Origin of the sequence: Imperialibacter sp. (assembly GCF_040222815.1) — a bacterium.
GTDB lineage: Bacteria > Bacteroidota > Bacteroidia > Cytophagales > Cyclobacteriaceae > Imperialibacter.
Window position 1 is genome coordinate 1 of the sequence record NZ_JAVKCH010000042.1, and the last position, 114,833, is coordinate 114,833.

Consider the following 114,833-nt stretch of genomic DNA (forward strand, 5'->3'; position numbering starts at 1 on the left):
GGAGGGATAAAGCGCTGGGGCCGTCAGCCGCCGGGTTGCTGGTGCTAAACCCATCAGTTGGGAGCATTAGCAGAAAGGTAGTCCAACTGTGTCTGGCCGCTATGTGCGGTGCCGACACTGCTGAAGATCGGGCATCTGCTGTTTCCAGGCGTCGGTACGGCCAGATGGCTATTGCGTTGGGGCCGTCAGCCGCCGGGTTGTTGGCACCAAGCCTTTGGTAAGAGCGTTTTCAAAAGGGTAATCCAACTGTGTCAGACTGCAAAGGGGGGGCAAGCGGAAAATCTGGGAATTACCCTTTAAGCCCAAAATCCAGAGTAGTCGTAAAAAAGCAAAAGGTCCAAGCCTATCCGACTGGAGAGGCCCGGCCGGGCGAGACGCATTGAACCGGTTTTGCTTTTTTATTTAACCACAAACGAAACATTCAACCCCCAAATACAGATTGATCCGCAAAGGGCGGTGCCGAAACTGCCTCACTGCACACAAAAAAAGAACCCCGGCACTGCCGGGGTCCTTTCTAGTAAACTACTCTCTTTCCATCACTGGATCTTTAATTCTTTAATTCTTTAATACTTTAACTTCCACTCTTCGGTTAAGCTGTCTCGATTCTTCGGTGGCGTTGCTGGCTACCGGCTGACTGCCTCCGTAGCCTTTTGCCTGCAATCTTCTTGCGTCAATGCCTCTCATAGTCAGGTAGTTTTTCACTACGTCTACACGCTCCTGCGACAATTTGAAGTTTTTACTTAGATCACCCCAGCTGTCTGTATGCCCTGCCAATTCAATCACCATATTTGGGTTCTCTCTCAGCAGTGTTTCCAGCATGGCAAGGTCTGTGCCCGACTCAGGTAACAGTTCCGGTGTGGATTTGTTGAATAATATATTGTTGAATGTGATCAGGTCGCCAAGCGCTATTGGATCCAGGTAAATATCCTTGTTGAGTTCAGAATAAGTGTCGAACGACTGCACGTCAATACCAATGTCGAGCGGCATATAGCCCTCTGCGTAGGCCAGAATTCTGTATTTGTTACCACGGCTCAGAATAGCTTTGTATTCCATGGTCTTGCTGTCAGGGCTGGCCATGCCTTCTTTTGTACCATCAAAGTAGGTTTCGAAGACTATGTCGGCCATAATGGGCTCGTTGGTTTTGCTGTTGAAGACTTTGCCTCTTACTAACATCACTGGCTCAGGCTTCAGCTCGTTTTCCAATGAAATCGAGTAGATGTCTCTAGCTCCTACGCTACTCTCGTCTCTCGACGTGAAAAACGCCTTGCTGCCATCGGCTGAGATGGAGTAGTAGGCATCCCATTCCGGTGTGTTGATGTTAGACCCCATGTTGACCGGAGTGCTCCATTTGGTCCAGCTATCGTCCAGTCTTTTTGTGTAGAAGATGTCGCTGCCGCCCATGCCGCCATGCCCGTTGCTGGCGAAGTACAATGTCTTGTTGTCAGGTGCAAGGAAGGGGCTGAATTCTGCTTTGTTGGTATTGAGGATTTTTCCAAGATTTCTTGGCTTGGCATAGGTGTTATTGCCCTGCTTAATGCTTACATAGAGATCCTGATCACCGTGTCCACCGTCTTTTGCCTGGTATGCCATGATCAATGCCTCTTCACTGGCGCTCATAAAAAAGTCTAGATATTTTCCTTTGGGCTCGAAGTTGTTTATAACTACCGGCTCTGGTGCTTCCCAGCCGTAGGGCGTTTTTCTTGAGATGGACACGCCCCGCTCGGTAGCACCCGCCTGGCTGTAGGAATTCATAAGCAGGAGGGTGTTACCATCTGGGCTAACACTACATACACCATTTGCAAACCTGTCGTTCAAAGGCTCGCCAATATTTTCGGCTTCTGTCCAGGCTCCGTTTTCAAAGTACGACACATAAATATCCTGATCGTCCGACTGGCCGCCAACATTTCCATCGCTGTTTTGTCTGGCGAAGTAGAGCGTCTTTCCATCGGCAGAGATGATTGGTTTGGCTTCAGGAAAAAGCGAGTTAACAGTGCCGCCAAGGTTTTCTTTCGCAGCAGTGAAAAAAATCTCGTCTTTGAAATTAAGCCTGCCGTATTTTTCTTGTAATGATTTTTTGATGTCTGATACCGAGGCTGTGTTAGATATACCTACAGCGTCTATTTGTGCCCATCCTTCTCTCGACTCTGTGTCCACCACTATCTCAACTCTTTTTACAGCATAGTAGGTTACTGGTATGCTGATAAGCAGGGTGCGGAATCTTTCGTCAACCTCAGCTGCCTCTTTATTATAAATAGGGTACTTGTTACCAACCTCGTCCAAAAGAGCAATCTTGGTTACTCTACCTGGCATGTGGCTTTCTAATATTAATAGCTGCTGAACCGCCTGTGGCTTGTCGAACTCAAGCATCAATGAGCCGAAAGCCCTTTCGTTCTTTAATCTGAATGCTTTTGGACTTAAAAAGCCCAGAGGAAATGCATCAGGCTCTCCAGTAGCAGTGTGACCGGAGTATTCTGCTTCGGCAAACTGGTTGTACTGGTAGTCAACAGTTGACGCCCATTGTATTTGTTGAGCGACTGTCATGCTGACCGTGAGAAGAAGAATTGCAAGCGATGTAAAAAAACGATCCATATATCTGAGAGATTTGATGTCTCAAAGGTATGTCGCTCAATGGCCCTAAAAGTTGGCTTTAGGGAACCCTCCTTACTTGTGTCGGATGACTTTGGTCTTTGCTCTCACATGGCATGTTTCTCACGTAAGAAATTAAGTGGACTTGAAAGAAAAAGTCAATGTGGAAGGAAAAGCTTGCCTTAAATCCGGTTTACGTGAAGGCTGCGGATGTAAGGTTAAGTTGGTCATGAAACGAAAAGGGCTCCAATTGGAGCCCTCTTTTGTTTCAAATAGTGAACGGAAAATTCAAAAAAGTTGATTTTACCCTCTATTTCTTACGCTTTCGGTCTATCGCTTTCAGCGCTGCTTCCACTATATGGGCCGCATTTAAACCGTATTTTTCCATCAATTGTTCCGGTACACCGCTTTCACCAAAGCTATCTTTCACAGCAACATATTCCTGTGGTAGCGGGTTATGTGTTGCAAGGGTTTGAGCAATGCTGTCTCCGAGGCCACCATTCATTTGGTGCTCTTCGGCTGACACTGCGCAACCGGTTTTGGCCACCGAGTCAAGGATTGCTTTCTCATCCAGTGGTTTAATGGTGTGAATGTTAATGATTTCGGCACTAATACCCTTATCTCTTAGTATTTCTTCTGCCAGAACAGCCTCCCAAACAAGGTGACCAGTGGCAAAAATACTGACGTCGTTTCCTTCAACCAGCTTCAGCGCCTTCCCAATTACGAAGGGCATGTCCTCTTTAATAAAGATTGGGACTTTCGGTCTTCCAAAGCGGAGGTATACAGGCCCTTCATATTTGGCAATAGCTACGGTAGCCTGCCTGGTTTGGTTGTAGTCACAAGGATTGATGACCGTCATGCCTGGCAGCATCTTCATCATACCAATATCTTCGAGGATCTGGTGCGTAGCGCCGTCTTCTCCGAGGGTTACGCCTGCATGCGAGGCGCATATCTTCACGTTTTTCCCTGAATAGGCAATTGACTGACGAATCTGATCATAGACCCTTCCTGTAGAAAAGTTGGCGAAAGTACCGGTGAAGGGAATCTTGCCTCCGATGGTAAGGCCAGCAGCAATGCCCATCATGTTGGCTTCGGCAATGCCTACCTGAAAAAATCGTTCTGGAAACTCCTTAATAAAGGCATCCATTTTTAATGAGCCGATAAGGTCGGCGCAAAGGGCAACAACATTGGGATTTTGCTGGCCAGCCTCTAGCAAGCCTACTCCGAAGCCGGAGCGGGTGTCGTTTTTTCCGAGTATTTCAAATTTCGTCATCTACCGTATAGTTTGATGGTTTCTGTGGAACCAGTTCTTATGCTGAATTTCTTTATTTCTGTAAACTTACTGCCGTTTGCGCTTTGTGCACGAAACACAAATTTATACTCTCCGGGCTGAATAGCGCTAACAAATGAGGTGATATTTCCGGGAAAGTTAGAAACCCACTCCTGCGACCCATCGGGGTTGATTTTGTAGAGACTCCCAATGCCCCGCACGCCCATAGTCAGGTTGAGAACTCCCGGCCCCGGAAGAGTAATGGAATTGTCCTGAGAAGGTTTTATAGTATAGCCCCTTATAAATGTGCGGGGGAAGGTTTGTACTTCGATGTCGTAGGTACCTGCGAGGTACAGGAAGGGCTCAGTCAGTTTTTGGATATTGAGACTCTGTGTTTGTCCTGGCAGGCGTACCGATGCCTGCACCGGATTGCCGTACTCTGAGGCACCGGGCATTTGAAAAACTAAATTGCCCTGTGGGGTAGGGATGTCGATTATATTGTGGATGCCACCTACAAGTGCCACATTTCTTTTTACCACAGGGGGTACTGTATTGGCCACCACGTCATAAGTGAGCACCGCATCGAGGATTACAGAGTCGGGGCGACCCAGTTTGTCCCTGTAGTGCACAAAGTCGTAAACGGACTGCCGTGTGACTGTATTAATAAAGCTGACGTTCACATCCGTGACAATTGGGGCATTGTTTTCATTGAGTAGCTCCACACTGGCCGTGGTTTCCATCAGGGTTTGCCTCAGCACTTCGTTGAGCGACTTTTTGAACTTGGGCACGTCGGTAGCATCGAAGTACTTGCCCAGGCATTCAAAGTTCTTCTCATATTCCAACCCCAGGCCCAGGCCAATAACGAAGGGCTTCAGGAAGATATTCTTCGACTGTAGCGCCTTGGACACAGCGCAGGGATCACCATCGCAGCTCTCAATTCCATCGGTGATAATAATGACGACATTTCTATAACCGTCAACTTTGGGGAAGTCGTTGGCGGTTTGCTCCAGCGAATAGGCAATGGGCGTGTTGCCCTGCGGTGTAAGTTGATAGAGCTTCGCACGGATGTCACGATGGTTCTTTGCTGAAAAACCCACTTCCAGCTTGGTGTCCGTACAGTTGTTGTAAGCCCGGGCATACTGGTGACCGTAGACTCTCAGTGCCAGCTCCACATTGGGGTTGACGCTCAATGAGTCAACAAGATCCGACAGCAGCTTTGTGGCTACATCAATTCGCCGCACACTTCCCAGCTTGGCCAGCATACTGCCTGAGGCGTCAAGCAAAAACAGGATCCGTGTTTTTTCCGGCGGCTTTTGTTTGTATGTCTGCGCCAGCACAGGAAAGCTGAAAAGACTGAGCAGTCCCGCAACAACGGTAGCTTTCCTGAGTAAGTTTTTCAAAATGATTTGGGTTTAGTAATCCCCTAAGGTCTCTTCGAGCTGCCCCAGAGCCTCTGCCAGCTGCTCGTCGTTGGGAGCAACACCATGCCATTTGTGGCTGCCCATCATAAAGTCGACACCCGCACCCATTTCTGTTTTCATCAGGTTCATGATGGGCTTGCCTTTGCCAGCCAGGCTTTTGGCTTTCTTGAGCGCAGCTAAAATGCCCTCCATGTCGTTGCCGTTGGACTCTATTACTTCCCAGCCGAATGCCTCATACTTGGCACGGAGGTCACGCAAGTCGTTGATTTTGGCAGTGGGGCCGTCGATCTGCTGACCGTTCCAGTCGATGGTGGCGATCAGGTGATCCAGCTTGTGGTTGGGGGCATACATGGCTGCTTCCCATACCTGGCCTTCCTGCTGCTCGCCATCACCCATGAGCACATACACAAAGCTATCGTCTTTATTGAGCCTCTTTGCTTCAGCCGCACCAATAGCTACCGAAAGGCCCTGACCCAGTGAGCCCGAAGCAATTCTGATACCTGGCAGGTGCTCGTGTGTGGCAGGGTGCCCTTGAAGACGAGAGTTGATTTTACGGAAAGTGGCTAACTCCTTCACAGGGAAATAACCGCTGTGCGCAAGCACGCTGTAGAAAACGGGTGAAATATGACCATTTGAAAGAAAGAACAGGTCTTCGCCTTTCGCATCCATGTTGAATTTCGGATCGTGGTTCATCTCATGGAAGTAGAGGGCTACAAAGAAGTCGGTGCAGCCAAGCGAGCCACCCGGGTGGCCTGACTGACATGAGTGTACCATACGAACAATGTCACGACGCACTTGCGACGCTATACCTTTCAATTCAGCAACTGATTTCTTCTCTGCCATGGATGTTTGGTCTTAAAAATGATTACGGTTTCAAAGGTAATGAATGTCAGAAAATATGGAGGGATAAAGTGGGGAAAGTTGAAGGAGAATTCTATTAGTCTATCTGTTTTTTGACTCAAGCAGTAATTTCCTGTAACAGGAATGGAAATGGAGTGGCGGAGGTGTTGGTAAATTTAATCACTACCAAATTGCATGATATTGATCGATTAAATTTAATTTGGTAGCCGTAACAGTTTAAATTTTGAATTATAGAAAAATTGGAAGAGGAAATAGAGAAAATTCTTCTTAGGTCATATGATGTTCTCAAGTCCGAATGTTCCCTCCATTCAAAGGCATCGATTTTATACAACTTGATTCTAGTGAAATTAGAGAATAAAGAGTTGGTTGCTTTCGAAAGGAACATTTATCTTGATGTAAAGCAATTTATAGGGTTATATACATACGATCAAACTGACTACGAGTATGGATATGATGTAATAAACTTAAACAAACTGGAGGGGATACTATTGGTGATCGACTACAAAGAGGCTAAATCACTAACAAACTACGCAATAAGAAATCTAAAATTAAGTGGGTTTGAATCTGAAGCCGATAGGCTTTTAAAGTTTCAAAGCAAGTTAGAGCGTCGGTATTATTTAAATAATCTAAGTATAACTACCGGTGTGCAATTTTTGCTCAGTCTTTCGTATGGCAGTCTTCTTGGGCTGCTATCAACAATATTCTTATTCGTTTGCACCCTGGCAGCTATTTTATACCCTCTTAAGAATCCTTTATTCGTCTTATTTTATATTGATTATGATGGGAAATCTGAACTTGGCTTTTTAAGTCATTCGGTAAGGGTTTTGGCATATGTCATGGAAATAGACGGGTATATCGTTATTTCTACTGCTAACGATTTTGGTATATTATGTTTAATTTTTATCAAAGGGCTAATAGCAATAGTAGTAGTCAATTACATCTTCCAAGAGATTTCTAAAGTTATCAAATTGAAATGAATTTCAATGTTAACAATAGACTGAGAAAGCTATTTTCGGTTATTTATCGAGTCGTCCTTGTGCTGCTATCGTGGCATGTTATCATAGATAGTACCCACAACTCCTTCCCTCTTTGGGTGTATGCGCTAGTCACAATAGCCTACCTTTTAGCTTATGCTTTTCTACGGGAGGCGGTAATAGAGACCATGTCACTAAAGAAAAATGAAGTCTTGGCTTATTTGAGGCTGTTTTTGGATTTTGTGTTCATTTTTATCGTAGTGCTTGATAAAGACGTTTCTAATGTTATTGTCTTTGTGTTAATTATTTTACCGGTTATTAACAATCCAAATTTCAGCGGACGAAGAGCTTCCCCATTTAAGGTTGTGCTTTTGTCTTTTCTAACTATTCTTTTCGAGTTATATCGAACCGTTGAAAGCTCCAACCTTTTACATGAAGTGTTAAATTTCACTTTGGTTATCGTGATAATTGGTTTGATCATCATCTTCGAAAACCTTCGGTATCGGATTGTTAACCTTATTTTTAATCTCTCTTCTCTTATTGATAAATTTTATATCAGCTCAAACTCTTTTGAAAACACGGATAACTCTATTCGGGAAATTTTAAAAACCTTGAATAAAAGCAGGCTTCTATCTTTTAGTGTTTCAAGATTGTCGTGTTTCCGAGTTGATAATGATAGAGGACTCCTGTTTGAGTGTGGTAGCTCTTTTTTGGTGTCTTTTACGGTAAATAGTTTTGATGATCTGATGATTCAACTCCAAGATAGTAATGTTTGTAGGAATGGAAAAATGTCTTTCAATGGAGAAATAGTAGGAGAAAATATTCTATTTCTGATTGAAGCCACAAGCCAAAAATACCTTTTTGTTGTAGAGTACAGTGGGTTGTATTTGTCGTCTTTGTATGAAACAATTCTGGAAATTATTTTCATGAAATTCACAAAGCTTTTGGACCTAAAGTATGAATTGGCAATGGTGAAAAGGGATTATTTGGAAAGTGTTAAGAACAAAGTGGAGTTTGTTGAGGAGGCTCAAATGGCGATGCATTTCATTAAAAACAAACTTGGCCCACTGCGGAACTTTATGGAGATACTAGGTGACTATTTGGTATCCCCAACCGCCGAGAAGAAAGTAATTTTCGAACAAGAGAGAGCTAAAATTGGATATTTCTTTAAATTAAGCATCGACAAGGCAAGTAATTTCCAGAACGGTGTAAGTGGGCCATTCAATAGAGAATATGGCAGCGAAGTTGGCTGCTCGAAACTCATAGAAATTCTAAGAGCGGGCTGGTTTCACTATTTTAATGGCGGAAATTTGAGTGTACAGGTATCACATGAGGAGATCAAAAACTATAAGGTCTTTCTTAATGAAGATGGCCTCGATTTTCTCTTTACAAACTGGATTTCGAACATGTCCAAATACAAGTTTAACTATTCCTCCGCTTCTTTGGAAGATGATGGTAACTTTGTTAAATTATCTTTCGTTAACGATTATGCGCCTCAAAACCACCAAACCCTAATTCATTTTATAGATAATTTGACAGCCAAGAATTTAGCTGAGATTTCTAATAGAAAGTTGAATTCAAGGGGCTGGAAAGACTTGAGATATTTGTTGAGTTCGATGGAATTGTCCTACGATATTGGTATCCAAGATCGAAAAATTTCATTTGAACTTAAGTTTCCTAAAATTTATTAAGCAGACCAATGATAAATGTAGCAGTGATCGAAGATGAGAAAGAGAGTGTGGAAGGCGCTTTTGATTATGCTAATTTGGTTCTTTTTAATAAGGCATTAAAGATTTCTTATTTTCCGACTTCTCAGAAGTTTTTTGTAAATAATGACGCTTCGAATTATGACTACATTTTTGTAGACATAGATTTGAAAAACACGAGCTTATTGAACGGAGTAGAAGTGATAGAGAGGCTAAGGCTATTGAGCCCCGAATTATTGAAGAAAATAATTGTGTTAACAGCCGACCAAAAGGTTAAAGAAAGATTAGACTTCAAAGGAATGACTGAAATTCCGATTCTCTACAAACCAATACACTACAGAGAGCTAGACTTATTTGTCAAGGCTTGATTTGCACTTTTTCCATGCCTAAACAACCCACAAGATTTTGATTGAATTTCAAGAGTAGATTTGATGGTTGCTTGACCTACTTAACGAGATACCACCCAAACCCATTCGCCGGCACTTCCACTTGCAACCTGATACCATACTCCCGGTCAAGATCATAAGTCTTGGCCACTCCATCCCTATCGCTGACAACCGCCTTTTGTGACAAGCCTGTATAATACAAAGGCACATAAATCTCTTTCTTGACGGGCACGTCCAATGGATTGTAAACCGACAGCAGGCCTTTCTCCTCACCCATAGGATCAACATTCAGCCAGTAATCGATATCCCGCCCGTCGGGCCGCCGCAGGTGAATAATGTCTCCTTCCAGCACACTGCGATGCGCTTTGTACCAGTCTACCCAGCCTTTTACCATAGTTTTGGTTTCTTCGGTGTCATAGAGTCTGGGGCCACGGTAGCAGGCTTGTACGCCACCGCCAAGGTTGCTGGTGATCATGCCCTCGTAATGATCCAGGTGTTCATTCAGTGGTTCGATGGTGGCAGCGGCTCCACCGCCATGGTACTCTGTCAGCGGCACAAACATCCAGCCCATCGACGACTGCTTGACCCACGAGCCGTCGTAAATGTTTTGTCGGGTGTGGACGAGCTGCTGAGCACGGGGAAGGCTCCAGTTGACTTCCCTATAGCCCATGCCCGATTTGTTAGACCCGGCGAGATAGTAGTAGTCCGGCACATTGAGGTAAATACCCTGGCTGCGGCACCATTGGTAGAACTTAGAGATCACCTGATACTGGTTCCATTGCGAGTCTTCGTAGCCACGATGGCCAGGATGATCGTGAGACGTGCAAACATCGCCAGGGTAGGAGCCGTCGTGCTCCAGCAAGGTGAACCCGGTTTGCTGGTAGAAGTTATAGAGCTTTTGGAAGTATTCTTCACCCCACTCGCTGCCAATGCAGGGGGAGTTGCCGAAGGTCGGTGTCATTCCCTCAGGCATCACCACATCTTGCCCGTTGCCGATTTTTCTGGAAGCGAGCAGAGAATAGCCGCCAATTTCCACGCCTTTGCTTTTGGCATAGTCGGCATACTTTTTCATCTCGGCCAGGTAGTCCGGGCTGTTGTTTTCAATATCGAAGCCACTGCCGAAGGTTAGGATGACCATTTCAAACCCAACCTCAGCGGCCTGGTCAATAGCTACTTTCACCCGTTCCCAGTCGGCAAAGCGTGCGTGCATCATCAGCGGGTTTTCGGTTGTCCACGGTGCCAATGTGCGGTACATCTTTCGTTGGGCGAGGCCTTTTCGCTCTCTGTCGTAGCTATCGAACAGCATAACGAAGGTGCGGAAAGAAGTGAAGCTCTTGCCTGGTGCGATCAACTGACCTGGCCCGACTTCCGGACTCACCTTCAACAGACAGGGCGTCAGCTTGAGGTAGTTGACCTGCGTGTTGTACTCCGGGTCTGGCCCCCAATGCACCACATGGTGGTTGGCATCGTCGGCATCGAAGCTGGCGAATGCCATGTCTGTTTCTACGTGAATATTAGGAGTGTGTGGAAGGTATTTCCGTGCTTCGACCGCTGAGCCATCCTCCACAGCAGCAATGATTTCGCTGGTAAACCGATCCAGTGTAACTTCGGATTTGGATTGGTTGTCGATGGTGATCCATTTTGCCATGACGGGAATGCCGTCATACAATTCGTAGTGCACCGATACTTTGACAGCCCGGTTGGCTTCTTTTGCGGCAGCGTCAGTGGCCGCTTGGTTGTAGTCGCCATAAGCAGCAAAGTGGGTGACATGCAGCCTCACCAGTTCTCCCAAATCCTCTTTGCTGTCTGTGTTCTGGCCTTTGGCATCCATTTTTCCGACTCTTACGCTCGCTGGCGTTGTTTTTTGTGGTGCCAGCCTTTCTACCAGTTGCCAGGTTTCGTTGGGCAGTTTGGCTTCACAGTAGACACCAGACTCATCCCATCTGATCCGCAAGCTGACCGCTCCGTTAAATTCCGGATTGACTCTTTCTCCAGCCCACTTTATTTCTTTTTCACCATCCCATATTGAAAACAGTGATCTTCCCTGATCGTTGATGTGACCGCCAGGGGTTAAGGAAAATTTGATGATACGATTCGGATAAACCACGGCCAGACCAGGAGCCCAGTCACCACTTTGGTCTGTTCCGGGGTCAATTGTAGCCTCCACCAAATGCACATCTGCTGTCAGGCTACGTTCTACAAAGACGCTGGTGTTCCGTGGTGTGTAGATTTCGCCTACCTTTCCCTCGTTGACAAATAAGCTGCGGGGGTGGGCTTTCGAAGCAGTTGCCTTCCAAGCTGCATCCAAGGCTTTGAAATCCGTTATCGTCAATTGCTTTCTACCAAAGTCGCTGGGTAGCGACTTTCCCGATTGAACCAGCTCCTCAGCTAAGGGCATGCGGTAGTCCATGCGGAGATGCACGCCTTTTGGAGGCCAATCGAGGTTTGCCGTATGATGCCTGACCTGCTTCCACTCGAAAGGTGCCTTGGGCTCGCTTACTTCGTAGCCGGTAAATTGCAGCGAGGCTTGATCGTTGGTCAGCTGGTCAATCCATTCTTTGCGCAGGTAAGCATAATTTGGCTGACCCTTTAGGCCACCCACTGCGTAGGTAATGCCGTCGATGGTGATTTCAGCTTCGGGTTTTACACCTCGCAGAAGACTTTCGCCTGTTATCAGGTTGTCGAGACCTACCGTAGCTGCGTTGGGGGCAAGGCGGAAGGTACGTCGGATGAGGCCGTTGGAAATAGCAATTTCTTTCGGCGACTGCCCTTGATATACATCTGCTTTAAAAGCTGAATTGTCCAGCAGCCAGTCGGTGAGTGGCTTGGTTGCCCTGGCTGGTTCGGCTCCCATCGCCGTTTGAGCTTCTGCCAAAATGGAGTGTAGAGCTAATATGAAAGTTAGGACAATGCCTTTATAGAAATAGGTGCTTTTAAACATGCTAAGCGTAGTTTTCCCAACGGAAATCTACACTTTTTTCTTCTTACAAAAGATCTTCCACGTAGGGTATGCGAATGTTTCTCCTTTGTCCACCCATTCGCCTACCCAGTTGTAGCCGCTGTCAGAAATGTCTGAAAACGTAAGCCTGTAAAACCCAGGATTGCCCTCGGGCGATGGTTGCTCACTATACAAAATGATTTTATCTCCTTTTCTATTACCGTACCAGGCACGCAATGAGGGAGTGGCTACGGTGGAGTAGTAATGAACGTTCCATCTGGCACTGTCGGTGCTGTACTGCCTGATGCTGCCGGAATGAAGCCCATCGGCTTTAATGGTTTCGTCCTGCACGGCCATGCCGTTCATGATATATTTGAACGTCCAGATCATCTGCACAGTGTCGGCCCAGGTGTTTTGATCGATCCGGCTGACAGATTTGCAATCGCAGGAGCCAATCAATTCCTGGTAGTCCCGGATTTCCTTTGGAGCGTTGGGGTTCGGTAGCCCGAACGGATGATTGGAACTTGGCAAGTAGTGGTATTCCTGGGCATGCAGCTGGAATCCGGCAGCGAAACAGACAGTGAACAGCAATTTTAGTTTCATCTTTTTTTTCCAAGTCAAGCCAGAATTCCCCAGAGCTCCAAGGTGAATGCAGCCAACCCCCTTTTTTTTGCCGGGAACTTCGTGCCATTTAAAATGAACCAGGTTGATCATAAGAAACTTCCTCGCTGCTCGCTGCCCCACTCAATTGCAAAATTGATTTATTATCCGGACTGAAAACAAAATAGGAAAATGACCATCCACTTTGGGTGTTACGCTACTATCTGATCTTCCGCAAACGTTGCAGGTGCGATCGAAGTGATGTAAGATATCTACTGAATGAATAACTATTTCCAGATAAAGTAGAAGACAGGAGCAATAGATAGGAACATTTTGAACAGCGCATAAATGCCCATGGGCGCTACCAATTCAATTCATATATGAATTGCCGCCATATTCTAAAGTGAAAATTAAGCTAAAGTCATCCGTGTACTATTGTTACCCATACAACTCGCCCACACCTGAGTGATGTCGTTAGGTTTGCTGTGTTATTATAAACACACACAAACTGGAAAATAAGGGCTTGTAAATGAGTGTGTTAGGTTGTTACTCTCAGACTGTCTTTTTATGAAAAATTTTAAGCTATCGATTTTCTTATTGCTGGTCATTTTGTTCTCCTTTTCGCTGTTCAGCCTGGCGCAGACTACTTCTTGGAAGGGCACAAACAATGACAACTGGCGAACTGATGCTAACTGGACAAATGGGCAGCCCGATGCCAATACTCACGTTGTTATCGGAGATGCCAATTTTACGGGGTCATTTCAACCTACCCTTGAAAGGGGAAGAGGCAAGGGAGAGTGCAAATCTCTGACCGTCGGCAATGGCACTAAAGCCAGCACATTTACAATTCTGGACGGACTTGACATATACGGCACGTTAATTATTGGGGCCAATGGGGCCGTTGATGACAGCGGAGGAAGGTTAACACTTGAGGGTGATTGGATTAATTCAGGGGCATACAATGCAAGTGGATCAAATCGGAGAGTTTATTTTACCGGAGCAGCCCAGACGATTGGTGGTTCCACAGTGACCGACTTTGAAAGACTTTACGTTAATGACGGAAGCTCAGTAACTCTCGCTCAAAACCTTAATATTTCTAATTTCATGGATCTTAGTGGGACTTTTGATCCCACTCCAGCCTTCAAAGTTACCGGAACCGGGAAAATTGACATAAAATCCGGTGGAGAATTGAAAGTAATGGCTGCTGTCATCACCACCAATTATGCCGCCACTATTGACATTGATGCTGGCACCAGCACGTCCGTGATCAACTATGCTTCAACCAGCGTTAACCAATCGATAAGCGATAACATAAGCTACAGAATACTTCGGATCAGCGGAAGCATGACCAAGTCGCTAGTCGCCAATACTACAGTACTGGCAGATTTGTTGATCACAGGTGGAACCCTCGATTTGGGAGATTTCACTGCGAATAGAAGTAACTCAGGCGGTAGCATTGTAATATCTGCAGGCTCGGCACTCAAAATTGGAGGGACGAAGACTTTTCCAGCCAATTATTCTTCACACAGCATTGCCACCACAAGCACGGTCGAATACTATGGAGGCAATCAAAGTGTAGCCGCCGAAGCATATGGTAACCTTATTTTCAGCAGTGTTTCTGGCACCGTTACAAAGACAATGCCCGCAAATGCACTGACGATCGCAGGCAATTTGACTACGTCGGTGTCAGCGGGAACGCTAGCATTTACAGCTTTAAACATCATCACAGTGCGAGGCGATATTTCTTTGGGTTCTAATAGCACCTTCAATGGGTCAACATTTGCTCATACGTCAAGCGGCGACTGGACCAATGATGGAGCTTATAGTGGCTGCGGCGGTACATTTACCTTCACCAAGGCCGGAGCTGTTTTAAGTGGGTCAGGCACGAATGACTTTGGAAACCTGGTCATTGGCGGAAGTGGTACTACCTTGAACCAAAACACAAGCTTTTCTGCTTGTGGCAACTTTTCGACCAGTGTAGGCGGGTCTTTCAGGCATGTTGCCGGCGGAACAGGAAGTTTCACTATGACGGGTGCTTCTAAAACGATCTCCGGATCCAGCATTGTTTTCAATAATCTGAACATTAATGCCGGAGCAAGTATTTCCACAACGAGTTCATTGACTATTGACGGCAATCTGGTAGCCAATGGCACTTACACGGCCACTTCAGGAACCACTACGTTTTCCGGTGCTGGCAAATCCATCTCTGGCACAGGAGCTATTCAGTTGGCGGCAACAGGTATAACTGGTTCACTTACTACGGCGAGGGATCTTTCGTTGTCGTCGAATATAAATGTATCAGGCTCATTTACAGCCACCGCAGGCCAGGTGACGCTCAATGGGACTTCCACGTTGTCCGGCGTGGCGAATCTTTTCAATGTCCGGTTAACCAGTGCGGCTACACTTACTATGGGCTCTGGCTCAACGCTCGGGATAGCCGGGGCTGTCACATTGGACGCCGGGGGAATCTTTAACCCAACTGCAAACACGCCCAATACAGTGAGTTATAATGGAGCTGGCGCTCAATCGATCGTTTTTACGACATACAACAACCTCACTTTTTCCGGAACTGGTACAAAGATTCCGCCAAGCGCTTTAACCATTAATGGCAACTTAACTATAGGCTCTTCCACGATATTTTCCGCCGGTTCTTACACTCATTCTCTGGCTGGAAACTGGGTAAATAGTGGCACATTTACAATGGGCACCTCCACGATTCAATTGACGGGATCTAACGATGCCAGCATCACCGGGGCAACCACGTTTAATAACCTTACCATCAATAAGGGCTCATCTAATAAAGTGACGCTTGCAAGCAGCGTAAGCGTAGCAACACTGGCCATGACCTCTGGCGGAATGCTAACAGGTGCTAACACTGTGACTATTACAACTACAAGAACCGGCAACGGCCTCATCACCGGACGCATCACAAGAACGCATGCTTATGCTACGTCTGTTAATTATGAATTTGAAGGGCCAAACAGTTTCATCAACTTTTCATCCATTACAATTGTGCCTATCACTTCTATTACAATGGTGGTGGCTGCGAGCCCCAACCTCACATTTCCCGGAGCAGCTAGCATTAATAGAACATACGACATTTCTATGATAGGAGGCACGGTATATTCGGCCACAGTGCGATTCCATTATGAACAAGCTGAAATAAACGGGAATGTTGAAAGCGCTATGACAATATGGGAAGATGGAGGTACAGGGTCATGGACGGACCGGAGCAAAACAGGTAATGATGTTTCAGATAATTGGGTGGAGAAATCAGGTGTAACGGTATTGCCGTACAAGTGGACAATATCCGAAGGGCTGATAAAGTATAGCTGGGATGGTTCAGCTAGCACTTTGTGGTCAGATATTAATAACTGGACTCCAGCTATTGGCATACCTGGAATTTCAGATGTTGTATATTTTGGTGACCTGGCTTTTACAAATCAGCCTACCATTGCTACACTGGAGCAGGTGAAAAAAGTTTACTTCAATTCTACAACACCTACCACCCTTACGCTTTCTGGTGGTGGCTCGCTGACCGTTCAGGGAAATATAGATGGATCTTGGTCGGCGGACGCCGTACACACAATAAATGTGGGCTCAAGGACTTTAACCACGTTTAGCGATATTCTGCTCAGTAATGGAACAACTAATAGGAGAATAGACTTAACAGCGAGCACAGGTACTATCAATGTCAATGGCTCGCTCACACAGGCTGGAGGTGCCAGTATCACCTTTACTGATGCTGGCAGCCTCAACATAAGTGGAGATTTCAATTATGTAAATGGAGCTTTCACACCTAATGTCTCTACTATATTTTACAATGGTGTCGGGACTCAGTCGGTGGGAGGTGTTACTTATTATGATCTCAACATTGATAAAGTAGTCGGCACTACCACTATGAATTCTCCGGTCACGGTAAGTAATAACCTTACCCTCTCGAACGGTGGACAACTCGATGTTCAGACCACTTTGTCGGTGGCGGGAAACATCAATATTGGCAGTGGGACAATATTGAGTATTCCGACTACGAACACCATCAATGTGAGCGGCAATTGGGTTCAGGATGGGGTTTTCCAGCAAGGTGGTGGCACTATTGTATTTGATGGAACAGGTGCTCAAACGACGGATCCAACCACTTTTAACAATCTTACAGTTAATAAACCAGCAGGAACGCTTAGCGTTTTAGGAGATCTTGTTATTAATGGCAATATTGATATACAGGCAGGCATCGTAGAGGTATCAACTTACGACGTCAGCAGAAGCACATTAGGCGGAAGTGCCAGTCTTGGCGCTGGAGCTGTCGCTCGTTTTGGAGGCAGCGGAATTCAAATCAACAACTTTGGGACGTTAATCGCTGACCCAACCAGCACAATAGAGTTCTACACGGCTTCATCTCGAATTATACCACCGATTGCCTATGGAAATCTGATTTTGTCCAATGGGGGTTCCAATCCAAAAATTATGGTCGGACCAACCACGGTCAGAGGAAAGCTTACAGTAAACTCAGGAAGCACCCTGACTGCACCCGGAACCACCCTTACATTGGAAGGCGACTATGAGATGAATGGGACTTTCAATGCCAATGGTGGTGCTTTGATACTGGATGGAACGGGAAACATTGATGGAGATATCATCTACAATGACATGGTAGTAAATGGCGCCTATACGCTGACGAGTGGAAGCGCCACATTCACTGGTGATCTATCGGTGACGTCATCGGGAGATTTTGATGCAGGAGCAATAACTGTTATTTCTGAAGGTGATTTTACCAATTCGGGTGCCGTGAGCTCAAGCGGAACCGTTACTTTTGCTGGAAATCAGATACAGAATATTCGTCTGCTAAATGCGATTTCATCGGCATCAACGGGAGTGGTCAACTTTAACGGAACCGTTTCACCGACTTTGAATTCTACATCAGCGCCGCAGTTCGCCACGGTAAATATTAACAATACGGCGCCAATTGTGGCGTCGCAGCCCTGGTCGGTATTTGTGGCCATGAATATAGCCCCTGGAGCTACGTGGGACGGCGGTCCACTGACACATACCTTCTATAGAAATTTCATCAATGCTGGTACGGTCATTAGCAGCGGCAGACTTGCTTTCAAACCTTCCACTACTGGAACGGTTACCCTTGGGACAGGGTTTACCTCGGACAAAGAAGTGGAATTTGGAGGAGCAGGCGTTCTCACTCTTTCGGAGAGCAATCCGGCATTCACCTCCGTCATTATATCGAATACCAACGCTGCTGGAGTCACTCCTTCTACTGCATGGAGCATTTCTCAGGATTTGCTGATTGGTGCAGGTTCTCAGCTAAATGGCGGCGCATTTAGCCACACACTGGCTGGTCGCTGGACCAACAATGGAACATTCAATGGTGAAACATCCACCATCACATTCAATAGTTCAGATGGTACCGACGGGATAAATGGGAATGGGATCAATAATTTTCACAATCTGGTTTTTAGCAGCGGCACAGTAATGGACATTGTTTCTGATTTTTCGGTGAGCGGTGACTTCACGAACAATGCTGCAACTTTGAGCCTTATTGATCAGGCTGTAGTATTTAGTGGAACGGGCTTGTCGGCGTTAGGGGGAACAACTGTGACAGCTTTTGATGACCTGGAAGTGAATAAAACAGGAAATAAGGTTCTAGTGAACCTGGGAGGAACTGTGAGCGGCACGTTGATATTGACAGGTGGAGCACTTGACCTAAACGGGAATGCCTTATCAGTTACGAATTCCTCGCCAACTGCTATCGCCAGATCAAGCGGATATATTTTAAGCGAAAGTACTTCGTTTGGCAGTGTCCTTTCCTGGGCAATTGGCGCAGACCTTTCTCAGTTCACTTTCCCGTTCGGAACTTCGGCGGGCGACTACATTCCCTTTGTTTTCGATCTGAATAGCGGAAATGCCGGAACGGTATCCATAGCTACCTACACTACATCAACAGGCAATTTACCATTGCCTCCGGGCGTAGCTCACGTTAAAGACAATGCTGGCGTTGATAATAGCGTGAGCACGGTTGATAGATTTTTTCTGATTGACCTATTGGGTGAGTCAAGTCCCAATGTTGATGTCACGTTCAACGCCAGTGCTGCTGAAGTTGGATCTATTGGCTCATTGAGGGCGCAGCGGTGGAACGGTGCCAACTGGGACCAACCGCTTCCAGGGCAGACTGCCGGAGCTACGTCGGTGACAGTGCCTGGAGTAACCCAGTTTTCCCCATGGGCGATGTCTGGGGATAGTAGCCCTTTACCAATCGAGCTAATGAGTTTTACCGCAGACCAGGTTGGTGCCGCAGTGTCGATAAAGTGGGAAACGGCATCCGAAACCAACAATGATTATTTTGAAATATTAAAGTCGAGGAATGGTGAAGAGTTTTTCACCATAAACAAGGTGAACGGAGCAGGTAATTCTACTTCACGAAGGAATTATTCAGCCACAGACCGCTCGCAAAATACGGGAAAGAGCTACTATCAATTGAAGCAGGTTGATTTTGATGGAAAATCGACGCTAAGTGAAATTGTTATGGTAAACTCTGTAAGTAAAGAGCTTGCTTTCACTTTGTATCCTAACCCAGCCACTGAGTATTTGAATATTGTTCCAAGCGCAGACTTTGATGACCTGGTAAATGTTATTCTATATGATCAACTTGGAAACACAGTGTTGAACAAAAATGACCAGCAAATTAGTGCTTTGAATGGACTGAGTCTTGACATTAGTGCGGCAATCCCAGGAGTCTACATATTGAAAGTTTTCTCGCAAAGCTTGTCGAAGTCCTTCAGGGTTTTGATTGAGTAGTATTGGATTGTGATATTTGGTGGTGGGGCAGTGAGGATAGGATAATCGAGCAGGCAGTTTATCTGGCTCGCCATTATTTGCAAATCCGCAAAACGCTAGGGGCTTACTAGCTGAATCAAGTCACTCTTAGTGAGGGACATAAGGAAACCATTGCCTTCCTTCACAAGGTCACCTGCCAACTTTGCTTTGGTTTGTTGCAACTGCTGAATTTTCTCTTCCACGGTATTTCTGCAAATCAGCCGAATCGCAATTACCCGTTTGTCCTGCCCAATGCGGTAGCTGCGGTCAATCGCCTGGTTTTCGACTGCCGGGTTCCACCATGGGTCGACCAGAAACACATAATCTGCTTCGGTGAGGTTGAGACCCGTGCCACCTGCTTTCAGGCTGATCAGAAATACCCTTGTATGTACGTCGTTCTGAAACTGGCTGACCACTTCCTCCCGGTTGTTCGTGCTGCCCGTGAGCATGGTGTAGCCAATGTGCTCTTTGGCAAGTTCTTTCTCGATCAGTTTCAGCATCGAAACAAACTGTGAGAACACCAGCACCTTATGGTCGCCGGTGATGTTGCGGAGCTGTTCCATCAAGGTGTCGATTTTGGCTGAGCCATCGCCAGCCTGTTTTTCTTCCCCGAGCAAAAGCGGTGAATCGCAAATTTGACGCAGTTGCGTGATACCTCTAAGAGCGTACATGGGCTTTTTTAACAACTGCTCGTTCTCGGTTGACTCAATCAGATCCCGGAGTTCTTTTTCATGGGCATCGTAGACCTTTCTCTGCTCTGCTTCCATGTCGCAGTAAAGCACCATTTCTGTTTTTTCCGGCAGTTCGGAGGCCACTTCTTTCTTGGTTCTTCTTAAGATGAAAGGGCTGATGCGTCGCTGTAAGTCCAGTATGCTGTGTTTGTGCTGGAACTTGTCGATGGCCATAGCGTAGGTGTTTCGAAAGTAGGTGCGGGAGCCCAGCAGCCCCGGGCAGGCAAACGACAATTGAGCGTACAAATCGAAGCTATGATTTTCGAGTGGCGTGCCGGTAAGAATGACCCTGTTTTTGGCCTTCAGCATGCGGGCGGCCTTGTTGCGTTGCGAAGCAAGGTTCTTGATATTGTGTGACTCATCAAGGAAAGCATAATGAAAGGGGTGCTTTCTCAAGTAAGAAATGTCATTAACCAGTGTGTGGTAGGTGGTAATGACGAGATCATATTCTTTGAACCTGGGAATTGTCCGCAATCGGTGCGGGCCATGGAACGACACGGCCTTCAGGGTAGGGGCAAAGCGCTCGATTTCATTGTGCCAGTTATGAATCACGGAAGTGGGCGCCACCAAAATGTGGGTGGAGGAGCCATGCTTTTCTTTCAAAGCCAGGATGAAAGCAATGATCTGGATGGTTTTCCCCAGCCCCATGTCGTCGGCCAGGCAGCCGCCAAAGTTGAAATCGTCCAGGATATTGAGCCAGGTGAGGCCCTGAAGCTGATAAGGTCGCAGGGTTGCTTTGAGAGCAGTTGAAGGCTTAGCGGGTGTAATCTTGCCAATGCTTGAGAGCTTCTGCCGGTAGCCGCTAACTTCCTGCTGCGTTTCTTCGTCGAGCATAAATCGCTCAAAAAGTTGGTTGACGGACTCAAAATTGATCTTCGGCACCTGCACCACGTCGTCGACAATGGTGCCTGCCGCAAAATAGCTTTCGAACTTTTGCAGCCATTCTTCAGGCATCACCCCCAGTTTGCCGTCGTCCAGCGTTACGTATCGGTTCTTGTTCTTTACAGCCTTGTGTATTTGTTTGAGCGAGGCTTTCTTTCTGCCAAACTTCGCTTCTATCCGGGCATTGAACCAATTGAGCCCGCTGCTGACCTGTATTGAAATGTTGACTGGTTCGGGGTTGACGTCGATCCCTTTTAGCTGGCTGAAACCAAGCACTTCCCAACTTTCCGCTTTCCATTCTTCATAGGCCTTCAGAAACCAGCCGTCTTGTACAAACCTGGTTTTGTGTAGGTAAAAATAGAGTAGGGGATTGTTTACCTGCTCTTTAAAATGCGGATGCTGTCGGATAAGGCGGGAAAGAAACGCCTCTTCCATTTCAGTGTCCCGCTCCAGCATTGCGGGCTCTCCCTTTATATCTTCGATGTAGATTTGTTTGGTGGTAAGCACCGGAATCTCCGTTTTTCCGTACCTCACTACCGGATCAATCACGATATAGTCGCCGAAGTCGGACAGGTAGATCAGCCGGGTGGACTGGCCCTCATCTTCCTTCGTTGCCCTGGCTGTTTCCATGTATTCGTGCACTACCTCAACATGGTTTTCCATTTGCGACAGCACATCCTTTTGAAACCGAACAAACGCCGCATGAGGCAGGCGCAGACCGTCTTGGTATTTCCTGAAGTACGACAGCACTTTTAAGGCGTCAGTTTTTTCTGCCATCAACCATTGCTCGTCAATAGTGACGAACCTATCGAACCTAACAGCCACCCTGGCAGCCGGAGTGAAGGCTCCTTCGATATACACCTCGGCTCTTACGTGGTAGACATCATTTTCCATCGAAATCCTGATCAGTATCCGGACGTCTGCTTCCCTCAAAGTGATTTTCGAGACGGATTTGGCGCTTACCTTTTCAGAAACGGTGGCATCGTGCTGATAAAAGGAGTAGTGGACCGGATTGCTTACAATGGCTCTGATGGCTTCAAGGTCAGTGAGGGTGGGCTCATAAAATGCCTGAAAACGGGCAATGGCGGCATAAAACCTGAGCACCTCTGGATTTTGCGATTGCCACATGCTGTCGAGAGGATTGAGCACAGTGAGCGGATTTTTCAGCTCCCGGTTTTGGGTGAGACCACCCCGCACAAGCTGGGCGCTGAAGAGGTTGTAGTACCGGTGTGAACCCAGGACGACGATGGTTTTGGATCTGCCAGCTTCCCCGGTGCCCGACTGCTCCGCTGACAGGTACTTGTCGAGAGCAACCCCGCCGGGCCTGCTTTCCCCCTTGAAGTCTTCAAAGGGCTTGCTGCTCATTCCAACCTTATTTTCGTCTGGCTTTTTTTCCATGGGATATTGGCGGCACAATATGCCACAACAAGTTGAAAGATGATTAGCCTTTGGCAAAAGTTTGGTCAACTTTTCGGCTTTCTCCAGGATGGCCCTACCTCCCTGCCTGGGGTGTCCGTTAGCTGTCGGCGTTCTTTACTTTCTACGTTTATTATCCAAATATTGTAATTGTTCTCCGATCCTGCAGTGTAGACCAGCCAGTCTCCGCTCGCCGACCAGTCGGGGGAATAGCATTCGATGCTATCCTGTGTAATATTTGTCAGGTTGCTGCCATCTGCATTCATTGTGTAAAGATCCCAAACGCCCTCAGACTGACCATAGAATGCGATACTTGTTCCATCCGGCGAGAATTTTGCGCCTGAATCGTATTCCTCTTTGTTGGTCAGCCTTCGCACATCACTTCCATCACTGTTCATGATGAAAATTTCGCCGTTCGCTGAGTGAGTTGTGTCGTTTTCGCCTCGTAACTGACGGGTAAACAAAATGCTTTTTCCATCAGGCGACCAACTTGGGCTTTCTTCGTAGGCGTCGTTGTGCGTCAGTGGACGTACGTTGGATCCGTCACTGTTCATCAGATAGACATTTCGGCTCAGAGAGTCCCGGTCACTCATAAATACTATCGATTTTCCGTCAGGGGAGAGCGAGGGAAGCACGTCACTGGCAGGGTGATTTGTCAGTCAGCGTACATTGCTTCCGTCTGCATGCATGGCATAGATTTCATTGTTACCCTCACGGTTGGAATAAAAAAGAATCGACTGGCCACCGGGCGACCATTGTGCCGCATAGTCGGTAGCTTCGTTATTTGTCAGGTTGAGGAGACTACTGCCGTCGGATTCTATTGTATAAATTTCCGTATTGCCATCCCTGTTGCTTATGAAAGCAATTGGTTCCGAATCGGGAAGTGAAGAAATTTCAACTTTGTCTCTGTTCGACTTGCCACAAGCCAGGAGAAACAAGAGGAGGATCATCCAATTCACCTTTACCATAGAAGTCAGGTTCAAAAACTTAGTGATACTAATATGAACTTAGGCCTCTTTTAAGCCTATTTTATACACTGCTCAAATTAGTCAAAACCACTCAATGTGTGGCCGATAAGTTTCTTCAAAGCAGTCGTTTACTTTCCGAAACCTGATATTTTAAGCCCAAACATGAGTTTTGATTTAGACATGAACCCCGCTTGCCTCATTCACCTTCGGTGCTCCTCCATATCGCAGATGCAAAAGCAGGTAATTTTTCGTCGCAATGCCTGGGTATACTCGTGCATTTTCAAATATTCCTTCTTACATTGCAACCAATTAGTTGCGTAACTAAACCCTCATGAACGACAGAATTATAAAAACACACCAATTCGCTCACCCGATTGACGAAATATGGAAGGCGATTTCCCTGGCAGATGAAATTTCAGCGTGGTTTATCAAAGCAAAGTTTCGGCCTGAAGTAGGGTATCAATATACCTTCACTCATGAGCAAACTATCATTACTGGCGAAGTGCTCAAAGCCAATCCTGTGTATGAGCTTGTATATACATGGCTAGTTAGCGGCACTGACGTTGAAACGACTGTTAGCTGGACGCTGGAAGAGAATTCACAAGGTACACTACTGACTCTGGAGCACTATGGGATTAGCAAGTATCCGGGAGAAACGGCTATTTTTATGTTCGAGAACTTCAGGGGTGGTTGGAATACCTGTGTCACCAACCTGGATAAATATCTCTCAGAAAAGTAGATGTCAAAAGACAGGATAAACAAAGTATTTAAGGCAGTAGCCGACCCCACCAGACGGGAGATATTCCATGTGCTCATGGTTGCGAGTGCCGCCATGTCGCTTACCCAAATCTCTGAACAGTTCGACATCAGCAGGCAGGGTGTTACCAAGCACATAAAGTTGTTGGAAGAAGCTGGGCTTATCAAGACTTCAGAACAGGGTAGAGAGCGTTTTTGTGAGGCCAATCCGACACCTTTGAAGGAAATTAAAAATTGGATGGCAGTCTACGACAAGTTCTGGGACGATAAGATAACAGCATTGGACAGATACCTAAAGGCAAAAAAATGATTGTTTAAAAGTCGGCTAGGCCAGGCTTCGACGCCAGCGTGAAAGAGGCTCAACCGACAACCAGCAAACTTTCAAACAATCATGGACTCATTTAGAAGGGCCTGAACTGGGCTGGTTCAATGTCGTTTAGCCGCAGGTACACGATCAGTTGCGACCTGTGATGAGTGAAATGATCCCTTATAAGCATACTCGTGGTAAAGTAGTCCTTTACAATAGGTTTGTCCACCGGGCCAAATGTGAACGTCTGATCATACAATAACACATCTGCTTTTTCGAAGAAAGCAATAGTTTGGTCAAATTGCTCTCCCAGTACGGCTAAAAGTGCTGTTTTGCTCGATTTTTCAGCATATTTAGCTGCATTTGCTCCGGCTTCCTGCCTCGATCCTTTTTGCTTGTCGATGAGATAATGATTGAGCAAAAAGTGGTTGGTGCTTATCATGTGTTGCACTTGTTCGCTGAACGATCGAACCGAGTCGACCGGTCTGTAGCCGAAGCTACTTTCCGGCATCAACTCCACCATTTCCAATGTATAGGCCTTCATGCTCTTCATGACACTTGCCATGCTGGCATTAAAGTGCTGGGCCTGGCACCAGGCTGCTACTAAGACCATCGTTGCAATTAGAATTCCTTTTTTCATTTCTTTTTTTTTAAATGTTAATTCCACTGACTGTCGCAAGCGGAGATAATGCCGGCTGGATTCTCCAGAAATGCTTGTTTTACCACTGCATCGGAGAAGATATAAAGCTGGTCATTGTAAAGGGTGTAGACAGTGGGATCAGCAGGGGCTGCAAACCCGGTGCTGACTGCCTTTGTGCAATAACCACCAAACTGGGGAATGTACTTCTCAGGATTGCCCATGAACTCATTCAAATTGGCTTGTGAAGAAAAATACCAGGTTACCTCATGCGCTTCGGTGCTGTAGGTGTGTTCGCCTTTTTCCAGCGCACCTTTGAAATAGGTAGTTACATCATAGCCGCCAAGGGCCACATTGTTCACTTGAAAAACAGGTTTATGCATGCCTAGCGAGATGGGCATGATGCGGTTGTAGGCCATGAAGCTGAGCAGAAGAGCTATCAGGGTACCTATGGTTATAAGAGCGATTGTCATGATCTTTTTCATATGTCTATTAGCTTGATTGAAGGGGTTCCAAACCGATTATTTTGCGGGCGTAGCCAATCTGGCCGAGGTGGTAAGCCTCATGGTACACAAAGAAGGATACAATGTCAGACACTGAGGGCTTGTCTCCGGCAGGCTTGGCATCTAATTCCTCGTCTGAGAGGGAGGCAAGCTTTTTCGTGAGGGTGGCCGTGATAGCAGGAAGCAAACCTGTTACCTTCTCTAAAGGGGGGTATTCCTGCTCATCGATTGCACTCCAGTAACGATTTCCAAAAGGATTCTCGGCTTTTACGCCCAGCATATTGGCCAGCATAAAACGGCAGTGAAGAATGTGGCCCATGAGCCAGTTGATGTGGTTCGATTTGTCGGAAGGTCTGCGCAGGGCCTGCTCTTCAGTCATGCCAAGAAGGGCGTTTTGATAGATTCCTTCCTGAAAGCGGAACATGCTGTTGTAGAGTTCCGCTTTTGTCGCTGTTTGTGTTTTGTGTTCAGTCATCTTACTAAGAGTTAAGTTAAAAATGCAACTATATAGTTGCAAATATAAACGCAACTAATTAGTTGCGCAATAGTTTTCTAAAGAATTTTTCCTAACTTTATGTTACTATAAGGTAACATAAATTAACAACTCGTTTCAAATGACCTCGACACTCCTCGAAAAAGAAACCGAAATCTGGAAAGCCCTGGCTGACCCAGCCCGCAGGCGCCTGATGGATTTGGTGCGGGAGTCGCCAAAGACTACGGGTGAGCTCGTGGAGGAGTTTGAATCTATCGGGCGGTGCGCTGTAATGAAGCATCTTTCTGTTTTGGAGGAAGCAAGGCTTATATTGCCCCGTAAACAAGGCAAATTTCGCTGGAACTTTATCAACGCCATTCCCTTACAGGAGATTTATGAACGCTGGGTTAAAAAGTACGAAGCGCAATGGGCGACTAATTTGCTTCAGTTGCGTGAACTGGCTGAATATAAGGAGCATATTGATGATTTAACTAACGACTTACTAATGAAGGAGCCAACCAAACCTGTCAATATCAGACTAGAGGTACCGATTGATGCCAGCATCAACAACGTGTGGGAATGCCTGGTCAAAGACGTTGGACTCTGGTGGAGAAAGGACTTCTACACCAGCCAAAAAACAAAAGCGTTTATCCTTGAACCCAAAGTGGGAGGGAGGATGTACGAAGACTATGGAAATGATGAGGGGCTGCTTTGGTACACAGTAATTGTGCTTAACGCTCCCCATCATCTGGAGTTGCAGGGGCACCTTACGCCGGATTATGGCGGGCCAGCCATTACGTTCCTCAAGATTACGCTGACGGAAGATGGCGGCAAGACCTCGCTGACTTTGTCGGATACGTTGATGGGTGATGTATCAGCGAAAGCAAAGGGACAAATTACGGAAGGCTGGAAACTGCTTTTCGAGGAGGGATTCAAAAACTATGTAGACAACAAATCATGAAAAGTATTCTATTAAGCATCATCTTGTTTGCAAGCACTTTAGCTGCAACTGCGCAAAATGAAGAACTATTGAGAGTTTTCAATGACCAGGTCGCTGCCTTCAACGAGGGTGACGTTGATCGGCTGACCGCAAATGTCACCGACGACTTTAAGTGGTTCTCCCTCACGGCTGACACGCTTTTGCTCGAGGTGGCTGGAAAAGAGAATTTCAGACAAAGCATGAGGTATTACTTTTCGGCTGGCAGAAAATCAGTCTCGACCATTGAACAATATGCGGTCGACGGCGAAAGAGTCAGCTTCAGGGAAGTGGTGAGCCACAAGAACAAGGCAGGCGAAACAGTCTCCTCTTCTGCCATGGGCATCTATCAGATTCAAAACGGCAAGATCAGCCGGGCATGGTATTTTATTGACTGAGAGGCGCAGGGTGTCGTCCAGAGGTTAGGTCGGGTTCAATTGTTTTGTCATCACTGCCGTCTTATGACTCTTGTAATCCACCAAATCAATTCGCTTCCAACCAAGCCTTTTGTACAGAGACTCAGCCGTGAATGTGTGCAGGTATAATTGTTCGTACCCCCATTTGAGACTTTCGGCCTCGATGCGCTCCAGGAGCTGCCTGCCAAGCCCCTGGTTTCTATAATCTTCCGTGGTGTACAGCAACGACACCCATGGCTTGTAAATTTGCAGGCGGGGATATGCCTCAAGCAGTCCCAGTTGGTTGCTAAGACCTCCTGTGGCTGCGGGCTTGTCGCCGACCAAAAGCAGAAACTGAAAAAGCACGTCGTTATTGCCTGGATGTGTTTCGAGGCGTTTTGTTGTTCTCTCAACAGGAATCTCCCACTCGGCCAAATACCACTCAGCAATCTGCTGAATCAACCCCTGGTCGGTGGCTTGTAGTTGAAGTATTTTCTCTTGATGCATTTTATTGTTCACCCAGCTTTTTTGCAGTCGTCAGTTATTTTTCGTCCCGCATCCTTACCCATTCAATGACTATGTTTTCAAGGTCTTGCTTGCGATGCATGATTTCATCAATAGTCGCAAACTTGGCCACTCGTCCTTCCTTGCCGTCGCCTTCCAGCAGACCGGATTTGTCCCTGATGAATGCCCCTTTGTGAAACATAAGGCTTACGTGCTTTTTAGCATTCATAAAGTAAGAAGCCATATTTCCTTTGTATAGGAATGTGGGACTGTTCCACTTGATAGTTTCCTCTATACCAGGATGTGCGGAGAGAATGATTTCCCTTACTTTTTCGATTTCAGCGGTCATTGGATGGGCCAGTTTGGCCAGGTATTCGTCCACTTGTAAGTTTTTGTTCATAGCCTTCAAAGACTTGGTGCTATCCTAAATTTAGCGAAATAACCTTGTGGGCGAAAACGCCCTCCTAAAATGCGATACCAACGCTCAGATAGCCACCTTCGGGAGCTCCAACACCTGCTCTGAAAAGAAAATTGCCATCCGGTTTCTGGTACCGATAGCCCACATTGAGCGCACCCCAAACCTTGGGATCATGACCGGGCGAAGCAACCGTAAAGCCAATACCAGCTTCGGCGTGGTGATTCCCGGATCCAAATACCAGTGTTGGCATAGCTGCAAGATAGTTCTGCCATTCACTGTCAAATAAGCCTTGATATCTTCCGCCAATTAATCGAATGTAGGGCTTGATGTTTTCTTTTTTGTGATTTAGCATTCGCTCGTAGGCGATGCTGAAAGACGGAATGCCGGGAGATAGGTATACGCCATTTCGCCGCTCATCGGGGCTATCCTGACTGTTTGCCATTAAAGGTAGCAGGGTAAAAAGTAGTGGAACGAGTAGCCACTTGTAAACGATTTTAGATGAAGTTTTCATAGTCCAAAAAAGTTGTAGAATTTAATACTGATATCATATGAACAAGCCATAAACTAAATGTTGCAGCATTTTATCACTTCTATCCCCGGTCTTTGTTTGGATTCTTGACAAAGGTCAGGTTGCAACTCAGTGACTTGCTAAAATGCAACACCGAGGCTAATGTATGCGCCTTCCGGAATGCCACCACCGGCTCTGAATATCAACGCTTCGCCGGGCTTCTGGTAGCGGTAACCCAGGTTGAGCGCAGCCCAAACTTCAGGAGAATTGGCAGGAGAAACCAGTGTAAGTCCTACCCCTGTTTCAAGGTGATTGTTTCCAGTGCCAAATACCCAGGCTGGCATCGCAGCCAGGTAGCCGGTCCATTCCTGATTGATAACGTCGCCAAATTGTCCCGCAATCCCTCTCAAATAAAACCTTCGGTTCTCTTTTTTGTGCGCCAGCTGATGTTCGTAACTAATGCTGAGCGACGGAACACCGACAGTTAGCACAAGTCCATTCCGCATTTCAACAGGTTGATCCTGCCCAAAAGTCAATAAAGGTGCCGAGGCAAAAGATGAAAGTAGTACCAACCACTTCCACCCACTTTTAGATGAGTTTTTCATAGTTAAAAAAATAGATGTGAAAGTTTAAAAAACTTTACATCTGCAAAACTTAGGCCAAAAAATACTGATAGTCAGATGGTTGTGGTTATTGCTCCAGCCCCCATAGCTTGTTGGGGTTTTTGTCAAGTGTCAATTTTAACTCTCCTCCTTGTGAAAATACCTCATGCGGGAAGCTGAATTTTGTCCAGTCTTTGCCGTTCAGAGAAGCTTTTTGAATGTAAATGTTGTCAGCTGAATTGTTTTCTGTGCTGATCGTGAAGGTTTTGCCGGAATAGTATTTCGGATCAAGCTGGATTTCTACTTTATCGAATATCGGCGTCGTAATGTCGTAGGAAGAATTGACCGATGCACCTCCATCCATTTGAAACAGCCCTATGGCCATCAATACGCCGAGTGCCCCCATTTGTCCCTGGTCTTCATCGCCATTATAGCCACCGTAAGGAGTAATGTCTGAGAACGTAATTTCTTTCACTTCCCGCACCCATTTTTGAGAAAGCCAGGGTGCTCCGGCATGGTTGAACAGGTGTGCCATTTGGCAGGAAGGCTGGTTTTCGTAGTCCACCCAGTTTTGGGCATGCTTGCCGTGGTCGGTGATGAATTTCGTAGGTTTTGCTTTGATAAAGCAGCTGTCTACATATTCAACATACTTTTCCTTCCCGCCAAACAGGTCAGCGAGGCCCGCCAGGTCATGTGGCACATAGTTGGTGTAAATGGCAGAATTGCTCTCCACAAAACCGAGGGTGTTGAATCCGTCGCCAATTGGTGTGAAGTTTTCGATCCAGGTTCCATCGATGTTTTTAGGATGAATATAATGAGTTTCCGGATTCCAGAGATTTTTGTAATTGAGCGACCGCTTTGTGAAAAAGTCGTAGTCTTTGCTTTTCCCGAGAGGCAAAGCGAGCTGGGCCAAACACCAATCCTGATAAGCGTATTCCATCGTCATGGCGGCCCCGTCCTTGTGTCCGCCAGGGCCTGGAATGCCTTCAGGCACATAGCCTCGCTCTACGTAATAGTTCATGCCACCGCCTTGAGGGTTGTCACGATGCTCGTAGCCTGCCCGGTCTCTGATGCCACCCGGAAAGGCGTTTTTGTAAAGGCCCTCGTAGGCTTTGGCCATGTCATAGTTTCGGATGCCTTTGTTGTAGGCAGTGGCGAAAAAAGAAACAGCCGGGTCGCCAATCATCACATAAGTATAGTTGCCTCCTGATGGCCCTCGGGGGATCAGCCCTCCATGGCGGTACATCTCCACCATGCTGGCGCAGAACTCATTCATGATTTCGGGGTAGACCATCGACCAGAGCACGTTGAGTGTCCAGTGGCTGCCCCACCACGCATCGAAATTATACTGATTGTGTTTTGGTTTTTTGTCTTCATCCAGCGCCACTTGCCGAACGACTGGCTTCGGTCCGGTCATGTCGCAGTACTTGCCGTCTACATCGCTCACGATGCGGCGACCGAGCAACGAGTGCCACAGGTCGGTGTAGAATTTGATTTTCTGCTTTTCCGTGCCGCCTTCTATTTTGATTTTGCTGAGGTAGCCATTCCATTCACTTTTGGATGCTGACACCACTTGTTCAAAATTCCAGTGAGGGAGTTCGGTATCCATATTGAGCCGGGCCTGCGCCGTGCTGGTGTAGGAGATGGCAACCTTCATTTGTACGGTCTTGTTGAGCTTCCTGTCGAAACGGACAAAAGCGCCCACTTCTTTACCATAAACTTCATTGACGATGCCGGTTTTTAGCACTCCCTTTTCCCATGCACCAAAGGACGTCATCGGCTGATCGAAACGAGCAACAAAGTACACGTAGGTAGGTTTTGGTCGACGGGGGGTCGGTGCCATAATGCTGTAGCCGGCAATCTCATAGTTGCTAATTTTTTCAACCCTGGCGGAATCCATGGCACCGTGACCGAGGAATGCCCCGACATCGAAAATAATGTCCTTATCAACCTTGTCAGGGTAAGTGTATTTATGAAATCCCACCCTGGTAGTGGAGGTGAGCTCAGCTTTGATGCCGTAGTCCTTCAGAAAGACGCTGTGATAGCCGGGTATAGCTTTTTCATCATCATGGCTAAAGGCCGACTTGTAAGCTTCCATACCCAAATGTCCTTTGAATTCGCCCACCGTCGGCATTACCGGTATGCCCGACATTTGCCAGGCGTGGATATGCGAAAAGCATCGAACATACAGGCTGTCATATAAGTAGCCTGAGTTCCAGCTTCCTTTTACCCAGGTGTCAGGACTCAGGTTCACCATCCCAAAAGGTCTTGAAGCAGATGAAAAGAAAAACCACCGTGATTTGTGGGTGTCCACAAACGGGTTGACGTAGTCGATAGGCTCTTTTGTGGTTTGAGAAAACGCTGGTGAAGCACAGGTAAAGAGCAGAGCGACCAGGGAGATTCTAAAGGCGAGTTTAAGCACGCTAAGTATGTTTTGATTCTAAAGAATCCCAATATCGGAAGTTCTGATGAATAGAAGCAATCAATATTCTATGTCGATCACCAGAATAGACTACAAAAGTTTAGTAAACAGTAGAAAGCTGGTAGGCTCTTCGAACGTCCGTAGAAGGGCATAGACTGGCTATTCGGTGAAACTTTTGTAGTCTTTGCTCTACGTTCTCAGCTCTGATCCGCCCGATTCCACCACCAATGGCTGGCCACATAACCCAACACCGCTACCAGGCCCACCAGACCAAAGCTGACGGCATTCAGCGAGGCCTTCATTTCGGCACTTATCCCGCTGTAAAGTCCTGGCACAGACCATGGGAAGTACTGTCCAAGACCTACAGCCCCCACAATCTGCGAGACGATCAGCATGAGTACAACCAGCCCGATAGGAGCGAGGTAGCCTTTTCCCCAAATGCCCATGAAGGATATTGGCGTGCCGAGCAACATCACCAATATGGTGGTGGCAAAATAGGTGGTCAGCCCGGGGGTGATAACACGGATATCGAAGTTATCGAGGCCCAGCAAGGTGCCAACCACTAACCCCAGCAACAGATTGGCCGCTACGAGTGCCAGGCACCACACAGCGTACACGATGAACTTTGCGTTGATGATGTGGCTACGGGAGGCAGGCAGGGCTAGCAGGTCTTTGGCTGTTTTGTTGGAATACTCCCTGCCAAAAAGCCAGCTGGCAACGAATCCGAAAACAACCACGCCACCTACGCCCACCACCTGCGTGAGCAAGCCGACGTATGAGGGCCAGTCGGCAGAGAAGTTCATCAGCTTTGCTTTTTCGCTCAAGGGCGAAGCCCCCATATCGCCTGCATGACCGAGGAGGTAAAGCGAAAGCCCACCCATGACCGGGCCGAGGGCAAAGGCTGCAAAAGTGACCCACACAATGGTGGAGTGCCTGAGTTTTAAAAATTCGGGGGCGATAGCTCTCAGCGAGGGTGTCATATTGATTATTGTTGAATCGTTCTTAAAAAATAGCTTTCGAGGTCTTCTTCGAAGGTGAATAGTTTGGTGAGGCCCACGTGTTCAGCTACCACCATTTCGGCAATGCGGTCGGGCTCGCTCATCCATTGGCGATCCAAAATTTCCACCTCGCTGGCATCGTTTATCCTGAACGGAATCCCGTTTTTCCGAAGCAGGTCAGAGACCCGAACATTGTCTTGCGAATTCAGCACGAGCTTCCTGTCTATTTCATTGTGCAGCTGATTCGCCTCCAGCTCTTTGATCAGTGAGCCCTGATGTATAATGCCGATGGTGTCGGCCACCTTGGCAATTTCACTTAGCAGGTGGCTCGAGATCAGTACGGTGGTGCCTTGTGAACTTAGCTCCCGGAGCAGGTGGCGGATTTCCACAATACCAGCCGGGTCGAGCCCGTTCACAGGCTCGTCAAGGATGAGCAGTTCAGGGTTGTGCATAAGTGCTCTGGCGAGGCCGAGGCGTTGCAGATTGCCCAGGGAAAGGTGGCTGGCATGAACATCTCTGTACTGGTCGAGCTTCAGTCGGGAAATGACCTTGTCGATCACCTGCGTGTCCTTCAGGCCATGGTACCTGTAAAAAATCTGGAGGTTTTCCACCACCGACAAGTCCGGGTAGGCACAGGTCGACTCGATCATGTAGCCTACTTTGTCCCAAACCGATGTGTGGCCAGAAATTTTCTGGCCAAAGAGAGCAACACTGCCCTCCGTAGGATTGATCATGCCCAGGAGCATGCGCATGGTGGTTGTTTTTCCGGCCCCATTAAGGCCAAGGAACCCGTAGATCTTCCCCTGCGGAATCTGCAACGACACCTGGTCGACTACAGTGGCACGTCCGTACCGCTTGGTCAGGTTATTTGTTTCAACGATCATCATTTGTTCTTAAAACCGTTTTTTTGGATCTCTACAAACTGCTGTGCAATGGCGACCAGCTCCTCTTCGGGCAGGTTGTAGAGTTGTTTGTTGTTTTGGATGTTTTGACGGAAGTCCTGCTGGTAGTGCAGCTCCATGAACTCAAAAATCGAAAGCTGCGTCTGAAGCACGTGCCAGGCCAGTATTTTCCGATCAATGTCATTTCGCAGCTGCCCGTTTTCCACATACTGATCCACCAGCTGGTACATAATGTCCAGGGCTTTCTGCTTCCTGATGGCCTGAATATTACCCAGCTCCTCGGTGTTTTTCTCCCGCAGCACATTGTACAGGAAGGCGCTGACCACTCCCTGCGTTTTGTCGAAGTGTACCTTCGCCCGGAAGTGCAGAATAATCAAGTCAAAAAAGTCTTTGGGCGGTTGCTTAATAAACCCCTTGTCGTTTGCCAGCCGTTGCTGAACGGCGTAGTCAAGCAGGTAGAAGTAGAGAGAATGTTTGCTCTCAAAGTAGCGATAGAAGCTGCCTTTGGCCAGGTCCAGCTTTTTGATGATAGTAGAAAGGGAGGCAGACTGGTAATCGTTGAAGGCAAATTCTTCAAGGCAAACCCCGATGATTTCCTGCTGTCTTTCCTGTGGTAAGTTATTGAATGTTTTTAAAGCGACCATGTAGTAGCGACTATATGGTCGCTAACGAGATAGGACTCTTAAGGTTTCGGATACAATGGAAAAAAATAGAGGGACTTTTCGAGCTCAGGGGAAAAGATAGCGAGTGGCATTTTGGCCAACCGATTGGCGAAGCTGGAGGCTTTGGGCATTCTTCACAAGGGCAAACTTCCCGACAACAAAAAGACCGTGATTTATTCGCTCACGCAAAAGGGGATAGAACTGTTGCCCATCATCGTCGACATGATCCTTTGGAGCGACAACAATCTTGGCGATCACGTAGATGATAAAATGCGGGAGCTAGCCAAAAAGATCAGGCTTGACAAGGAGGTCTTTATAAATAACTACACGGCGCATTTGCAGGCTTTGATGGCTGCGCCGTGAGTGGCATTATTTAAAGACTGACGCAGTTAATGTACTACCATCGTTTTGCCAGATGCGCCGCAGCGGTTTGCCTATGCTCAGTATACCGAAGGGCATTCCGTATATTATTTTGTTAGGCATTCGTTATTCTATTGGAAATCCTTCAACCTTTAGTTCTTCTAGCTCTTGTTGGCTAAATCTGTCTAAAATTAGACCCATTAAGTCTGAATCCTTTTTCCTTTTTAGTACCCAAGTATACAAATCTCCCATCTCTTGATCATTTGTTGACCACTTACCTCTTGGATTGTTTTCTGAATCGTATCTGAATTCTTTCCAATCATCAACTCGATCCTTAATTCTTGAGGGAACATCCCAATACCTTTCCTCGTCAAATTTCAATTCCCAAACTTCATTTAATTGTTCGATTGTCTCTTCGTTCAAATCATCTTTTTTGGGAGCGATAATACTGTTAAACCAATTCTGATAATTCACTTTCAAAGGGTCTTCATCGGAGATTAGTTTCCTTATGAATCGTTTTGTGGATGCTTCTGGAGTTCGCCCTCTTAAGTTATAATCAAATCCAAGCTCTTCAATTTCAGCTCGGATTTCAAGTTTTTTACCCTCTTTGTTTCTCTGAGCAATACCCGTTAACCATGTTCCAAGCGATTTTCCTTTAAATTTATATCTATGGTTGGCTCTTACATCTTCATCATTATCTAAAGCATCTTGAAGTAATTCAAGCCATTCTTTATCAATGTTGCCAATGTTGAGATTCTGGATTTCTTCGATAACTTCAGCGGAAACTTCTGTATCCAAGTATTTATTAGACTTAAAAATGAGCCTGTCAATTGTATAAAACCAGATCTTTTGCTTGCTCTTATCTTTGAATTCAAATAATAGCTCGTGTCTTGGAACATCGCTATTTTGACCGTTATCATCTTGCTGCCACCAATCCTCTTTAACATCATTTGTAACGAATATTATTGGTTTCTTCTTATCCTTTGCGTAATCAATTATTTGAAACCATAATAGCAAGTCTCCATACATTTGAAAACCTATTTTTTCTTTTTCATCTTTATATCCTGGTGGTATTTCGTTCTCGTATCTAAATTGCCCCTCTTTAATAAATTCCAGCATTTGTACATACGAGTAGGGCTTGCCATGGTCAAAATATTTATCTAATCTTTCTCTAAAATTGTCGGATGAAGATTTCTCGTCTAATTCTTTTATCTTTTCTTCTATTTGCTTCTCAGTGTCATTGAGGAGGTTTTCATAACCTTGATTTAAAATTTCGATATTGGATTCAAATGCTTTCAAAACATCCTTGAATTCACTAATATATTTTTGACTAATATAAGGGTGTTTGTCATCCTTTATCGTTCTTTCTGCAAGTGTCTTTATCTGGCCATGTATAGATTTTGTATTTTTTCTTATAAGATCAATATCGTTTTGAATTGATTCTAAATATCCTCCGTCTTTTCTGCCGTTACTCTTGGTGAGATTCTGATACTCTCCTTTTGGTTTAGTAATGACTTTTTCTCTGTTCTTTTCAAATTCGTAAATGACTTGTGCAGGAAGCCATAATCGTCCTTTCAGCGTTTCAAAAACCTTGTTAAAATATTCTTCGGAAATTCTTTCACTATATCCATAGAAACTCAATAAAGCTGAGGAGTCAAAGACAATATGGCCTTTTTCAAAAAGCTCCTTTTCCTCTTCTTCTGTGAACCTAAATATTGAGTCTTCCATTTTTTTAATGCCACGCAACACCTGATTATGAACCCGACTCACATACTCCGTGTATCTCTCCCTCAAGTTACTACCAATTTCCGAAATATGCTTTTCGAACTTTCAATGGGCTTACCCTTTAATCACTATTGTCCCGTTTCTGTACAGATCCAATGCGCTGTTGAGCAATTCTTCGATAGTTTCCAGCGGCAGGTCTTCGTTGGGATTCACCCTGAAAATTTTCATGCGGGAGCGCTCTCCGGCTTCTAATTTTGGATGGTCGAGAAACTTTCCCTCAACGAAAAGGATATAGGGTTCTTCTGTTTTTTTGTCTGTCCACAGGTAGCAAAACATCTTTTTTCTGAAGCAGAAGCAGGGCATGCCCCACTTCTGCGTTTCAGTTACGTTGGTGTCCTGAGCAAGGATGATGCTCCGCAGTGCCAGCAGACAGCTCTTGTGGGGTTCTTCCTTGTTCAGATAGTAGTTGTCAATTTCTCGCATTGCACCTCGGGTTACTTTACGGCTACCAAAAAGTCTACTTCTGCATTCGCCGGGTTTTGTGCTTTTTCGCCAAACACCTCGAAGTCAGCTGAAAATACCCTGTCCAAATCCATCGCCCATATTTTTGCCCACTCCGCCACGACCAAGCCTTGTGCCAGGTCGCCTTTGGCGGTGATTTTTACGTAACTGCCACCTTCAAAAGCCCTGCCTACCATGCCATCCGGAATTGCCTCCAGACTTTCCACCTTACACCCAAGGATGGCGGTATATGGTGCCATGTGGTCACCTTCGTAGTCGGTGTAAAGTGAGTAGATGGTGCCGTCCACTTTGCCAGGGATAGCATTTAGTAGCTCTTCGGAAAGGAACCTGCCCCATAGTTCGGCAATGTCTTTGGCGCCCTGTCCATTTTCGTTGGTTGTTCTTACTGAGATTCCAATGATCTTGAATGGGTCAATTTTTACTTTTTGCATCGCTTAAATATTTTGATTCGAAGCAAAGGTAGATGGCCCTTGTGCCAAGGGTGTGTCAGGGGTGGCTGACCATTTTTTCCGACACTGTTCAAAATATTGTTCTAAGGTAATTTTGTGGGGCTGAAACTGGCTGTCCGTTTGCACTAAGCTTTGAATACGGTCAAGCCTGAAGGCCCTAAAGCCATTTTTTAGCTGACAAAAAGCAATCAGGATCCAGTTGCCCTGTGTAGTATAGAGGGCAAATGGCTCTACTTTTCGCTGGCTTTGCTGATTTTCTAACGACAGGTAATTGATCTCTATCACATGGTAGTTTGAAATGGCAGATTGAAGCTGGATGAGATGGTTGCTTGTCTTTTTGTTTTCGCTGTTGTCCCGCACCTGCAACCGGTCGGAGAGGAGCTCTGTCTTGGTTTTCAGGCCAAGCTTGAGGATTGCCTTTATTTTTGTTGCGGCGCTTTCATAGTGCTCCACCAGAGACCGATCCTTGTTCGCCCGAATCAATTTTTCGGCGATGACAATGGCGCTTGCTTCCTCTTCGGTAAACATCACCGGCGGAAGCTTGAAGCCGTCCATGATGGAGTATCCCCTGCCTTCCTGCGTGACAATAGGTATGCCTGATTGTTCAAGCGTTCGAATGTCCCGATAGACAGTTCTTACGCTCACCTGGTGCTTTTTTGCAATGTCCGTTGCAGTCACCAGTTGTTTTGATTGCAGCTGCGTAAGAATGGCCGTCAGCCTCGCAAGTCTGGGTTTGTCTTCCGCCATTTTATTTCTCCTGTCTGTTGCTCACCTTTTCCTGTCAGGTAAGCCAGATCGCCTGTTGGTATTAAAGGTCATCTTTTGTAGCTCGCATTCCTACAAAAAAAATGGGACGCTTGTCTCTCCCGAGGCAGGCGTCCCACCAAAATGATCAACTTGCCTCTATCAGGAAGCTATTTTCACATCCTTTTCTAATAATTCCACATCTATAATTTCCTTGCTGATCATGAATGTCAACATGCCTCTCACGGTTTCTTCAAGTGTAGGGTCGAGCACACCGTGAGGCGATTTGACTTTTGCTTCACAATAAGAATCGTTACTATATCGCTTAAACTCCATGGAAGAGATATTATTGACAGACCTTACCAGGAAGTCGAGCAGCGGAAACAGGAGGTCATCCTTCCCGCATTTGCCCACAATTTCAGGCACAAACTTCGGCAGCTCAAACCCTTTGAACTCCCTGCCTGTCAGCTTGGTGATGATGTCGGTAATGTCTTTCATACGTGCATATTCATCACGTGTTACATGGAAGGTTTTGTTGACCGAATCGGGCAGTCCGGAGATGGCCACCACGTTGTTCGCCACAATGTCGACCGGCGTGAAGCTTACCTGGTTGAACGAATTGACCGTAATGCCGTGGTTGATCATGAAGGCGATCAATCGGATGGAAATGTCGAAGTTGTTGCCACCGCCATACACCGAAGGGGTAATCAGCGCAGGTCTGAACACCCTGGCCTGTAGCCCCTGCTTCATGGCGTCGAACACAATTTGCTCTGACACCCATTTGGTCTGGCTATAACCAAAGTCAAGCAGATCCAGCGAATTGCAGGTATCAGTTTCAAAAAGCGTGTCTTTCACAGCCCAACCAAAAATAAAGGTGGTGGACACGTGATTGAGGATCTTGGGGTTGCCATCCAGCGCCAGCCTGATTATTTCGTTGGTGCCATACACATTGGTGTCCCACATTTTGTCATAATTGAACAGGTAGTTCACGAGGGCGCCGTTGTTGTAAATGGTGTGTGTGTTGGTCGCCAGGTAGTCCCAGGTTTTCTTGTCCAGTCCCAGCTGAGGTTTGCCCAGGTCGCCGCATACAGCCACCACTCTTTTCTCGAACTCCGCCAGGTATTCACATTCCGGAACATTGGACAGGTCGAAGGCCTCTTTCAGTCTGGCCAGTCCTTTCTTTTCGTCATCAGCTCTTACGAGCACATAGATGGTGTCGGTAGTTTGCTGAAGCAAGCTTTTCAGAATAAACGGCCCCAGGAATCCTGTTCCGCCTGTGAGCAGGATCTTGCCACTTTTCAGGTGGGCTGGGTCGTACTGAGGTGTTTTCGGCTTAAACGACAGCTTGGTGTCCTGAAGCATTCGCTTCTGTTCGAAGGCATTATGCTCTTTCTGAAGCTTGAGAATGGTCTTCTTTAAACGATTGATGGCGAGAATGGATGACGTGCTGAACTGTTCCATCAAGTCGAAGAATTCAGAAACGCTTATTTCTTGTAGCAGGCGGGCATCGATTTCCGACGCCAGTTGAGCCGCCCCGCTGTCTTTAATGAGCTCCTTCACATCGTGAATGAGAACCACCAGATCGAGAGAGTCGAGCACATGCACCAAAGAGTAGGTTTCGGTGCCTGTGAACCCATACTTTTTCAAAATCTCATCGAATTGAGTATTTGTCAAACGGGCTCTCGGAGCGTCTGTATTTTGCTCGACCAGGCTATGGTTTTCAATGACCTCCAACTCACCATTGGCCCAAAGCTGCTTGGTCTTCTGGCGCATGATTTTTCCCGAGGTGGTCTTCGGAATGCTTTTGGTGTTGGTAAAGGTGATTTGCGAGGGGATAATATTTAGCCTCTCACGAATCTGATCTGCAATCTTGTTGTGGTCGGGGATTTCATTCTTACGTTTAAGGCCAGCCACAATAACGAGTTTTTCCTCCCCGTTTTCTTCGTGGGCAAATGCCGCCACATAGCCTTCCCTAATGTTGTTGCTCGATTCTTCAACGATTTGCTCAATGTCCTGCGGGTAGTAGTTGGCCCCACGGATAATGATCATGTCCTTAGCTCTGCCGCAGATGTAGAGCTCCTGGTCATGCAAAAAGCCGAGGTCGCCAGTTCTCAAAAAGGTGTGTGTGGCACTGCCGTTTTCGCTCGCTATTCGAGCTTCAAAGTATTCTTTGTTCAGCTCAGGTTTCCCCCAGTAGCCAAGCCCCTTACTTGGGCCCGCCAGCCACACTTCACCCACCTTGTTTTCGCCAAGGTCTATTCGGGAATTAGGATCCACTATTTTCACGATCTGGTCTCTAAGGGGTTTGCCGCAGCTCATGATTTGGGTTAGGTCACCTCCCTGTCCGTTCTCGAATTTCAGCTCATGGTTAATGAGTGAGTTGGTGAGCACCGATACTGATTTTCCGCCCCACTGCGAAACGGCCAGTGTGTTTTCGGCGAGGCCATAGGCTGCGCCAAGTGCCGTTTCCTTCAGCCCACATGCGCTGAATTTTTCAAGAAACTTATAGAAAGTGCCTGCCCTGACTGGCTCTGCCGCCGTCATCAGGTTTGTCAGTGAGCTAAGGTCCAGCGAAGCGAATACTTCATCCGACACTCTGCCCGGCTGAAGCAGGTAGTCGTAGGCAAAGTTGGGTGCCGAAGAGTGCGTGGCCTTGTACTTTGAGATGGTTTCGAGCCAAAGCACCGGCTTTCTGATGAAATCAAGCGTAGAGAACCCAATAGAGGTGCCTCCTTTCATGATGATAAACAGGTGATAGCCAATCAGCCCCATGTCGTGGTATTGTGGCAGCCAGGTAACGGTTACCGGGGGTTCCGATAATACATTCTCGGCATTGTTTTCAAGGTTTTCATGCGAGATCATTACCCCCTTGGGGTCGGTGGTAGAGCCAGAGGTGTACTGAAGAAAAAGAAACGATGATTGCCGCTCATAGTTGGTCGCACTTGTTTCGTGGGTAAATTCAGAGGTGTTGATCCAGGGTAGCTTAGTTAATATGGTTTTCTCAACAATGTTATTTCGATCCATGTTCAACTTGAGCGACCAGTAGTACTCTCCATTGGTGAGGACGGCCACAGCACCACAATCTTTGGCGATATGTTCCATTTTGTAGTATGCCGACTGGAAACCCGATGAAGTAGGAGGGTAGGTAGGCACGGGCACCAATCCCAGGCGAACGCACGCAACAAACGAAACGATCATCTCAATGCCGGCAGGGTAAGTAATCAATATCCTGTCGTCTTTTTTGAATTTGTAATTCTCGGCCAGATTGGATGCCACAATTCTTACGGCTTTTTCAAACTCTTCGTAGGTGTATTTTTCAACTGATTTTCCATTGATATCCAGAAACTCAAAAAGCAGTTTATCGGGCGTTTTCTGGACCCAATGGTTCAACTTATCGGAAAGGGTAGGCATAGATCAAGCGGTTTTTGGGATGATTATATGTTAGATAGAAATAGGTTGTTGGGTATGAATATAAAAAATTGGCTTAATAATGAGCTTCCGGTCGAAAAAAAGATGGATGATGCGTCTGTCAAGCCTGGTTATTTTGCAGCCAGGCTGAGGTTTTGCAGGTGCCCATAGTGCTCCCTGATGGCATCAAATATCGTTTTATTCTGTTTGTAGAATACACCGTGTTTTTCTGCTATCGGTTGAATCAGCTTTGTAAGCTCACGGTAGTGCGTATGGCATACACGGGGAGCCAAATGATGGGCCACGTGCATGTGCAGTCCGCCATAAAACCAATTGCCAACCGTGCTGTTCAGCGAGTGGTCGGAGGTGGTGGCAAACACATGATAGATGAAATGATCATACTCATCTCTGTCCAGAGGAAATTCGTTCAGCCGCAATGGGTGTTCTACCTGTATGATGGTGGCACCAATCACGCCAATTACCAATTGCCAAGCCACAAAAGAGACGATGATCAGCCCTGTCGGCACACCTATAAAATAGATTGGCAGCAATAGCACATAGCCGATGTAGGCCAACTTAAAAACAAAGAGCTTGACATACTCCATGCGGGGATGCTTCTTTCCTTTCAGGCCATTGAGGAATGGGAAGAAAAAGCATTCGAAATCTTTGATAAAAATGTAATCAAGGGAGAAGAAACTGTAGACCACAAACAGGTAAAAATGCTGAAACCTGTGAATGAGTTTGTGTTCGTGATGTGGTGTGTAACGAAGTAGTCCACGAGCGACAAGCCCGTCGTCTTCGCCTTTAATATTGATGAAATTGTGGTGTTGTTGGTTGTGAAGTTGCCGCCACATGTATGAGTTGATACCACAGAGGTCGAAGGTGTAGCGAAGAAGTTTTCTTACCCGTTCGTTTTCAAAAATAGACAAATGATTGGCGTCGTGGGCAATATTCAGCAGGATGAATAAGTGCGAAAACAGGTGAAAGCCGTAAAGCAGCACGAACGTAGCAGGTGAGGTGCTAAAAGAGTAGAGCAAAACCAAACTTCCGACCCACCAGACTGCGGCGATTGCCAGCTTGGCTTTCATTTGACCATTGGCATACCTCGAGATGCCATTTTTTTCAAAATATTGGTCAATGGCTTCGTACAATTCCTTTTTAAAGGCAGTTGAAATCATGATAGCATAAAAAGTATTGGGCTGGGTATGCAAAAAATAGCCCGGCACAATATAGGTTAACAGTTAGAGTTTTTCAACTATGGATTTTAAATGGCTAACGCACAATAATTTCTATAGGTAAAAGGTATGTCTGATATTTCAGTGACCAGAATCTTTTTTGGAGGTGATGTACTGCTGTAGCCCCAAAGAGGTTTTGTGCATTCTTCCTTATTGTATTGACATACGATGAAGCTGGAAAGTCCAATTAATACGAATAAAAGGCCCTGACTTTCCAGCCAGGGCTTCTTGCTTTAACTAATGAGGAGACTAGGCAGCAACAGCGACTTTAGTTTCAGCGATTTTGCTGAGATAGATTCTTGATACCGACAGAATTGCCAGGAAAATCACCGGACCAGCCACCACTGAACCCGGGTCACCACTTGCAGTGTGGGCAATAGCCGCTGAAATGAAGGTAATCCCAAAACCGGCGTAGGCCCATTCTTTCACCCTGTGGGGAAATTGTGGAACCAACAGCACGGTGGCACCCAATAGTTTAGCCACGCCTAACTCCATGCGGAAGTAGCCCGGAAAACCCAGATGAGTAAAACCTTCCGCTACTTCCGGGTTCATGAAATACATCAGGCCACTCATTACCATCATCACACCTACAATGCCAGTGGCAATCCAGTATATCACTTTGTCTTTTTTCATTTTGATTGTTTTAAATGTGTACTATTTGTTTGACGATGCAAACTTATCTACATTTGCTATAGAATATATAGCACTATACTTTTGTATAGCACTAACCTTTGGTATAGTAAAGCGAAGTGACATGGAAAAACCTGAAGTATTCGAGACCGTTGAACACCAACGAAACACGGAATCCTGCACCAGGGCACTACTTCCGGTGCGGGATGCCCTGGAAGTATTAAGCGGTAAATGGAAGCTACAGATTATTATATCACTTTCCTTTGGAACCAAAAGGTTTAGGGAAATCGGGAGAGAAGTGACCGGTATCACCGACAAAATGCTATCGAAGGAGCTAAGGGACCTGGAGGAAAACATGCTGGTGAAGCGTACGGTCAAAGATTCATTTCCCCCGTCGGTTGAATACAATTTGACGGAGCACGGCAAAACACTCCAAAAGGTCATTGGCGAGCTTCGGGAGTGGGGCGTAATGCATAGAGAAAAGATCATGGGGGAGTAAAAGGTATTGGTAACTGGTAAATCCCCAAAGTGAAACGAGGTGTGGATGGCGTGCTTAAGCCGGTAAAACTGGTATCTTGTGGATGATGAAATCTACTTTGATTTCCTGCCTCTTTTTTTTGACGCTGTGCGCAGGTTGCACCGAGCCACCTTATTCCCGCCAGGATATAGAAAAACTAAATGGGCTGGCTGTGGGGAATGGTATAAGTTTGCACCCGACCGAAAAATGGATGCTGATTTCCCGCCCTTCTGAGTTTACCAACAAGGCAAATGGCAAACCATTCTACAGAATCTATTTTCTCGAACTTGGTGCGAAGGGATGGGGAGAACCACAAACTGTTTCTTTTGAAAGCCGGTTCAACGACTATCACCCTATTATCTCACCTGATGGCAAGTGGGTCTATTTCAATTCAGACCGCCCGCCTCCAGGCGAAATCCTGCCTGCCGAAAAGATGAACATATGGAGGGTAGCTATTCGCTCTAACGCATTTTCAACGCCGGAGTACCTAACGGACATCAATACTGAACATCACGAATCTTATCCCTCCGTTACTGGCGAGGGCGTTCTTTATTTTAACTCTGACAGGCCCGGGGGCAAAGGATCCATGGATTTCTATCGGGCGTCGCCTATCGGTAATGGCTTTTCGGCTCCCGAACTGGTTGCGGCGTTGAATACGGCAGACAGCGAAAACGATTTGACCATTGATCCACAGGAGCGATTCGTTGTATTCAACCGGTACCTGTTCGATACAAACGAAGTTGACCTCTTCATTAGCAACAACCAGGGCGGCTCATGGACGGCACCTGTGCCGCTGGATAAGATCAACCAGGCGGATGTATGGGAGCTAACTCCCACTTTGTCGCCCGGTGGCACTTATTTGCTGATAGAAGTAGATGGAAAAATTCAGGTGTCTTTGATGGATGATGTTTTAGAATAGTAGAGCCAGAAAGACCGGAGGCAGGATGGTCAGCTTCGGTCTTCCGACTTCGAACTCCCGTCTCCCCACTTCCAACTTTCTCATCCCTTCTCGTTGCAATTAAACATCCAGTTGATACCATACCTGTCGGTGCAGCTGCCATAGTATGCGCCCCAAAACATGTCCTGTAGTTCCATGGTTACTTCTCCACCGGCCGACAAAGCGTCGTAGAGTCGTTTGGTTTCCGCTCTGGTGTTGGGCTCCAGATTAATATGCATGTTATTGCCTGGCTTCACCTTCATGCCCATCGACTCCGGTGCATCGGTGGCCATCAGAATGTGACCGCCCAGTATCTCCAGTTCGATATGTAAAATCAGCTTTTTGTCGGCCTCAGTCATTGGGGGAGCGCCTTCCATCGGATGTATTTCGCCGAAACGCTGGATGCCACCTTTGAATTCGGTGCCGAATACAGATTTGTAAAAAAGGAATGCCTCTTCGGTGTTTCCTGCAAAATTGAGATAAGTACTTACTCTTGACATATTTGTGTTTTTTAACTGAGTCATCAAATTGATCCTCGTCTCGAGGTATGCTGCCATCCGCTCCATGTTTTGTCGTGCCCCCTCAAACGCCCCGTGCTCGTCAATCACGTAGTCCAGGTCGGATTTGGACTGGAACAAGCTACGCATGGTGAGGAGCGTTTTGCCCTCTTTTTCTTCGAAGGTCACGGTGACGTGAAAGTTGCCTGGTGCATCATCGCTCCCGTTGCCGTGTACATACACCAGCTTTTCCGGAACGACCACCTCTTTGAAAACAATAAGATTGGGATAGTCTGTACCGTTGGGGCCGTGCATGGTGAGCCGAAACTTCCCACCGGGTTTGACGTTCATTTCATGAACAGTGTTGGTGAAACCTGTAGGCCCCCACCATTGGGCGATGTGTTCCGGTTCTGTCCAAACCTTGAAAACGAGCGCACGGGGAGCATCTATAAGCCTGCTGGCAATTACTTCCCTGTCCGTTCTTTCTACATGCGTGGTGTTCATGTGATATTGTTAAGATGTTGAGATGTCGTTTGGTGGGTTGCCTGGCATGCAAATTTCAGCCAGTCTCATAATTAATTTCCCCTCTTAGCGGTCGCTGCTATTGTTTATCCACTATATAATTCAGTTCTGTTACCCCGGAAGTAAATTGTCGGGTAGCCAATAGTTTTAGATTTATTTTGTCTTTGACGTTCACGAACAAAGGAATGCCCTTGCCAAGAATAACTGGATTAACGAATAGCCAGTAGCCGTCAATTAAGTTCAATTGCATAAGCGAATGTGTGGCTGTCGGGCTGCCAAAAACCAGGATATCTTCGCCAACACCTTGGCGGGATTGCTTTATTTCATTTATGCGCTCCGAAAGGTTGTCGCTGATAATTGTGGTGTTGGTTAAATCTGTAGCACTCATTGTTTTTGACAGAACAACTTTGTGAACCTGGCTATACCATTTAGAATGTTCAATATCGTGTTTCGTCGCTGTTGGCTTGTCTGCTGCGGTAGGCCAATAACTTTCCATCATCTCATAAGTTGCCCGACCGTACAATGCAGTGTCACCTTTGCTTATCCGTTTACCGACGTGGTCAAAAATTTCCTGATCAATTTTAATCCAGTTCATTTCCCCGTTCGGCCCAGCTACAAAACCGTCAAGCGATACGTGCATAAATGAAATTATCTTTCTCATATGGTTTACTTTTAATTGTTCTTCTTCCGGTAGTAAAGTGCAACTATACTTTTGAGTTGAAATGGCTGGCAAGCAAGGCTTCCAGCCGGTCAAAATTCTCCTCGTTGGAAGGCTCAATCACTTCCCGGGATCTTTCACATTCTTCTGCAGATTTGAAAACCATATGAAAGGTGATCAGGGTACCCTCGCCCTGCCTATCAAAAGTGGCGATCACCCGGAAGGCGTGCACAGGCTCCACGTGGTCAAACACAAGCCGTTTGTTGGGCACGATTTCCACAAAGACACATTTATTGTCAAAACTTGGCCCCTGTGGGCTGTGCATCGTGAATCGCCATGTACCACCAGGGTTTAATTCGAAGGTGCGGAAGGTGTTCGTAAACCCTTTTGGTCCCCACCATTGTGCCAGCAGGTCAGGATTGCTCCATGCCTGGTACACCTCAGCCTGAGAGTAGTTCACTCTTCTGGTGGAAGTAATTTCACAATCTTTGCTCATCGCCTTTGTCTTTTGCTTGTAATTCTTTGATGTATTTTTCCATCGCATCCAGCCTTTCTTCCCATTCCTTTTTGTAGCGACTTACCCAATCCGATACTTCATGCAGTGGTTTTAGCTGCGCTTTGCAATAGCGCTCACGTCCCTGCTGTTCCATCATCACCAGGCCGCACTCTTCCAGTATTTTCATGTGCTTTGAAATGGCCGGCCTGCTCATGTCAAAGTTCTCAGCCACTGTATTCACGTTCATCCGCTTGTAGGCAATCAGGTTAATGATCTCCCTGCGGGTGGGATCGGCAATCGCCTGGAATACGTCTCGTCTCATCTTGCTCCTTTATTAGTAACCGTTCAGTTACAAATATAAATGGAAACCGATCAGTTACGCAATTTTGTGCCGAAATTTTTTTCAACACTTTTCATTGACTTTAAGGGAGGCAGGTTCGGAATGCTTAAGACGCTTCAGAAAGGTGGTTTTGCAGCTTCGATGCATGCACTAGTATTCAAAATGAACAGAATTTATGGCAAAATATTATTGGATTTTGGGTTACTTTTTATAAGTTTGATGTATTGATTTAGTGCAATATTTTATTTAATTAATTATAAATTTATCTCACCAGCTATGAGAGCATTAAAAAGTAGAACCATTTTCTTATTCGGTGTTTTATCGATTTTTATGATCACTTCATTGGGTGCATGTACTGCCAGCCGCCCAAGCAGTGCCTGGCAGGATGTGGGCCATGCCCGTGACCTCGGTAAAAAGAAAGGTAATCATTCAAAACGAATGCAGAGAAGGCCAGCAAATCACCGGTAAAGGAGGAAGAGGAGTGTTGTTGTTCCGAATCGGAGATTTAGCACTTCTCTTTTTATTCTTTTGTCTATTTGGCTGCGTCAAAACTTTCTTTCAGCACCTCTTTCAGCAAATTAATCGCCATGGAGATCGACTGTAAAGAGGCGGTTTCTTCAGAAGTATGGTAGCCGGTAGTGGGAATCTGAATAGTTGCCCCACTGATGAGTCCGTCGGTTCCTTCAATGATGCGGCCTAACTCGGTTCGTCCAAGCGACAGCGGCTTTTTACCGTCGACCAACCTTTGCTCATTGTGGTGCTCAATGAAGATGTCCTTATACACCGTTTTTATGCCCAGCTTTTCGCTAGCTGCCGCTATTTCTGCGACCATTTTCTCGTCGAAGTCGGCAGTGGCGTCTTTGTGTCGGAGGATAATTTCGCTGTCAGATGCTTCTTTTTCGTCTTCTCCGAAGGGGCTGGTGTCGAGCACAATGAGCTTTTTAGTGGCTTGCTCCACTCTGTAAAACCAATCGGCCAGGTAACGCCAGCTGCGGCCTGCTTCTTCCTGGGCTGTGAAAAAGGCCGTGCCCTGGTAGCCTTGAGAAAATAGGTATACAACCACAGCCACCATCAGTACATTGTCGAGTTGTGCAGAGACTCGACCATCGTGGATGGTGATGCGATCGGAGTAGGCTATAGGCACGCCGGGAGTTACATGCTCCAGCCCGTTGATTTCGATGATCAGGTTTTTTCGCTTCTCACTAATGTAGGAGTGGTGGGTAATGCCCTGCCCAAGATAGGTGCCCGACCATGGCTCGTAAGCATGCACTTGTTGGCTTTCAAAGCGGTCGGCAATCTTTTCAAGGGTCTGCTCCGACACAGAGTTGCCATTGAGCTCGCTTCGGTTCTGGGTTACAAAGGCCGCATACTGAAATTCGTTGGGTCCGGTACAGATCAGGCCATGACGATCAACATGCGCAGAGAGGTAGTTACTTGTTGGCTTGCTGCCTTCTGCCACCAGCAAACCCTGATAAAGGCTGATTTTAATCCCCATCTCTTCCAGCTCCCGGCGGATAAGACGAAAGAAAGGTTCTTCATAGCCTACCACCGAGGGTTGGCGAACCAACAGCTTGAGGTAGTCGAGAAAAATGGTAAGAGAGGCGGTCGATGGCTCCACGGTTTTATAGTTGAGAATAAGTGAGAACTGGCAACGAAACTAAGGAAAAGCAAGGGAAAGTGGAAAGACGTCAGGTTGGCCAAAGCCACTATAGTCTTGAATTTGCGGCACCCGCTGCATTGGTTTCCTTTATTTGGAGTGCGCAGAATTCGTAGCAAACGAGCTTGTTTTCGATGACTGTTATCCTGATGTTGAAAGCTTACGCATCTTTTGAAAAGCGCTGCACTTTGGCTTCGTCCTGCTTCAATTGCTGGCAATTGATCACCAGGACATTTTTAGTCGGCTGAAGTGATTTTTTGCTGTTTATTTACCTTTTTGTAATTGCAATCACGGTACTTTGATCATAATTGATTGATAATCAAATAATTATGTTAATTTGATTAATGTAACTGATGCATCACTGTTGGATTGTATCGAGCTATGTAGGACACAGGTAGGCATCTGGTTGCATGTAACTTTTTAAGCTAATTTCAATTAAAATTGAAATTTTACTATTTTCTGGAGCCGATCTTTGTATCCATTTTCAACAATTCCCTTTCTTCTTTTCAATCGTTGATGGTTTCATCTTATTTGGGTAAGAATGTAGCTTTTTGGATTACTATGGCAATTATTTGCGTCTTTTGTTCAAGACAATGATTCCTTTTACGGACACAGATCTTTCGACACTTTGTAGCAGATAATGGTTAAAGCAGTGTTTGTATGACATGTGTAATGACTTGTGCAAAATCGACATTTTGTGAAAAGTTACAATCCGTAGTTTTATCGTACAGTTTGATTATATCCAAGAGCACTAAAACGTAAAAATTTTCACCATGAGAGCGTATAAGAGCAGATCCAGAAGCAGAGCAGTTTTGTTACTCAGCATTTTAGCGATTTTTGTTATCAGTTCACTTTCTTCCTGTATGGCTCATAGAGGGAATGGCTCATGGGATGACGCAGGGCATGCCCGGTCTTTCGGACACAAAAAGGCACATCATGACCATCACAGCTCAAGCAGAGAGGGCAATAAAAATAATAAGAGCTAATAATAATACAATATCTTGAGTATGCCGCCCATGTTTTACCATGGGCTTTTTTTGCTCCAATTGCCGGGTTTTAGCAGATATACCGGTCAGCCACCGACTATCTGCAACCATTCTTTAACAATTCGTTCCAGTTCAGCTTTCTTTGAAGAAACGTCTTCAGCATTTTTGATGTATACAATTCGCCGATCTTTCCAGTCGCCTTCGAGGATGTCGGATTTGATGGTAACGATGGTGGGATGATGAAAAATAAGCCTGATGGCCCTTTTGTCGTGCAGGTTGAAAGTGACAAAATCTTCCTTGTAGTAGTAGCTTGGCGCATTCCACTTGATGCGCTCCGAAAGAGAACCTGCGGTCTTGATGATTGTACGAAGGGTTTCCACTTCAGCTTTCAATGGATGATCCAGTGTCTCCATGTAGTTGGATACCTGTTCGGCTTCGGAAAGTTTGGCCATAGTTTACGGATGGTTTATTGTGGGCTTGTTTCAAAGCCGATCATCCACTGAACACCAAATTTGTCAGTCACCATACCGAAATAACTTCCCCAGAATGTTGTTGCCATAGGCATGGATACTTTGCCTCCGGCTGAGAGTGTAGTAGATAGTTTATCGGCCTCGGTCTTGCTTTCTGTGTCGAGATAGATGTGGAAGTTGTTGCCGGATATTTCACCGAAGTTTTCTGGTATGTCGCAGCCCATCAGACGACTGGTTTTGCTTATCGGAAGGGCGATATGCATCAATCTTTTGCTTTGTTCGGCTCCTTTTGGAGCTTCTGACGGCATGTCGCTGTATTTCATTTGGCTGGTAAAGTCGCCTCCGAAGACAGTTTTGTAAAAATCGAAGGCTTGGGCACAGTTGCCATTAAAGTTGAGGTAGGTGTCTGCGGATTTCATAAACTGATAGTTTTAGTATATAAGGTGCTACAATGCCTGAGAGACTAGATTTTTTATGCCTTCTGAAGGTTTGGGCTCACGTCAGCCGGATTTACCTCATCTTTCAAAACTTCAGCGAAGCAGCCGTGGCTTATTATCAGATGAATAACGGCACAGGCGTTTACCCGACTGCCATGACTCTCCACTCTTAGGATACGGTCGCAGTCGTCAAGGTCAAAATTTGCTCTGCAGCCGGGGAACGCACGGTGGATCGCTTCCGAAAGCTTGAAGGCCTGAACGTGGTTGTCGACTGTAGTTTTGAAGACTTCTACCATCTACATCTCTTCAAGAATAGACAGAATATTGCCGGACGGATCCTTGAACCAGGCGATAGCAGGGCCACGATCATTTCTGCAAATGCCTTTTTTGTCAGTCTTGATAGGCGCATCATACTGCTCAAAAGCAACCCCTTTGCTTGTCAGCCAGTCGACGGTAGCCTCCACGTCCTTCACCGGAAAGTTGAGCACGGTGAAGGTGGCAGGTTCGTGATTGGGTTTTGGGTAAATAATTACCTTGCCTCCACCATTAAATTTGAGCTGGAGCAAACCCATTGATAGTTCTTCTACTTGTAGCCCAAGCTTTTCTGAGTAAAAGCCCTTTGCCTGGGAAAGGTCGCTTACCGAAAAACCTGTGAATGCTTTTGAATCTTTCAACATATCATAGTGGGTTAGAAATACACAAAATGACTTTTCAATTAATAAGTTAGCAAACTATCCACTGGATTACATGGGTGGATACTTTTTTGTGGCCTTGCGTCATTAGTTGGACACCTCGTCCTTCATTCTCAGCATGCAGACCATTTCATCGTCGTCTTTGTACCACTCTACTGCCCAATGCTCGGGATCAAGCCCTTCCAATTTCATTAACTCACTAAAAATGCCAGGCAGAGAACTCAGTTTCGAATGCCAGTCGGTGATAGTAATGGCTGCGTAGTAGCCTTTTTGTATGACATATTCTTCGTAACCCAGCTGCTTACCCTCTTCAGGGAACTTTTCAATGGCGGCTGCCATGTAGATGACACTATTTCCTTCCATCCTGGCAAGCCCGTAAAAAGGCCGACTAAACCCGCCCTCAACTCTTTCGACAATGGCATCGAAAGCTTCCCCAACGCCGTTGGGAAAGGTGAGTACCTGATGTCCAAAAACCTTTATGTCATGCGGGATGTCAATAAACTCCATGGCATTTTATGATTTGCTACATGACAAATGTAGCAAAGGTGCCACACAGGTTCAGGGTGTAAAAGCGGCATTGTCAAGGGTCGAATGCGTCAGGCGAAAGCGCTATTTATCTGCGCATGGCGATTATTGGCCAGCAGCCCTCATCATTTCTTTTTGCACGATCTTCACATCTTCTTCAGTGGTTCGCCAGTTGACCAGGGCAGCTCTGATTCCTTTTCTTCCATTGAAAAAAGTAGGCGTCATGAACACCTTGCCACTGTCATTGAGCCTGTCAAGGAAGGCTTGCACTTCGACTGCTTCTCCATTTTTTAAGGTAAAGCACACCGTGTTAAGCCTCACGGGCGCCAGAAGGTCAAAGTAGTCGCTGGTGCTGATGAAATCACCGAGCGCTTTTGCCTGCCTGATATTGCGCTCAACAATCTCTCTGTATCCTTCCCTGCCGTAGGCCTTTAACGTAAACCATGCTGGTAGCGCCTTGAACCTCCGGGAGTTTTCCGGTAGAAAGTTAAGGAAGTTGAAGTTTGCCAATGGGTCGCCAAGGTAAGGTGCATTGGAATTTTGGTAGGTTTCTACCTGAAGCAGCTTGTGTTTTTCTTTCACAAAAAAGAAAGCACTTTCGTAAGGCACGTTCAACCATTTGTGGCCATCAACAGTGATGCTGTCGGCTTGTTCCCAACCTGCAAGCAGATGAGCGTAAGTAGGTGAAATAGCCGCAAATCCTCCGAATGCGGCATCGATATGCCACCAGAAGTTGTACTTTTCTTTAAGCCCTGCGATAGCCTGAGAGTCATCGTAGTCGACCGTATTGACTGTGCCGCCGCTGGAGATCAGGATAAATGGCTCACCATTGAGCGATTGAATTTTCTCTTCCAGTGCTGCCATGTCAATTGCTTCCCTCGTGGTATCAATCGTCTTCACGATTTGGATATTACTGCTTCCAAGACCAAGCATAGAAAGCGCTTTGATGGAAGAGGAGTGGGGCACTGCTGACAAAATGGGGAAGGTAGAAAGAACGCCTTGTTTGGCAATATCTATTCCTTTTTGCTTGCCAACCCACTGGCGTGCCACACCGAGACAGGTGAAATTCGACATGGTGGCACCGGTTACAAATCCCCCAAGGAAATCGTCAGGAAGGCCGAAGAGCTCTTTCAGCATGTCGATGGTTTCGAATTCGATGATGCCGGAGAGGTCGCCATGGCCTTTGACGGTTTGGGTATTCTGATCGAAAATGGTAGCCAGCATGTCGCCCATAATCGCAGCGGGCGTGGTGCCACCTGTTACAAAGCCCCAGTAACGTGGGCCAGCAGAGGCAACCATGAGGTCTTTGAAGCGTTTCCTGAACTCGCTTAGAGCGTCAGTCCCGCCGGCTCCGTCGGTTGGCAGGGGAGCAAAGTCGGTAGTTACTTTGGCTGCTGATGTGGGAGCGGCGTTGATGTTTTGAAGATATGAGAGTCCTTCTTCCAGGGCCTGGGTGAGCAATTGCCTGGTATTGTCCAGGTCGTATTGTAGCTGTTTGTTCATGGATCTGCGTCGGTTTAAAAAATGGACTTAACCGGGATTAAAAATGTAGTGAAACGACAATCTTTCCTATCAGGTTGCTGCCTGAGAAGGATTTTTCGTCATCAACCAGAAAAAAGCAAGCAGTTTCAGGCTGAAGCGTGAAAGAGGGTATATTGCTCATGGGCCGGGTAATTCCCTTTTGAACTGTTGGACCAACCCAAAAAATCTGCGACTATCTGTCGAACGACAGCACCTGGGTGGTTTTTTGAATTGTCTTAATAATGACATACCACGCCACGCTGGCGGCGAAGCCATACGTCCAGTATACATTTCCCAGTGAAAGCTCCTTGTTGGCCACCGATGCTCCGATCACTTCGAAGGCAAAGACGACGAGGAACATATTTAAAATGCCGGCCTTTTCCTGACGGATTATTTTCCTCCAGCTAAAGGTGTATTTGGGTTTGATCCACTTACTAAAGGCTGGGATGAACGCAGGCGTTTTTGCAGCCCAGTCGACGTATTCTTTTCCGTATGTATCGATCAAAAACATCTCCTCTGCATACATGATTCTTTCATAATACACCCAGTACATAAAGACGAAAGCGACGATGAACCATGGTTCCTGAGTGAAGCCGGCGATGCCCAGCCACATGAAGAAGTTACCTACATACAATGGGTGGCGTACTGTGGCATATAATCCAGTAGAATTGACAGAATCAGCTACTTGCCCCACGGTGGTATTGCGACCAGAAGTATTGTCGGCAGAGTAGCCAATGGCCACCATACGGATCACCAAACCCAACACACACACCAGAAAGCAGCCTAGCTTGAACAGGTCATCTTGCTGCGAGTCGGTAATGGTGCTATTCAAAACGTTTTGCACATACACATAAATACCGACCACGATGATAACCAGCGGCAGGTAACTTCTGTGTTTGAACAGGAAGTCACCCTGGGTTCTAAGCTCTTCTTTTAATGCCATTGTGTTGTTTTCGCCATTTGGAATCACGAAGGTACGGAAATGTAATTAAGTTGCGGACTTAGTTTGGTGAATGTGTCAGAGCCAAAACTTATTTGCCCCACCCCTTTAAAAAGTTATCCTCACACTTTCTTTTCCATCGGAGCTCCCGAAACTTACTGCTTTCAGTCTTGGTCTTTTGGCTGATTCATTTTTTGGAACGACAATGATATCCCCAGACGCAGTGAAGAATCTTTCTGCACTACCAAACAGCTCGTCCTTCTTTCTCCCAGCCGATTGCAGTCCAATACCTTTCAGAAAATAGGAAACTCTTTCGCTGCCCTCAACATAGGTGGCTGCCATTCGATCTGAATCATTTTTATGAGAAGTGATTTCGCTCGCATCGACCGTGGTTGTGTGGTAGGCAATAAAAAAGAAATGTGCTAACTCGGGCTCCTGCGGAAACGTGATATAGTCCCAACTTCGCCCTTTTGAGGTTTCAAAGGCTATTTTCAAGCCAGAGAGCATCTGTTCCATCTCCTCAGTTCGAACTCCGGATACAGCCAGGTATACCCCGCCTTCTCCCTCTTGTAAAAGTCTCTGGTAGTCCCTCGCTATGTGGTCTGTGGGCTCGCCTCTGACTGACATCAGTTCGAGTGATGTCTTGTTCCGGAACTTTACATGTGCGTTGATAAGCCCGTTGGCGTGCAATCTTCCCTGTTTGACAGTGAACCCAAGCTGGGTATATCGGCTGGTAGCCTGATCGAGGTCAGCAACAACAGTAACCACATGGTCGATTTGTATTTTTTGGCAGTAGCTCTCCCAGTGGCAAGTAAACAGGGCTACCAATGCGATCAGTGTTTTTTTTGTAAGTCTCATACCATTAAAACTTTACCATGATGCCTGCATTACACTACACTATTCTTTTCCGCCAGATGCTTTGCTGCTGCCTTCAGCTTTGGCCGGAGCCGCCCAAAAGCCTTCTGAAACAGCACGGCTTTTGGCAGTGTTTGCTCCGTACAACATCGCATTGAACAGTGTGCGGTAGGTGCCCATGGGTTGCCCACGCCACTGAGGCTGGAAGCCGAACAGGATCACATGGCCTTGTCCATGCTGAACGTCGAGCGCCGCTGCGTAGCCATTCAGGTATTTGGTGCCCAGCAGAAAACCGGAGCGAAGGGGAGAGCCTTTGTCCTGGTATTTGGCAAGTGCCTCTCCTTTGAAGCCTTCTAAAGTGGTAAAAACAGGGCTTCTATTGACAAACACACTGGCGTGAGCAGGCATGCCAGCCATTACAGGGTGAGTGGTGTTTGTAGTCACTTCCATGATGGAGCCGCCGGTAAAGAAATCCTTTCTGTTCACACCCTTCACAATATTTTTTACAGGTAAGTAGAGCGATTCAATGGCGAAATCGCTGCTTTGATTCATGCAGACGAGCGTGCCGCCTGCCTTTACAAAGTCGTCGAGGTGGCGGATACCTGTTTCGCCCAGGCCTCCCTCGTAGCGTGGAGGCACTTGTCCTTTTTTGTAGCCATTTTCAATCGAGCCATTTCTTTCGGAAGCCATCACAATCACATCGAACCGATCTTTTAAGCTACTGGCCGCAAAGTCTGAATTTCGGATGATAGTATAAGGCAGTCCAAAATTATCAAGCAGCCAGCGAGTCCAGCCCATGTCCATGCTGGCTGTCCATGGCTCGTAAATAGCGATGCGGGGTTGAATCCTTGCGCCGGACGAGCTACCCGTTTTCACGACGTTCACAGCAAAGTCATCCACCCATTTTTTAGCCAGCGCTTCTGAAGCCCCTTTCACAGCATACTTTTGATTGGTATACTCAACGGTGAGTCCCTGTTTCCAGGCCTCGCCAAGTACCCGAAAGGTGTTGTTTTCTTTAGGGTCAAGCAACAGCGTGGTGCCGCTTCCTTTGACAGAACCAGGGAGGGGAAGAATGCCAGCAGCGACCTCATTGGTATTGAAACCTGCCCCGGGTGCGAAGTCAATTTTGCTATTGTCGTCGTTGGAGGTTGTTTTCCAGTCGACTTTGGTTCCTTTTACTTCCCTGAGGCTTGCTCTAACCTCTTCAGAAAGAGGGCTGGCAGCCGCAGTTATATTCAGCTCAAACTGGAGGGGCAGCGACCACCCGGCAGCGTCGTAGGGCTGCTCCAGCGGGCCATCGGGGAATTCCCGCAGGTCGGGGTACGCCTGCACATCCAGGACCTGGCGGGCCAGCTCAGCAAATTCCTGGTCCATGGGGATGACCCAGGTGCCTTTGGGGTAAGCTTGTCCGTCAAAAGTAATCGCCTTGTCTAGTTGTGAGATTTTGATGCCGTTAAAGGCAAGGCGCTTCAGTAGCTCTACCGGACGGGCGGGGTCACGCTGCTGCTGAGGGATGAAATAAGCATAAGGCGGCTCATTGCGGTACTTTTCAATGGTGTTTTGCGCCGACTGATACTTATTGAAAAGAACTGTTTCGCTGTATTTTGAGGCATAGTCTAATACCGCAATAGAGGCTGTTTGCATGTATTGAATGGCATCGCTTATGCGCCACCAACCACCAGGCCACGGACTGGAGTAAAGCGATTCGATGCGAAGATCACTTCTGTCTTTGGGAAAATCGTTGATGGTATAGAAATAGGGAGTGGCGTACCGGTAAAGGGCTGTTTCCGTCCAGAAGGAGGGAATGTTTTGCAGAACGGGCATATAGTCGATGTAGCCGGGGTACCATGCGTCGAAGCCCTGGCCCATGTGCACGGCACCTTTCAGGCCTTCGGTTTCCAGCTCCTGAGCCATGGCCATGCCAATCATATTCACTTCACGGGCAACCAGGGGCGGCGTTTGGGAGGCAATAGGCTCTGCGAACGGGGGCAGCCAGATACGGGTGGGGAAGGGCGACGACTGGTGGTGTACATGGATGATGTTGGGCTCCCATTCTCTCCAGGTGCGGCCCACGACTCTCGACTCAATCATATTGACCATGTAGGCATCCCGGTTGTTATCGTGCCCCACATACTTTTGATAAAGCCAGGGTACGGGGGCGACTTCGTAAGGTGTGCCCACGTTATCTTCGTACCAATTGGCAATAATATCCTGACCGTCAGGGTTGAGCGAAGGCCAGAGCAAAATGATGACATCGTCGAGAATTCTGGCGATTCTCTCGTCTGACTCCGCTGTGCTGATGAGTTGGTGCGCCAGTGAAATGGTGTGCTGGGCACCGGCCACCTCAGAGGCATGCAGGCCACCGTCGATGTGAACGATGGGTTTCCCTTCTTTGGCTAGCTGTTTGGCTTCCTCCCTCGTCATGCCATCGGGATGAGCCAGCCGCTGTGCGATTGCCTTGTACTTGTCGATGTTCTGGATGTTTTCCGGAGAGGAAATCAGTGCAAAATACCAGGGTCTTCCTTCGGAGGTTTCTCCTACATGCACCATTTGGATCCTGTCGCTGGCGGCATCGAGTTTGTTAAAGTATTCCAATGACTGCTCGTAGGTGGCCAGGTGGAAGTCAGCACCCACTTTGAAACCCAAGGTTTCTTCAGGAGCTGGGATTTGTGCCAGCAGCAATGACGAGATGGTTAGTGGGAACGCAACAGCCAGAAGAGTCGCCTTCTTCGCTACTTGGTGGAGTACAGTATTGGTCATGGTCGGTAGATTAGCCGGAAACGACCGAAGATAAGGAAATGAACGAATCTAGCTGAGCAGTTTTATACAGGCGAATGGTTTGTCCTGCGAGGCAAAGCTGGCGAAGGATAGGATGCAGATGAATCCATACTTGCTCAACGCAATTCTTTCAAACTTTTTGATGAACTTGGTGCATGGGCCTTACTCTCTTCGAATGGTTTCAAAAGCCTTTGTATCAGTTGTTGTTTTTTATACCACTCACCTTTATCGTTCTGGTACTTGTGAGGCCGGTAAAAGCAGACAATGCGTGGATGATCGCTGGTATCGTGTATGGACGCTTCATTGTAGTCAATACCGTGTTGATTGGTTTTGCAGATAAGCCGTGGTACTACTTTTTGATATCCTTGGGCTTCAGTGTTGCTTATCTTATTGCGATAGGCGTTTTAATACCCGCACTTATCAAAATCATGAAGATTGAAGGGGCGGAAGAAAGTGCTATGATCTTCCTGCTCATCATTTATCATCCGCTTGCCCTCATGTTGATGATGTTTTTGAAGTTGGCTTATTTTAAAGTGTTTTGACGTGTAGCGTAATTTGCCTGGGATATTAGGAGGAGGTTGTATCAAAGGCCCTAACATTTTAGCAAACGCACAAATTGAGATGACGTTTTCTTGCGTGAAGTAAAGAGGGCGCTCTTGCGCTGGCGGATAGAGCGACCTCTTTACTTGGGCTACCGTTGGCGATTTCCTGGTACCTTTCCTAATTCGAGCGTTATACTCCTGTTGCTCGCCATCTCATTTTGTGTGTTTTGCTGGCCCAAATATTTGGTCTCAATCTGACATTCTCCCCGTAAAGTTGGGCTTTTGATAAAGCCTCTTTTTCGCTTTTATTCAAAAAAAGGAATTCCCTTTGTGGCATATTTCTTCATGCCCTCTTCGTTGATCTCTACGCCAATACCCGGCTTGTTGGAAACTGTAATAAACCCGTTTTCAACCATTTCACCATCGAAAGTCACAATCTCTTTGAACATGGGATCCTTGTGAAAGTAAATCTGCCATTCCAGAATCATGAAGTTGGGCACCGAAGCGCAGACATGAGCGGAAGCCATGGCGCCCAAATAAGAAGCCACCATGTGGGGAGCGAAGGGCACGTAGTACAGATTCGCCAGGTTGGCAATGCGCTGTGCTTCGCCAAGGCCTCCCGCCTTTTGCAGGTCAGGCATAATGATGTCGACAGCACCTATTTCCAGCATGCGCCTGAACCCATAGGCCAGGTAAACATTTTCGCCAGCACAGATCGGCGTGCTGGTGGACTCAGTGATGGCTTTGTAGGCTTCCACATTTTCAGCAGCGATGGGTTCTTCCAGCCACATCATGTGGATGGGTTCGAGCATTTTGGCGACCTGCTGGCCTGTCACGGCATCGTAACGTCCGTGCATATCGGCACAGATGTCGATGTTGGGCCCCACAGCCTCTCTGGTTGCCGCCATTTGGTCGTACATTCTCTGCAGTTCTGCGGGGCTGGCTGTCCAGTTATAGCGATCATATTTGTTTGGGTCGTTGGCCTGGTCGAGGTCAAATTTGACAGCAGTGAAGCCCATGTCGACTGCTTCTTTGGCACTGGCAGCAAAATCTTCCGGCGTTGGGAGTCTCGACTGGTACAAAGCGGTGTCCATATACACCCGCACGCTGTCACGGAATTTGCCGCCTAGTAGCTGGTAAACCGGCACGCCAAGAGCCTTGCCTGCCAGGTCCCACAGGGCAGTTTCTACTGCTGAAAGCACGGCCACAAACATACCCGACTGGGCACCTTCAAAGAAGCCCGACTTGCGGATGTCTTCAAACAGGCGGTGTACGTTCAACGGGCTCTTGCCTTTGATGCGTTCGCCCATCATCTTCACGAGGTGGTAGGTGCCAGGTACGGCGTCGACACCTTCTCCACAGCCCCAGATGCCCTGATTGGTATGAATTTTCACGAACAGGCTGTGGCCGTTGCGGATATAGCCGCATTTGATCTCTGTGATTTTGAGGTCAGAGGGCATGCCGTGTTTCGGCGCTTTGTGGATGGCTTCTTCGTAGCCTTGTCCGTAGGTGGATAGGGCGGTTAAGCCAAGGGCGCTGGTGCCGAGGGCTGATTTTGTGATGAAGGAGCGGCGTGAATGAGATTTAGACATAGTGAGTGTGGTTTTTGAAAGTTTAATCGTTAGAATGAGATGCTAACTCTTGTCTGAGATATCCTTATCAAAGCGGTTTTGTCCTACGGCCGGACGGGCCGTTACTTTTTCTTGACAAAAAGTAACCAAAAGTCAATGAAAATTTAAACGCACAGGGCCTTTTCGCTCATCTGCCACCAAATTTTCAGCCCACCCTCCGATGAGGAGAAACTGGTCTCGAATCCGAGGCAGTAAGGAATCGGTAAAGATCTATTTTTCAGTTAATTACCAGGTTCTTGTTTTCAATAATTCCTGAATTTGTTCTTTTGGAACTGGCAGTTCGTCTATATGCTCATTGAGCCATTGCGAAAAGTCCTTTTCTATTTCGTCAGACCAGCGGGTGTCAATTTGGCCTGCTGTATATTTTTGCTCCCGTAGCCGCTGGTGACCAAACATATCTCTCAGCCTGACTACTTCGCTGATCTTTACTACCTTTTCTGCAAGATGAGGAGGGATAAAAAGTACGCCACCGTCTCTGCCAAGCACCACGTCGCCCGGCATCACAGTTGCCATGCCAATGCGGGTAGGTTGGTTGATGCCAACCAAAGTGGTATTAAGTGCTCCGTCTGGATTGTTTAAATGGTGAGAGGGGTGATAGGTACGAAAAAAGGAGGTAAAGCTGCCAATTTCCTTTAGACCATTGATGTCCCGGATGGCGCCGTCGTACACGATGCCATTGCCTGACTTGGTGAAGATAGAATTGCCGAGGTTGTCGCCAATCGTAGGGCCGTCCACATGGGCACCAAACTGATCCACCACATACACATCGCCTTTTACTAACATGTCAACTGGCCAGGAGTTTTGTGACTTGATTCGACCGTCCTGGTCATGACCTTTTTTGTCAAGCACCCGATGAATGTCAGGGCGACCAGGCATAAACGTGGCTGTGAGTGCTCGGCCAACCAATACACTATCTGGATTGATGGTCATCCAGCCGTCGGCATACTGGTATTTGTAGTTTTCATTTCGCAGCACTGCCCAGGCCTCTTCGAGGGTGACCAGCTTCATGCGTTTTAAAAGTGCATCGGGCACTTTGGGGCGCCCGTCTTCAAAGCGCTCACCTTTCCATTCGGGCGTAAGAAAGATCAGGTCTGCCTTGGAAATCTGCTGAGCAGAGGCCGTTATCGTTACAAGCAGGCACAAACATAGCCATAGCTGTCGTTTGAAAGTTGTGTTCATTTTTAAGTAGGTAGAGTGTCCATTAATAATAATAAAAAATTTGAACACAACCTACGAGGAATTGATAGCTGGTTAGCGGGTAACAAATGAAATAGCCATAAGGAATACCTTACCCAACGGACCGGCGTGGAACGATGAATAACCTGTCAGCAGACTAAGATCTATTCCGTAATGGTACGGGCTATTCCCGCTTCGGCGGCGGTTCGCCGAGCGACCGATCTGGCTGCTAAAAAGTAAATTTTATACACAGGAAATGAAAGAACCGCACGGTTACTTCTCGCATGCCTTTTTCATTGCTTCCAACCAGGCCATCATGCCCTTTTCAAGGGTTTTATTGAAAGAGCCTCTCAGCAAACTGGCCAATAATCCTTCCATACTCTCTTCCACGTTTACTTTCGTGGCCTGACCTACAGCTTCCAGCCTCCAGTTGTGAATGACGGAGATTCCCATCACTTTACCCGTCCAGCCGAGTTCTCTTTCCCGGTTAACGGTGTGGAGTGTCGAATGAATTTTTGTGCCGCCAGTTTTCCAGTCGAAGGATGTGCCCGGTGCCAGCGATCCGTTCATCGTTGCAAATGATACTTCCGGGTTCCAGGCAGGCCAGCCGCTGATCGATGTGAGAAGCTTCCATACCTGGTCGGCCGACGAGTTGATGATGATTTCTTTGCGACATTTTACAGGAGCGTTTTCGTTGATGCTTTTCATTGCTTTGTTGTTTTAAAGTACCTGACAAAGGTCAGGGCTAAACCAACACGTGCGCTTGATCTATATCAAGAAGTCAGGCGAGCGACTTTTTTCTTAACCGGCTCAGCGTTTCGGGTGTCATACCCAGCATAGAGGCCAGGTATTGCAGCGGCACGAGGTTGAAAAGCTCTTTGTTGAAATGGAAGAGCTGCTGATAGCGTTCGTCGGCGGTCATAGAGAGGTGTGCAACCACCCGATCTTCCAGTAAAGTAAAACATTTGGCAATGAAAAGTTTTTCAAGCTCAGTCCACCGGGGGATAAGCTTGCCAAGCTCACGATACCTTGCCTTGTCGATCACATACATTTCAGTATCAACCAGTGCCTGCATATTCCAGCGGGCTGTTTTGTCAAAAAGGAAGCTTGCCAGGTCCAGAGCGAAATAGCCTTTCGTAGAGATCCATTTGGTCACCTCCTTTTCCCCGGTGTCAAAGTATTCTCTGAGAATGCCCGATTGCACAAAACCCATTCGGTCGGAATAGCGCCCGGCATGGAGGTAGTAGTCTCCCTTTTTCAATGTGATCGGCGTGAACCACTCACTTATTTTGGCGGCGTCTTCGATGGTGACACCAAAAAAAGACTGGATATATTTTTCAAGTTCCGTCATGATAAATGATCGCCGGGTTTTGACGTGTTGTTTGTTGCAGGCCGATCAGTTGCCCAGTCTATCGTGAAAGCTCCATATGAACGATTGGATAGGGCTTTCCGGTGCCATCAAGTCTTGAGCGTCCGACAGCTTTGAAACCAAAGTATTCGTAGAAACTTTGGGCTTTGGGGTTCTGTTCGTTTACATCCACCCTGGTTGCATCCAATTTGTCAATCGAATACCTGATTAGCCTTCGTCCAATGCCACGGTTCATGTAATGTGGGTGGACAAACATCATTTCTATTTTTCCTTTGGCGACCCCCAGAAAGCCTACGATTTTATTGTCTTCGTTGCGGGCGCAAAAAAGTTTGACCTGGTCAAGGTAGCTATTTAGTATCAGTGGTTTGAAAAACTGGATATCTTCTTCGGTCAAAAATGTATGGCTTACCCTTACGGAAGCCTCCCACAGCGCAACTATGTTGGCGTATTCACTTTTGTGGACGATGTCGATGTAGTATGGCATATCCTTGTGTTAAGGCTGTTTTATAAAATTTACTTGTACCCATTCCCCTTCGTATGAATCGTTTTCCTGAGTTTCCCCGGCCGTGCTTCTGCCATTTTGAATATACTTTGCGAGCAAAGCCTTTAACTCAGCTACCTTTCCGGGCTGATCTGCTTCCAGATTACGCTTTTCTCCCGGGTCATTGGCTAAGTTATAGAGTTGTATGGCCGGAAGTCCGGCCATTGCCACCGAATCTTGCGGTTTTGGATCACTCCATCCACCGGAGTCCGGGCATAAGATAAGCTTCCACGGGCCCCGACGAATAGCGAAGCTTCCGTTTACTGAATGGTGCACAGTAGCTTCCCTAAGTGGCTCCCATGTCATTTTCTGCTGGAAAATTGGCAGCAGGCTGTAGCTGTCTTCTCCTTCATTTGGCGCCAGCTTGTGCCCTGCGATATCGGCACAGGTAGCCATCAGGTCTGTCAGGCAGATGGTTTGGCTGGAAACGCTGCCAGGCTCTATAACTCCCGGCCATTTGGCAATAAAAGGAATGCGGTGACCCCCTTCAAAGATATCGGCTTTGTAGCCACGAAAAGGCCCGCTTGGATAATGCCCTTTTGACTCGAGCAACTCAGCGTTGGCGTAAGGAGCAAAACCATTGTCGCTGGTAAAGACCACCAGCGTATTTCCCTCAATACCCGCCGTTTTTATGGTTTGCAGCAACTTGCCTACATGGTCGTCGATCATCATTACAAAGTCGCCATACGGGTTTAAACCGCTTTTTTCCTGCCATTCTTTTGTGGGTAATATGGGTGTGTGTGGCGACGGCAAAGCCAGGTACAAGAAAAACGGTTGGTCTGAAAGCGCACGGTCTTCGATCAATTCCATGGCTTTGTTGAAGTAATTAGGAGTGACCTCTTCATGAATGAAATCGGAGCCGGTAGGGCCTTCCCTCCACCATGAATACTCTCCTGTATTCACAGTTGTGGTGTCAGGGACTGCTGTCACCATGCCGTTTTCTACATACACATAGGGCGACATGTCGAGAGAGGCGGGGTGTCCAAATGAATAATCAAAGCCACGTTCTTTCGGGGAGTTTTTTACAGGTTTCGAGTAGTCAATATTGGCAAAGTCAACCGACCATTCATTCGTGTCAGCCTGATTGTTTTTCAGCCCCCAATCCCAGCCCAGGTGCCACTTACCAACAAAGGCGGTATAGTACCCATTTTTTTGCAGCATGGAGCCTACCGTGCTTCTGTCGTTTGGTATCAAGGGTTTTGAGTTGCCAACCAGCACGCCCTGCTTCATTTTCGTTCTCCAGCTGTACCTGCCAGTGAGGATGCCGTACCTCGTGGGTGTGCAAACACCAGAGCCGGAATGGGCATCGGTGAACATCATGCCCTCACCGGCCAGCTTATCAATATGGGGTGTGGGAATTTTACTTTGCTCATTAAATGCCGTCACGTCTCCATATCCCATGTCATCTGCCAGTATATAGATGATATTAGGCTTTTTTGACTCTTTAGCCTGCTCCACACAACCTGCCAGGGTCAGGAGTAATGCAAGTGTGAAGAGACTTATACTGAGGGGCTTGTTCATTAGGCTTGGTAAATAGTTTGGTGCATTAATATAGTCGAATTCAATCAAATTCTAGTTACCACATTTCATAAGTGCAATTTTTGATACAGATCGTCCTTTTACCCTGCCTATTTGGTGCATTGATCCTTCAAATAGCTAATCCTTTTTCGTAGCATTAGGTAAAATATTTAGCCCCTACAGTTATGAAACTACAAGCAAGACAACTCCTTTCTGCCGCTTTTCTGTTCACCCTATCGTTTACCTCATTTTCCCAGACCCGGGAACAAGGGCCCTGGTGGCCTCATCCGATTTGGGGAGCAGGTGATCAGGCTGGAGGATCCAACTGGATTACACCCGAAAAAGTACTGCAAGCAATGACGATGGTGAAGACAGGAAAGGTGTATGAGCTGGGGCAGCCGTATGAAAACGAGATGAGCATTCCTGATAATCGTAGTTACAATCTGCTTATTCCTTCATTTCCGACGTATGGGCCCGAGGGGAGAAACGGGCAGGTGTTCAACGACGAGTATATTGCCGGGTCCCTGGGTCAGGTAGGCACGCAGTTTGACGGCCCAGGTCATGTAGGCCAGCAGGTGAAAATGGCTGACGGCACCACCACAGAGGTTTTCTACAACGGCTATAGCACAGCTGATATGAAAAACCCATTTGGGTTGCAGAAGCTGGGCGTTGAAAACGTAAAACCGATTGTGACCCGTGGCGTGCTTGTCGACATTGCCGGACTGAAAGGAGTTCCCACACTAGCGGAAGGCTATGAGGTGTCGCTGGCTGACGTAAAGGCAGCATTGAAAAGACAGGGAATTTCGGAAGCATCGATTACTCCGGGGGATGCTCTTTTCTTCAATTTCGGGTGGTCAAAGCATTGGGCTTCCGGTTACGCCATGAAGGGAAAACGTCCGTTTGTAGGTCGTGATGCGGTGGAATGGATCATTACCAAAAAGCCCTGCATGGTAGGATCGGACGGCATCATGGATGGCGATGAACTGATAGCTCACTCGGAGCTTACCATGAAAAATGGCATTTTTAACCTGGAATGGATGACGTTTGAAACTTTGCAGGCCGACAAAGCCTACGAGTTTTTGTTTGTATTTACGCCTATCCGGTTCAAAGGCGCCACCGGCTCACCCGGGAGGCCTATTGCCATCAGATGACCTTGTTGTGTTCGCCGGCTAGTAAGTCCTCATTTTCAAACTGGCAGGCAGCTTTACCTTGACCTCAGTGGCTGTTTTGGTCAGCAGCCCGGTTTTCTTGTCCCTTTTGAACACAACGATATTGTTGCCAAACTGATTAGCGACAAGTAAAAAGTTGCCCGAAGGATCAATCACGAAACTGCGGGGGTGGTCGCCATGCGTCGATGAATGACCGATCAGTGTGAGCTTGCCGCTCTTTTGGTCAATGGAAAAAATAGCAATGGTGTTTTCTTCGCTTACCCTGTTCGACACGTAAAGAAACTTGCCGTCCGGCGAAGTATGCAGGTCAGCCCCACCGTAGCTCTCAAGCTTCTTTGAGTAGGTGGATTCTCTGCCGATGGCGGTCAACTTTCCTTTGCTATAAGTGTAGCTTGAAACCGTGCCGCTCAGTTCTTCTACGCAGTAAGCAAACTTTCCAGTTGGGTGAAACTCGAGGTGACGAGGGCCGCTGCCTGGCGTTGTGGTCACTGTGAGTTCGCTGCTGAAAGTAGCAGGCTTTCCGCTGTTTTTTTCAAATGCGTAGGCGAGGATCTTATCAGACCCCAGATCGGGTACAAACAAAAAGTTGCCAGTGGGGTCAAAAACAGCTGCATGCGTATGTGCTTCGTCCTGCCTGCCGGGAATAACACTTTTTCCTTCAATGTCGAAATGTTGAGCCGCCGGCTTCAGGCTGCCATCGTTGTTGCGCTCGAAGATGGAAACGCCTCCATCTGTGTAGTTGGCGCTGGCCACAAATTGGCCAGCGGGGTGCACCATGGCATAGGCAGGGTTTCGCCCGTCAACTGATTGTTTGTTGAGAAATGAAAGCTGCCCGCTGGCGGCGTTGAAGCGATAGGCTGAAACGTTGCCGGGTGTTTCAAGCTGGGTTTCCGTGCAGGCGTACACAAACTGGCCATCAGGGGCCAGGGTGAGAAACGATGCGTTGACTATATTTTCTACCTTACTGATCTCCTTTAAAGAACCGGTTTCGCTGTCGAATTCGAAAACATACATGCCCGTGCCGGGCACCTTTTCGGTATAGCAGCCGACGAAGAGATAGGTTTTGTTCATTTTTTGGCTAAAAGAAGGTTGGGAGAAAAACAAAACTAACAGAAGAAAGGAGCTTAGGTATTTCATTATTGTCCGATTTTTAGATATTTCATCACGGCTTCGTCGTCCCTCAGGGCGCCAGAAGGGCGTGGTGTTTTATCTGTGAAAACTTTAAGATCATCTGCTGGCAAAATGGTTACAAAACTCTCATTGTAGCCATCCTCATAGGGGAGATTGGCATAGTTAAGACCAAGATGTTCAGCAAAGAAATTGTAAGCGACGATCCTTTTCGAAACCCCGTAGTCATGCTTTTCCCCTGCAAAATGAACGTTGTTGACCAGGTGCTCTACTCCATAGGCCTTGTACACACTTTGCACGTAAGGAAACTCTACCATCGGTGTGTTCTTCGTCCAGTCGGCACCGTCCGACACCATGAGCATAGGCCTGGGAGCGCAAAGGGCTGCTACTTCTACATTGTTGGTTTGGAAGCTGGCCGTTTTATGAACCGGCATGCCGCTTTCGCAAACGCAGCCACCAAAAAAATGGGCCGACACCTGCACCACAGGCACAGCCACTTTTATCCGATCGTCAATGGCGGTGAGCATGAAGGTTTGTGTGCCGCCTCCGGATGCCCCAGTCATCCCAATCCTGGACGCATCCACGTCGGGCCGGGAAAGCAGGTAGTCAAGCACCCTTTTGCTGTTCCACGTTTGCAGGGTCATGGCAATGGGCATTTTGTGCGTTACCTGAGTGCTTTCAGAGTACCCTACCATATCGTACATAAACACAATGGCCCCCATTCTGGCAAGAGCGGCGCACCTTCGCTGCACAGGAACAGAAAACCTTGCATCGGGGAAGTGACCGTGTGCACTTAAGATGGCGGGGTGCTTACCTGCTTTTTCGAGGGGGCGGTATAGATTTCCCGTCACATAAAAACCCGGGAAGCTTTGGATGGCAATGTTTTCCACGATGTAGCCATCCATTTCCCGTGTATTGGTAATGATGGTTTTGAATCCATCCTTTGGCACGGGCATTTTTTCGAGTTGCAGGCCTTCGATGATATTTTTTCTGATCTGTGCCGCTCTCTTTTCCCAGGAAGCTTTGTCGATCCATTGGGAGGCAAAATCTTCCATCTTCACTTTGGCTTCGTCTTCTGTCCAGTAGTGGCCCTGGCAGAGCATGGACTCCTGTGCTATGGCTGCTCCGCCGATCATTAAACCGACGAAAAGCAGTAATAATGCTTTGGTGATGTGCTTCATACTAAAAGTGGGTGGTGTCAACTATCGAAGATAGCTAATAATTGAAACACAATCTGTCCCGGGAATCGTTTTGTTTCGATCAATTCCTTAAGCGGCTATTTGAAAACACTTGCAGAATTTTGGGCTGTATTATGTATTGTCCTTACTGCCCGCTCGGTGGATTGGGCGCTGAGTTTGCTACTCACTCCACCTTTATCCCGTTATTCACACTACCCCGGCAATCGTCCGCCCTGATATAATACTGCATGTAAGGCACGTCGTAGCTCGTTGGATAGATGACGACCGAGGTAGCCTCTGTTTCAATTACGTCCAGGTAGGCGGTGTTAAAGGCATCCTGAACCACCAAAAAGTATTTGCCTTTGAATTTCTTGTCTGGATTCTCCCATGTGATGGTCAGCGGGGCAGCCGAGTCTTTATCAATAGTGGTCATGAGCTTGCCCTGAATTTGGATGCGACTTGCATCGAAGCCGCCATTGGGTGCGCCAGGCACAACGATTCGCCTATAGGAAAACTTGCAGTTGCCGATGCCCTTGTTGAAGACCACTACCTTGAGGCTGTCGTGGTGGCGGTAGCGGTAAGAATGCTGCCTTTCCAGCACATCCAGGTCATGCGTTCTCGGCCCCAGTACCAGGTCGAGCCGGGATTCCACATCCATTTCCAGGCTACCGCCTTCCTTCACCAGCACGGTTTGATAGCGGCTGATGGCTGCGTTTGTTTTGATGCGGTTGCCGTTTTGGTCGAAGGCTTTTTTGGCGAGCATCACCCGGAAGAGCTTCGGTTGAGCCGCCACTGCAACAGATGAGAAGACCAAAAGACAAAGAATCAGGAGTCTGGCCATGGTTGTAGGTTGAGTGAAAGATAACGAAAAACACCGGCAAATATTGAATTGAGAACAGCGAGGGCTCTTAGGGTAGGCCCTTTAGGCAAATTTCCCTTTTAGTTGTACTTTGACACCCTTAGCTCACTTAAAACCAAGAAGATGCACTGCAAGCAAAGTCCGGCCATTACGCTACTGTTTTTGATACTCGTCTCACTAAGTGCCTTTGGGCAGAAGGGAAAGAAGGACTTCCAAAATGAGATTGACCAAAAAACGGCGAGCATTGACTCCAAGGTCATATCGTGGTATGAGGATATTCACCAAAATCCTGAGCTCGGCAACAGGGAATTTCGCACTGCGATGCTTGTGGCCAAACACCTGGAAAGGCTCGACATCGAAGTAACAACCGGCATAGCCCACACAGGCGTGGTGGGTATGCTGAAAGGTGGGTTGCCCGGGCCGGTCATAGCCATCAGGGCCGATATGGATGCTTTGCCTGTAGTGGAGGAGGTAGACTTGCCGTTTGCTTCCAAAGTACGAACGACCTACAACGACCAGGAGGTGGGCGTGATGCATGCCTGCGGACACGACGCTCATGTTGCCTGCCTCATGGGTGCTGCCGAAGTGCTGGCCGGCATGCGCCAGCAGCTGAAAGGCACCATACTCTTCATCTTTCAACCAGCAGAGGAAGGGCCTCCGGCAGGAGAGGAGGGCGGCGCTGAGCTGATGGTGCAGGAAGGTATTTTTAAAGACCTACAGCCGGAAGCGGTCTTTGCGCTCCATACCGATGGGCGGTTTGATGCTGGCACCCTGGCCGTTCGCCCCTATGGCATGTGTGCCGGGGCTGATCAATTAGAGATCATCGTAAAAGGTAAGCAGTCGCATGGTGCGTTTCCGTGGCTGGGCAACGACCCCATCGTTGTTGCCTCGCAGATTGTGATTGGCTTGCAGGTGATACCCAGCCGTCAGCTGGACATGACCAGGGCCTTGTCGCTTGTGACCATTGGAAGCATTCAAGGCGGAGTGAGAGGCAATATCATTCCCAACGAAGTGCGCATGCTGGGCACTATCCGCACATTTGATGCTGACATTCGGGAAGACTTCCACCGACGGATCCGTCAAACGGCACAAAACATTGCAGAAGCTTCAGGGGCCACTGCTGAGGTAATCATTTCAGGCAGCAGCCCTGTGACTTTCAACGACCCTGAACTACTGACACGAATGACGCCAACGCTGATAAGGGTAACGGGCGAAGGAAACCTGATCACTCCGTCGGTCGAAATGGGTGCAGAGGATTTTCCCTACCTCACCCAAAACGCCAAAGGGCTGTACTTTTATCTGGGCGTACGCACACCGGGCAAGGAAATAGAGTCCCAGCATTCGCCCACTTATTATGTAGACGAATCTTCTTTACAGCTGGGGGTGAGGGCACTCAGCAGTTTGGCGGTGGACTATTTGAGCGGGAATTAAAAAAGGCAGCCTTCGGTGTCTTTTCAGCCCTTCTCCTTAATAGGCCTGTAAATCCACAGTTTGCCTTTGGCCAGGTTGTTAAGGTTCAGGTTGCTTACGCCCACCTTTTTGCCCCACTGGCCAGTGTTCTGGTGAGCAATTTCGTAGTTCAAGCTTCCATTCACTTTGTACACAACAGCAGTATGCTGGCCCATGGTCTCTTTGTAGGTAGTATTGCCGTCTTTCCAGGCCAGCTCCACATTCTCAAACTGGATCAGGTCACCTGGTAGCACTTCCTCTTTTTTGTAGTTCAACTCACGACCGTAGATGGTCACTGTTTTCATGCTGCTGCGGTCGAAATAGGCACCGGAGTAGGCCAGCGCACCTGCGGCCAGATCCCAGCACTCGCCTCTGTCTACCTTTTTGCCCATCACAGAGTCGAGGTAGGTGATAATTTTAGCATTAAGCTCTGGCAGCTCTGCTTTGAAAGTAAAGGAACTAAGCAGAAGGAGTAGGGCTAGTTTTTTCATAGTTGGTTTGTTTTTAGATGCTCTGTGAAAGATACGCAAAAAGTAGAATTCTGGTTCGGAAAGCCTGGGAGAAAAAGAGATTTGGATATGAGTCGAGCTTCGCCAAAGTCGATTTTACTTCCTGATATATTCGATGCTTTAATGCCCGGAAGTCTTTAGAATGGAAAGCGAGACGCTTAAACTTCGGAGGTCCAAGCGGGACGCTGAACCAGAGGAGCTGATTACTAACCACGTGAATTCTATAAAATTGGATAACTTAAGTGCTTTAATTAGTTAGCGTACTGCGCAATGGGATTTAGCAAGAGAGATAAAAAAGAGATTCTATTAAACTACAAAAGGCCTAAGAAGGCTGATTTTTTCTTTGAGAGAATTGCTCTTTTCTTCATTAACTCGGATAAGTCGGACGCTCACCAAGTCATTCCCTATCGCACCATGCGGGATTTGGATATGGAAGAGCTGTTTATGTTCATGGACAGAACATGCTCAAAGATTGGTCAGCAATATCTTTATGCTACCCTTCGAATGATACCAAAGAACGATGCTAATTCTCAAAACATAGAAAGGATTATTAAATACCTTGATGATAGCCCTCAGCTGAAAGAATCCGCAGTTGTTGAAATGAGTAGACTGAACAGTGCCGGCGCCTATTTTTTACAAGGCCTTATCTATCAAAAGCATATTTCGAAACCAAAGTGGTTTTGGTCGCTGATTGTTTTATCTGCGTTGAGCTGTTTAAGTCTCATTCTCGCTAAGTTTTTACCTGTCTTACTCGTTGTTTTTATTTTGGTGGGTGCTGGTAACTTCATCATCCATTACTGGAATAAGAAGAATGTTTTCATCTATTCGAATTCCATTCCGCAACTGGTCATTCTTAAAAGCGTGGTGAATAAATTGCTGCAATCTGGTGTCATTACGGATAATACTGAGCAAATCAGGGCTGCGGTGGCCAAAATTGATAAGGTATCAAGGCTCACTTTCTTTTTAAAACTAGAAGAGTCAGAGGAAGATATTTTCCGCCAGGTAGCCTATTATATTTTTGAGCTTATTAAGGCTACTTTTCTGGTAGAACCATTGGTCGTCTTCAAGATAATAGACAAGCTTGAATCCTGCAGGGATGAAATAGGTATCTTGTTCAATGCAGTCGCTCAAATTGATGTGGCGGTTTCAATAGCATCGTTTAGAGAAGGGTTGCCGTATTATACCCTCCCGAAAATTTCACCCAATGGAAGCCAGTTTGCTATGAAGGAGGTCTTTCACCCGCTCATCAACAATCCCGTGGCCAATGATCTGGACCTTTCTGAGGGTAAATCAGTGCTTGTTTCAGGCTCAAATATGTCAGGAAAAACAACTTTCATTCGGACAGTTGGCATCAACTCAATTCTTTCACAAACCATTAATACCGCATGTGCGAAGGAATTCATTATACCTCAATTGAAAGTGCATTCGGCCATAAAGATATCTGATAACCTTCTCGATGATACCAGTTACTACTATGAGGAGGTAAAGGCGATAAAGAAAATGATCCTTGAGAAGGGGGAAGGACACCAGCATCTTTTCTTGCTTGATGAGCTCTTCAAGGGTACAAATACGATAGAAAGAATTGCTTCTGGTAAAGCAGTGTTGTCCTATCTGAATGATGAGCATAATTGGGTCATTGGTTCTACACACGATCTGGAGCTTACCGAGTACCTGACCTCGGAATATAGCTACTACCATTTTGCAGAGTCTGTTGATGGAGATTTGCTCAAGTTCGATTTTAAGTTGAAAACCGGAAGATCTCAAGACACCAATGCTATACGAATATTGGAAATCAACGCATTTCCAAAGGAAATTACTGAGGAAGCGAAGGCGCTGGCAAGAAAAATAAAAGACGGATTTTAACAAGCTGTGGACAGCTATCGCCGACTATAAAGTTTGATACTGCAATACCTCAGCTATTGTAAAAGCCCTATGCTACCTTTATCAAAACCTCTACCCATGAAAACCTGCTTTCTTACCGGCCTGGTGCTGCTTGCCCTCTCTGCCAATGCTCAGTCCTTGAAAGGCATTACCAACCAGAAAGACACCTCCTACAGCAACTACAATGCGCTGCAAAGCACCCGCCAAACACACCCTGATATCGTACTGGTAAGGGAACTCTCTTCGAAAAGGATCAGGGAACAAAGAAACATACCCTACGCTAACACCGGCAAGCGTGAACTGCTGCTGGATGCCTTTTACCCAAAAAAGCCTTCGAAAAAGCCTCGTCCGGCCGTTCTCATTATTCACGGTGGTGGCTGGCGAACTGGCAACCGGTCGCAGCATATTCCGCTGGCGCAGCGGCTGGCAGAGTTGGGCTACGTGACCTTCACGCCCGAATATCGTTTGTCCACCGAGGCTTTGTACCCAGCCGCAGTCCACGACCTGAAGGCGGCAGTTCGCTGGATCAGGGCCAATGCTGACCAGTTTGGTGTCGATACTACCCGGATCGCCAGCCTGGGTTTCTCAGCCGGTGGGCAGCTTTCGGCGCTGCTGGGCAACACCAACGGAAAACCTGAGTTTGAAGGAAGCGATGGCAACGCCAATCATTCCAGTGCCGTGCAGGCCATCGTCGATATCGACGGCATCCTGGCCTTCATTCACCCCGAATCGGGCGAGGGTGATGACAGCCGCTCAACATCAGCGGCCACCTACTGGTTTGGCTATGCTAAAGATGAAAACCCCGACCTTTGGAAAAAGGGATCGGCCCTTACTTATGCCGGAGAGACCACGCCACCCACATTGTTCATCAACAGCTCAGTGGAGCGGATGCATGTCGGCCGGGAAGATTACATCGCAGCACTGAAGCCTTTTGATATCTACACCGAGGTGCACACCTTCGACAACTCGCCGCATTCGTTCTGCCTCTTCACACAGTGGTTCGAACCGACAGTGGAGTACATCAACAGTTTTCTGCTGAAAGTGTTTTGAGGGAGATAAGGCTAATTGAACTGCTGAAAAGCCTTTTCCAAGCCACAAACGCCCGTCCATACATCCCGCAAGCGTCTGTCTCGCCACTACAACAGACGGAAGATGCTAGAGCAAAGCGAGACGCTTGAACCAGGAAGGGTGTTATTAATCGCTGGTATAGAGGTAGCTCCCGACTTTTAATACAATCAAAAATCTTGTAGCTTGGCCCTGTGTAGAAGTGAAATGAGCCTGACTGATGAGTTGTACCTGTACCTTGGATATTATAGTAAGGCTTTATGATCGGGCGACTCAACCAACCATCCACCTGTCACTGCATATTTGCTGTTGTGGCTCTGTTGTCTCTTTTTCTTGCGGGCAACTCGTTAGCACAAAAGAGAATTACAATAGATACTCGCTTCAGTACAGGTTCTTCTAACAGAGAGGAGGTCAGGGTGTTTGACAGCGCTGAAGAATCGGAAGAAGCGCTGGCATGGATAGCAGGCACTGCCGGACTCACACCAAACTTTACCATCAAAGCAGCAGACGTTGACCGGGCAGAAGCTGTGCTGGCAGGCTCTGATCGGTATATTTTTTACAACCAAAGCTGGCTCCGTAATATTACTTCAACCAACAAAACCGATTGGTCAAAAGTGATGGCTGTTGCCCATGAAATGGGGCATCACCTCAACGGGCACACCCTGTTGGGCACAGGAAGCTTCCACGCCATTGAACTGGAAGCCGATGCATTCGCCGGGTTTGTTTTGCATAAAATGGGAGCGTCCGTTCAGGAAGCTGAGGAGGCGATGGAAGCATTCGTACGAAATTATATCAGCGACAAATACCCGCCCAAAGCGGCGAGACTGGAGGCCGTTTCCCGGGGCTGGCTGAACGCCCGAAGCAAGGAAAACTCAACTGCTGATAAAAGCGAGTCCGCAGGCACACCCGAACTAACCATTCAAAGTGAGATTGTCAGCGTTTTTGAACCCAACCGTGAGGGTTCCCATGTTGGTAATATCGGGAAAGGTTCCACGGTGGATTTTGCCTTTCAGGCCGAAGGACTTTACGGCGGCGACCTTTTGATATGGGTGGAGCGAAAGAAAAACGGCAAATACGAAAAGCTCAGGGACCAAAACCAGATTTTTGGCGACGATGCAGGAGATGTCTTTTTTGTGAAGGAATACATCGAGCCGGTGTACGCAGGCACAACTTATGAGGTGAGCTACTCTCTTCCCTTCAAAGAACTTCACCTTTCGACTGGAACGAATGAGTTAAGGATCAATGCCAAATATTGCAAAGGCTTCAAGTGCATTGACTTTCCCTACGGGTATTTTACGCTGGTTGTTAAAAATGAGAAGTGGGGCAAATGGTACAAAGAATTAATTGTGGAACAGGAGGAGGTCGCCACCAGGTAGAAGTACGGGCACGTAGTCAGCTATTTGAAATCTTAAGGATCCAAGCGGGATGCTTAAATTTTAACGGTCCAAGCGGGACGCTTGAACCAGGAGCATCACTTCTTCTTTGCAAAATAGTCGTCTACCGTCTTGGCCAGGTCGGCTGAAAGCACGTTAGCCGCTACAATTTTCCCCTTGCTGTCGATGAGGTAGTAGGTGGGCAGCACCTCAATCGCATATTTCTTGTAAAGGTCGTAGTCGTCAGCGTCGTACACATGCAGCCAGGGCACGTTGAATTTCTCCATCGACTTTTCCCATTTGTCGGCCGACTTGTCGTAGCTCACGCCCACAATCTGAAGCTGTTCACGGCTGTACTTGCTGTACATGGGATTGAGGATGGTTTCGATAGTGTGCAGGCAAGGCTTGCACCAGCCCGCCCAGAAGTCGAGCAGGATCAGGTCGCTTTTGATGCCGGAAAGCTCCAGCATGCTGCCATCGGCGGCTACTTGTTGAAAGCCGGGGGCCAGGTCACCGACTTTGGGCTTGGTTTGCGCCTGTAGGTGGCCAGCTAAAAATAGGAGGGCTATTGCCAGTACATTCCTCATTGTTTACAGTTTAGTTTGAAAAATAGACGGACAAAGATGGCAAAGGTTGTGTTGCCAACAAAGCTGTTTCAGTTAGTGTAGCTTCGAAGGTCGTGTGTGCGACGTCAAAAAGCCTTCCCGTCGGCTCGATCCTGCTGAGGGCTGGTCACAACAATTTTTCCGTGCTGCCACGGCGATCCCGGCAGGTAAAAGTCGATGCCGGTTTCGGTCTGTATTTCAACCAGGGCATTTCTTAATGCAATACTTCGCAAGCCTATTTGTCGTCGCAAGGAGTCGGCCGTTTCAACCGTCAGGCTATCCAGTGCGGGGCCCAGGTATCCGTACGACACCTCACTATGATCGCTTTCAGCCGCAGTTTTCCAGTTGTCAATCAGTGCAAACTCAAAGGGCGACATTTGCCCCTTGTCGATAGCCGCAAGCAAAGCAGGTCGTATGTGGTGGTAGAGGGTGTCACTTTTGTTGTACGCTGACGAAATGGAATTGTGATGGCTGAGCACTGTCGACAGCCAGAAATCATTGTCAATGAACCGCTCTCCCGGATATCCGTGGCTTTTCAACAGCTCGATAACTTTGGCCATCTGATTTTCGCTATGCGGAGCAAACCGGCCCTCGTTGTACCGGATTTTTGCCTTTTGCCCCAACTTGAGCAGCGCCTTCATGGCCATTTTTTGATCCGCTTTGAACATCGCATGCACATACTCCCTTAGCGGCACATCCATTGTCGCCTCATGCAGCTTCATCAGCGAGTCCGCCTCTTGTTTTGACACCTCTCTCAGCAGGGGGCGGACGATCTTGTTTTTCCCGGCTTGTTTGGGTGTCCACCCTGCCTGCAAGGCGAGCCGGAGATAGGTATGGGCCCTGGCCTTGTCGCTGGTGGTTAGTGCCAGTTGCGTGGCTATTTTGTAGTCCCTTACAAACACAAAATCATAGGACTCAAAAATGACATCGAAAGCCGATAGTGCTTCTTCAAATCGGTGGTCAGCAATTAGTTGCCCGGCAGCGTTGACCTGCTGATGGTAGCGCTGATAACTTTGCTGCCCAAAAAGCACGGGGCTGGCGAGCAGGAGAAAAGCGGCGATTAGCGTGGGTAGGTGTAAGTATCTCAATAAGTGCATATACAGCAAGACCAGTGAAATGGTGGGATGGTTGTATGGGCTGAAAGCGACCGTTGGAGGCAGTTTGTTATTTCATTCCGTAAACAGACTGAATCCCTTCAATATCGCCTGGCATTAACTCAAAAATGTCTTGAATGCCTGGATTCATTGCATTGTCCGTGCTCACATGGCCCAGGTCATTTAACGAGCTGGCAGGTTGTTGTATCGCTTAATAATCGCATTCAATTCCTTCACCGTTTTGCTGAAAGGCTCGGCACCCTTTTTCACCACGTGGTAGGCCGCAATGTGCTCGCATAGCTCGTAGTAGGCCGTTATCGCTTCCAGCCGCTTGGTGCGAATAGCATCAGGCGATGCCGCACTCATTTCGCCACTGCGGGCCTGGTACTGGTCGTCGAAGGCATTGTTATCTGCTTCAAGTGCTTTTGCCCAACCCTCCAGCTTCAGCGCTGCCACGGCCACTTTCAGCACGGGCTTTGTTTCCCAGTCCTTCAATATTCTTCTGATAGAAGCTGTTTCGCTGGCATAGTTCTCCCTTGCAATGGCCTCACCGCCACAATCCTGCAAATGACTGCTGAGCTTTTCGGCGCTGCGCACGGTGCTCTCATCAAAATGATTGGTGAGGGCATTCACATACATAATGATGCCGGTAATGGCCCGGTCACGGCGCAGGTCGAGTAGGGCGAGGTTTTCAGTGTCCTTGAGCTCTTCTTTTATTTTGAACATCGAGTCGGCCTGGGTAACTATTTTTCGGAGTTTTTCTTCCTGCTTCTGCACCTTCAGGGCTGCCGGATCGTTTTTGGCGACGATGCCCAGCGCTTCATTCATGAACTTTGAAAAATCGCTGTTGGGCAGTGAGTTGATGTGAACTTTGTCAATCATAAGTAGTCGAAACAATAGCTGATCGATAAATATACGCAATGGGATTTTATTTTGCTGAAAAGGGTGGGATGAGGCAAAAGCCGCCCAACCATCAAAGCCTCCATAACAAGCCGTCACTTCGATTCCGACGAAGGAGGGAGAAGTCCCCCAGACCTGGCAGTGTTTTGAAAACGGCTTACTGCCATCATCACGGGGATACCGTTCCGGCGTCGGGTTCCACGTCGGCTCGCTCTCCCGCTATCGGGATCGCCATCGGCCACGCCTACACGTTGTTCCGGCGGGCAGGCATGACGCTGGTCTGGTGAGGTCGGTTGTGCTAATGCAGAGCTTTACCCATGCCGCCTTACCACCAAAGCCTCCATAACACGCCGTCATTTCGCAGCGGAGCGGAGAAATCTCCATGATGTTGGCAGAGTTTTAGAACCGCTTACGCCCATTACCCTAGGAATCCCGTTCCGGCGTCGGGTTCCGGCGTTGGGCTCCACGTCGGCTCGCTCTCCCGATAGCTATCGGGATCGCAATCGATCTGACGCTGGTGTGGAGAGAGTTGATATTCAGATTATTTCTCAGTCACTTACCATTTCTCTGATCTTTAACTATCTTAATCCGATGGAAAAAGGAGGAGCCGTTTACATCATGACGAACGCACATCACACCGTCTTTTACACCGGTGTCACCTCAGACTTGATCGACAGAGTCCACAAACACAAGACTAAGTTTTACCCCAAAAGCTTTACCTCGAGGTATAACATCGTAAAACTGGTTTACTTCGAGTCATTTCATTCTATTGAGGAGGCTATTGCCAGAGAAAAGGAAGTGAAAAAATTTCGGAGGGAAAAAAAGATTGCTCTTATTGAAGCGATGAATCCTGAGTGGAGGGATTTGTTTGATACACTGGAGTAGATACTACTAGTTTTTTTTACCAGCCGCCCAACCACCAAACCCTCCACAGACTGCCGTCACTTCGCAGCGTAGCGGAGCCGACGTGGAACCCGACGCCGGAACGGAGTCCCCCCGATATACAACTGAACCTATAATACCTCCTGCTATCATCTTGGGGATGCCTCGCTCCTTCGTCGCAATCGGCATGACGTGCCCTTGGGTAGGGTGGCTGTGCTCATGCTTCGCCTCAAGTATTTTGCCTTACCACCAAAGCCCCCATAACACGCCGTCACTTCGATTCCGACGAAGGAGGGAGCCGACGTGGAACGAAGTCCCCCAGACCTACAGATGAGTTCATAGTGCCTACTGCCATTACGCAGGGGATACCGTTCCGGCGTCGGTTCGCTCTCCCGCTATCGGGATCGCAATCGGCCACGCCTACACGTTGTTCCGGCTGGCAGGTATGACGTGCCTTTGGATAGGGCGGATGCACTCCCGCTTTTCTCCCCCCCCAAAAAAAAAGGCACCCTACCGAGCGCCCTTTTTATGCATGTGTATGGAAAAAAAGATCATTCCGCAGCAGTTGTCTCCTGTGCCATGGCCAAGTCTTCAGTTTCTTCTTCCTCACCGGCATCGCTGCGGCCCTTGCGGCTGGCCAGCAGGCATATAAATTCACTTCCTATGTTCGTTATGCCAGATTGTAAGCTAAGGCGGCCTGAGTCGGCATCATAATCATTCACCCAGCCGAAGCAGCGTCGTTAGACCGTAGGTAAATTCAAAGCCGATAAAGTTGATGTGTTGCTCTGTGGTGCCCCGGCTGGTGTAGGGCAGGTTTTGAAATTCATAGCTGCCCTTCCTTATCGCTGAAGGCGACCAGTTAAATATCAGTCGATATTCCAGGGTGTGTTGGTTAACCGTTGATCGTATAATGCCCAGCTTCGCAAAATAGCTCATTGCGGCAATGCCCTTGTTAGTGGTTTGGCTTGAGGTAAACAGCGGTACATTATTGCCGTTGATTTCATACTCCGAGCTATACTCCCATTGATAAGGAAGCGCAGCAGGCTCAATGTTTTGCAGGTTCAGTTTAGTGCCCAGCTCCAGAGAATAGTTGTGTTTATCTGACGTGCGAAACACCTTGTGAAGAGACACAGGAATCTGAAAATAAAGGCCGTCGTATTCATTGTGGAACAGCTGTAACTCAAAAGGCTTTCCGTTGTCGAAATGAAATGGACTGCCCTCCGGTGCATCGAAACGAAACTTGATATTGTAAGGAGCTACGCCCAAACCGGCGCCCAGCACCAGGCTAAAATCATTCTTTATATGGTGCAGATAGGAGACAGTAAGCTCTCCGCTCAAGGTGGGGAGAGATAACAAATGCTCAGTGCCCTGATGAGAAAGCTTGAGCTTGTTAAACGCTACGGCTGCCGCAGAAAAACGCCACTGCCGATTAAATCCCAGGAGTTCGTCAGTTGGATTAGTTTGAGCTTTTAATGAGAACGAACAAAAGCACAGCCAAATCACAGCCATGCTTTTGAATTGATACATATTCTTTTTTGTCATCATTAGCTAATTATTCGCTACGAGGTAAGAACGCTTGCTTTCTCCCGTCTGCCCGCACGGTAGTGATACCGGTCCACCTGGCTAAATTTGGTCTTTGATGATACAAAGATCTTATGATAAATGCCTACAGCCAGGGATGGTATCCCTTAGCCAATGCAGACCCCCGCCCCAACAAAAAAAGGCACCCTACCGAGCGCCCTTTTTATGCATGAGTATGGAAAAAAATATCATTCCGCAGCAGTTGTCTCCTGTGCCATGGCCACGTCTTCAGTTTCTTCTTCCTCACCGGCATCGCTGCGGCCCTTGCGGCTGGCCAGCAGGTTGGTGTACTGCCCAATCAGCGCATTGACCTCCTTCACAGCTTTGCCGAAGGGCTCGGCGCCGTCCTCGAGGATGAAACGAGCGTTGATGTGTTTTTGCAGATTGATGTAGGCCTCTGCCGCCTCCAGGCGCTTGGTGCGCAGGGTGTCGGGCGAGGCATCGCTCATTTCGGTGTTGCGCAGCAGGTACTGCTCATTGAAGGCATTGTTCTCGCTTTCCAGGGCCGTTTGCCATTCCTCCAGGCCCAGGGCCTTGACGGCAGCCTTCAGGTCGGCCTGGGCGGCCCAGTCTTTCAATATGCTTTTGATAATGGCCGTTTCTGCCGCATAATTCTCCCGGGCCACTGCCCCGCCGCCGTAGCGCTTAAGGTGCTTGTAGAGAGTTTCCGCATGCTGGGCCATGGCCTTTTTGGGGTGGTTGGTCATGCCGTTGGCAATTTGCGTGATGCCCGTAATGGTTTTGTCACGGCGCTGGTCGAGCTCGGCCAGCTTTTCGGTGCCCTTAAAGCCCGTTTTCACTTTGAAGAGGGCATCGGCTTCTTTGATCACCCGGCGCAGCTGGTTGGCCTGCTTTTCTACCTGCAGGGCGGCTGGCGTGTGTTTGCCTACAATGCTCAGCACATCGTTGATGAACTGAGAGAACTCGCTGTTGCGCAGCGCAGCAATGTGGATTTTTTCAATCATAAGATTTAAAAAGTTTAAGTGAATACTACTTATGACCCTCCGCAGGAGGGGATTTCAATAACATGATAGTAAAAAAATTCATTGAATCAATATATAATTTATTGAAAATACATTAATCATCTGTTTTTATGAACATCTGTCAAGAATAACGGAATAAATCAACGTTGATCATTTGAGAAAACGGTAAGTATAGGGCCAAGCACTAGTGCAGGGGGCAGTTATGAAAAATGTAGAGGCCACGTGACCAGCAGGGCCTTCCCGGAAATTGGGGGGAGGTTGCTGCAGTTGTGTGACGGGTTTGCTCAAGTTGAGCAAGGCCGCCGCAGCATTGTTTTGCATTTGCTCAGCTTGAGCAAGCTTGCCGCAGATTTGTTTTGCGTTTGCTCAACCTGAGCAAGGCCGCCGCAAGTTTGTTTTGCCCTTGCTCAGCTTGAGCAAGACTGCTGCAGATTTGTTTTGGGTTTGCTCAACTTGAGCAAAGCTGCCGCAGATGTGCAGGGGGTTGATAGTGAGGGGGTTATAAGAAAGCCAAAAATTGAAGGAGGCACCGGCTTGGTGTGAGGCGTTGAGAGATTTAAGTTCGCTGATTCGATCCGATGTAGGTAATCTCAGACCTATTTTTTGGTATATTAGAAGCTTGGGGGGGATAGAGTTAGCTTTATTGGGGGAATTGATGGAATTTTAGATATCTCTTAAGAAATATATAGGGAGAGTATGGATCGGTTCATACTCAGATGTTGGCCCTTAAAAAAAAATAAAAATGAAAGAGGAGAATAAAATCATAATTACCTACAAACATTACATTCCAGATGAATGGATTGAGGAAGTTGAGACTTCGGTCAAACCTGTTTTGAGCACCTCTTTAAAAAAAGATAAGGACAAAGAGGAGTTTTACAGCTTTTCTGGACCTGAGATTGCAGACATCATAATCTTTATCAAAGACAACCCTTATTCAATTTTCCTTGCTCCTGCATTATATGATGTCTTAAAAACCTGTGTGATTGGACTTTGGAAAAAAGTGATTACGTTGAATTTTGATAAAATCAAGTCATATAAAACCGCAAACTCAAAGCTCAAAAAAATCAAAGTTCGCTATGAGGACTCTAGCGACCGGGTCGTTAACATAAATATAGAAGGTGATATTAGCGAAAGTCTTATAGAAAGCGTTGTTGACAAGGCATTTGAAGCATTAACGACAGAAAAGAGAGATGAAGTTTTTGGCAATGAAAACTATGTTGATCCATCTTCAGAAAAGAAATCCGTTGAACTAAAATATAATCTACAAACAGAAACATGGGAAGCAGTAGATTTTGCTGAACTTAAAAGGAAAGCAGATGAATTTCAGAAGAGGGCAAGAGACAAATTTGACAGTTAGAAGATGAGCAAAGACGATTGGGCAGCAGAACTCATTCTATCGAGTGTTCCTTTGCGGCAGCTAGGGACGGACAAAATGCCTATAGGTTTTGCCTCGGGATGCCTTATAGACTATCATTACAAGAGACTAGTTCTAACAGTTTCTCATGCAACAAAAAATCAAGGAAACTGGGCAATTGAGGTACGAGGCAAAAGCGGTATTGGAACAGAGGCGTATCAAATAGGCGTTATGATGTTCTTAGAAACAGGCAACATTGATACTGGAATAGTAAGTGACGTGGACTTTTCTTATGCGACCGTACCAAGTACAATTGCCCCATTTTATAACGAACTAAGTCCAAGGGGTGAGACAACCGTTTCGATTCCGAGAATAATTCAAACACTAGATTTTGAGATAGAACCTAGTGATTCCAATACTTATGGATTTTCGGGAACAACAATGTTTAGCTCAGACGGCTGGTTCCTATTCGCAGAAAATAGGCTTGTCTTAGATATGAAATTTGAGGGAAAAACGGGAGACTTATATAAATTCAAACTTCCCAGAAAACATCCTGGACATGAGTATTTCAAGGGCACAAGCGGAGCACCGATCATCGACAGCGATGGAAATGTGGTAGCGTTAGTTTGTAAAGGTGACGTTGATGATGACTTAATATTTGGAGTTTCAATAAAACACTACAAATCGGCCTTGGACATTGAAGTTGGAAACTTTGTAAAATAGAACCCCGAGTCCGAGCAGCTAGGCCTGCCAATGACACTGGACGCTGGTGCGAGACTGTGTCTCGTATCATTACTGAAGGCTGTGCCTCAACCATGCCGCCTTACCGCCAAAGCCCCCAAAGCCGCCGTCATCGCAGCGTAGCGGAGCCGACGTGGAACGGGATCCCCCAGACCTACAGCCGAGCTCATAATTCCTACTGCCATTACCAAGGGGATCCCTCGCTCGTTCCTCGCAATCGGGATGACGCTGGCTTGGAGGCGGTGGATGGGTTGAGGCTGTACTTATTCGTCAACTATCGGTTCGCTTGGATTGTCCGCCACAAAAGTTAATTTTATCAGTTGAATGGCTAAATGCTAGTGGAAGCGGAGCCGCATAAAATTCCCACACTGACGGGCCAGATGTTGACGGTAAGTGGGCATGACGATTCGACGGATCCGAATAATGAACAATAGCAACCTCATAGCAATTCAGGCAAAGTTGCGGCTTAAGACTACCGACGAGGGTGGGCGCCAATCAGGCATCAAGACTGGCTATCGACCAAACCACGTTTTCGAATATGATCGTGATGGAAAACTTTTATCGACATACATTGGAGAAATTTCTTTCGAAAAGGATTGGATACAACTGGGAGCCGAAGAAATAGTGACTGTTAAGTTCCTTTCCGGGCAATCAATTGAAAAGTATTTGAACACTGGAACGAAATGGTGGATACACGAGGGGCCAAAAGTCGTCGGAGAAGCCGAGATTCTTAGGGTTTAACCACCCGCTTTGGTGCAAGCGTCCCCGCTAGTCCGAGCAGCTAGGCTCGCCAATAACACTGAATGCTGGTGTGAGACTGTGTCTCGTTCCACTATTCCCCACTGCCATCATCTCGGAGATACCTCGCTCGTTCCTCGCAATCGGTATGATGCTGTTATGGAGAGTGTAGCACTTCTCCAGCCACCACCGCCCGCCATCTACCCCTATCGACTTTCACCCTAACAAATTGTAACTTCACCACAAGCCAACCAGGCATGGTGAAACCTAACCCCCAATGATCATGAGCCGCCAACTGAACATCCTGCTGCTGCTGTGCGTGCACTGCGCAGCTTATTCCCAACCCGCAGGCGTAACCGAAACGCAGGAAGTATATAAGCGCATTGACACCACGGCGCTGTCGGTGGATGTATTTACTCCGGCCGGGTCAAGCACGTCGCCACGGCAAGCAATTGTTTTTTTTCATGGAGGAGGCTGGGCGTTTGGTGATCCCAAGGAATTTCACGGGGCTTGCAGGCGATATGCCGGGAAGGGCTTTGTCACTTTTTCGTTTGAGTACCGGCTGTCGGTCAATGAAGACGGAAGTGTGCCCAACCCCAATATTACCCCGGTGGAGTGCGTAAAGGATGCCCGGTCGGCGGTGCGGTGGGTGCGAGAAAATGCGAAACGGCTCAACATCAACCCCGATATGATTGCTGTAGGCGGACAATCGGTGGGAGGGCAGCTCACCCTCATGACTGCCCTGGGCGACACCATCAACGAGGCCAGCGATAACCTGGCCATCAGTCCCAGGCCTACCGTCATGCTGCTCTATTCGTCCACGGTGAACACCATGGAGGCCTGGTGCGACGATATGCTGGGCGAAAAGCGCCACATGATCTGGGCCATTTCGCCCCGGCACAACATCAGGCCCGATATGCCGCCTGCCATCGAGTTCCACGGGCTGGACGATACCACGGTCAACTTTTGGACGGTCAGTATGTTTAAGCGGGAAACGGAAGCACAGGGCAATGAGTTTGAGGTGGTGACCTACAAGGGCAGGAAGCATTACCTGGGGCTGGATAATGAAAAGTATTCGACGCTATTCGATGAGGAGATCATGGAGCGAACCGACCAGTTTTTGGCAAAGCATGGGTTTGTGGTGCGGTGAGTGGGGGGGAAGACTGCATGTGCTCAGGCCTTGAATCCAAGCAGGTTTGCGTGACCCGAACAGCACCCTTTCCGCATTCAGCCCCTGCCATTGTCGTGTTTGCACTGCTGGAATGATGCGCTTCCTTGCAAGATTTGTATCATCAACAAATAACAACAGCATGAGAAAAATAGTCGTTTTGTCAATGATCACATTGGATGGCGTGATGCAGGCGCCCGGTGGGCCTAAGGAAGACCCATCAGGAGGTTTCAAATACGGAGGATGGGTGGCACCCTTTGATGACGAGATAGCTGATGAGGTAATCAAAAAAGAGCTGCAGCCCGCCGACTACCTGCTGGGCCGAAAAACCTACGAGATTTGGGCTGCCTACTGGCCTAAGCACGGAGATTTCTGGCCCGGTATTAACGAAGGCATGAAGTATGTGCTTTCGAAGCGCCTCAACCAGTCGCACCCGATGGTGGCGGGGTGGAAAAACTCAGAGGTGGTCACGGGCGTTGCCGACATCAAAAAGATCAAAGAGGGCGAAGGCCGTGACATCCACGTATGGGGCAGCGGTGAGCTGGTGCAGTTGCTGCTGGCACACGACCTGGTGGACGAGCTACGGCTGAAAATCCACCCCCTGCTGCTAGGCAAGGGAAAGAGACTGTTTAACGACGGGGCTGTTCCCGGGGCATTTACGCTGACGGAAACTGTAGTGACTAGCACCGGCGTGATCATCGCAGCTTACAAACGGGCCGGGGAGGTGCAAACGGGGATTGCCGGGGAAGGGTATGAGCTGAAAGGGTGAGCCGGGCAGTTGCAAGAGGTTGACATCGTCAGGGAGTTGCAGTCCCGGCCACTTTGTGTATTTTTATTCAATGAAGATAAGTTATTTTACTTTTTTGAATTTGCGCAGGGTCTTATTCGGGCCGGTGTCTGACGCTCGTTAACTTAAACCACAATGAAATTGAAATGTACTTTTTGCCTGGCAGCACTGCTTAGCTCTTACGGTGTTGCTCACGCACAATCGAACAACAATGAATTAGCCGCAAAAGAGTATGCACCACTCACTTTTGCGCAGCAGTATGTGTTGCATTCAAATATTCTGAATGAGGATAGAAGGGTCAATGTTTTCCTTCCCGAGAGCTTTTATGAGGTGTCGGCACAGCATACCTACCCAGTGCTTCTCCTCCTTGAAGATGAGTTTTTTTTGATGGTTTCGGGGGTAGTGAAGCATTTAAGCGCTGTAGAAAGAATACCTGAAACGATTGTGGTGAGTCTCGCAGATGGCCCGCACATCCCAAAGTTCTATACCAATGGCAGCGATTTTTGGCCAAAGGATTGGAAGCAACTTCCCTTTGGAGAAAACCCGGATTCGTTCACTGCCTACTTGAGGCAAGAGCTTTTGCCTTATTTGAAAAGCAATTTCAGGGCAAACGATTTCAACCTGATCATGGGGCTGTCTGTCACATCTATGTATGCCTTGCACACTTTTGCCAAGGAACCAGACCTGTTTGATGCCCACATTGCCATTGCCGCTGGCGATGTGCTGGGTATGGGATATAATGATGGAGAAAGCCTTATCGACGTCATTGTAAATGACTTTCAAAATGCCCCAAACAAGAAGGGCTACCTGTATGTAACATCTGCCGATTCGGACGGCAATGGCGACTCACCGATGATCAAAGCCAATTTGGAAGAATTGGAAAGGCGGCTGTCTCCTTACCGCACTGCTCATTTTCAATTTGTCTCAAAATCATTTAAAAACGAAGGGCATTACGATGTTGCGTTGCCTGCTTTGGAGGAAGCATTGGGGATGATATATCCTAAAGATAAATGGTTCGCAAAGTATCATGAGATGATCGAGGCACCGGGAAATGCAATGGCTAACATAGATGACTATTTTCAGCGTCTTTCGTCGGAGTACGGGTTTGAAATATTGCCTAAGGCAGAGAGGTGGAACAGCGGGAACAGCTTAAGCAGAGTGGGGCCAAGGCTACTTCGGGATGGGAGAGTACAGGAGTCGGTAGAAGTGATTGAGCGATGGGTGGAGTATCGACCAAAGTCAGCAGAAGCTTTAAGCGAACTAGCAAAGGCATACGAGGCAAATAATCAGCTTGACAAAGCCATTTCAGCATTGGACAAGGCGCTCAAATTATCGGTAGCATCGGAAATGGAAGAATCAAGCGAGTACGAAGCCCAGCTCGATCAATTGAAGGAGAAAATCAAGGGCAAGAAAGACCAGCGATAAAGAACAAGTGTCGGCAATGGCGATAGTTAATACGGGTTTTTGTGCCTTAGCCATGCCGCCTGCCCACCAAAGCCTCCATAACACGCCGTCATTTCGAAACGGAGCGATAGCGAAGTGACAAATCCCCCAGACTTAGCAGCACTTTAGAACGGCTCACTGCCACTATCAGGGGGATGGCGTTCCGGTGTCGGGTTCCGGCGGCGGGTTCCACCGGCACTGGCGAGCGATGCAATCGCTCCTCTCGCAGAACCTCGTTGCAAACGATGGTCATATTTGGCCGGGCACTAAAAACAACAAAACCACCGAAAAAGGTGGCTTTGTGTGCTCATCATGGTTCGCTAGTGTTACAGCCTCCCGCTGTTCAACCCCGGCACGATATACTGGAAGCCCAGCACCGGATTGAAGTTGCGTTTCAGGTAAGGGTTTCCTTCGAGCCATCCCGTCGTTTTGCCGGTTACGTCGAGCGTGAGGGCCAGGCGGTCGGCCACGGCGTAGGCCACGCCCCATTTGATGGCACCACCCCAGCTGGCCTTGCTGCCGAAGAAGCTGTTGGGTTGCTTCCAGATCTTCACCGTGCACGACATGCTCAGCCCTTGCAGTGCATCGATGGGCCGCTGGTAAACGCCCGCCTCCACACCGTAGTAGGCGTGTTTGTAGTTGGCGAAGCGATTCACGCCCAAAAAGTAGCCGTCGCCTTTGTAGGTGAAGGGCATATTGAGCGAGATGCTGTTGCCAAAATGGGTAGGAGAGTACTGAACAAAGGGAAGAATTGTCAGCTCCTCATTGATCCGGATCCGATTGACCAGTATAATGGCCGGATTTAAAAAATTGAGGAGCGACAATCGTTTCTGTTTCACCAGGTATTTCTGCGCCTCTTCCGACAAGTCGTGGAAGCCAATTCGGCGGTTTTCGCCCTCGCCATTGGGGAAGTCGTCACGGTCATAGTACGACGCATTGGGGTTAAACATGTCGTAGGCCCAGGCAGTGAGGTCGGCACCGGCGAAGTCTCGCTGCGTGGCCTCTTTGTGTTCAAACTTAGGTGCTATCACCTTTACTGAGTCTGAATGAATGCTTGTGGCAAAGCGGAAGTAGTTCCACACGTAATGGGCGTTGTAGAGGTACAGGGGAGCTTTGTAGAAGCTGCGCTCATTGTAGAAGTCGTTCATCACGCTGGTTTTGGTGAGCTGCGTTTCGTATTGCACACCCGCCGTGTAGGCGTAGAGCAGAGCGTTGTTGTCGGTAGCCTTCAGGTTGGCCAGGTCTTCGTCCGACGGGCCATACACGGTGCCATCCCAGCGGTGGAAAATCCAGTTGCCGTTTTTGCTGGCAATGCCTTTAGTGCCAAGTACGGAGCGGTGGTATTCTTCATGCCCCCATACGCCAAGCGGCAGGGGCAGCTCACTGCCATACTTGCTGAAAAGCAGGCCGGTGGCATAGCTGAAGCCGGTCTGCGTCCATTTTTTGTCGAACAGGGCATTGCTGGCGGCATCGATACCCCAGAAGCTCACGTCGTACACATCGGCGCTCCACTGAAGGGCCTGGTGCATGGAAGGGTAGCGGTGGGGAAGTTGGGTGTTTTGCGGCAAGTCGAGCAGCGGCACCGAAAGCGAGAGCTTTGTTTGTGCCTGGGCCACTGTTCCCCAGCCGAGGAGCATCAGCCCCATGAGTACATTCTTTTTCATAATGGTTTTGAGTTTTTTGACTGGCTGATATACGGAGGGAGTTGAAAGCTGATCGTCCGAATTGGTCAATTCGGACGCATTGAGGGGAGAAACCTCAAATAGCAAGGGCCAAAACTCAAATAAAATCCAAATTGGCTAAACTCCAACCTCGTCGCTTACACACTGCAACATCAAAGTTGGCTTATGAAGCCAAGGAGGGGTTTGACATTTCTGTTGGTGCCTGATTGAAGCTTATTTGTTATTTGCAGCTTGAGGATTGGAATTTCCCCCCTTGGTTCTCATTTGTTATTTGCAGCTTGATGATTGGAATTTCCCCCTTGGTTCTCATTTGTTTTTGCAGCTTGAGCTTTGGAATTTCCCCCTTGGTTCTCATTTGTTTTTTGCAGCTTGAGCTTTGGAATTTCCCCCTTGGTTCTCATTTGTTTTTTGCAGCTTGAGCTTTGGAATTTCCCCCTTGGTTCTTATTTGAGTTTTGCTATTTGAGTTTTGTGATTTCCCCTTTGGTATTCCGAGGGTGTTACACCATAGTGTTTCTTGAACACTGCATTAAAGGTGGCCTTGGAGTTAAAGCCCGCATTGGAGGCGATACCCAGCAGCGTAAGGTTTTGGTCTTCCTGGCTTTCAAGCTTGTCGGTAAACTCTTTCAGCCGGTACTCATTCACGAAGTCGTAGAAGTTTTTGCCAAACACCAGGTTGATAGCTTCCGAAACGTATTGCTTGTTGGACTTCACCTTTGCGCACAAGTCGAGTAGTGTGAGGCCAGCCGTTCGGTACAGCTTTTCTTCTTCCATTAGCTTTTTGATGTCGCTGGCCAGTTGCCGGTGCTGTTCTGTAGCCGGCCTAACAGCTTCTGGCGCCAGCGGCACTTCCGACACTTCTGCGAAGCCTCCTTCCTCTGTCTCTGATTGAAAAATAGCAGGCTGCCGGATAAGCTTATAGGCCGACCAGTAGATCAGGAAAATGACTCCAAGAAAATGGTAAGGATAAATAGCGCCGAGAAAAGAGAGGTTGTATTTTCTGGCATAAAACACCGCCACACCTATGCACACAATGGCGAGATTGATCCAAAGAAAATTACCCAACCACAGGAGCCTGGTTTCCTCGGCAGCAGCGTAGTTCAGGATCTTTTTTCGGTAGAGATTGTAGAACCAAAGAGAGGCGGAGAAAAAGGTGATATGGAGCACGTTGACTAGCTGATTGATCAGCCCAAAGTCGTCCTTTACGGAAAGGGCAAAGTCTGTAATATAGGCCCGTTTCTCACTTGCCGATTGGAGGTAGAAGGGCATGTGATAGATTGCCAATAGCACAAAGGGGACAAGGTAAAGCCATTCCACAAGTGAGGGCTTAAGGGAATACCTCGTGATTCGCCGCACGAAAATAAGAATGATGGGGCCGTAAAGTGCGGGCACCAGCCAGGTGACGTGCAAAAGGTGGGGGAATTGCATGAAAAACTCCTGCCTGTCGTTAGCGACAAGAAACAGGTGGATGGCCAGAAACAATAGCAGAAAGCCGAACAGCCGGGAACCCCTGATGGCAGAATGAAAGAATAGGTATGTGGCCAGGAGAATTGCCTGGATGCAGCCTGCAAAAAGTAAAATTTGAAGCAGCCCTATATTCATCGTTCAAGAGTGAACCGCAAATATAGCAGAGGGCAGCAAAAAGAAGTAAGGAAGGAAAATTCATGAAACTTGTGATGAGATAGAGAAGCTGTGAAGCAGCGAGCTTTGCTTAGTCTCTGCAGGTGAGCAGCCAGTGGTTACCAAACTTATCGGTGAGCCCTCCAAACCAGGCGCCCCAAAAGGTCTTTCCAATTGGGTGAGTGGCTTGGCCTTTGTCGGACAGTTTCTTAAAGTAGCGCTGAAGCTCCTTTTTGCTGTTGCAGTCTATGAGAATGGATACGGCATTGCCCCGGCTCAGGCCTTCTTCGCCCACCATGTCGGTGGCCATCAGCACTAGATTGTCCTTTGCCAGAGTGGCCTGCAGGATGCACTCTCTCATTGGCTGGGGAAGTTGAGCAGGAGCAGGTGATTCACCTACTGTTTCAAGCCTTAGCTCCCCGCCCAGACAGTCACGGTAGAAGTTCATCGCCTCCCGGCAGTTGCCGTTGAAGGTCAGGTATGTAATCAAATGAGCCATTTATCAGCATTTGTCAGCCTTACAAAACTAGCTTCGGGAGCATCGCTTATCGGGGTGTGAAAACGGCAATTTGATGGGTTGATTCCGCCAGATGAATTAGCTACTTTTATCAGGCTAAATTTCATCCCAATGAAGAGTATTTCAATCCTCGTGCCTAACTCAGCCGTGATGGAAGCGGTGGCCGACCCCCGCTATATGTTCACCGCTGCCAACCAGTTTTTGCAGGCAGTTGGCAAAGCGCCACTTTTTGAAGTTCACCTTGTGGGTGCTACAAAGGACGTGAAGCTGCACGATGGTGCTTTTTCCGTGCATACCGACAAGTTGATGAAGGATGTTGGCAAAACGGATCTGATTGTGATTCCCGCTTTGTTTGGTGACATGAAACAGGCAGTAGAAGTTAATAAAGATGCCATTCCATGGTTGGTGAATAAATACAATGAGGGTACAGAGATAGCCTCTCTTTGTGTGGGTGCGTTTCTGCTGGCGTCCACCGGCTTGCTGGAAGGCAAACGCTGCTCCACCCACTGGGCATTTGCCAACGAGTTCCGGGAAACGTTCCCCAACGTTGAATTGGTAGACGGCAGCATTATCACCGAAGAGCACCGGCTATATTCGAGCGGCGGTGCCAATTCCTATTGGAACCTGCTGCTGTACCTGCTGGAAAAATACACGGATCGGGACACGGCGATCCTGGCGGCCAAATACTTTGCTATAGACATCGACAGAGAAAGCCAGGCAGCCTTTATGATGTTCAACGGGCAGAAGGACCACAACGATCCGGAAGTGAAAAAGGCGCAGGACTTTATTGAAGACAATTCGGCGGAGCGAATCTCCGTCGACCAGCTGGTGGATATGTTCGCAGTCAGCCGCCGCAGTTTTGAGCGCCGGTTCAAGAAGGCGACTAACAACACCATTGTGGAGTACATACAACGGGTGAAAGTAGAGGCTGCCAAGCGAAGCTTTGAAAAGAGCCGCAAGAACATCAACGAGGTCATGTACGACGTGGGGTATACTGATACCAAGGCATTCAGAACAGTGTTCAAGCGAATTACAGGCCTGACACCGATAGAGTACAGGAATAAGTATTATAAGGAGCCGGTGGTGGTTTAGCCCACCTACGCCAAAGGCTACGGCGGGCAAGGAAGTCGGAAGATTGGAGACGGAAGATGGAAGACCGGAGACGGAAGACGGAAGACGGACAAGACCGGAGACGGAAGATGACCAGGCGTCGGTACGGTAGCGCTGGGCAGTAGGGCAGCAACCGTCAGCCGCCGGGTAGGAAGTAAGAAGTGGGAGGGAAACAGGGGTTTGAAGACTGGCGATAGAAGAAAAGGCTTAGTGTCTTGGTGGCAATGTTTAGTAGTAGAGTGTCCTACCTAGCTAAATGCTTCGAGGGGCGAGGAGTTCAGGCGTCGGTACGGTAGCACTGGGCAGTAGGGCAGCAACCGTCAGCCGCCGGGTAGGAAGCAAGAAGTGAGAGTAAGACCGGGGGGTAGAGGCCATAGTGAAACCAGCAGCAAGCTGGGAGCATTGAGCATAGTGCTGTTCAAAACTATACCGCCTTTTCAGGACTTTGATGTATGCGAGCCCTGAAAGGACGTAATAAACCCAGGATGGTGGTGAAGCCACATCCTGATGAAGGAGGCAAAAGCCAGCCGTCGGGTAGGAAGTAAGAAGAGAGAGTAAGACCGGGGGGTAGAGGCCATAGTGAAACCAGGAGCAAGCTGGGAGCATTGAGCAAAGTGCTGTTCAAAACTATACCGCCTTTTCAGGACTTTGATGTATGCGAGCCCTGAAAGGACGTAATAAACCCAGGATGGTGGTGAATCCACATCCTGATGAAGGAGGCAAAAGTCAGCCGCCGGGAATAAAGAGAAGTCCGAGAGGGAAGACTACAAAAGTTTTGCAGTGGCACAGGCATCCGAGCCCAGGCGAGACTAATTTGACACTCAGCTGTCTCCGTTCTTCCAAACTTTTGTAGTCTGTTGGAACCCAAACTTACTTTTTGCTGACTATGTAGTTCGTTGCATATAACCTGGCATCAATTGAGTGCGTGTTGGCGTGATTGCTCAGCTCTTTCACAAGCAAAACAAATGGCTCGGAACTAGCATACCTTTCAGCAAAATATTCATAAAAGCTTCTTGCCGACAACAGCAAATGTCCAAGCTCCTCAGTGCTCACCGTAAGCTGGTAGTCACTGACAAAAGAGTTGGTTTCTCTCAAACCATTCATTTCGAGGCCGGAAAAGTTGGTCCGGTGATCATAGTCAACCGCTTCCACAGGTAGATCAAACCCAAAAGGTAGCTGCTGAAAGAGCACCTCAAAGTCGTAAGCTATTATCGTCGCTTTTGGTTGGCACACCCTTACCACCTCGTCGAGCATCCCTAGCGACCTGGCATAAAACAACGAGCCCGCAAAGGTGATGATGTCGAACGAGCTATCGGTAAAAGGCAGCTTTTTGCCATCAAAATGTACATAACTCACGCTGGGGTAGTCGATGGCCTGCATCAACATTTCTTTGTTGGGTTCAACTCCTGTCACTTTTTCACAAAAGTCGGCCAAGGCGATGCTCGATTGCCCTGTGCCGCTCCCGATGTCAAGCCCATTGCCATAAACTGCCCCAGGTTTCAGGCACTTTGCAAGGATCAGCTGATGCAGAGGTGGGCGGTAGGCATTGCAATGGTGGGCGATGTCGGCGTTGTAATCCTCAGTCATTTTGATCGCTGCTATCCGTTACTTGATGAGGCCAAGGGCTACCTCCATCTCAAGATCCTTTTCGTTCATCAAATCTTCTATTGTGTAACTCACTTCGTGGTCGGGCAGCAGCCCCCTGTTGCTGGTCTTTTGGCTGGAAGAGGGCGGGAAGGCCAAATGATATCTCGGAATGCCAATTCGGATGCCTGAATTTGGAAGAACGATGCTTTGGGTTGAGCCCGCAGCAAACCCCTCGTACCGGGTGCCCGTTTCCTCTCCAATAACCGTTGCATTTCCGTACTCTTTCAAATACCTGGCAATTTCCGCTCCGGCAGAGTAGGTTCGCCCATTCACCAGCGCATAGATATTTCCTTTGAAGGCAAGCTTATCGATTTTTGGTAATGAATAATCCTTCTTTTTGCCTTTCCACGATTCTGTAGTTTTGAAAAGTTCCTTCCCCGCTTCTTTCATAATAAAGGGAATCAGGTCGTCAGCAAATTCATTTCTGCCGCCTGTGTTGTCCCGGAGGTCTACGATCAGGCTGGAGACCTGGGAAGTCTTTAGTTGCTCAAATATTTCCTCGTATAGCTTACCTGCCTCAAGGTCATATTTTTCAACAAGGGATCGGGTAAAGTCCTTGAGCGTCAAAACTGCCACATCGTCTTTTATCTCAAACTCATAAACCTGTTTTACATCAGGTTCTTCTTCTGGCGCAGCAGACTTTCGTTGCTGGTAGTTGGCCATCCACCCCTCCCTGGTCAATGCCTCGATGGTTGCAGTGCTGCGTTGTCCTTGCCTTTCATACTCGAAAGCAAAGCTTTCCGGCTGCTCAACATAGAGGTAATACATCCAGGGAAAGCCTATGGTTAGGTTTTTTAGCTGATAAGTCTCTATGTGGCCGTCGGAGGGGATGCAGGGCAGTATGCTTGCGATGATATCAGCTGAGGGTCGTCCATTGATCGACAGTATCTCATCTCCCCGCTGGAGTTCTTCGCTGTTGGCGCTGTTGATCCAAACAAAAATACTGTCACCAATGATTTTGACGGACAGCGGCATGTACTTGTAGGTGTTGTCCACAAACCCTTTGTGTGCCACGTCGTTCCAGTCGCCAAGGTTAAAGTGTCCTTCGTTTGCCAGAGATGCGATTTTGGAAACCAGACTGAAATAAGCCAGGACAGACATGTCGTTTACTACCGAACTTACAATGGCATCCGCCTTTTCCTTAAAGTCCGGGTTGTAGAGATAAAGTGCCGGTTCAAATTCTTCGGTTTTGCTGATAAGAAATTGCAAGTCTTCCTTCACCTGACTATCCGTGTATGTCTGGGCAACGCTGGCTGAAGTCAACAACGTCAGTATGAAAATGGGCACTATTTTTTGCATGCGTAAATTGTTTAAAGTGGACAACCCTTAGGCCATGAAATGCCACAGTTTGCGACAACTCCGAATAGCTTTACGATGTATACAATTGGTTAGACTGAGGAACAGGTTCTTCAGTTACAACCATTAATAGGAGAGTTGAATAAACAACTTATTTCTTAAAAGTTGCTAGCTTCACATTACTAGTTCCTGGCATTATCTTCTTTATTATGCAATCGACCAAACAAAAACTCCACAGGATCATATTCGGGGTAGACACACCCGCTGGCAGGGGTTTCGACATAGCGCTCCTTATCCTCATTGTGGCCAGCATCACCATACTTATGCTGGAGAGTGTAAGTGAGATCAATCGGGAGTGGGCTGCATTTTTCTACAAACTTGATTGGATCATCACGGGACTGTTTACAATTGAGTACGGCCTTCGGCTGTGGACCTCAGACAAGAAGACCGCCTACGTCTTTAGCTTTTTCGGCATGATCGATTTGCTTTCCATTTTACCAACTTACCTCAGCATATTTTTTGTTGGCAGCCACGCACTGGCCATTATCAGGGTGCTCAGGCTGTTGCGGGTATTTCGGGTGCTGAAGCTGGTGCAGTTTATGGGTGAGGCCAGCAAGCTGGGTGAGGCAGTGAAATCAAGCTCGAAGAAAATCATCGTTTTTCTCTTCTTCGTGGTCATCGTCAGCGTTTTTGTGGGCACATTGATGTATATCATCGAAGGCCGGGAGCACGGATTTACCAGCATACCCCGAAGTATCTACTGGGCCATTGTAACGCTCTCCACTGTTGGCTATGGCGATATTGCCCCCCAAACTACCCTGGGGCAGTTTCTAGCGACCATACTAATGGTAACTGGTTATGGCCTGATTGCTGTGCCTACCGGACTAGTGACCGTGGAGCTTGCCAAAGGAAGCACCAATGCCCTGAATACTTCTGGGCATACCAGCAGGCAATGCCAGCATTGCGGCAATACTGATCACATCAAGAAGGCGAAGTACTGCTGTGTTTGCGGAAACGAACTGGAAAAGTGATCCGCTATGGCAGCGGCACCCCATTCCGGTCTGTAGTCAGCACTTCACTCATATGGTCGAGCCAGGGTCTTATCGCTTTGAAAACCCGGCTTACTTCCTGGAGAAAGTTTTCTGATAGCACCTCTTCGTCCGTAAAGGTGTGGCGGAAGATGAAGGACTTGTGTCGCAGCAATTCAATGGCAGGGTGGTCGACGGAATAGCCTCTTGGTGCAGTGGCGACGGTATTTCCCTGCATATCGCCATAAGCGCTTTTTATGGCTTTCGAACCTAAAATCTTCTGCCAGCCCTCATAGTCGTCCTCTATGTCGAAGCGAATGCGCTTCAGGTCTTCAGGATTGGGGTTAAAGAATCCGCAGGCGAGGAAACAGTTGGCCGGCTTGAGGTTGAGGTAATAGCCGCCCCGCCGTTCTTTGGTCGCCCGCCGGAACGACATGGCAAAGCGGGCATTGTAGGGCGACTTGTCTTTACTGAAACGCACGTCGTTGTAAATGCGGAACAGCGCCTTCTTTCCTGACGGCGTTTCGATCAGGTCGTGCCTGTTCATTTCAGCCAGCAGCGCATCGGCGAAGCCCACCATATTCTCAAGCGATGCCTGATACCGGCCTTTGTGCTGGGCAAACCAGTCCCGGTTGTTGTTGGCAGAGAGATCAGTGAGAAACTGGAAGGTAGACGGTTGGATGGTTGATTGGCTCATTGTGGTTTAAAAAAGAACAAAACAGGTAGGTGCGGGGAATAGTTTTCGGTTGCTCTTTTCTTTGTCGCTCCGGCTTCGCCGAGTGACTTACCTTTTATCTCGCTCCGGCTTTGCCGAGTGACATGTCTCTATTTTTCTTTTAAAAACGCCGCTGTTAAAGGCCTCTGGCCGCATCACAACTCGCTCACCTTTAACGGTGACAACGGACAAGCACTGCTATAATACCACGCTTCAGGCTCAATCACATACCCGGCAGCCACAGGGTTTCTATGGATATAGTCTATTTTCTGATCAAGGATAGCCGGATAGCTTAGCTCAACAGGAAAATTGGTTTTTTGCCAAAACATATAATTGGTATTCTGCTTATATCGTTTGGCATACGCCTGAAATATTTCGATCATCCATTCCTTTCTGCTTTCTCCTGGTTCATTTTTGACCTGCTTAATGATCTCTTTTGAAGTAAAGCTTTTAAAATCTCTGACGATGTGGTTGAGGTCACTTTTCAGGCTTCTTGCAACCATATGAAGATGACTTGGCATGATTACGTAAGCAAAAATTTCCAAGCCTTTGTTCTGTGTGCAAAACGTCAGGCTCTCAATAATCTTATCACAATATCTTTGACGGGTAAACACATCTATCCAGCCAACCACGGGAATACTCAGAAAATAAGGGTGATCAGTGGTGGCTTTTCGTAGTTCAGACATGACAATGAAAATAGCCGCAATTTTTAAAATGTCATAGCAATTAAATGCTTAACATGATTGTGGTAGCGCTCGACAAAGTTCTGTCACTCGGCAAAGCCGGAGCGACAAAACTTTGCCTAGCCTCTTCACGTGATCATTACCTTTCCAGCACCACCGTTTTCCCCTCCTTCGCCGAGCGGATAGCAGCGTCAAGTATCTCTACCACCACCATGTTGTTGTCCAGCGACGAAAGCCGACCCTGCACGGTGTCGTTGAGCTTAGTCTCACCCCTGATGACAGCCGTAAGAAAGTCGAACGGATCATTAAACGGTGTTTTCATGGGCTCCAGCGTCATGGACTGCTCGGGGTCTGATTGCTTTGCACGCAGGCTCATGCGGGTGCCATCTACCGTTTTGATATAGGCGTTGGTACCAAACACCTCCATGTCTTTGCGGCTAAACGTCCAGTTCCACGACGCCTGAATGACGCCCTGGGTGCCGGGGTACTTCACCAGTATGGTCGCCTCGTCGTCTACTTTGGGGTAGATGTCGGGCTTGTTGGTTTGGGTGACTGCCGTTACCGACAGCGGCCTTTCGTTGCTCATCAGGTGGGTGAGGAGGTTGGCTCCGTAGCAGCCGAAGTCGATCAAAGCACCGGCTCCGTTGAGCTTGGGGTCGGTGAGCCAGTCGAGGAATTCTTTGCCCACGCCAATCTCTTTAGGGCCCTGGTGCCCGTCGTTCACCATCACTTTGCGCAGGGTGCCCAGGTCGCCTGCCGCTGCTTTGGTGAGGGTCTCCTGCGTGGTGGCGTACCAGGTGGTTTCGTAGTTGGTTACCAGAAAAATCTTGTGTTTGTCGGCCAGCGCCTTCATCCGCTTCGCATGGTCGTAGCTCATGGCCAGGGGCTTTTCCACCATCACGTGGATGCCTTTGGGAGCGCACTTCTCCACCACTTCCATGTGGCCGTAAATGTCGTTGAAGGCAGTGACTGCCTCGGGCTTGGTTTTGGCAAGCATTTCGTCGAGGGTAGGGTACACCAGCGACATGGAGAAGCCATATTGTTTTGAAAGCTTTTCTGCCAATGCCTTATTGGATTCCGCAATGCCCACGATTTCCACGTCGCCCGCTTTGGCCTTATTAAGCACCCAGCCTACGTGGCCATGGATGAGGCCGGCCACCCCGATTTTGAGAGGTTTTTTGGCTGATTGGGAAAACGAAGCTATTGATGAAAGTAGGAAAATGACAATGAGCAGTATTTTCATTTGCTGGATGTTTAGGTGTCCAGCAAAATAGGAAGTTTTAGGGACAAATTACCCCAAAATCTGCTCGGCATGCTCCTTCGACTTCACGTCGTCGATGATGCGTTCAATGATGCCCTTCTCGTCAATGATGAAAGTAGTTCTTAGGACGCCCATGTAGGTTCGGCCAAAGGTGGTCTTCTCCGCCCACAGACCGTAGCTTTCAATGATTTTGTTGTCGGTGTCGGCCAGCAGCGTGAAAGGCAGACTGAATTTCTTGATGAAGTTAGTGTGCTTCTTGGCGGAATCAGGGCTCACGCCCAGCACCTCGTAGCCTTTGGCTTTCAGGGTAGTATAATTGTCCCTAAGATTGCAGGCCTCCACGGTGCAGGTGGGTGTATTGTCTTGCGGGTAGAAGTAGAGTACTATCTTTTTGCCCTTGAAGTCAGATAGCTTTACTGTTTTTCCGTTTTGGTCACTTACCTCGAAGTCTGGTGCTTTGTCGCCTGCTTTTAATGCCATTGGTTGTCAGAGTTTTGTTTTGTACACAGTTTCATTACCGGCGTTGTCGGTCACTACCAAAACAAACTCTCCGTCGAAAGGTTTGCTTGCTTCCAGCTTTTCTGTCCACAATAGTTTTTTCTTGTACTCGTAGTTCAGCAGCACCCATTCGCCATCAATGGTGCCTTTCCAGCTTTTGATCCCCGACAGGTCATCCTGAATGATCAGGCGGCATTCACTTTTGTTGATCACCGCCGGCTTAATGGTAGGGGGCACGGAGTCGGTGGCGACGGTCCATGTGCCCAAGGAAGTGGTGAGAAAGCTGATGCCGTCTTTGTCCCAGGCACCGCCCACATAGCCCAGGTTGCCTTTGGTGCTGTAGGAGTAAACAGCCGACTTTTCTTTGTCGTAGAACTGCACAGGCTTGAGCGTCACCTTTGCCGAACGCCGAAGCGGATCAAGCACATTGTCGATAGCAAACACTTCCCGGCCGTTTTCTATTTGCTTGTCCTTTACTGCCAGATAGAGCGTGTCAAACAGACTGTACCTGTTGAAGGCCACGTCCATATCTTTGTCAAAATAACTGTATTCATGATGAGGCGACACCGTAGCCTTAAAGTCAAATTTTTGCATTGTGCCACACAAATCGACAGAGTCGGGCAGGCCATTTCTCAAATCCCAGAGGTAGAAGTCGTTGGCGCCCACGTGGTAGACCGGCGGAAGTTCATACGCCTGCCCCGCTGAATACAAAAGAACGTTCTGGCGAGCCACACCATTGGGGTTCATCAATTCCATTACGTTGCCGGTTATTTCGTAGCCCTCCCGCCTCAGCTTGCTGAGACTTTTAATTGTGGCATTGCTGCGTTTGCCTTTGTCGCTGAGGGTAGTCTTAAAGTACGAGTAGTTGTTGTAGCTGTCCCAGGTCCTTACTTCAAGCTCGTGGTTGCTGGAGTCTTTGATCTTCAACATACCCTGCCAGTCCTTGGCTTCATAAACCTTCAGCCAGTTGCCGTCGTCTACCCACAGCTTCGTGAACTTCTGCCCGCTGGTCAAATACTCTCCGTAGTTCATATGCACAGCCACATTGCGCATTTCGTCGAAGCTTAGCTTGGTAATGCTTTGGCTGAACATCTTCTTGTCGTCAAGCATCACCTCAATGCACGGGATGCCGTTTTTGCTCCATGTGCCATCAAAACGGTCGTAGGCGTATATTTCCACGCCAATGGTCCCTTCAAAAGTGAGCGGCGTACGCATCACAAAACTTTCACCTTCCTTTGTTACATCAAATTCAAATCTACCAAACTGGCCATTTACTCTCGACTTGATGTCCATGGTAGTAAAAGCCACTTTGCGGATCAGCGGCGGTGCTTCATCAATCAACTCTTTGAAATGGAAACGCATCGGATCCAGGATCTTCTGCTCCTGATCCCTCACCTCGAAGTGCAGGTGCGGGCCAGAGCTGCCGCCTGTGTTGCCCGAGGCGGCAAACACTTCGCCTTTCTTGTAGCTGAATTGGTTGCGAGCCGGGAAAAGCTCCACGTCAAAGCTTTCTTTGGCATACTGCTGTGCCCGTACCCATTCGGCCAGCGGCTTACTGAACGACTTCAGGTGACCGTACACCGTGGTCAATCCATTGGGGTGCGTCATGTACAGGGCATTGCCATAGCCACCGGTGCTTATTTTTACCCTGCTGATGTAGCCATCGGCAGGTGCATACACTGGCAAGCCTTCTATGCCGCTGGTGCGTATATCCAGCCCGGCATGAAAGTGAGTGCCCCTGATTTCGCCCATGGTGCCCGCCAGATAGTTGCGCTCTCCTGGCCGGATGGGAAACATCAGGTAGGCAGAGTCATATCCATATTGGGCTATGGCTGTGTTTGCTGTTAGTAAAAATAGAAGTGCTAACTTATTTAATTTCAAAATCGAGTAGTGCGTCACTTTCCAGGTATCCTTTCAGGTGATCTCCTATTTTGACAGGCCCAACTCCTTTCGGTGTTCCTGTGAAAATAATATCTCCTTTTTTAAGTGTAATGAATTTTGAGATGTAGGCTATAATGGCTTCTATAGTGTTGATCATCAGGCCGGTGTTCCCGACCTGAACTGGTTGACCATTGAGTTCCAGTTTGAAATTAATGTTCTTCATGTCCGCAAACTTTTCCTTCGGAACAAATTTGGAAATTGGAGCTGATCCATTAAATCCCTTGGCAAGCGCCCATGGTAACCCTTTGGCTTTGGCTTTCTGCTGCAAATCCCGTGCCGTGAAGTCGATACCCAGGCCAATGGCGTCGTAATAGGTAGAGGCGAATTTCTCCTCGACACTTTTTCCTTCCTTACAAATTCTGATGATGATCTCCAGCTCGTGGTGGATTTCCTTTGTGTAGTCAGGGAAATAGAACGGCTTGTTGTTCAGCAACAGCGCAGTGTCAGGTTTGGTGAAAATAACCGGCTCATCGGGGGTCTCGTTATTGAGTTCCTTGATGTGCTCTACGTAGTTACGACCGATGCAAAGGATTTTCATAGTAGTGATGTTTGATGCCAAAATATCTGATTAACAGCTATTCCACAACCAATCTTTGACCAGCCGGACTAAAATTTGGTAGATGGCATCTTTTTTGACAAATTCCATGCGTTATACCAAAAAAAGAATTCGATGAAAAGAAGTATTTCATTTATAGTATTGATTTTATCACTTGTTGTCTATAGCTGTTCTACCGTGGCGGTAACGGGCCGAAAGCAGCTTGCGCTGGTGCCTGATTCAGAATTGAACTCCATGAGTTTTACGCAGTACGACCAGGTGCTGAACGAGTCCAAATTGTCTACCAACACTGCTCAGGTGAATCAGGTAAAATCTGTTGGGTTGAAGATTCAAAAAGCAGTGGAGTCGTACATGGCCACCAATGGCCTCAGCGATCAGTTGAAGGGCTATAAATGGGAGTTTAACCTGATTCAGGACGACGAAACCGTCAATGCCTGGTGTATGCCCGGAGGTAAAGTGGCTTTCTACACAGCCATTATGCCGATTTGCAAAACAGACGAAGGTGTAGCCGTGGTAATGGGACATGAAATTGCGCATGCCATTGCCCGCCATGGCAATGAGCGGATGACGCAGGGCTTGATTCAGCAGTTCGGTGGTTTGGCACTTTCCTATGCAGTGAAAGACAAGCCGACGGAAGCACAGCAGCTATTTATGACAGCCTATGGTGCAGGTACCACTGTTGGGGCTATGCTGCCTTTCTCCCGCCTTCAGGAGTCCGAGGCGGACAAGATGGGCCTGATTTTCATGGCGATGGCCGGGTACAACCCCAATGAGGCACCAGCTTTCTGGGAAAGAATGGCTGCCAACAGTGGTGGTGGAGCGCCTCCTGAGTTTTTGTCTACCCACCCTTCGCACGGCACCCGCATTGCCGATCTGAAAGCACAAATACCCGAGGCGATGAAGTATTATAAGAAGTAGAAAGAATTACAGAGCTTCTTGCGCTGAATTAAAGAGGTTACTATCTGCGGTACCGCAGATAGTAACCTCTTTAATTACTCATACCTCAGCGCATCCACCGGATTAGTCCTTGCTGCCCTGATAGAGTGGAAGCCGACCGTAACGATGGCGATAACCAGGGCCAGCAGCATGGCTGCCAGTGGCACCAACACACTGATGTCGACATGAAAGGCAAAGTCGGTGAGCCACTGATCCATCAGGTACCAGGCAAGGGGAGAGCCGATGACCGCCGCTATGATGACCAACAGAGCAAAATCTTTCACAGTGAGTGTGATGATAGACGATGTGGAGGCACCCAGCACTTTTCGTACCCCAATCTCTTTAGTCCGCTGCTGAATGGCAAAAGCCGCCAAACCAAAAAGTCCCAGACAAGAAATGAATATCGATAGCCAGGCAAAGCCTTGGAAGAGCTGGCCGGTACGCTCTTCATTTTCGTAGAATTCCGCCCAGTCAACATCGAGGAAGCGGTACTCGAACGGGTAGGCGGGGGCGTATGTGGTATAAACGCTGTTCAGGGCATCGATGGCAGCCGTATACTGCTGCGGCTTGGCCCGCACAATGATATAGCTGCACCAGTCTTTTTCAAACATCATGAACATAGGCCGGATGACGGAGTGAGACGAGCTGTAGTTGTAGTCCTTCACCACCCCAATGATGTGCCCTTTTCTCTCTCCCCAAACTGTGATGGGCTGATCGACAGCCTCCAAAGGCTCGAAACCCATTTTGCGTGCGGCCGATTCATTGATAATAATGTTGGCCGTATCGGTAGCCATGGTTTTGTCAAAGGTACGCCCGCCGACCAGGGTGAGTCCCATGGTTTCAATGTAGGAACCGTCGATGGCAAAGTTGCTGAACAGAATGCGCTCTTGTGGATCTTTGCCGGGCCAGTCGAGTCCCCAGGTGGAGTTGCCGATGGAAAGGGGCGAAAAACTGCTTTCGCTAACTGAAAGAATGGAGGGGTCTTTCAAAAGTTGATCCTGAATGAGGTCATACTTTTCTGCCATGCTCTCCTGCATTTCCATGTAAATGATCCCTTCCTTGTTGAAGCCGGTGTCCTGGTTTTGAACATACCAAAGCTGTTGGTACACTACAACCGTGCAGAAGATCATGATGATGGAGAGCACGAACTGCGTTGTGACCAGCACTTTTCTGAATCTCACAGCGGCCTTGCCACTCTTCAGCTGGCCTTTCAACACTTTGGCCGGTTCGAAGCGGGCAATGTAAAATGCCGGATAGCTGCCGCCTACAAAGCCTGTGAAAAGGATGGTGCCGGCAAAAAGTAAGACGGTGGCGGTGTTGAACTCAAAAACGAGACTCTTGTCCGAGATCTCATTGAAGAGCGGCATAAGCACAATTACAAGCACTGCCGCCGCCAGACCGCCCAGCGCCGAAAACACAATCGACTCTGTCAGGAATTGGTAAATCAGGTGTTTCCTAAAGGCACCGACCACCTTTCGCAGCGCCACCTCTTTGCTTCGCTTTACCGCCAGGGCAGTAGACAAGTTCATGAAGTTGATACAAGCGATGAGCAAGAGAAAAATGGCAATGATGCCGAATATCTTCACGTATCGGATACGGCCGCCATCCTGCACACCATTTTCAAAGCTGCCGTACAGGTGCATCTTTGTGGCTGGGTAAAGGAAAAGCTCTATGTTGTTTTCGTCGTTCTTTTCATCGAGCAGCCTGTTTATTTTGGTAGAATATACTTCCCAATCCTGCCCGCTTTGCAGCTGCACAAAGGTGGAGACGTTGTTGTTGCCCCATTGGTCGAGCCATTGTTTGTTTTCGTCCATGAACTTGTCGAAGTTGAGGAGGTAAGCAAACCCGCCAAAGTCGCTGTTTTTTGGCCAGTCTTCCACCACGCCAGTCACTTTCATGCTTTCCTTGTTGTTCATGCGAAACACCTGATCCATGGCAGGAGCGTTGCCGAAGTATTTTTTCGCCATGGTTTCGGTCAGCACCACGGCATTTTTATCATTAAAGGCTGTTGAGGCCGACCCCTCGATGAACTTGAAGGTGAACATCTCCATGAAGTCGGCATCTACATAGCGGCCCGACTCGTAGTAGGAAGCTTCCTCGATATTGAAAAGGTTCTCGGTCGGCCAGGTGAGCCTGGAGGCATATTTCACTTCCGGGTAGGTGGCTTTTAGATAAGGGGACAGCGGCCCCGGCGTGGAAGATGTGGTGCCAATTCTATCCGAATAGTGTTGGTTTTCCATCACCCTGAAAATGGAGGACAGGTTCTCGTGGGAGCTGTTGTAGCTCAGCTCGTCGTTGACCCACATCAGAATAAGGATGCTGGAGGCGATGCCCAACGAGAGTCCGAAAATATTGATGGTGCTATAGATTTTGTTGCGCTTGATGGTTCGGAGCGCCACCAGGAAGTAGTTTTTGAACATAGCCTTGGGGTTCTTTTGCCTAGAGTACCTCGTTGAAGGTGAAAGGTTGCAGATGCGTGTGGGTTTTTCCTGTTCCTGAAGGGAGAGTGTTTCCTGAAATCGGATATTTTATTAACTTGAAGTTTGCCGTAATTCAGCTATATGAAAAGGAAGTTATCACTTTGTATTCTTTCTGCTCTTGGTATTTTATGTTTTTCCTGTGAAAAAGAGTCTGAAGGGTTTTCCTTGCTTACTATAATGGTAGAGGAAAATGCGATAAATGAAGGGCAGGAGCAGTGGGTGTATATTTCAGAACCTTCAGGAAAAGTGTTGGATAGCCGCAAATGCAAAAACGGTGAGGTGTTTGAATTGAAGGGGCCTGTGGCCATTGAAGCAATTGATGTGACCCGTTATATACACAATTCAGGTGGCTCACGGTTTTCCTCAGCCTCTAGCTTCCTTGGGATCAATACTGGTCAAACATTGATTATTGGAGCCCAGGACGTATATCAACCAGCAGAGGTTATCGGAACTGCCACCATTACAATCGTCAATTACCATGAATCTATATCTCCAGGCCAGACAATTAAGTTTTCATTTGGTACGTCCGGGCCGCCAATAAGTAGCCATGCCGTTTCCGAAACAAGGCTCTTGGCCACTGTTAATCTCTTCAAAAACCCACAAGAACTACTTATGACGGGATTTAAAGGTGGCCAGAGAGTTTATTTGAAGGTAGCAGCGATGTTACCGGATGAAAACCTAGTGATTGATTTTGATTCGTTTCAGGAGTATGATCAAATAATAGAGATTCCTGCTGAGTTTCACGAGGACGGCAGAACGATAGGGTTCTATGATGACGGGAGAGGTTATCTCCTGAGTGATGGCTATGATTCATTTTTGTATGGCAACGAAACTTCGCTGGGCTACATACAAGGGTATGATTCCTACTCTACCAAGTTCAATGAGTTTTACGGCCCTTCCTTTGTTACCTACCATAAGTTTGGGGAACCTGCGCTCAACGTAGAGCTTCCGTCGTTTACCCTTTCTATAGTTGACAGGACGACTGAGGGATTCAGCTTCGACGCCTCTTTCGATTACACCTATAAAAGCGCTCAATGGCTCTACTCTTCGGCCGACGGACCGACTAATGGCTTGTCCTGGACTGTTTATGGCGATGCAGAAGCTAACGTTAGAATACCAGCTGTTGCCAATATTGTCTACAAGAAAGAATCTGGATTGAAGATTGAAGATTTTTCCATCTATGAGCTCAATTGCACCCAACGTTTGGACGGACTAAGTTATGCTGGCTTTGTCTCCAATACGTTTGAAAATAAGTCATCCGCCGAGTATGAGTACTTTATTTTTGGAAGCCATTAGTTATTTGAGCAAGTTGGGGAACGAGCGACATCTTTTTTGATCCGGTCTTCAGAAAGTCTTCATAAATTGCATGCTGCAATTCTTATTTATTCTTTCTTGTTATGAAGGAAGTTCAAATTGAAGTTTCCGGTGTTGTTAAGCACTTCAAAGAAGTAAAAGCTGTCAACGGCATTGACCTTACTATTTACAAGGGCGAGTTTGTGGCTTTGCTTGGCCCGAATGGTGCTGGCAAGACTACACTAGTTGAGATGATAGAAGGCATTCAAAAGCCTGATGCCGGACAGATCCGGCTCAAAGGAATGACCTGGGTTCAGCACGCCAAACAATTGCACCAGATCATCGGGTTGTCGTTGCAGGAGACCCGCTTCATAGAAAAGCTGCGAGTGAGAGAAACGCTGGAGCTATTTGCCAGCTTTTATGGTTTGGGTAGCGAAAGAGTAGAGGAGGTGCTGGAACTGGTGAACCTTACCGAAAAGCAGAAGGCTTTCACTGATAAACTCTCGGGAGGCCAACGGCAGCGGATGGCATTGGGTATCTCGCTATTAAATGAGCCGGAAATTTTGCTCCTGGATGAGCCTACTACCGGGCTTGATCCCAATGCGAGAAGAGAGCTTTGGGAGATACTGCTGAACCTCAGAAAAAGAAAAGGCACCACGCTGATCCTCACAACACACTACATGGAAGAGGCTGCCTATTTGTGCGATCGAATTGTGATCATGGACCAGGGACGTATTTTGGCCGAAGGTACGTTGAAGCAGCTTCTCTCAAAGCATGTGAAAGGCGAGATCATTGACTTCACTGTTGACAGACCAATGGAGAGAGATGTTTTGCCCGGGCAACAAGCCATTTTAAACTACACATTCGATAAGGATACATTGAGCGGAGAGCTTTTGGTTACCGACATAGTGAAGTTCTTGCCAGACTTCCTGCTGTATGTGCAGCAAGAGAAAATCCGGATCGATTCGCTAGAGTGCCGAAAGATGACTCTCGACGATTTGTTTACTTCCATGACCGGTCGCCACATCAACCAATAATCCAATGAAGCATCCCATAGTATTATTGATTCTCACCAATTTCAGGGAGTTTCTACGCCAGCCAGGTGCTGTTTTTTGGGCCGTTTTTTTTCCTGTGCTGATGGCAGGCGGGTTAGGACTTGCCTTTACCCAAAAGGGGGAATTGAATCAAAAGATCGCTTTTGTTGGCAATGAACAAACTGAGGAAAAAAGCTGGAGCAAGAAGGTTGGCAATGAAACCACGGGCTTTACCAACTATGAGTTCCTGAATGTAGGTTTTGATGAAGGACTGGTATTGCTGAAAAGGGGAACGGTCGGTCTGATCGTGAAAAAGGAAGGGGAGAAGTACAAGTACCATTTTGACCCGCTGAACCCCGAAGCACAGCTGGCTTACATCAACCTGACCGCCGCACTGAACGGAAACGAAACACTGTCAAACGGCGAAGATGTGGTGCCACTGAAGGAGATCGGCAGTAGATACATCGATTTTCTGGTGCCGGGTCTCATGGCCATGGGTGTGATGATGTCGTGCATGTGGGGCATCAGCTATGGCCTGATTGAGAAGAGGTCGAAGATGCTGCTGAGGCGCATGGTGGCAACTCCAATGCGGAAAGCCCACTTCATGACGGCCCTTCTGGTTTCACGAACGGTGATGAGCGCCATTGAGGCGTCGATACTCGTGGTTTTTTCGTGGCTTTTTTTCGATATCCGCATCGAAGGCAGCTTTCTCGCTCTTGTGGTGCTGTTTCTTTCCGGCACCTTAGCTTTTGCCGGCATAGCTGTGCTAACTGCCTCAAGAACAGATAATACCTATGTAGGAAATGGCATCCTCAACGCAGTGGTCATGCCAATGACGATACTTTCTGGTGTTTTCTTTAGCTACCATGGCTTTCCCGACTGGGCTGTGAGTGTTATCCGCTTGTTTCCACTGACGATTTTTGCCGACACGGCCAGGGCCATCTTTATAGAAGGGGCAGGGTGGAGTCAGGTGATGTTGCCGGTAGGTGTGCTGGCAGGATTGGGTATGATTTGCATGTCAGTCGGCATGAAGGTGTTTAAATGGTATTAGGTAGCCCGGTTTTTAGACTCAGGCTACCCATTTGCTGACTTGTGTTCGTGATTGTATTAATTTCCAATCTTATCCAAAGTCATTTCAAAAAACTGAAACCATGAAGTGCCCATGTTGATCTCGCCCTTCTCATACCATTGGCCTTTGTCGTTAATGGAGATAATGTATCTCATATTTTCAGCGGGGTACCAGTAGAATTCCTCTCCGATTAATTCGCCTTTGAATTCACCTTTCCGCCCCGTGGATAGATAGGAGTAAAACGAGTAGTTGTTTTCACTTTTGTTGAATGTGACAATCGCCAATGCATTGTGGATGGCTTTGCTGCCTGAAAAACCTTTTCCTTCAATCAGTATGGCTGTACTGTCGAGTTTGAATCTGATGTCTTCCACCTGATCAAACTCTCGTCTGACCCTGTCTTGTCCGTACATCCATCCTTTGCCTCCCCACTGTCCGGTGATAAAGCCAAGCCTGGTGACTTCCGTTTTAGCGATGACATCTGTTTCAGGGGCCTGTGCCCAACCTATGAAGGGAACGAGTAATATGACGAGTATTAAATGAATGATAGTTTTCATGATTATAAATAAGTTTATTTTATAAACTAAATTGGTAAAAAAAAATTATGGGAGGTACTTCTTCAAAGCCGTAACATAGGCTTCGAAAGCTTTAATACCTGTTGTGGTAATCTTACAAGTCGTTAAGGGTCTTTTGCCTTTGAAAGACTTGGAGATGCTGATGTACCCGGCCTGCTCCAACTTGTCGAGCTGCACACTGAGGTTGCCGGCAGTCGCCTGTGTCTTTTCCTTGATGAAGGTAAATTCGGCGTCCTCGAGGCTTATCAGTAGCGACATCACCGCCAAACGAAGTTGCGAATGCAATAGGGGATCTAATGGCTCAAAATTATCCACGTTCGGCTCTTTTTAGTAAGTATCCGGGAATCAGGTAACCCAATAAGATAGCAACTCCTGAGAGTGGGTACTGCTGTATTTCGGGCAAATTAAAGGAAATTAAGGCGGCTATCCATAAAACAAAACTCCCAGCTACAATTGGTGTGAACTTTAACAAGCTTCCAGTGATGAACATACCCATTCCAGCGATGAGTAGGATAACACCATTGTGGTTGAAATTAATGGTGTGCATCATAGCCAGGCAGATCACCATGCTGATTCCAGCTGCCATCCACACCCTGCCATAGACCCGATCAATGTGCCCAACAGCACCCTCTTGTCCCATCTTTATTCCCATAACGACAGAAATAATGGCCGCCGGAATTGTAATAAGCCAGATCATATAGGGATGGGGAATGCCTGACAACGCAAGTCCGTAGTGCCCAAAGTTAGCAAAAGCGACTGTCCAGCCCCAGAGCAGTATCTGATTACTTCCGCCCTTGGCCACGTTGCGTTTCGCTTGCGTAATCATCTCTGTGATTAGCGACAAGCTTTCCTGGTGTGTGAGTTCGTCTTTCATATAAGTGTTTTTGTGTACTTATACGAATGTAGTATAAATTAGTTTAGATTATAAACTAATTTATACCTTTTTCATCAAAAGATACTCGGAGTAAGCTATAGACTAGTGAGTCAGAACCTCTTCTCCAACCTCCATTACCTCAACAACGCCACGGTTGTTGATTTCACGTAACTCGACTTTTTTGGTCTCGTTGATCAGGATGGGGTCGTATTTGGCAGCTACACGGATGTAATTCTCGGTGAAGCCGTGCATCACGCCGTCCTCAACGTCTTCCTCAAAAAGCACGGTGAACTGTCCGCCCAGGTTTTCTTCGTAGAACTTGCGGCGTTTCTTTTCAGAAAGAGAGCGAAGCATTTTGGAGCGTTTGTTACGATCCTTCATGGGCACCACGCCGTCCATTTCGATGGCATCGGTGTTGGCTCTTTCGGAATAGGTGAACACGTGCAGGTAGGAGATGTCAAGCTCGTTCAAAAACTGATAGGTTTCCAGAAAATCCTCCTCTCTTTCGCCGGGAAAGCCAACGATGACATCGACACCAATGCAGCAATGAGGCATCAACCTTTTAATAGTAGCTACCCGTTCGGCATACAACTCCCGCAGGTAACGGCGGTTCATGCGCTGCAAAATCTTGTTGCTTCCCGACTGCAGGGGAATATGAAAGTGCGGCACGAACCTTTTCGATTTTGATACGAAATTGATGATTTCTTTTGTCAGCAAATTGGGCTCGATGGAGGAAATACGGAAACGGTTAATGCCTTCCACCTCATCTAACGCTTTGACCAAATCGAGGAATTTCTCCACTCTTCGACCATCCTGAATACCAAAGTCGCCAATGTTCACACCGGTCAGCACAACTTCCTTCACGTCGGTGTCAGCTATTTCTCTGGCGGCATTCACAATGTTGGCTATGCTGTCGCTGCGGCTTTTGCCACGGGCCAGGGGTATGGTGCAAAATGCGCAGCCGTAGTTGCAGCCGTCCTGTACCTTAAGGAAAGTACGGGTGCGGTCGCCGTAAGAATAGGAGTGATTGAAACGTTTCGCTTCTTTGATTTCAGAAGCAAATACTTGTGGTTTTTCTTTCTTCTCAAAACCATCCAGGTAGTCGATTAGCTGGAATTTTTCGGCTGCCCCGAGCACGGCATCTACCCCAGGAATCTCCGATATTTCCACGGGCTTCAGCTGGGCATAGCAACCAACAATGGTTACGTACGAATCCGGAGAAATCTTTTTGGCCTCCTGCACCACTTTGCGGCACTTCTTATCGGCGTTTTCCGTCACCGAGCAGGTATTGATTACGAAAATGTCTGGAGAATCAGAGAAATCGACCTTCAGATAGCCACGGTTTTCGAACATGCGTGCGATCGTAGAGGTCTCAGAATAGTTGAGCTTGCAGCCCAGGGTATAGAATGCCACCTTTTTCATTGGAGGGCAAAGGTAAGGAGATTAGACCAAAATCGGTATTGGCAGCGGAAAGATGATACGTGGGTCTTGGTGAATCCATCGTATCCTGCGAAAAGGGATGGGCTAATGAGGTGATAAGAATCAGAAATTGAGGTGATTAAAGTTTTTAGGAGATATAATATGATTGGCTAGCTTGACAAAGTACCAATTCTCACGCAAAACCCATTCAGTCATGAAAACGATACTCATTCCCACCGATTTTTCATCCAGTGCCAATAATGCGCTTAGAGTAGCAGCACTCATAGCCAGGCAGGCCAAGGCAGAGATACATCTGCTTCACTCAGTAAGAACCAACATCGATTGGGCGCATTTGCCGATAGAAAAAAGAGGGTCGTATCCGGAAACACTTGCCAATATAGAAAAAGCGGAAAGTCAACTGGAGAAAGAGTCGTGGAAGCCATTACTCAAGGGACTGAAGATTCACACTCACCTTGTCACCGGAAACACGTATGAGCAGATTATTCACTTTGCGAACAAGAAAGTAAAGGCAGACCTTGTGGTGATGGGATCGCATGGGCCGGATGAACCAAAGGAGTTGTTTATTGGCTCCAATGCACAGAAGACAATGAGAATGGCGCAGTGTCCTGTGCTCACAGTCAAGAAAAACTTCAAAGGAAAGACGTTCAAGAAAATAATGTTTGCTTCTGATTTTGCTGAGAATGTAAATGCTTCCTTTGAGAAGATTTTGGACGTGGCCAAAGCGGTGAAGGCAAAGATTGAGATGGTGTTTATCAACACGCCGACAGACTTTAAGAATGACGACACTATCAATCAGATAATGGACAGATTTATAGCGAAGTATCCTGGGGTGAAATTCAGCAAGGCTGTTTACAATCATCAGTTACCTGACAGGGGAATACTTAACTACAGTCTTACTTCTAAGCCAGACATGATTTCATTGGTCACTCACGGCAACAGGCATATTCCGCATTATCTGCTTGGCGTGACGGAAACCCTCGTTTATCATTCCGATTTTCCGGTGTTGAGTATGAATATAAAGTAGGCTAGCTGGTTTCTTTGAATGGCCAGCCCTTCCATCTGCGAGTTATTTGGAAGGGCTGGCTTTTTGTTTCCTAAAAGCTGGCCTGGCTTCTGTGTTGCTTTGACTGATTGGGCACAAGAAAAATTGTTTGCACGATTAGTTATTTGAATCAAAAGTGTTTCTGCTTAGTTTGAATCAATAATTGTAAACTGAAAGTCAACTGATGAAGCCATCAATCCATCGTTTGCTTGAAGGAAACGAACTGTATCACAAAGGCAAGACGAGAAAAGATCCTGAGTTTTTTCTTCGTACTTCTCAAGGCCAGCAACCCAAATTTGAAAGAAGGCTTGCTTACAGGCCGTTTTACTCAGCCAAACCCGACGTACTATGATAGTATATGAATCGAATCGCTTCTGGGTAAAGGACATGGTGAACTTCACCAGGAGCTATACAATGAAGAAAATTGTTTTCGGTGTGGGGCTGATTGGTTCCTATACGGCTTTGGTTTGCTTTGTCTATCAGTTTTATGGGCTGGAATCCAATTTGCATTCGGGCATCTACTCTCTGCTGGGCGTTATTTTGAGTATTCTCCTCGTTTTCCGAACCAACACCGCCTACGACCGGTGGTGGGAGGGACGCAAACAATGGGGTGCGCTGGTGAACAACTGCCGCAATTATGCTATCATGGTGGAGAGTCTGTTGCCGACGGATGACAAGGATACCCGCAAATTCTTTGCGAAGCATATCGCCAACTTTTGTATTGCTTTGAGGGATCATCTCAGAGACGGAGTGCGGACAGACGCCCTTTTGATGCTTTCAAGTGAAGAATTGAATGAGTTGGAACCTAAGAAGCACAAGCCTAATCACATCTCCCTATGGCTGAACAAGAAAATGGTTGTGCTGCAAAAATCCGGTGTTTTGTCGGAGGCTGATGCGATAAATATGAAAATTCATCACAACGCTCTGCTCGATATACTGGGTGCCTGTGAACGAATCAAGAAAACGCCTATTCCTTTTTCCTATGCGGTGCATATCAAACTCTTTATAACGATTTATGGAGTAATGCTTCCCTATGGCATGATCGCCGATTTTGGCTACCACACAATAGGGCTTGTCATGGTGATTTTCTTCGCTTTGCTCGGCCTTGAGCTAATGGCGGAGGAGGTGGAGGAGCCCTTTGGCATAGACTGTAATGACTTACCCACCGGCGACATCGCTCATAACATAAAGAACAATGTGTTTGAGATATTATTGGATGAACGGCCACTTAAAGAGGACGTGAAAAGAGAGCTTTACGAGAAGGTGCATTGATCAGTCTTCGTAGAACTCTATGGGAAGATCATCCGGATCACTGAAGAACGTAAACCTTTTGCCGGTGTGCGGATCAACCC

General features: G+C 47.6%; 109 protein-coding genes (1 of these 109 running past the window's edge). 34 read left to right on the forward strand and 75 right to left on the reverse strand.

Annotated features, from left to right (window positions below; translation table 11 throughout):
- Nucleotides 1-221: hypothetical protein (locus tag RIF36_RS22190; RefSeq protein ID WP_350149634.1), on the forward strand; the 221-nt coding region annotated here is incomplete at its 5' end.
- Nucleotides 222-555: 334 nt separating this feature from the next.
- Here the strand turns inward: RIF36_RS22190 and RIF36_RS22195 are convergent.
- The 4 genes from RIF36_RS22195 to RIF36_RS22210 form a co-directional block, all read right to left on the reverse strand.
- Nucleotides 556-2,589, reverse strand: coding sequence for an OmpA family protein (locus RIF36_RS22195; protein WP_350125217.1), 2,034 nt, complete (start codon nt 2,587-2,589; stop codon nt 556-558).
- Between the two features lie 307 nt (nt 2,590-2,896).
- Nucleotides 2,897-3,859 (reverse strand): transketolase family protein, encoded by a 963-nt coding sequence (locus RIF36_RS22200; protein ID WP_350076812.1) that lies wholly within the window; start codon nt 3,857-3,859, stop codon nt 2,897-2,899.
- Nucleotides 3,856-5,256: a vWA domain-containing protein gene (locus RIF36_RS22205; RefSeq protein ID WP_350125214.1), complete on the reverse strand. Its 1,401-nt coding sequence runs from the start codon at nt 5,254-5,256 to the stop codon at nt 3,856-3,858. The genes RIF36_RS22200 and RIF36_RS22205 overlap by 4 nt, the downstream gene beginning before the upstream one ends.
- Nucleotides 5,257-5,268: 12 nt before the next feature.
- Nucleotides 5,269-6,120, reverse strand: a complete 852-nt coding sequence (locus tag RIF36_RS22210) for a transketolase (RefSeq protein ID WP_350076815.1) — start codon at nt 6,118-6,120, stop codon at nt 5,269-5,271.
- Between the two features lie 359 nt (nt 6,121-6,479).
- On the opposite strand from RIF36_RS22210, the gene RIF36_RS22215 reads away from it, so the two are divergent.
- The 3 genes from RIF36_RS22215 to RIF36_RS22225 all read left to right on the forward strand — a co-directional run bounded on the left by RIF36_RS22215 (nt 6,480) and on the right by RIF36_RS22225 (nt 9,186).
- A complete protein-coding gene (locus RIF36_RS22215; RefSeq protein ID WP_350125211.1) occupies nt 6,480-7,115 on the forward strand; it encodes a hypothetical protein in 636 nt (211 codons plus the stop codon).
- 185 nt (nt 7,116-7,300) lie between these two features.
- On the forward strand, nt 7,301-8,803 hold the full coding sequence (locus RIF36_RS22220; protein ID WP_350125208.1) for a hypothetical protein: 1,503 nt from the start codon (nt 7,301-7,303) through the stop codon (nt 8,801-8,803).
- A gap of 8 nt (nt 8,804-8,811) precedes the next feature.
- Nucleotides 8,812-9,186, forward strand: coding sequence for a response regulator (locus RIF36_RS22225; RefSeq protein ID WP_350125205.1), 375 nt, complete (start codon nt 8,812-8,814; stop codon nt 9,184-9,186).
- A gap of 76 nt (nt 9,187-9,262) precedes the next feature.
- On the opposite strand, the gene RIF36_RS22230 is transcribed toward RIF36_RS22225, so the two are convergent.
- Entirely contained in the window at nt 9,263-12,145 is a 2,883-nt protein-coding gene (locus RIF36_RS22230) for a hypothetical protein (protein WP_350125202.1), read from the reverse strand.
- Between the two features lie 27 nt (nt 12,146-12,172).
- The gene (locus tag RIF36_RS22235; protein WP_350125199.1) at nt 12,173-12,745 is read right to left on the reverse strand and encodes a hypothetical protein; all 573 of its coding nucleotides are present in this window, start codon (nt 12,743-12,745) and stop codon (nt 12,173-12,175) included.
- Between the two features lie 564 nt (nt 12,746-13,309).
- Between RIF36_RS22235 and RIF36_RS22240 the strand changes: the two genes are divergently transcribed.
- Nucleotides 13,310-19,546 carry a T9SS type A sorting domain-containing protein gene (locus tag RIF36_RS22240; protein ID WP_350125196.1) on the forward strand — a complete coding sequence of 2,079 codons (6,237 nt, stop codon included), beginning with the start codon at nt 13,310-13,312 and terminating at the stop codon, nt 19,544-19,546.
- A 95-nt stretch (nt 19,547-19,641) separates the two neighbouring features.
- Here RIF36_RS22240 and RIF36_RS22245 read toward each other — a convergent pair whose 3' ends face one another.
- From RIF36_RS22245 to RIF36_RS22255, 3 genes are all read right to left on the reverse strand, one after another.
- Nucleotides 19,642-22,542 carry a DEAD/DEAH box helicase gene (locus tag RIF36_RS22245; protein ID WP_350125193.1) on the reverse strand — a complete coding sequence of 967 codons (2,901 nt, stop codon included), beginning with the start codon at nt 22,540-22,542 and terminating at the stop codon, nt 19,642-19,644.
- A gap of 98 nt (nt 22,543-22,640) precedes the next feature.
- Nucleotides 22,641-23,186, reverse strand: a complete 546-nt coding sequence (locus RIF36_RS22250; RefSeq protein ID WP_350125186.1) for a TolB family protein — start codon at nt 23,184-23,186, stop codon at nt 22,641-22,643.
- A gap of 66 nt (nt 23,187-23,252) precedes the next feature.
- Nucleotides 23,253-23,561, reverse strand: a complete 309-nt coding sequence (locus RIF36_RS22255; RefSeq protein ID WP_350125183.1) for a TolB family protein — start codon at nt 23,559-23,561, stop codon at nt 23,253-23,255.
- Between the two features lie 331 nt (nt 23,562-23,892).
- Between RIF36_RS22255 and RIF36_RS22260 the strand changes: the two genes are divergently transcribed.
- Nucleotides 23,893-24,300, forward strand: a complete 408-nt coding sequence (locus tag RIF36_RS22260) for an SRPBCC family protein (RefSeq protein WP_350094620.1) — start codon at nt 23,893-23,895, stop codon at nt 24,298-24,300.
- Nucleotides 24,301-24,627, forward strand: coding sequence for an ArsR/SmtB family transcription factor (locus RIF36_RS22265; protein WP_350076830.1), 327 nt, complete (start codon nt 24,301-24,303; stop codon nt 24,625-24,627).
- A 91-nt stretch (nt 24,628-24,718) separates the two neighbouring features.
- On the opposite strand, the gene RIF36_RS22270 is transcribed toward RIF36_RS22265, so the two are convergent.
- From RIF36_RS22270 to RIF36_RS22280, 3 genes are read right to left on the reverse strand one after another with little or no spacing between them, the layout of a single operon-like run.
- Complete coding sequence (locus RIF36_RS22270) at nt 24,719-25,264, reverse strand: DinB family protein (RefSeq protein WP_350125180.1); 546 nt, start codon at nt 25,262-25,264, stop codon at nt 24,719-24,721.
- A 17-nt stretch (nt 25,265-25,281) separates the two neighbouring features.
- On the reverse strand, nt 25,282-25,746 hold the full coding sequence (locus tag RIF36_RS22275) for a YHS domain-containing (seleno)protein (protein ID WP_350125177.1): 465 nt from the start codon (nt 25,744-25,746) through the stop codon (nt 25,282-25,284).
- A 7-nt stretch (nt 25,747-25,753) separates the two neighbouring features.
- Nucleotides 25,754-26,239 carry a DinB family protein gene (locus RIF36_RS22280; protein WP_350094629.1) on the reverse strand — a complete coding sequence of 162 codons (486 nt, stop codon included), beginning with the start codon at nt 26,237-26,239 and terminating at the stop codon, nt 25,754-25,756.
- A gap of 139 nt (nt 26,240-26,378) precedes the next feature.
- On the opposite strand from RIF36_RS22280, the gene RIF36_RS22285 reads away from it, so the two are divergent.
- Together RIF36_RS22285 and RIF36_RS22290 are read left to right on the forward strand one after the other, a co-directional pair.
- On the forward strand, nt 26,379-27,197 hold the full coding sequence (locus RIF36_RS22285; protein ID WP_350125175.1) for a helix-turn-helix domain-containing protein: 819 nt from the start codon (nt 26,379-26,381) through the stop codon (nt 27,195-27,197).
- Nucleotides 27,194-27,610, forward strand: a complete 417-nt coding sequence (locus RIF36_RS22290; protein ID WP_350125172.1) for a nuclear transport factor 2 family protein — start codon at nt 27,194-27,196, stop codon at nt 27,608-27,610. Before RIF36_RS22285 ends, RIF36_RS22290 begins: the two co-directional genes overlap by 4 nt.
- Nucleotides 27,611-27,634: 24 nt before the next feature.
- Here RIF36_RS22290 and RIF36_RS22295 read toward each other — a convergent pair whose 3' ends face one another.
- From RIF36_RS22295 to RIF36_RS22330, 8 genes are all read right to left on the reverse strand, one after another.
- Nucleotides 27,635-28,114: a GNAT family N-acetyltransferase gene (locus tag RIF36_RS22295; protein WP_350125169.1), complete on the reverse strand. Its 480-nt coding sequence runs from the start codon at nt 28,112-28,114 to the stop codon at nt 27,635-27,637.
- Nucleotides 28,115-28,148: 34 nt separating this feature from the next.
- Nucleotides 28,149-28,511, reverse strand: coding sequence for a DUF1801 domain-containing protein (locus RIF36_RS22300; protein WP_350125166.1), 363 nt, complete (start codon nt 28,509-28,511; stop codon nt 28,149-28,151).
- 64 nt (nt 28,512-28,575) lie between these two features.
- Entirely contained in the window at nt 28,576-29,040 is a 465-nt protein-coding gene (locus RIF36_RS22305) for a hypothetical protein (RefSeq protein ID WP_350125163.1), read from the reverse strand.
- 137 nt (nt 29,041-29,177) lie between these two features.
- A complete protein-coding gene (locus RIF36_RS22310; protein WP_350125160.1) occupies nt 29,178-29,642 on the reverse strand; it encodes a hypothetical protein in 465 nt (154 codons plus the stop codon).
- Between the two features lie 85 nt (nt 29,643-29,727).
- Nucleotides 29,728-32,061 (reverse strand): GH92 family glycosyl hydrolase, encoded by a 2,334-nt coding sequence (locus RIF36_RS22315; RefSeq protein ID WP_350125157.1) that lies wholly within the window; start codon nt 32,059-32,061, stop codon nt 29,728-29,730.
- Between the two features lie 197 nt (nt 32,062-32,258).
- Nucleotides 32,259-33,041: an ABC transporter permease gene (locus tag RIF36_RS22320; RefSeq protein ID WP_350125154.1), complete on the reverse strand. Its 783-nt coding sequence runs from the start codon at nt 33,039-33,041 to the stop codon at nt 32,259-32,261.
- Between the two features lie 5 nt (nt 33,042-33,046).
- The gene (locus RIF36_RS22325; RefSeq protein ID WP_350125151.1) at nt 33,047-33,946 is read right to left on the reverse strand and encodes an ABC transporter ATP-binding protein; all 900 of its coding nucleotides are present in this window, start codon (nt 33,944-33,946) and stop codon (nt 33,047-33,049) included.
- A complete protein-coding gene (locus RIF36_RS22330) occupies nt 33,943-34,605 on the reverse strand; it encodes a TetR/AcrR family transcriptional regulator (RefSeq protein ID WP_350125148.1) in 663 nt (220 codons plus the stop codon). Before RIF36_RS22330 ends, RIF36_RS22325 begins: the two co-directional genes overlap by 4 nt.
- A gap of 96 nt (nt 34,606-34,701) precedes the next feature.
- Here RIF36_RS22330 and RIF36_RS22335 point away from each other — a divergent pair, with 96 nt between their 5' ends.
- Nucleotides 34,702-34,986 carry a winged helix-turn-helix transcriptional regulator gene (locus RIF36_RS22335; RefSeq protein WP_350125220.1) on the forward strand — a complete coding sequence of 95 codons (285 nt, stop codon included), beginning with the start codon at nt 34,702-34,704 and terminating at the stop codon, nt 34,984-34,986.
- A gap of 123 nt (nt 34,987-35,109) precedes the next feature.
- On the opposite strand, the gene RIF36_RS22340 is transcribed toward RIF36_RS22335, so the two are convergent.
- From RIF36_RS22340 to RIF36_RS22370, 7 genes are all read right to left on the reverse strand, one after another.
- Nucleotides 35,110-36,711: a PIN-like domain-containing protein gene (locus RIF36_RS22340; RefSeq protein ID WP_350125145.1), complete on the reverse strand. Its 1,602-nt coding sequence runs from the start codon at nt 36,709-36,711 to the stop codon at nt 35,110-35,112.
- A gap of 111 nt (nt 36,712-36,822) precedes the next feature.
- Complete coding sequence (locus RIF36_RS22345; protein ID WP_350125142.1) at nt 36,823-37,191, reverse strand: DUF1801 domain-containing protein; 369 nt, start codon at nt 37,189-37,191, stop codon at nt 36,823-36,825.
- 11 nt (nt 37,192-37,202) lie between these two features.
- The gene (locus RIF36_RS22350; RefSeq protein ID WP_350125139.1) at nt 37,203-37,661 is read right to left on the reverse strand and encodes a GyrI-like domain-containing protein; all 459 of its coding nucleotides are present in this window, start codon (nt 37,659-37,661) and stop codon (nt 37,203-37,205) included.
- A 3-nt stretch (nt 37,662-37,664) separates the two neighbouring features.
- Nucleotides 37,665-38,426 (reverse strand): helix-turn-helix transcriptional regulator, encoded by a 762-nt coding sequence (locus RIF36_RS22355; protein WP_350125137.1) that lies wholly within the window; start codon nt 38,424-38,426, stop codon nt 37,665-37,667.
- 159 nt (nt 38,427-38,585) lie between these two features.
- Complete coding sequence (locus tag RIF36_RS22360) at nt 38,586-41,834, reverse strand: thioester reductase domain-containing protein (RefSeq protein WP_350125135.1); 3,249 nt, start codon at nt 41,832-41,834, stop codon at nt 38,586-38,588.
- Nucleotides 41,835-41,962: 128 nt separating this feature from the next.
- On the reverse strand, nt 41,963-43,009 hold the full coding sequence (locus tag RIF36_RS22365; protein ID WP_350125133.1) for a fatty acid desaturase family protein: 1,047 nt from the start codon (nt 43,007-43,009) through the stop codon (nt 41,963-41,965).
- 306 nt (nt 43,010-43,315) lie between these two features.
- Nucleotides 43,316-43,699, reverse strand: coding sequence for a DoxX family protein (locus RIF36_RS22370; RefSeq protein WP_350125131.1), 384 nt, complete (start codon nt 43,697-43,699; stop codon nt 43,316-43,318).
- A gap of 121 nt (nt 43,700-43,820) precedes the next feature.
- On the opposite strand from RIF36_RS22370, the gene RIF36_RS22375 reads away from it, so the two are divergent.
- Together RIF36_RS22375 and RIF36_RS22380 are read left to right on the forward strand one after the other, a co-directional pair.
- On the forward strand, nt 43,821-44,195 hold the full coding sequence (locus RIF36_RS22375; RefSeq protein WP_350076873.1) for a winged helix-turn-helix transcriptional regulator: 375 nt from the start codon (nt 43,821-43,823) through the stop codon (nt 44,193-44,195).
- A gap of 82 nt (nt 44,196-44,277) precedes the next feature.
- Nucleotides 44,278-45,132, forward strand: coding sequence for a TolB family protein (locus RIF36_RS22380; protein WP_350125128.1), 855 nt, complete (start codon nt 44,278-44,280; stop codon nt 45,130-45,132).
- Between the two features lie 80 nt (nt 45,133-45,212).
- Here the strand turns inward: RIF36_RS22380 and RIF36_RS22385 are convergent, their stop codons facing one another.
- The 14 genes from RIF36_RS22385 to RIF36_RS22450 form a co-directional block, all read right to left on the reverse strand.
- Entirely contained in the window at nt 45,213-46,151 is a 939-nt protein-coding gene (locus tag RIF36_RS22385; RefSeq protein WP_350125125.1) for an SRPBCC domain-containing protein, read from the reverse strand.
- A 97-nt stretch (nt 46,152-46,248) separates the two neighbouring features.
- Entirely contained in the window at nt 46,249-46,830 is a 582-nt protein-coding gene (locus RIF36_RS22390; protein ID WP_350125122.1) for a dihydrofolate reductase family protein, read from the reverse strand.
- A 43-nt stretch (nt 46,831-46,873) separates the two neighbouring features.
- Complete coding sequence (locus RIF36_RS22395) at nt 46,874-47,323, reverse strand: SRPBCC family protein (RefSeq protein ID WP_350125119.1); 450 nt, start codon at nt 47,321-47,323, stop codon at nt 46,874-46,876.
- Nucleotides 47,307-47,645: an ArsR/SmtB family transcription factor gene (locus RIF36_RS22400; protein ID WP_350125116.1), complete on the reverse strand. Its 339-nt coding sequence runs from the start codon at nt 47,643-47,645 to the stop codon at nt 47,307-47,309. Before RIF36_RS22400 ends, RIF36_RS22395 begins: the two co-directional genes overlap by 17 nt.
- A 550-nt stretch (nt 47,646-48,195) precedes the next feature.
- On the reverse strand, nt 48,196-49,281 hold the full coding sequence (locus tag RIF36_RS22405; RefSeq protein WP_350125113.1) for a hypothetical protein: 1,086 nt from the start codon (nt 49,279-49,281) through the stop codon (nt 48,196-48,198).
- 1,111 nt (nt 49,282-50,392) lie between these two features.
- On the reverse strand, nt 50,393-50,758 hold the full coding sequence (locus tag RIF36_RS22410) for a DUF1801 domain-containing protein (protein ID WP_350125111.1): 366 nt from the start codon (nt 50,756-50,758) through the stop codon (nt 50,393-50,395).
- 14 nt (nt 50,759-50,772) lie between these two features.
- Nucleotides 50,773-51,195, reverse strand: a complete 423-nt coding sequence (locus tag RIF36_RS22415; protein ID WP_350125109.1) for a VOC family protein — start codon at nt 51,193-51,195, stop codon at nt 50,773-50,775.
- Between the two features lie 53 nt (nt 51,196-51,248).
- On the reverse strand, nt 51,249-51,509 hold the full coding sequence (locus RIF36_RS22420) for a hypothetical protein (RefSeq protein ID WP_350125107.1): 261 nt from the start codon (nt 51,507-51,509) through the stop codon (nt 51,249-51,251).
- A complete protein-coding gene (locus RIF36_RS22425) occupies nt 51,510-51,890 on the reverse strand; it encodes a VOC family protein (protein WP_350125104.1) in 381 nt (126 codons plus the stop codon). It lies immediately after the preceding gene.
- 102 nt (nt 51,891-51,992) lie between these two features.
- Nucleotides 51,993-52,412 (reverse strand): hypothetical protein, encoded by a 420-nt coding sequence (locus tag RIF36_RS22430; RefSeq protein WP_350125101.1) that lies wholly within the window; start codon nt 52,410-52,412, stop codon nt 51,993-51,995.
- Between the two features lie 123 nt (nt 52,413-52,535).
- Nucleotides 52,536-53,933, reverse strand: coding sequence for a pyridoxal phosphate-dependent decarboxylase family protein (locus tag RIF36_RS22435; RefSeq protein WP_350125098.1), 1,398 nt, complete (start codon nt 53,931-53,933; stop codon nt 52,536-52,538).
- A 211-nt stretch (nt 53,934-54,144) separates the two neighbouring features.
- On the reverse strand, nt 54,145-54,894 hold the full coding sequence (locus RIF36_RS22440) for a methyltransferase family protein (protein ID WP_350076897.1): 750 nt from the start codon (nt 54,892-54,894) through the stop codon (nt 54,145-54,147).
- A 105-nt stretch (nt 54,895-54,999) separates the two neighbouring features.
- A complete protein-coding gene (locus RIF36_RS22445) occupies nt 55,000-55,749 on the reverse strand; it encodes a VOC family protein (protein ID WP_350118856.1) in 750 nt (249 codons plus the stop codon).
- Nucleotides 55,750-55,788: 39 nt separating this feature from the next.
- Entirely contained in the window at nt 55,789-58,506 is a 2,718-nt protein-coding gene (locus RIF36_RS22450) for a M14 family metallopeptidase (protein ID WP_350118859.1), read from the reverse strand.
- A 173-nt stretch (nt 58,507-58,679) separates the two neighbouring features.
- On the opposite strand from RIF36_RS22450, the gene RIF36_RS22455 reads away from it, so the two are divergent.
- Entirely contained in the window at nt 58,680-59,066 is a 387-nt protein-coding gene (locus RIF36_RS22455) for a hypothetical protein (protein WP_350118860.1), read from the forward strand.
- Nucleotides 59,067-59,371: 305 nt separating this feature from the next.
- Here RIF36_RS22455 and RIF36_RS22460 read toward each other — a convergent pair whose 3' ends face one another.
- The 6 genes from RIF36_RS22460 to RIF36_RS22485 form a co-directional block, all read right to left on the reverse strand.
- On the reverse strand, nt 59,372-60,658 hold the full coding sequence (locus RIF36_RS22460) for a mandelate racemase/muconate lactonizing enzyme family protein (RefSeq protein ID WP_350118862.1): 1,287 nt from the start codon (nt 60,656-60,658) through the stop codon (nt 59,372-59,374).
- Between the two features lie 264 nt (nt 60,659-60,922).
- Nucleotides 60,923-61,876 (reverse strand): RraA family protein, encoded by a 954-nt coding sequence (locus RIF36_RS22465; RefSeq protein ID WP_350118865.1) that lies wholly within the window; start codon nt 61,874-61,876, stop codon nt 60,923-60,925.
- A gap of 270 nt (nt 61,877-62,146) precedes the next feature.
- Nucleotides 62,147-62,581, reverse strand: coding sequence for an SRPBCC family protein (locus RIF36_RS22470; RefSeq protein ID WP_350118868.1), 435 nt, complete (start codon nt 62,579-62,581; stop codon nt 62,147-62,149).
- A gap of 73 nt (nt 62,582-62,654) precedes the next feature.
- On the reverse strand, nt 62,655-63,224 hold the full coding sequence (locus RIF36_RS22475; RefSeq protein ID WP_350118869.1) for a Crp/Fnr family transcriptional regulator: 570 nt from the start codon (nt 63,222-63,224) through the stop codon (nt 62,655-62,657).
- A gap of 58 nt (nt 63,225-63,282) precedes the next feature.
- Nucleotides 63,283-63,726, reverse strand: coding sequence for a GNAT family N-acetyltransferase (locus tag RIF36_RS22480; protein WP_350118872.1), 444 nt, complete (start codon nt 63,724-63,726; stop codon nt 63,283-63,285).
- Nucleotides 63,727-63,735: 9 nt separating this feature from the next.
- Nucleotides 63,736-65,304 (reverse strand): sulfatase family protein, encoded by a 1,569-nt coding sequence (locus RIF36_RS22485; protein WP_350118874.1) that lies wholly within the window; start codon nt 65,302-65,304, stop codon nt 63,736-63,738.
- Nucleotides 65,305-65,486: 182 nt separating this feature from the next.
- Between RIF36_RS22485 and RIF36_RS22490 the strand changes: the two genes are divergently transcribed.
- Nucleotides 65,487-66,452 carry a cyclase family protein gene (locus RIF36_RS22490; RefSeq protein ID WP_350118877.1) on the forward strand — a complete coding sequence of 322 codons (966 nt, stop codon included), beginning with the start codon at nt 65,487-65,489 and terminating at the stop codon, nt 66,450-66,452.
- 18 nt (nt 66,453-66,470) lie between these two features.
- Here the strand turns inward: RIF36_RS22490 and RIF36_RS22495 are convergent, their stop codons facing one another.
- The 3 genes from RIF36_RS22495 to RIF36_RS22505 all read right to left on the reverse strand — a co-directional run bounded on the left by RIF36_RS22495 (nt 66,471) and on the right by RIF36_RS22505 (nt 69,617).
- On the reverse strand, nt 66,471-67,541 hold the full coding sequence (locus RIF36_RS22495) for a lactonase family protein (RefSeq protein WP_350118880.1): 1,071 nt from the start codon (nt 67,539-67,541) through the stop codon (nt 66,471-66,473).
- A gap of 65 nt (nt 67,542-67,606) precedes the next feature.
- The gene (locus tag RIF36_RS22500) at nt 67,607-68,779 is read right to left on the reverse strand and encodes an alpha/beta hydrolase family protein (protein ID WP_350118883.1); all 1,173 of its coding nucleotides are present in this window, start codon (nt 68,777-68,779) and stop codon (nt 67,607-67,609) included.
- Nucleotides 68,780-68,960: 181 nt separating this feature from the next.
- Nucleotides 68,961-69,617 carry a hypothetical protein gene (locus RIF36_RS22505; RefSeq protein ID WP_350118886.1) on the reverse strand — a complete coding sequence of 219 codons (657 nt, stop codon included), beginning with the start codon at nt 69,615-69,617 and terminating at the stop codon, nt 68,961-68,963.
- A gap of 141 nt (nt 69,618-69,758) precedes the next feature.
- Between RIF36_RS22505 and RIF36_RS22510 the strand changes: the two genes are divergently transcribed.
- A complete protein-coding gene (locus RIF36_RS22510; RefSeq protein WP_350118888.1) occupies nt 69,759-71,066 on the forward strand; it encodes an amidohydrolase in 1,308 nt (435 codons plus the stop codon).
- Nucleotides 71,067-71,089: 23 nt separating this feature from the next.
- On the opposite strand, the gene RIF36_RS22515 is transcribed toward RIF36_RS22510, so the two are convergent.
- The gene (locus tag RIF36_RS22515) at nt 71,090-71,575 is read right to left on the reverse strand and encodes a hypothetical protein (RefSeq protein ID WP_350085713.1); all 486 of its coding nucleotides are present in this window, start codon (nt 71,573-71,575) and stop codon (nt 71,090-71,092) included.
- Between the two features lie 288 nt (nt 71,576-71,863).
- Between RIF36_RS22515 and RIF36_RS22520 the strand changes: the two genes are divergently transcribed.
- The 3 genes from RIF36_RS22520 (at nt 71,864) to RIF36_RS22530 (ending at nt 75,915) form a co-directional block, all read left to right on the forward strand.
- Nucleotides 71,864-73,456, forward strand: a complete 1,593-nt coding sequence (locus RIF36_RS22520; RefSeq protein WP_350118891.1) for a MutS-related protein — start codon at nt 71,864-71,866, stop codon at nt 73,454-73,456.
- A 96-nt stretch (nt 73,457-73,552) separates the two neighbouring features.
- On the forward strand, nt 73,553-74,524 hold the full coding sequence (locus RIF36_RS22525; RefSeq protein WP_350118894.1) for an alpha/beta hydrolase fold domain-containing protein: 972 nt from the start codon (nt 73,553-73,555) through the stop codon (nt 74,522-74,524).
- Between the two features lie 275 nt (nt 74,525-74,799).
- Nucleotides 74,800-75,915 (forward strand): M48 family metalloprotease, encoded by a 1,116-nt coding sequence (locus tag RIF36_RS22530; RefSeq protein WP_350118897.1) that lies wholly within the window; start codon nt 74,800-74,802, stop codon nt 75,913-75,915.
- Nucleotides 75,916-76,010: 95 nt separating this feature from the next.
- On the opposite strand, the gene RIF36_RS22535 is transcribed toward RIF36_RS22530, so the two are convergent.
- The 3 genes from RIF36_RS22535 to RIF36_RS22545 all read right to left on the reverse strand — a co-directional run bounded on the left by RIF36_RS22535 (nt 76,011) and on the right by RIF36_RS22545 (nt 78,532).
- Nucleotides 76,011-76,499 (reverse strand): TlpA family protein disulfide reductase, encoded by a 489-nt coding sequence (locus RIF36_RS22535; protein WP_350118900.1) that lies wholly within the window; start codon nt 76,497-76,499, stop codon nt 76,011-76,013.
- Between the two features lie 104 nt (nt 76,500-76,603).
- Nucleotides 76,604-77,614 (reverse strand): hypothetical protein, encoded by a 1,011-nt coding sequence (locus RIF36_RS22540; RefSeq protein ID WP_350118903.1) that lies wholly within the window; start codon nt 77,612-77,614, stop codon nt 76,604-76,606.
- A gap of 180 nt (nt 77,615-77,794) precedes the next feature.
- Complete coding sequence (locus RIF36_RS22545) at nt 77,795-78,532, reverse strand: DUF6261 family protein (RefSeq protein WP_350118906.1); 738 nt, start codon at nt 78,530-78,532, stop codon at nt 77,795-77,797.
- Between the two features lie 498 nt (nt 78,533-79,030).
- Between RIF36_RS22545 and RIF36_RS22550 the strand changes: the two genes are divergently transcribed.
- On the forward strand, nt 79,031-79,396 hold the full coding sequence (locus tag RIF36_RS22550) for a GIY-YIG nuclease family protein (RefSeq protein ID WP_350118909.1): 366 nt from the start codon (nt 79,031-79,033) through the stop codon (nt 79,394-79,396).
- 548 nt (nt 79,397-79,944) lie between these two features.
- Here the strand turns inward: RIF36_RS22550 and RIF36_RS22555 are convergent.
- The 3 genes from RIF36_RS22555 to RIF36_RS22565 form a co-directional block, all read right to left on the reverse strand.
- Nucleotides 79,945-80,115, reverse strand: a complete 171-nt coding sequence (locus RIF36_RS22555; RefSeq protein ID WP_350085695.1) for a hypothetical protein — start codon at nt 80,113-80,115, stop codon at nt 79,945-79,947.
- Nucleotides 80,108-80,938: a hypothetical protein gene (locus tag RIF36_RS22560; protein WP_350118912.1), complete on the reverse strand. Its 831-nt coding sequence runs from the start codon at nt 80,936-80,938 to the stop codon at nt 80,108-80,110. Before RIF36_RS22560 ends, RIF36_RS22555 begins: the two co-directional genes overlap by 8 nt.
- A gap of 224 nt (nt 80,939-81,162) precedes the next feature.
- A complete protein-coding gene (locus RIF36_RS22565) occupies nt 81,163-81,939 on the reverse strand; it encodes a DUF6261 family protein (RefSeq protein ID WP_350118915.1) in 777 nt (258 codons plus the stop codon).
- Nucleotides 81,940-82,699: 760 nt separating this feature from the next.
- On the opposite strand from RIF36_RS22565, the gene RIF36_RS22570 reads away from it, so the two are divergent.
- From RIF36_RS22570 to RIF36_RS22595, 6 genes are all read left to right on the forward strand, one after another.
- Nucleotides 82,700-83,314: a hypothetical protein gene (locus RIF36_RS22570; protein WP_350118918.1), complete on the forward strand. Its 615-nt coding sequence runs from the start codon at nt 82,700-82,702 to the stop codon at nt 83,312-83,314.
- A gap of 3 nt (nt 83,315-83,317) precedes the next feature.
- On the forward strand, nt 83,318-84,034 hold the full coding sequence (locus RIF36_RS22575; RefSeq protein WP_350118921.1) for a hypothetical protein: 717 nt from the start codon (nt 83,318-83,320) through the stop codon (nt 84,032-84,034).
- Nucleotides 84,035-84,475: 441 nt separating this feature from the next.
- Entirely contained in the window at nt 84,476-84,793 is a 318-nt protein-coding gene (locus RIF36_RS22580) for a hypothetical protein (RefSeq protein WP_350118924.1), read from the forward strand.
- A 280-nt stretch (nt 84,794-85,073) separates the two neighbouring features.
- A complete protein-coding gene (locus RIF36_RS22585) occupies nt 85,074-85,940 on the forward strand; it encodes an alpha/beta hydrolase (RefSeq protein ID WP_350118927.1) in 867 nt (288 codons plus the stop codon).
- A 160-nt stretch (nt 85,941-86,100) separates the two neighbouring features.
- Nucleotides 86,101-86,727: a dihydrofolate reductase family protein gene (locus tag RIF36_RS22590; RefSeq protein ID WP_350118930.1), complete on the forward strand. Its 627-nt coding sequence runs from the start codon at nt 86,101-86,103 to the stop codon at nt 86,725-86,727.
- 153 nt (nt 86,728-86,880) lie between these two features.
- Nucleotides 86,881-88,170, forward strand: a complete 1,290-nt coding sequence (locus tag RIF36_RS22595; protein ID WP_350118933.1) for an alpha/beta hydrolase-fold protein — start codon at nt 86,881-86,883, stop codon at nt 88,168-88,170.
- A gap of 88 nt (nt 88,171-88,258) precedes the next feature.
- On the opposite strand, the gene RIF36_RS22600 is transcribed toward RIF36_RS22595, so the two are convergent.
- The 4 genes from RIF36_RS22600 to RIF36_RS22615 all read right to left on the reverse strand — a co-directional run bounded on the left by RIF36_RS22600 (nt 88,259) and on the right by RIF36_RS22615 (nt 91,988).
- Nucleotides 88,259-88,441, reverse strand: a complete 183-nt coding sequence (locus RIF36_RS22600; RefSeq protein WP_350118936.1) for a hypothetical protein — start codon at nt 88,439-88,441, stop codon at nt 88,259-88,261.
- Between the two features lie 73 nt (nt 88,442-88,514).
- Nucleotides 88,515-89,852 carry a hypothetical protein gene (locus RIF36_RS22605; RefSeq protein ID WP_350118939.1) on the reverse strand — a complete coding sequence of 446 codons (1,338 nt, stop codon included), beginning with the start codon at nt 89,850-89,852 and terminating at the stop codon, nt 88,515-88,517.
- Between the two features lie 461 nt (nt 89,853-90,313).
- Nucleotides 90,314-91,471 (reverse strand): helix-turn-helix domain-containing protein, encoded by a 1,158-nt coding sequence (locus RIF36_RS22610; RefSeq protein WP_350118942.1) that lies wholly within the window; start codon nt 91,469-91,471, stop codon nt 90,314-90,316.
- A gap of 109 nt (nt 91,472-91,580) precedes the next feature.
- Entirely contained in the window at nt 91,581-91,988 is a 408-nt protein-coding gene (locus RIF36_RS22615; protein WP_350118945.1) for a VOC family protein, read from the reverse strand.
- A 129-nt stretch (nt 91,989-92,117) separates the two neighbouring features.
- On the opposite strand from RIF36_RS22615, the gene RIF36_RS22620 reads away from it, so the two are divergent.
- Complete coding sequence (locus RIF36_RS22620) at nt 92,118-93,098, forward strand: GlxA family transcriptional regulator (protein ID WP_350118948.1); 981 nt, start codon at nt 92,118-92,120, stop codon at nt 93,096-93,098.
- 888 nt (nt 93,099-93,986) lie between these two features.
- On the opposite strand, the gene RIF36_RS22625 is transcribed toward RIF36_RS22620, so the two are convergent.
- On the reverse strand, nt 93,987-94,703 hold the full coding sequence (locus tag RIF36_RS22625; protein ID WP_350118951.1) for a class I SAM-dependent methyltransferase: 717 nt from the start codon (nt 94,701-94,703) through the stop codon (nt 93,987-93,989).
- Between the two features lie 18 nt (nt 94,704-94,721).
- Entirely contained in the window at nt 94,722-96,062 is a 1,341-nt protein-coding gene (locus RIF36_RS22630; RefSeq protein WP_350118954.1) for a S41 family peptidase, read from the reverse strand.
- 206 nt (nt 96,063-96,268) lie between these two features.
- Between RIF36_RS22630 and RIF36_RS22635 the strand changes: the two genes are divergently transcribed.
- Entirely contained in the window at nt 96,269-97,090 is an 822-nt protein-coding gene (locus RIF36_RS22635) for an ion transporter (RefSeq protein WP_350118956.1), read from the forward strand.
- Between the two features lie 4 nt (nt 97,091-97,094).
- Here RIF36_RS22635 and RIF36_RS22640 read toward each other — a convergent pair whose 3' ends face one another.
- From RIF36_RS22640 to RIF36_RS22665, 6 genes are all read right to left on the reverse strand, one after another.
- The gene (locus RIF36_RS22640; protein WP_350118959.1) at nt 97,095-97,784 is read right to left on the reverse strand and encodes a DUF2461 domain-containing protein; all 690 of its coding nucleotides are present in this window, start codon (nt 97,782-97,784) and stop codon (nt 97,095-97,097) included.
- 173 nt (nt 97,785-97,957) lie between these two features.
- On the reverse strand, nt 97,958-98,488 hold the full coding sequence (locus tag RIF36_RS22645) for an REP-associated tyrosine transposase (RefSeq protein WP_350118962.1): 531 nt from the start codon (nt 98,486-98,488) through the stop codon (nt 97,958-97,960).
- Between the two features lie 136 nt (nt 98,489-98,624).
- Complete coding sequence (locus RIF36_RS22650) at nt 98,625-99,728, reverse strand: Gfo/Idh/MocA family protein (RefSeq protein ID WP_350118965.1); 1,104 nt, start codon at nt 99,726-99,728, stop codon at nt 98,625-98,627.
- 48 nt (nt 99,729-99,776) lie between these two features.
- Nucleotides 99,777-100,226: a thioredoxin-dependent thiol peroxidase gene (bcp, locus tag RIF36_RS22655; RefSeq protein WP_350087895.1), complete on the reverse strand. Its 450-nt coding sequence runs from the start codon at nt 100,224-100,226 to the stop codon at nt 99,777-99,779.
- Between the two features lie 6 nt (nt 100,227-100,232).
- Nucleotides 100,233-102,125, reverse strand: a complete 1,893-nt coding sequence (locus RIF36_RS22660; protein WP_350118968.1) for a M23 family metallopeptidase — start codon at nt 102,123-102,125, stop codon at nt 100,233-100,235.
- A complete protein-coding gene (locus tag RIF36_RS22665; RefSeq protein WP_350087889.1) occupies nt 102,112-102,723 on the reverse strand; it encodes a fumarylacetoacetate hydrolase family protein in 612 nt (203 codons plus the stop codon). The genes RIF36_RS22660 and RIF36_RS22665 overlap by 14 nt, the downstream gene beginning before the upstream one ends.
- 132 nt (nt 102,724-102,855) lie before the next feature.
- Between RIF36_RS22665 and RIF36_RS22670 the strand changes: the two genes are divergently transcribed.
- Nucleotides 102,856-103,659 (forward strand): M48 family metallopeptidase, encoded by an 804-nt coding sequence (locus RIF36_RS22670; RefSeq protein ID WP_350118970.1) that lies wholly within the window; start codon nt 102,856-102,858, stop codon nt 103,657-103,659.
- A 74-nt stretch (nt 103,660-103,733) separates the two neighbouring features.
- On the opposite strand, the gene RIF36_RS22675 is transcribed toward RIF36_RS22670, so the two are convergent.
- Complete coding sequence (locus tag RIF36_RS22675) at nt 103,734-106,097, reverse strand: ABC transporter permease (protein WP_350118973.1); 2,364 nt, start codon at nt 106,095-106,097, stop codon at nt 103,734-103,736.
- 141 nt (nt 106,098-106,238) lie between these two features.
- On the opposite strand from RIF36_RS22675, the gene RIF36_RS22680 reads away from it, so the two are divergent.
- The 3 genes from RIF36_RS22680 to RIF36_RS22690 all read left to right on the forward strand — a co-directional run bounded on the left by RIF36_RS22680 (nt 106,239) and on the right by RIF36_RS22690 (nt 109,535).
- Nucleotides 106,239-107,453 (forward strand): hypothetical protein, encoded by a 1,215-nt coding sequence (locus RIF36_RS22680; RefSeq protein WP_350118976.1) that lies wholly within the window; start codon nt 106,239-106,241, stop codon nt 107,451-107,453.
- Between the two features lie 101 nt (nt 107,454-107,554).
- Nucleotides 107,555-108,487: an ABC transporter ATP-binding protein gene (locus RIF36_RS22685; RefSeq protein ID WP_350118979.1), complete on the forward strand. Its 933-nt coding sequence runs from the start codon at nt 107,555-107,557 to the stop codon at nt 108,485-108,487.
- 4 nt (nt 108,488-108,491) lie between these two features.
- Nucleotides 108,492-109,535, forward strand: coding sequence for an ABC transporter permease (locus RIF36_RS22690; RefSeq protein WP_350087874.1), 1,044 nt, complete (start codon nt 108,492-108,494; stop codon nt 109,533-109,535).
- A 56-nt stretch (nt 109,536-109,591) separates the two neighbouring features.
- Here RIF36_RS22690 and RIF36_RS22695 read toward each other — a convergent pair whose 3' ends face one another.
- From RIF36_RS22695 to mtaB, 4 genes are all read right to left on the reverse strand, one after another.
- On the reverse strand, nt 109,592-110,107 hold the full coding sequence (locus tag RIF36_RS22695) for a hypothetical protein (protein ID WP_350118982.1): 516 nt from the start codon (nt 110,105-110,107) through the stop codon (nt 109,592-109,594).
- A gap of 45 nt (nt 110,108-110,152) precedes the next feature.
- Complete coding sequence (locus RIF36_RS22700; RefSeq protein ID WP_201568274.1) at nt 110,153-110,440, reverse strand: winged helix-turn-helix domain-containing protein; 288 nt, start codon at nt 110,438-110,440, stop codon at nt 110,153-110,155.
- Nucleotides 110,433-110,999 carry a hypothetical protein gene (locus RIF36_RS22705; RefSeq protein ID WP_350087868.1) on the reverse strand — a complete coding sequence of 189 codons (567 nt, stop codon included), beginning with the start codon at nt 110,997-110,999 and terminating at the stop codon, nt 110,433-110,435. Before RIF36_RS22705 ends, RIF36_RS22700 begins: the two co-directional genes overlap by 8 nt.
- 102 nt (nt 111,000-111,101) lie before the next feature.
- The gene (gene mtaB / locus RIF36_RS22710; RefSeq protein ID WP_350118985.1) at nt 111,102-112,421 is read right to left on the reverse strand and encodes a tRNA (N(6)-L-threonylcarbamoyladenosine(37)-C(2))-methylthiotransferase MtaB; all 1,320 of its coding nucleotides are present in this window, start codon (nt 112,419-112,421) and stop codon (nt 111,102-111,104) included.
- A gap of 211 nt (nt 112,422-112,632) precedes the next feature.
- On the opposite strand from mtaB, the gene RIF36_RS22715 reads away from it, so the two are divergent.
- From RIF36_RS22715 to RIF36_RS22725, 3 genes are all read left to right on the forward strand, one after another.
- Nucleotides 112,633-113,463, forward strand: coding sequence for a universal stress protein (locus tag RIF36_RS22715; protein WP_350087862.1), 831 nt, complete (start codon nt 112,633-112,635; stop codon nt 113,461-113,463).
- A 202-nt stretch (nt 113,464-113,665) separates the two neighbouring features.
- Nucleotides 113,666-113,833 (forward strand): hypothetical protein, encoded by a 168-nt coding sequence (locus RIF36_RS22720; RefSeq protein WP_350118988.1) that lies wholly within the window; start codon nt 113,666-113,668, stop codon nt 113,831-113,833.
- Nucleotides 113,830-114,753, forward strand: coding sequence for a bestrophin family protein (locus tag RIF36_RS22725; RefSeq protein ID WP_350087856.1), 924 nt, complete (start codon nt 113,830-113,832; stop codon nt 114,751-114,753). Before RIF36_RS22720 ends, RIF36_RS22725 begins: the two co-directional genes overlap by 4 nt.
- On the opposite strand, the gene gloA2 is transcribed toward RIF36_RS22725, so the two are convergent.
- Nucleotides 114,754-114,833, reverse strand: the 3' end of a protein-coding gene (gloA2, locus tag RIF36_RS22730) for an SMU1112c/YaeR family gloxylase I-like metalloprotein (protein WP_350118991.1). Its footprint extends 325 nt past the window's final position; the window shows 80 of its 405 coding nt (coding positions 326-405); its start codon lies off the right edge, out of view; the stop codon is at nt 114,754-114,756.

Bases quoted from the DNA above. Each gene is read 5' to 3' on its own strand.
- RIF36_RS22195 (WP_350125217.1), bottom strand. From the start codon at position 2,589: ATGGATCGTTTTTTTACATCGCTTGCAATTCTTCTTCTCACGGTCAGC.
- RIF36_RS22200 (WP_350076812.1), bottom strand. From the start codon at position 3,859: ATGACGAAATTTGAAATACTCGGAAAAAACGACACCCGCTCCGGCTTC.
- RIF36_RS22210 (WP_350076815.1), bottom strand. From the start codon at position 6,120: ATGGCAGAGAAGAAATCAGTTGCTGAATTGAAAGGTATAGCGTCGCAA.
- RIF36_RS22220 (WP_350125208.1), top strand. From the start codon at position 7,301: ATGTCACTAAAGAAAAATGAAGTCTTGGCTTATTTGAGGCTGTTTTTG.
- RIF36_RS22225 (WP_350125205.1), top strand. From the start codon at position 8,812: ATGATAAATGTAGCAGTGATCGAAGATGAGAAAGAGAGTGTGGAAGGC.
- RIF36_RS22230 (WP_350125202.1), bottom strand. From the start codon at position 12,145: ATGTTTAAAAGCACCTATTTCTATAAAGGCATTGTCCTAACTTTCATA.
- RIF36_RS22235 (WP_350125199.1), bottom strand. From the start codon at position 12,745: ATGAAACTAAAATTGCTGTTCACTGTCTGTTTCGCTGCCGGATTCCAG.
- RIF36_RS22240 (WP_350125196.1), top strand. From the start codon at position 13,310: ATGAAAAATTTTAAGCTATCGATTTTCTTATTGCTGGTCATTTTGTTC.
- RIF36_RS22245 (WP_350125193.1), bottom strand. From the start codon at position 22,542: ATGAGCAGCAAGCCCTTTGAAGACTTCAAGGGGGAAAGCAGGCCCGGC.
- RIF36_RS22250 (WP_350125186.1), bottom strand. From the start codon at position 23,186: ATGAGTGACCGGGACTCTCTGAGCCGAAATGTCTATCTGATGAACAGT.
- RIF36_RS22255 (WP_350125183.1), bottom strand. From the start codon at position 23,561: ATGGTAAAGGTGAATTGGATGATCCTCCTCTTGTTTCTCCTGGCTTGT.
- RIF36_RS22260 (WP_350094620.1), top strand. From the start codon at position 23,893: ATGAACGACAGAATTATAAAAACACACCAATTCGCTCACCCGATTGAC.
- RIF36_RS22265 (WP_350076830.1), top strand. From the start codon at position 24,301: ATGTCAAAAGACAGGATAAACAAAGTATTTAAGGCAGTAGCCGACCCC.
- RIF36_RS22270 (WP_350125180.1), bottom strand. From the start codon at position 25,264: ATGAAAAAAGGAATTCTAATTGCAACGATGGTCTTAGTAGCAGCCTGG.
- RIF36_RS22275 (WP_350125177.1), bottom strand. From the start codon at position 25,746: ATGAAAAAGATCATGACAATCGCTCTTATAACCATAGGTACCCTGATA.
- RIF36_RS22280 (WP_350094629.1), bottom strand. From the start codon at position 26,239: ATGACTGAACACAAAACACAAACAGCGACAAAAGCGGAACTCTACAAC.
- RIF36_RS22285 (WP_350125175.1), top strand. From the start codon at position 26,379: ATGACCTCGACACTCCTCGAAAAAGAAACCGAAATCTGGAAAGCCCTG.
- RIF36_RS22290 (WP_350125172.1), top strand. From the start codon at position 27,194: ATGAAAAGTATTCTATTAAGCATCATCTTGTTTGCAAGCACTTTAGCT.
- RIF36_RS22295 (WP_350125169.1), bottom strand. From the start codon at position 28,114: ATGCATCAAGAGAAAATACTTCAACTACAAGCCACCGACCAGGGGTTG.
- RIF36_RS22300 (WP_350125166.1), bottom strand. From the start codon at position 28,511: ATGAACAAAAACTTACAAGTGGACGAATACCTGGCCAAACTGGCCCAT.
- RIF36_RS22305 (WP_350125163.1), bottom strand. From the start codon at position 29,040: ATGAAAACTTCATCTAAAATCGTTTACAAGTGGCTACTCGTTCCACTA.
- RIF36_RS22310 (WP_350125160.1), bottom strand. From the start codon at position 29,642: ATGAAAAACTCATCTAAAAGTGGGTGGAAGTGGTTGGTACTACTTTCA.
- RIF36_RS22320 (WP_350125154.1), bottom strand. From the start codon at position 33,041: ATGACACCCTCGCTGAGAGCTATCGCCCCCGAATTTTTAAAACTCAGG.
- RIF36_RS22325 (WP_350125151.1), bottom strand. From the start codon at position 33,946: ATGATGATCGTTGAAACAAATAACCTGACCAAGCGGTACGGACGTGCC.
- RIF36_RS22330 (WP_350125148.1), bottom strand. From the start codon at position 34,605: ATGGTCGCTTTAAAAACATTCAATAACTTACCACAGGAAAGACAGCAG.
- RIF36_RS22340 (WP_350125145.1), bottom strand. From the start codon at position 36,711: ATGGAAGACTCAATATTTAGGTTCACAGAAGAAGAGGAAAAGGAGCTT.
- RIF36_RS22345 (WP_350125142.1), bottom strand. From the start codon at position 37,191: ATGCGAGAAATTGACAACTACTATCTGAACAAGGAAGAACCCCACAAG.
- RIF36_RS22350 (WP_350125139.1), bottom strand. From the start codon at position 37,661: ATGCAAAAAGTAAAAATTGACCCATTCAAGATCATTGGAATCTCAGTA.
- RIF36_RS22355 (WP_350125137.1), bottom strand. From the start codon at position 38,426: ATGGCGGAAGACAAACCCAGACTTGCGAGGCTGACGGCCATTCTTACG.
- RIF36_RS22360 (WP_350125135.1), bottom strand. From the start codon at position 41,834: ATGCCTACCCTTTCCGATAAGTTGAACCATTGGGTCCAGAAAACGCCC.
- RIF36_RS22365 (WP_350125133.1), bottom strand. From the start codon at position 43,009: ATGATTTCAACTGCCTTTAAAAAGGAATTGTACGAAGCCATTGACCAA.
- RIF36_RS22370 (WP_350125131.1), bottom strand. From the start codon at position 43,699: ATGAAAAAAGACAAAGTGATATACTGGATTGCCACTGGCATTGTAGGT.
- RIF36_RS22375 (WP_350076873.1), top strand. From the start codon at position 43,821: ATGGAAAAACCTGAAGTATTCGAGACCGTTGAACACCAACGAAACACG.
- RIF36_RS22380 (WP_350125128.1), top strand. From the start codon at position 44,278: ATGATGAAATCTACTTTGATTTCCTGCCTCTTTTTTTTGACGCTGTGC.
- RIF36_RS22385 (WP_350125125.1), bottom strand. From the start codon at position 46,151: ATGAACACCACGCATGTAGAAAGAACGGACAGGGAAGTAATTGCCAGC.
- RIF36_RS22390 (WP_350125122.1), bottom strand. From the start codon at position 46,830: ATGAGAAAGATAATTTCATTTATGCACGTATCGCTTGACGGTTTTGTA.
- RIF36_RS22395 (WP_350125119.1), bottom strand. From the start codon at position 47,323: ATGAGCAAAGATTGTGAAATTACTTCCACCAGAAGAGTGAACTACTCT.
- RIF36_RS22400 (WP_350125116.1), bottom strand. From the start codon at position 47,645: ATGAGACGAGACGTATTCCAGGCGATTGCCGATCCCACCCGCAGGGAG.
- RIF36_RS22410 (WP_350125111.1), bottom strand. From the start codon at position 50,758: ATGGCCAAACTTTCCGAAGCCGAACAGGTATCCAACTACATGGAGACA.
- RIF36_RS22415 (WP_350125109.1), bottom strand. From the start codon at position 51,195: ATGAAATCCGCAGACACCTACCTCAACTTTAATGGCAACTGTGCCCAA.
- RIF36_RS22420 (WP_350125107.1), bottom strand. From the start codon at position 51,509: ATGGTAGAAGTCTTCAAAACTACAGTCGACAACCACGTTCAGGCCTTC.
- RIF36_RS22425 (WP_350125104.1), bottom strand. From the start codon at position 51,890: ATGTTGAAAGATTCAAAAGCATTCACAGGTTTTTCGGTAAGCGACCTT.
- RIF36_RS22430 (WP_350125101.1), bottom strand. From the start codon at position 52,412: ATGGAGTTTATTGACATCCCGCATGACATAAAGGTTTTTGGACATCAG.
- RIF36_RS22435 (WP_350125098.1), bottom strand. From the start codon at position 53,933: ATGAACAAACAGCTACAATACGACCTGGACAATACCAGGCAATTGCTC.
- RIF36_RS22440 (WP_350076897.1), bottom strand. From the start codon at position 54,894: ATGGCATTAAAAGAAGAGCTTAGAACCCAGGGTGACTTCCTGTTCAAA.
- RIF36_RS22445 (WP_350118856.1), bottom strand. From the start codon at position 55,749: ATGAGACTTACAAAAAAAACACTGATCGCATTGGTAGCCCTGTTTACT.
- RIF36_RS22450 (WP_350118859.1), bottom strand. From the start codon at position 58,506: ATGACCAATACTGTACTCCACCAAGTAGCGAAGAAGGCGACTCTTCTG.
- RIF36_RS22455 (WP_350118860.1), top strand. From the start codon at position 58,680: ATGGGCCTTACTCTCTTCGAATGGTTTCAAAAGCCTTTGTATCAGTTG.
- RIF36_RS22460 (WP_350118862.1), bottom strand. From the start codon at position 60,658: ATGTCTAAATCTCATTCACGCCGCTCCTTCATCACAAAATCAGCCCTC.
- RIF36_RS22465 (WP_350118865.1), bottom strand. From the start codon at position 61,876: ATGAACACAACTTTCAAACGACAGCTATGGCTATGTTTGTGCCTGCTT.
- RIF36_RS22470 (WP_350118868.1), bottom strand. From the start codon at position 62,581: ATGAAAAGCATCAACGAAAACGCTCCTGTAAAATGTCGCAAAGAAATC.
- RIF36_RS22475 (WP_350118869.1), bottom strand. From the start codon at position 63,224: ATGACGGAACTTGAAAAATATATCCAGTCTTTTTTTGGTGTCACCATC.
- RIF36_RS22480 (WP_350118872.1), bottom strand. From the start codon at position 63,726: ATGCCATACTACATCGACATCGTCCACAAAAGTGAATACGCCAACATA.
- RIF36_RS22485 (WP_350118874.1), bottom strand. From the start codon at position 65,304: ATGAACAAGCCCCTCAGTATAAGTCTCTTCACACTTGCATTACTCCTG.
- RIF36_RS22490 (WP_350118877.1), top strand. From the start codon at position 65,487: ATGAAACTACAAGCAAGACAACTCCTTTCTGCCGCTTTTCTGTTCACC.
- RIF36_RS22495 (WP_350118880.1), bottom strand. From the start codon at position 67,541: ATGAACAAAACCTATCTCTTCGTCGGCTGCTATACCGAAAAGGTGCCC.
- RIF36_RS22500 (WP_350118883.1), bottom strand. From the start codon at position 68,779: ATGAAGCACATCACCAAAGCATTATTACTGCTTTTCGTCGGTTTAATG.
- RIF36_RS22505 (WP_350118886.1), bottom strand. From the start codon at position 69,617: ATGGCCAGACTCCTGATTCTTTGTCTTTTGGTCTTCTCATCTGTTGCA.
- RIF36_RS22510 (WP_350118888.1), top strand. From the start codon at position 69,759: ATGCACTGCAAGCAAAGTCCGGCCATTACGCTACTGTTTTTGATACTC.
- RIF36_RS22515 (WP_350085713.1), bottom strand. From the start codon at position 71,575: ATGAAAAAACTAGCCCTACTCCTTCTGCTTAGTTCCTTTACTTTCAAA.
- RIF36_RS22520 (WP_350118891.1), top strand. From the start codon at position 71,864: ATGGGATTTAGCAAGAGAGATAAAAAAGAGATTCTATTAAACTACAAA.
- RIF36_RS22525 (WP_350118894.1), top strand. From the start codon at position 73,553: ATGAAAACCTGCTTTCTTACCGGCCTGGTGCTGCTTGCCCTCTCTGCC.
- RIF36_RS22530 (WP_350118897.1), top strand. From the start codon at position 74,800: ATGATCGGGCGACTCAACCAACCATCCACCTGTCACTGCATATTTGCT.
- RIF36_RS22535 (WP_350118900.1), bottom strand. From the start codon at position 76,499: ATGAGGAATGTACTGGCAATAGCCCTCCTATTTTTAGCTGGCCACCTA.
- RIF36_RS22540 (WP_350118903.1), bottom strand. From the start codon at position 77,614: ATGCACTTATTGAGATACTTACACCTACCCACGCTAATCGCCGCTTTT.
- RIF36_RS22560 (WP_350118912.1), bottom strand. From the start codon at position 80,938: ATGATGACAAAAAAGAATATGTATCAATTCAAAAGCATGGCTGTGATT.
- RIF36_RS22565 (WP_350118915.1), bottom strand. From the start codon at position 81,939: ATGATTGAAAAAATCCACATTGCTGCGCTGCGCAACAGCGAGTTCTCT.
- RIF36_RS22570 (WP_350118918.1), top strand. From the start codon at position 82,700: ATGAAAGAGGAGAATAAAATCATAATTACCTACAAACATTACATTCCA.
- RIF36_RS22575 (WP_350118921.1), top strand. From the start codon at position 83,318: ATGAGCAAAGACGATTGGGCAGCAGAACTCATTCTATCGAGTGTTCCT.
- RIF36_RS22580 (WP_350118924.1), top strand. From the start codon at position 84,476: ATGAACAATAGCAACCTCATAGCAATTCAGGCAAAGTTGCGGCTTAAG.
- RIF36_RS22585 (WP_350118927.1), top strand. From the start codon at position 85,074: ATGAGCCGCCAACTGAACATCCTGCTGCTGCTGTGCGTGCACTGCGCA.
- RIF36_RS22590 (WP_350118930.1), top strand. From the start codon at position 86,101: ATGAGAAAAATAGTCGTTTTGTCAATGATCACATTGGATGGCGTGATG.
- RIF36_RS22595 (WP_350118933.1), top strand. From the start codon at position 86,881: ATGAAATTGAAATGTACTTTTTGCCTGGCAGCACTGCTTAGCTCTTAC.
- RIF36_RS22600 (WP_350118936.1), bottom strand. From the start codon at position 88,441: ATGACCATCGTTTGCAACGAGGTTCTGCGAGAGGAGCGATTGCATCGC.
- RIF36_RS22605 (WP_350118939.1), bottom strand. From the start codon at position 89,852: ATGAAAAAGAATGTACTCATGGGGCTGATGCTCCTCGGCTGGGGAACA.
- RIF36_RS22610 (WP_350118942.1), bottom strand. From the start codon at position 91,471: ATGAATATAGGGCTGCTTCAAATTTTACTTTTTGCAGGCTGCATCCAG.
- RIF36_RS22615 (WP_350118945.1), bottom strand. From the start codon at position 91,988: ATGGCTCATTTGATTACATACCTGACCTTCAACGGCAACTGCCGGGAG.
- RIF36_RS22620 (WP_350118948.1), top strand. From the start codon at position 92,118: ATGAAGAGTATTTCAATCCTCGTGCCTAACTCAGCCGTGATGGAAGCG.
- RIF36_RS22625 (WP_350118951.1), bottom strand. From the start codon at position 94,703: ATGACTGAGGATTACAACGCCGACATCGCCCACCATTGCAATGCCTAC.
- RIF36_RS22630 (WP_350118954.1), bottom strand. From the start codon at position 96,062: ATGCAAAAAATAGTGCCCATTTTCATACTGACGTTGTTGACTTCAGCC.
- RIF36_RS22635 (WP_350118956.1), top strand. From the start codon at position 96,269: ATGCAATCGACCAAACAAAAACTCCACAGGATCATATTCGGGGTAGAC.
- RIF36_RS22640 (WP_350118959.1), bottom strand. From the start codon at position 97,784: ATGAGCCAATCAACCATCCAACCGTCTACCTTCCAGTTTCTCACTGAT.
- RIF36_RS22645 (WP_350118962.1), bottom strand. From the start codon at position 98,488: ATGTCTGAACTACGAAAAGCCACCACTGATCACCCTTATTTTCTGAGT.
- RIF36_RS22650 (WP_350118965.1), bottom strand. From the start codon at position 99,728: ATGAAAATACTGCTCATTGTCATTTTCCTACTTTCATCAATAGCTTCG.
- bcp (WP_350087895.1), bottom strand. From the start codon at position 100,226: ATGGCATTAAAAGCAGGCGACAAAGCACCAGACTTCGAGGTAAGTGAC.
- RIF36_RS22665 (WP_350087889.1), bottom strand. From the start codon at position 102,723: ATGAAAATCCTTTGCATCGGTCGTAACTACGTAGAGCACATCAAGGAA.
- RIF36_RS22670 (WP_350118970.1), top strand. From the start codon at position 102,856: ATGAAAAGAAGTATTTCATTTATAGTATTGATTTTATCACTTGTTGTC.
- RIF36_RS22675 (WP_350118973.1), bottom strand. From the start codon at position 106,097: ATGTTCAAAAACTACTTCCTGGTGGCGCTCCGAACCATCAAGCGCAAC.
- RIF36_RS22680 (WP_350118976.1), top strand. From the start codon at position 106,239: ATGAAAAGGAAGTTATCACTTTGTATTCTTTCTGCTCTTGGTATTTTA.
- RIF36_RS22685 (WP_350118979.1), top strand. From the start codon at position 107,555: ATGAAGGAAGTTCAAATTGAAGTTTCCGGTGTTGTTAAGCACTTCAAA.
- RIF36_RS22690 (WP_350087874.1), top strand. From the start codon at position 108,492: ATGAAGCATCCCATAGTATTATTGATTCTCACCAATTTCAGGGAGTTT.
- RIF36_RS22695 (WP_350118982.1), bottom strand. From the start codon at position 110,107: ATGAAAACTATCATTCATTTAATACTCGTCATATTACTCGTTCCCTTC.
- RIF36_RS22705 (WP_350087868.1), bottom strand. From the start codon at position 110,999: ATGAAAGACGAACTCACACACCAGGAAAGCTTGTCGCTAATCACAGAG.
- mtaB (WP_350118985.1), bottom strand. From the start codon at position 112,421: ATGAAAAAGGTGGCATTCTATACCCTGGGCTGCAAGCTCAACTATTCT.
- RIF36_RS22715 (WP_350087862.1), top strand. From the start codon at position 112,633: ATGAAAACGATACTCATTCCCACCGATTTTTCATCCAGTGCCAATAAT.
- RIF36_RS22720 (WP_350118988.1), top strand. From the start codon at position 113,666: ATGAAGCCATCAATCCATCGTTTGCTTGAAGGAAACGAACTGTATCAC.
- RIF36_RS22725 (WP_350087856.1), top strand. From the start codon at position 113,830: ATGATAGTATATGAATCGAATCGCTTCTGGGTAAAGGACATGGTGAAC.